Raw genomic sequence first — 115,343 nt, 5'->3', positions numbered from 1 at the left:
TAGTTTCTCTTTTTTCCTGGATAAATCCATGTAAGACAAAAGAAATAAAAACAAAATCAAATTTATTGAACAAATCTATATTTTTTTCCTCATTAAAAATATTTTTAAAAAAATAAAGATTCCTTGATTTTTCAATATAGTAATCATCAATTTCTTCAAAATAATTATTTTTACCTCTAGATAGAATTTCTTCTAAATCTATTTTTGATAAATTTTTTTCACTTTCTTTATACACATACATTGGTACTTTTTTAAAATCGATATTTTTAAAATCATTATCAATTAGAGTTTTCAAAATGGAAAAATTTTTACTATTACATTGTTTTCTGAATTTAGAAATCATTTCATTTCCAATGTCAAAACCCAATATTTTTGTATTATCTCCTGAATATTTTAAAATTAATTTATCATTTTTACCTGTACCTGAACCAAAATCAGCAACCATTGCACCATTAAAAACATTTAAATCTTTTATGGCATTTTTAATAAATCTTGAATATGTTCCAAAAGTAATCAAATTCATAACAAAATCATAATGTTTAGCCTCAAATCCTTTAACTTCAACTTTTGACATATCCTGGGTTAATTTTTTGTTATCCATATTTTCCTTCTTTTAACTTAATATTTTTAATTAATTTCAAGTAGTATATATTTTTATTTAACTGTATTTTATTATTTTATTAAAATTATATTTATTTTTTTGTATTCTTTTGTTTATGTTTTTTTAACACAAATTACAGAAAAAAAGTTAATTTTTATAAATATATTAATTAATGTATTATTCAGATTTAAAATTAGCTTAATATTTAAACATTTTTTTTCAATAAAAATTCTATTATCAATATTATATTCCATTCATTATTTTTATAAATATTTGTTAATTATTATTAAAATATATTAAAATAATATTATTAATATATACCATAATATTATTAAGTTATTCTTCATCAATATCTTAATATATTAAGTTATTAATTTACTCATGCTACGATTAGTATCATGCATAATATTTTATTTTCTCAATATTTGCTAAAATAAAACAATTTTTTTATTAATTATTTTTTTATTATTAATTAAGCATTATTATTATTTTATTAGGCATTAGATTTATTTTTTTAAGTATAATATGCTTATAATATTTTATAATTAATTTTATTCCTATTATGATTTGTTTTTTACCTTAACATTTTATCAATATTTCTTGACAATTATATATCGTTATATTAAATAAAAAAAAAGTATAGGAAATTATATGGATATAAAATCAACAATTCTGGAAATAACTAAAAAATATAAAAATGATAAAGGAATTTTAATTCCACTATTGCAAGAAATACAGGAAAAAATAGGTTATTTTGATGATAATATAGTTAAAATACTATCAGATGAAATCAATATACCAGAAACAGATATATTAGGTGTTATTTCATTTTATACCCAATTTAAATTAAATAAACCTGGAAAATATATTATTAAAGTTTGTCATGGTACAGCGTGTCATATTAATGGAGCAGTTAGAGTTCAAGATAAAGTTGAAGAATTATTAAATATCAAGACCAATCAAACTACTGAAGATGGGTTATTTACTTTAGAAGAAGTTGCATGCCTGGGTTGTTGCTCCTTAGCTCCAGTAATGATGATTAATGATCAAACATATGGTAAATTAAATGATAAAAAAATTGAACAGATTATAAACCAATACAAAGAGACTGAAAAAAAATAAATAAAATAAATTTTTAAATTAATAAGATATTAAATAGTAAAAATAATTTAATTAGCAACAAAGTCAAAAAAGCTTTTAAAGGAAAAAGGATGAAAACAATAAAGGTAGGTTTAGCAAGCTGTGGAATTTCTGCTGGAGCAGATAAAGTTTATAATAAACTAACTTCCTTTTTAAATGAAAACAAAATCGATAATGTAAAACTTGAAAAGGTAGGTTGTATTGGTAAATGTTATCTTGAACCTCTAGTAGATATTGAAATTGATGGAACTAAATATACCTTTACCCATGTAGATGAAAAAAAAGCTGAAGAGATAATAGAAAACTATATAAAAAAAGATAATTTACCTATCTTAAAACCACTGGATTTCAAAAAACAGGTTAGAATTGTTTTAAGAAATACTGGAATAATAAATCCAGAGAATATTGAAGAATATATTCAAAGAGATGGATATAAAGCTTTAGAAAAAGTATTGACTTCAATGAAACCTGAAGGAGTTATTGAAGAGATAAAGAAATCAGGATTAAGAGGAAGAGGAGGAGCAGGCTTCCCAACAGGTTTGAAATGGTCCTTTGCTGCTAAAACAAAAAGTGATGAAAAATATTTTGTTTGTAATGCGGATGAAGGTGATCCTGGAGCTTTTATGGATAGATCTGTTCTTGAAGGTGATCCTCATTCAGTAATTGCAAGGAATGATTATTGGAGCATATGCTATTGGTGCTACTCAAGGTTATATATATGTTAGAGCAGAATACCCTTTAGCAATTAAAAGACTTAACATTGCATTAAAACAAGCAAGAGAAAGAAATTTATTAGGTAAAAATATATTAGGGACAAACTTTTCATTTGATATTAAACTCAAACAAGGTGCAGGTGCTTTTGTTTGTGGAGAAGAAACTGCATTAATTCATTCAATAGAAGGAAAAAGAGGGATGCCTCGTAAACGTCCTCCTTTTCCTGCTCAATCTGGAATCTGGAATAAGCCAACAAATATTAATAATGTTGAAACTTTAGCAAATATAGCATGGATTATTTTAAATGGAGCAGATAAATTTGCATCTATTGGTACAGAAACTTCAAAAGGGACAAAAGTATTTGCTTTAGCTGGAAAAATTAAAAATACTGGTCTTATTGAAGTACCAATGGGTACGACTTTAAGAGAGATTATTTTTGATATAGGTGGTGGGATTGTTGATGATAAAAAATTCAAAGCTGTACAGTTGGGTGGTCCATCTGGTGGATGTTTACCTGAATCTCTAATTGATACAAAGGTTGATTATGAAGATTTAACTAAAACAGGAGCAATAATGGGCTCTGGTGGAATGATTGTAATGGATGAATCGACCTGTATTGTTGATGTTGCAAGATACTTTTTAAATTTCACTCAAAATGAATCATGTGGAAAATGTACATTTTGTAGAATTGGAACAAAAAGAATGCTTGAAACACTTGAAAGAATTACAAGCGGAAAAGGAAAAATTGAAGACCTCGATATGTTAATTGATCTGGCAGCAAAAATTAAAAAATCTTCTTTATGTGGTTTAGGACAAACTGCACCTAATCCTGTTCTAACAACAATAAAATATTTCAAAGATGAATATCTTGAACATATAAATGAAAATAAATGTAGAGCGAAAGTTTGTAAAGATTTATTAGAATATAAAATTATACCAGATAAGTGCACAGGATGTACACTATGTGCAAGAGTTTGCCCTGTAAATGCAATATCTGGTCAAATTAGAAAACCTCATGAAATTGATCCTCAAAAATGTATTAAATGTGGACAATGTTATAATGCTTGTAAATTTGATGCTATTGAAATTTTAACAGGTATTAAATAAAACAATTATATTCTAAAATTCAATATGTAAAAAATGGAGTATAAAATGAATAAAAAGCTAATAAATTTTAAAATTGATGGAAAAGAATATGCAGGTTATGAAGGGGAAACAATACTTGATGTTGCCAGAAGAAACAATATTTTTATTCCAACTTTATGTGAAGATAAAAATTTAAATCCTCAAACTTCCTGTTTTTTATGTATTGCAGATTTAAAAAATGCAAAATCTTTACAACCTACCTGTGCTACTAAAATTTTTGATGGACTTGAAGTAACATTAACTTCAAAAGAGATTGTAGAAACAAGAAAATCAAATTTAGAACTTTTACTCTCAAATCATTTTGCTGATTGTTATGCTCCATGTAAATTAGCCTGTCCTGCAAATGTAGATGTACAAGGATATATAGCTTTAGGTAAAAGAAAACAGTTTAAAGAAGCCATTAAACTTATTAAAGAATCAATCCCAATGCCTGTAACAATTGGTCGAGTATGTCCAAGACCATGTGAAGATGCATGTAGAAGAAATTATATTGATAAACCAGTAGCAATTGATGATATTAAAAGGTATATTGCTGATAAAGATATTTTTTCTGATAACCCTTATAAACCTGAAATGAAAAAAAACACAGGAAAAAAAATTGCAATTATTGGCTCTGGACCTGCAGGACTTTCCTGTGCCTATTATTCACGAATCAATGGACATCAAGTAGATATTTATGAAAGAATGCCAAAACCAGGTGGTATGCTAAGATATGGTATCCCTTCATATAGATTAGATAAAAATGTACTTGATAAAGAAATAAATCTTATACTTTCCTTAGGAATTAATATATATTATAATAAAACTTTTGGAAAAGATTTTACATATAAAGATCTTTTTGATAAAGGGTATGATGCAATTTTTATTGCAATAGGTGCACAAAAAGGATCTTCTTTAAAAACTGAAGGAACTCATTTAAAAAATGTAATTTCTGCAGTTGATTTTCTAAGAGATGTTCAATTTAACAAATATGATCAATTAACTGGAACCGTATATGTTATTGGTGGAGGTAATACTGCTATAGATGCTGCTAGAACAAGCTTAAGATTGGGAGCAAAAAAAGTAATAATTGCATATAGAAGAACTGAACATGAAATGCCAGCTAATAAAGAAGAGATAGAAGAAGCTAAAGAAGAAGGTATAGAAATCAGAACATTGGTAAATCCTACAAGATATATAGGTAATGGAAATTTAGAAAAAATAGAATTTATTAAAATGGAATTAGGGGAACCTGATAATTCAGGAAGAAGAAGACCTATACCAGTAGTTGGTTCTGAATTTATAGAAGATGCAGATTATGTTATAGAAGCAATTGGTCAAAAAATTGATACTGCTGGTTTAGAAGAATTTGAAAAAGAGAAAAAAGGCTGGATAATTGTAAATCCTGAAACTTTTGAAACATCTATAAAGGGTGTATTTTCAGGTGGAGATTGTGTTGTTGGTCCAGATATTGTTGTTACAGCTCTTGCTCATGGTAGAAAAGCAGCTTATTCAATTGATCAATATTTAAAAACTGGTGAAACAAAAGCTGAAGATCGATTAAAATTTTATATCAGGAGAGATGATTTTAGAGATATAACAGAAAAAGATTATCAAGGATTTGAAAAAATTGAAAGAAATCAGGTTCATAAACTGGAACCAGAAAAAAGAAAAAATAGTTTTAAAGAATTTAATTATGGTTTTACCGAAGATGATTTTGAAAGGGAAGTTGATAGATGTCTTGAATGTGGTTGCCAGGATGTAAATGAATGTAAGTTGAGAGAATATTCTTACACATACAATGTTGACAAAACCCTTTTCTTTGGTGAACATAAAGAAATCCCTTATGATGACTCACACCCTTATATTTTAAAGGAACATAATAAATGTATTAATTGTGGAAAATGTATTGAAGTTTGTAAAGAAATAACTGGACTTTCTATTTGGGGTTTTTATGGTAGAGGATTTACAACAAAAGTAACAACAAAATGGAATATTCCATTAAATGAAACCTATTGTGTTTCATGTGGTAATTGTATATCTGTATGCCCTGTAGGTGCATTAACTGAAAAACAAATATCTTTACCAATGGGTCCTTTTAAAAATGAAAAAGTTTCAACAGTATGTACAGGATGTGGCGAACTTTGTGATATAGATATTGAATTTAAAGGAGAGCTTCCTGTAAAAGTAGTGTCTGATAAAACTCTTTGCTATATAGGTAAATTTTCATGGGAAAATCAATATATTAATTCTAAAATTAATCTTGATAAAAAATCTGGAAACTATTTTTCTGAAACTATAAATAATAAAATTAAAGATATAAAAGAGAGTAAAAATCTATTATTTTTAAATCCATTTTATCCCATTGAATATTATGAATCACTAAAAAAATATTTTATAAACAGTAAATTTTTATCTTTTGAAATAATAAAAGATGTCAATATATTAAATATTTTTGTGCAAAATAATATTGATTTATTAAACACTGATAAATCAATTGTCAATAAATTCAATAATTTTGTAATTTTTGATAAAATTAGTGATAATGAAAATGCAGTATTTTATTATAATCTATTTAAAAAAGGTTGCAACTTTTATGTAAACAAAGAAGAATTAAACCATAAGCATTACAAAGAAGCGCATTTTATTGATATTTCACAAATTGATTTTAATAGTTTTAATTATAATGATTCACTTTTAATTTTAAATCCTTCTAATATTTCAGATTTTATTATCAAAGACAATAAAGATAGAAAAAAAGAATCTATTCATAACTTAATTATTAAAAATCTTACTTCATTTAAAAATCATTTAATAATTTACAAATACCCAAATTATTTATATTTGTTAGATTTTATACTAAAACAAGATCCTGATTTTCTAAATCAAGTTGAATACAATAATATAATACTATTTAACGAAAAGATTAATAATTTAAAGATACAATCAATTTTTAATTTTAATAATATTATAAGATTTGAATATTTTGACAATAAATTTCCAATAGATCACTTCTTTACTTTTAATGGGCACATTGTTTCTAACGACCTTAAAATAAAAAAATTAAATCCTTTTAGAAATTCTTTTGTTTCATATGACTTTTTTAATATTTCAAAATCATCCATCAATGAAAAATTAATAAATAATTTAATTAATAGTATAAAAGCTGAACAGTTTGTAGCTAAATTAGAAATATTTAATAATTATATTAATAAGAATCTTGAAACAATATTATCTTCTTTTGAAGAAACAAAAATATATTAAAATTTTTATCCTAAAAGATAAAAATTAAATTAAAGGAGGAAATTATGAGTAATTATGTACAGGAAGTTCTTGACAAAGTAAAATCTAAATACCCCTGGCAAAAAGAGTTTCTGCAGGCTGTTACTGAAGTTCTAAAATCCTTAGAACCTGTTGTTAACAAAGAACCTAAATACAGAGAACACAAAATACTTGAAAGAATTGTTGAACCTGAAAGAACAGTTATGTTTAGAGTTCCCTGGCAGGATGATAAAGGCGAAATCCATATAAATGTTGGTTACAGGGTTGAATTCAATAGTGCTATCGGTCCATACAAAGGTGGGTTAAGATTTCATCCAACTGTAAATTTAGGAATTTTAAAATTTTTAGGTTTCGAACAAATTTTTAAAAATTCATTAACTGGTCTTCCAATGGGTGGAGGTAAAGGTGGTTCAGATTTTGATCCTAAAGGGAAATCGGATAATGAAGTAATGAAATTCTGTCAGAGTTTTATGAGTGAATTGTTTAGACATATTGGTCCAAATACCGATGTACCAGCTGGTGATATTGGTGTTGGTGGTAGAGAAATAGGTTATTTATTTGGAATGTACAAAAAATTAAGAAATGAATTTACAGGTGTTTTAACTGGAAAAGGACTAAATTGGGGAGGTTCTTTAATTAGACCAGAAGCAACTGGATACGGACTTGTTTATCTTGTTGAAGAAATGTTAAGATCAAAAGGTGAATCTTTAGAAGGTAAAAAAGTTGCAATTTCAGGTTCTGGTAATGTTGCGCAATATGCAGCACAAAAAGTTATGGAATTAGGTGGAAAAGTTTTAACTTTATCAGATTCAAGTGGTGTTATTTATGATGAAGATGGTTTAAATCAGGAAAAATGGGAATTTGTAATGGATCTTAAAAATAATCGAAGAGGAAGAATCAAAGAATATGCTGAAAAATTCAAAGTAAAATATGTTGAAAAAGGAAGACCATGGAAACTTGGTAAATTTGATATTGCTTTACCTTGTGCTACTCAAAATGAACTTGATGAAAGCGATGCTAAAGAATTAGTTAAAAATGGAGTAATTTGTGTTGGTGAAGGTGCTAATATGCCTTCTACTTTAGAAGCAATAGATGTATTCTTAAATAATAAAGTTTTATTCGCACCTGCTAAAGCTGCTAATGCTGGTGGTGTTGCTGTATCTGGTCTGGAAATGTCACAGAATAGTTTACGATTAAACTGGACAAGAGAAGAAGTAGATAAAAGATTAAAAGATATCATGGTTGGAATTCATACAAAATGTGTTGAAGCTTCTGAAGCTTATGGTTTCCCTGGTAATTATTTAATGGGTGCAAATATTGCAGGATTTAAAAAAGTTGCTGATGCAATGATTGATCAGGGATTGGTATAAAAACAAAAAAGCTATATAATTTCTAATATGTAGAAGTTTTTTGTTTAGTATTTTTAAATACTATTTCTTATAAAAATACTATCAAATTATAGAATTTTAAAATTGAGCTGCCTCAGAATTGAGGCAGCTTTTTTTACATTCATAGTAACTTTATTTATATTGCTGATGAAAGTGGGGATCAAATTATAATTCTTGAATATCTATTACAATAGAGTAGTAGAAAATTCCTATATAAAAAATTAATTTATTTAATTACTTCTTAAATTTAACTTAATTTTATTATTTTCTTGACACTTTTTTGTTACATGATTAAATGAGTCATAAATATTATTAGGTGGAGGTACCTAAATGTCTAACAATAAAAACTTTAACCCTTTTAAAATGGCTCAAAGACAATTTGATGCTGTTGCTGAAAAACTTAACTTACCACAAAGTGTTAGATCTCTTTTAAGAGAACCTACAAGAGTAACTGAGGTTACTATCCCTGTAAAAATGGATAATGGGGAAACAAAAGTATTTAAAGGATTCAGAGTAAGACATTCTACAGCTAGAGGACCTGCAAAAGGTGGTATTAGATTTCATCCTGATGAAACTCTAGATACTGTAAAAGCTTTAGCTATGTGGATGGCTTGGAAAACAGCTGTTGTAGATATACCTTTAGGTGGAGGAAAAGGGGGTGTTATTGCTGATCCTAGAATCATGAGTGAAGGGGAACAAGAAAGATTATGCAGGGGATATATTAGAGAATTTGCAGATCTTATTGGTCATGATATTGATGTTCCTGCTCCAGATGTCTTAACAAATCCTCAAATGATGGTTTGGATGATGGATGAATATGAAACAATTACAAGACAGAGAAAACCAGGAATGATTACAGGAAAACCAACTGAAGCATTCGGTTCTGCTGGTAGAACTGAAGCAACTGGTTATGGTGTTATTTTTACTGTAAGAGAAGCTATGAAAAATTTAGGAATTGATATTTCTAAAACAACTGCTTCTATTCAAGGTTTTGGTAATGTAGGACAATATGCTGCTCAATTGTACACAAAATTAGGTGGAAAAGTTGTAGCTATTTCTTGCTGGGATTATCATGAAAAAAAATCTTTTACATTTAAAAGTGATAATGGTATTGATGTTGATTTCTTAATGTCTATTGTAGATAAATTTGGAACTATAGATAAAGAAAAAGCAAAATCAAAAGGTTATGAAATTCTTGATGGTGATGTATGGATTGAACAAAAAGTTGATCTTTTAATTCCTGCTGCAGCAGAAAATATGATAAGAGAAGACAATGTTAATAAAATACAGGATACTGTAAAAATAATTGCTGAAGCAGCTAATGGACCAACAACTCCAGAAGCTGATGAAGTAATTAAAAAAAGAGGAATTTTAATTATTCCTGATTTCTTATGTAATGCTGGTGGTGTTACTGTATCATATTTTGAACAGGTACAGGATAATACAAGTTTCTACTGGTCAAAAGAAGAAGTATTGGAAAAATTAGATAAAATAATGACTAAAGCATTTCATAATGTTTATAAAGTTTCTAAAGAAAAGAATGAATATATGAGAGACGCAGCATATATGATAGCTATTAAAAGAGTAGCTGATAATGTAAAATTAAGAGGTTGGGCTAAATAAATTATTAACTTTATTTCAAAAAATAAGAATAAAAAAGAGGACTGCCTTTTAATGCGAAGACAGTCCTTTTTTAATTTCTTTTTATAAATTTTTATTTTTTTTATTACAAATTATTTATTTTAAAATACTTAAGGTTAATTATTTTTATTAATACTTAAATTTAATTGTTTTTATTAATCTATTTCTTATTTAATTAACCAGCAGCATTATATTTTACTATTTACAATTTCTGACCTTTCTCTTAAATATTTTTTAAGTTTTTCTCGATCCTTTTCAAAAGTTAAAGCAACTAACAAAAATATAATTCCACATGGCAACCACCAAAAAATTGAAAAATTCATTGTAAATAAAAATCCAAATCCCATTAATAATCCACCTAATGCAGGCCCAAAACCCTGCCCTAAATTATCTGTTATATTAAATATTGCAAAAACAGAACCTCTTTGTTCAGGCCTGTTAACATTCATTAAAATTGCTTTTACATTTGCTGATGGAACAGCAACTAAAAAACCAGCAATAAATGATAAAATATAAAATTTTATTATTTCTGTGCCATTTACAATATTAATTGGTATATTTAAAACAAGAAAAGCAGGTATTATTCCTATTAATACACCAATTCCACATAATAATGGCATATATTTTGGTCTTTTTTTATAAAGTTTTTCAGCAACATAAGCAAAAACAATAGCTCCTATAGTAGCACCTATACCTAATAATAAATATATTGTAGTAGCCATTTCTTTTGAAAGACCTCTTACTTTTTGCATAAATAAAATTAACCAATACCCTATAATACCCCATGGTATAGTACCAAATATACCCTGTAGAAAAGTAAGAATATTAGTCTTATTTGAAAAAATAATTTTAAGGTCTTTAAATGATATTCTAGGATTATATTCAATTCCTTTTTTGAAAAGCTTTTGTAGTTCTTCTTCTGTTTGACCTCTTTTTGGATCTTTAGCATAAAATGCAAATATTAATACTAAAGGAAAATTAGGAGTTGCAGCAAGAATAAAAGACATTCTCCATCCATAACTATTTGTTAGATAACCAGCCAAAGAAGGTCCCACCAACATTCCTATACTCCATGCTACTCCTAACCAAGCTGCAGCAGTTGCTCTGTGTTCTTCTTTAAAATAATCTGAAAGAAGAGAAAATGAAATAGGGTATATTCCACCAATACCAATACCGGTTAAAATTCTTAAAATAGTAAAACTATATATATTTTGAGTAAAAAATCTGATTCCAGTTAAAAAACATGGAATTTCACCAATTAAAACTGTTAAAACTAATAATTTTTTTCTGGAAGTTTTATCAGAAAAAAAACCAAAAAGTATACTCATAAAAGCGCCTACTAAAGTAAAAGCTGAACCAATATATCCTAAAACAACATCAGAAACTTTATATTCTGATGCTAATTCAGGTAAAATAGCAGACATAATTCTTTGATCAGCATAAAGAAAAACTGACATAAAAATTAATAAAAATAAAGTTGTTTTATCCCTTTTACTCATTCTAATCTCAGTCATATAACCTCCAAATTTTTATAATTTTTGATAATTAAATATTCTGAAAAATACAATCATAAATAAAAATTAAAAAAATCATTTATACTTAAAAATCAATTTAATTTTTTAATTAAAGTATTTTAGTAAAAAGAACTTATAAAATAAATCTTTTAAAAATTTTGTATAATTAAAATTATTATAAAATATTTTTATTTACAAACACAATTATTTGATTAGCTTTAAGCAAATTGTTTACTCTTTTACAAACTTTTATTTATAGCATTATTATTTGATATTATTTTATAACTAATTTATACACTATTAATGACATAACCTACATTTTTTTAAACAATTATTTTATTAACACTTATATTTTAATTATAAAAGATATTTTTAATATTTAAATTACTTAAATACAAATATCTTAAAAATGATTTTCTTTAAACACAAAGAACATGTATTATTTTTAATAACTTAACAAGTTCAATTTTAAATTATGTTATTATTTTTTATACTTATTAACAATATTTATAATTTATTTTTATTGATAATTTATTTTTTTCACGTTAAATAAAAAAAACTAAAAAAACTAATAAAAGGATTTTTATGAATTTTGATGTATTGGTTATTGAAGTGGGATCTACAATTACTAAAGTTAATGCATTTGATAAAATAGGTACAGATAACCCAATTCATCTTGGACAGGGTATTGATTTAACAACTGTCGATTCTGATGTTAATATTGGTGTAGAAAAAGCTATAAATAATTTAAAAGATAATTTAGGAACAAAAAAAATCAATTTTGGAGAAATTCTAGCTAACTCATCTGCAGCTGGTGGATTAAAAATGGTTGCAACTGGATTAACATGGGATATGACAGCTAGAGCAGCAAAAGAAGCTGCACTTGGAGCTGGTGCAGTTTTAAAATATATTACAGCAGGTCCTCTAACTAAAACTGATTTAAGAAAAATATCAGATGCTAATCCAAACATTATCTTATTTGCTGGTGGAGTTGATTATGGAGAACAAAAAGTTGTTCTTGAAAATGCTGAAAAACTAGCTTCTCTAAACTTAAATATTCCCTTAATTTTTGCAGGAAATAAAGTATTAGAAGATGATATTAAAGAGATTTTTAAAAATACCAATTATCTATTGGAAATTGTACCAAATGTATATCCATCTATAGATGAATTTAATATTGAACCTACTAGATACAAAATTCAAAAGATATTTTCAGAGCATATTATTCATGCAAAAGGGATGGATTCCTTAAAAGAAAAAGTAAAAAAAGAAATTTTACCAACTCCATTTTCGGTTTTAAAAATAACTGAACTTTTATATGATGAAATAGGAGATATTCTGGTATTTGATGTTGGCGGTGCAACTACTGATGTGCATTCTGTTACTGAAGGGGCTACACTTTTTAGAAAAATGTTATTAGATCCTGAACCCAAAATTAAAAGAACTGTTGAAGGGGATCTTGGAGTATATGTTAATGCTAAAAATGTAAAAAAATATTTAGAAAATGATAATATAGATGTTGATCTAGTTTATTTGAAACCATTACCAGGAAAAAAAGAAGAAATTTATTTATCAATAGAATTAACTGATAAAGCTGTTAAAACTGCATTAGAAAGGCATGCTGGAAAAATCATAAAAGTATTCACTCCAGAAGGTCAAAAAAGATTTATTAAAGGAAAAGATTTAACAGCTATTTCAAATATAATAGGAACAGGAGGAGCATTAACACGTTTAGAAAAGGGGAAAGAGATATTAAAATCAATTAGAATTGAAGAAGTATATAAAAATCTATATCCAACAACAAAAGCAAAGGTTTTTATAGATAAAAAGTATATTTTTTCATCATGTGGTTCTATTTCATTAATAGATAAAAAAGCTGCAATAAAACTTGCATTATCATCAATAAAATAAAATTAAAAAATATAAAATTTAAAGGATCAATATGAGTTCAATTCTTGAAATCAATCTTAAAAAAATTGCTCATAATATTAATTTTTTAAATGAAAAGATTGTTAGACATGGTGGTCAATTATTTGCTGTCACAAAAGTTGTATGTGCTGATAAAAAAATAGCTGAAACTTTCATTAAAAATGGAGTTTATGGACTTGCAGATTCAAGATGGCAAAACTTAAAAAAAATAAAAAACTATAACTTTTATATTGAAAAAATAAAACAAGGGAAAAAAATACCTTTAATGAATCTTAGAATACCATCTCTTTCAGAGTTACCATACATTATAGAAAATTCTGATATTTCACTAGTTTCAGAAATTAAAACTATTATTGAAATGGAAAAAATTGCATCTATAATTAACAAAAAATATGGTATTATCATAATGATAGACCTTGGTGACCTTAGAGAAGGGATTATACCAAAAAATGCAAAATCAATTGATAAAAAATTATGGGAACTAGAAATTGATAATTTCTTTAAAAACTTACCACCTTTAAAATATTTGTATATTTATGGTATAGGTACTAATTTAGCCTGTTATGGAGGTGTTGAACCTTCAGACCAAAATATGGATCTTCTAGTTCATTTAAAAAATTACATAAACAATAAATTTCATTTAAACATAAAATATATTTCTGGAATAAATTCCTCAGGTATCCCTTATTTTTTAAATAACAAATTATCAAAACAAATTAACAATTTTCGATTAGGTGAATCAATTTTGCTTGGTGTAAATGTTTTAAATAGAAACCCAATTAAAGGGATGTATCAGGATACTTTTATATTGAAAAGTGAAATTATTGAATTAAAAGATAAACCCTCAATGCCAATAGGAAATAGAGGACAAAATGCTTTTGGAGAAATTGTTCATTTTGAAGATAAAGGAATACAAAAAAGAGCAATTCTAAGCATTGGAAGACAGGATGTAATAATTGATGGACTTAAACCATTGGATAATGATATAAAAATTTTGGGAGCTTCATCTGATCATATGGAAATTGATCTTACTAAATCTAAAAAAATATATAAATTAGGTGATTTTTTAGAATTCATTCCGAATTATGGGGCACTATTGGCTTTAACTACTGCTAATGAATATGTAGAAAGAGTTTATATAAACTAATTTTAAAACAACAAAAAAATATTTATAAATTTTTGAATATTATTAAATATTATAAAATTTGATTATTTCTAAACTAAAAGATATAAACAAAAAAATGATAATTTAATTTTAAAAAGGTTAAATTTAAAAGTTATGATTTTAAAAATAGATAATTTTAATAATTTCACTATTACTGATATTGAAAAACTAAAAAAATGTTCAAAAGAATTAAATAATGATGGTATAGTAGCATTTCCTACAGAAACTGTTTATGGAATTGGAGCTTCAATTTTTTCTGAAAGAGGGATAAAAAAGATATTTAAAGTTAAGAGAAGACCTCAAGACAATCCATTAATTGCTCATATAAGTTCCTTAACAATGATTGAAAAACTTGTAGAATTTTCTGATGAAATTCAAAAATATTTATTCTTTATACTTGCTAAAAAATTATGGCCAGGACCAATTAGTTTTGTGTTAAATGCAAAACCTGATATTCCTAAAATAGCTACTGCTGGATTAAAAACAATTGCTGTTAGAATGCCTGATAATCCCATTGCGCTGAAACTAATAGAGTTAACTCAATCTCCTGTTGTTGCACCTTCTGCAAATTTATCTGGAAAACCAAGCGCAACTACTGCAAGTGATGTATATCACGATTTTAAAGAAAATATACCTTATATACTTGATGGCGGTAAAACCAATATAGGAATTGAATCTACAGTTGTAGACCTAACAGAAGAAAATATTGTTATTTTAAGACCCGGATTTATAACAAAAGAAGATTTAGATAAAATAATAAAAAATTCTGATATTTTAAATAAATTTAATAATATAAAAGATAATAGTTTAAAAGTTAACATTTCTAAAAGATTAGAGGTAAAATATCTAAAAAATAATTTAATCCAAGTTAAATCACCTGGAATGAAATATACTCATTATAAACCAGATGCAAAAACCTTTCTTTTTGATATTAAGTATTTAAAAGTAAAGCAATTCAATAAAATTAAAAACTTAATAGAAGAAATAATACAAAATAATGATGTTTTATTTCTAATATTAAGTAAAGAAAAAGAAAATTTAATTAATTTTATAAAAACACATATAAAAACTGGATATAATATTAAATATTTCGAAAGTATAAATTCATTTGAATCATTTTTAGATATTAATAAAAATAGGTATAACAAAAAAAATAGCAATTCTATCTTGATTATTGGATTTAATAATATTTATTCTTATGCTTCATATTTATATTACATTTTTAGATTAAGTGATAAAAAAAAGATAAAACATATATTTTTACAAAAACCTGATAATAGGGGATTTGGTATATCATTAAACAATAGACTAATTAAAGCTTCAGATGTAATTATAAAATAAAAATATTAAAAAAAAATAATCATAATAATTACAAATGAATAAAAATTTTTAAAAGTATAAAGAAGATATATAAGAAGGATTTTCTTTAAGATGACTAATGAAAATAAAAAAATTTATACGATTTCTAAAGATTCCATAAGTGAAATAACAGTAAAAAAATCAAAATTTATCTGTAATATTAAAAAGGTTTTTTCAGAAAGTGATGCAAAGGAATTTATTCAAAAAATAAAAAATAAATATAGTAATGCTACTCATAATGTTCCTGCATACAGAGTTTTTGAAAATGGAACTATTAAATTTTATTATTCAGATGATAGAGAACCTGCAAAATCTGCTGGATATCCTATTTTCAATATTATTGAAAAAAAAAATTTAGTTAATATTGCAGTAGTAGTTACTAGATATTTTGGAGGTATTAAACTTGGAATAGGGGGATTAATTAAAGCATATTCAGAAAGTTTATTAAAAGCATTAGAAAACAATTCAATTATTGAATATAAAGAAACTCAAATTATAAAAATTATAATTAAATATCATGATATTAATTTTGTTAAATATAGTGTACGACAAGTAGGAGGAACAATTTTAGAAGAAAAATATCTTGATAAAGTCCACTTTAAGATTGAGATAGAAAAAAAGAAAGTTTCTCCTTTTTTAAATTTCCTAAAATCAAAAATAAATTTGGAAACTTAGGAGGATACATCAATGACAAATAATCTTTATAACATTGACTTCAAAGGAAAAAGAAGAACAGCAGCAATTATTGATTTAAATGCGATAAAGCAAAATATTATTAAAATTAGAAATAAAGTAGGAAATAGGGTAAAAATTTGTCCTGCTGTTAAAGCTGATGCTTATGGCCATGGAGCTGTTGAAGTTTCTAAAATGCTGGAAAATGAAAAACTTGTAGATTATTTTGGTGTTGCTACAGTTGATGAGGGTATTGAGTTAAGAGAAAATGGAATTAAATTACCAATAATGCTTTTTAGTTTAATTATGGAAGATGAAGCTACAAAAGCTATAAAAAATAATTTAACTTTAACAGTTGCAAATAAAGAACTTGTTAATGCAATTGGTAAAGAAGCAGAAAAATTACAAATTAAAACCAAAATACATATTAAAATAGATACAGGAATGGGAAGAATAGGGTGTAAACCTGAAGAAACTATTGATATTGCAAGACATATCCTTAAATATAAATATTTAGAATTAGAAGGATTACTCTCCCATTTTCCGATTTCTGATGAAAAAGATAAAACATTCACCTATAAACAAATAGATATTTTTAAAAATGTAATAAAAGAGTTAGAAGAAAACAATATATTTATAAAAATAAAACATGTTGCAAATAGCGGAGCTATTCTTGATATTCCAGAAAGCTATTTTGATATGGTTAGGCCTGGAATAATGATTTATGGTCATTATCCTTCAAAAGAAACTTCTGAATCAATTAAATTAAAACCAGCTATGGCATTAAGATCTGAAATATATTTTATTAAAAGAGTAAAAAAAGGTACATCAATTTCTTATGGAAGAACTTACTTTACAGAAAAAGATACTTATATTGCAACAATTCCAGCAGGTTATGCAGATGGGATAAATAGATTATTATCTAACAACCATAATGTTATTATCAATGGGAAATTCTATCCAATAGCAGGTAGAGTTTGCATGGATCAATTTTTAATAGATTTAGGTGATGATTTTTATCCAATAGGAACTGAAGTATTTATTTTTGATCAAAATAATTATACTGCGTCTGATCTTGCCTGGAAAATAAATACTATTCCCTATGAAGTAACATGCTGGGTTAGTAAAAGAGTTAAAAGATACTATATAAAATAAAAACAATTGATACACTAAAAACAATTATTTTAATAAAATTACTTAAATAAACTGACATTTAAATATAATACTAATTTTTTATACCAGATTATTACTTTTATTTTAACAATTATTTTATATTTTTACTATTCAATAGTTTTCTTTTTAATAATTATTTTATACTCTTTAATTTTCAATATATAACTTAATTATTTATTATATATATCCTTTAAAAATTTGATTAATAAAATATTATCATTTTATTATTTAGTAATCTAAAACATAAAAAAAAGAATTTAACCTTTAAAAGAATAAAGATTTAACAAAATTGTTTCGTTTATTATTTAACATAATAATCATGCAATTTTTCTCCTAATCTTGTTTCTTTTATATACACCTGTGTATTTTTACCTCCCTATTAATATTATTAATTTTTATATTTTTTTATTATTTTCCAATAACATGTTATGTTTTTTTATACTATTTTTTTTGTAATATCGCAAGTAATAGATTATTGTAATTGTTGCTTAATTTTATTAACACAATTTTATTTATCAATAAACATATTAAGGCGAAAAGAAATAAAATTATAACTATTTTTTGATGCTATATTAAGGAGCAAAAATATGACATCTTATAATGAAAAACTGGATTATAATAAAAATCATGTTAAAAAAAATAATTTTTTAATGTTTTTTTTAATATTTTTATTGTTAGTCCTAATGGTAACATCTGTTTTAATTTTTAATAGATTCACATATTCATCTAAAAACATTAAAAACATATCTTCTAATTATGAACTTAAATTTATTGATATCTATCAAGAAGTTCCAGCTATTGAAGCAAAAAGTGAAGCTGATGAATCATATCAAAATATAGTTCTTAATAAAGAAAAAACTGAATCTTCTACTATTATAGAAGAAAAAAAAGAAGTTAAACCTGCTGTTGAAACAAATAATAAAACAACCACTAAAGAAGTAGCTACTAAGTCAACTGAAGAAATCACAACTAAATCTTCAACAAATATTATTACATCAAGAAATATTCAAAGATATCATAATATTTTGTTGCAGCAATTTAAAAATGTAAAAACTATCAATTATAAAGTAAAATGGGGTGACACTTTATGGAAAATAGCTATCAAATATAATACTACAGCACATACAATTTATGTTCTAAATGCATTTAACAACCCAAACTTAATTTATACAGGTCAGATAATTAAAGTACCTGTAAATTTCACTCTTAATAAAAACAAAACAAAATCTATATTATCTAAACTAATCAATAACAAAACTTCATACAATATAAATAAAGATTGTAATATGTTTGTAAATAATTTTTACATAAACACATTAAAATTCTCTGATTATTATTTAAACAATCAATATTTTAATGGTAATTCTATTTTTAAATTTGAAAAAATTAATATCTAATTAAAAAAAAATATCTTTTAAAAAAAAATTAATCTATTAAATTAATAAAGTATGAAAAATTATAAAATTAATGATAAAAAATTATACACATTAAAATTAATTGCACTTTTAATTATTATGTTATCATTTTTTTTCATACCTTCTTTTGTAAATTCTATTTTGGCTCAGGACAACAATGCTAATAATGAAAACAATCCTGATACATCCTGGATTGACAAAATACAAGGTGATAAATACTACTATTTAAAAGATTATTCAAATGCTATAATTTATTATAATAAAGCTTTACAAAAAAAAATAGACTATCCTGAAGTTTATTATATGTTAGGAAAAATTTACAAAGAAAAACAATTGTATGATCTTTCAATCTACTATTTTGGATTAGCAGAAAAATACAAAAATAATTTTGAAATAAAAGAATTTGAGATCTATTTATATTATGATATTTCAGAAACTCTTTTCTATTTAAAAAAGTATATGCTTTTTTTAGATTATAATTTTAAAATTCTAAAAAAAGATTTTAACTTCAAATATTATAATAGAAATATTTATTCTCTTATAAATATTTTACCAGAAGGTTATTCAATATATGGTAAAGCATATTTTAGAATAGGGTATTACTATTTTTTTAGTGGTAATTTTCAAAAAGCATTAAAATATTTAGTATATTCTAGAATTTATAAATATAGAGAAGATATTTCATATTTTCTATTGTCTAAAATATTCTTTTTAACTGGGGACATGACAGAATACAAGAAAAATGAATCTATTGCATACTCTTTAAATAATAATTTAAAATTATTTGATTCTAAAATCAATTGGAAAACAATCCCTTTTTCTCAGGAATATATAATCAAATTGGAACAATTAATAAATGAATTTAATGGACATTTTTATTTAAAAAGGGATAATAAATAAAAAATATTTAATATAAAAATAATTTAAAGAAAAATATTATTTTATATCTTTTTTAAATTTTTTTTCAATTTCTAAACAAAATTTTATTTTCTAAATTCACTTCAATTGAAAAATGATCTTAAAACAATCTTTTTATACTATTTATACAAAATTTCATAATAAAAAAAACATATAACATAATTTTCAAAACATTTCTAATATTATTAAAAATAGCATAAAGCAAACATAAAGAGCAAATCAAAAAAAAGATTTTATTTATTATAGTAAACATAATATATATTATGGGAAATTGCTTAATTCATTTTTTCTTTTTTTTTCTTTTCATTTTAAATTTTTTTACCAATAATTTAATCAAATTATACATCACTTATATAAATAAATTACATAAAAACCTGTTAGCATTTCTATAATATCCATGATAATAAATATTGTAATTGTTACTATTTGTTGTTTAATACATAACATATAATAAAATTTTATGCTTAAAATCACTTATACAATCAATTTACTATTACTATTATAATAATCAATAATATTGAAAACAATTGAGAAAATAATTGATATTTAAACCAATCAAAAATATACAATTATTTATAAATATACAATTATTTATATCTCTTTTAATTTTCTACTAAGGTGCTGAAATAATATTTTTTCTAACGCAATACTTAATAATAATCTTAATGTATTATAAATTATAACACAAAAATAATTAAAATACAATTATTCATAACAATTAATTTATACTAAAATAATAATCAAAAAATATCAATAGTTGCAATTTATAATACATTATACTAAAATTTGTACACTTTATTATATTTTTAACCTCTTTAATATTTATAAATATTTTTAGTTTCAAAATAGTTACTTAACCTTTAAATAAAACAAAATATATAATTTATTTAAAAGGTTATGTCAATAAAAATGTGTAAATTAGCTAAATTACCTGAATTATAACTAATTTCGCGTGCCCTTCTGAAAATATTGACATTAACCATAAATTTTTTTTTAGCATTTAGTCAAACTCATATTTTGCCTGACTAAACCCCCTTAACATTCTTTCTTCCCATCTATTTTCATAATCTTTTAATATTAAAAATAAAAGTTTTTCTGCTGATTCAACTGTTGGAAAACTATTCTTCCCTTTTATTCTTTTCCTTACTTCTTCCTTTAATCTCTCTATCCAGTTTGTCGTATAGATCTGTTTCCTTATGCTTTCACCGAAATTCATAAAATGTTAACATATATTCCAATACTTCTTCTAAATCATTAACTAACTTCTTATACTTCCTTCCCCATTTTATTTTAAATTGTTCAAAATAAAAAAGTGCTTCTTCCTTCCTATTCGGGAGGCAATATTTTTTTTTATTTACTTGCTTTAAGCAAACTTATTCTCTCTTTTACACACTTTTGTTTATATCATGATTTAAAAATAAAAAAGAGATATAAAATTCATTACTAATTTAGTTTTTATTAAAAATATAAATATTAAATTTCTTTTTATTTTTTTAATGAATTAACACAATTGCCTCAACTTCAATTTAAAAAAAATAAAATATTTATAAATTTTTGAATAGAGAATAATATTTGATCATTTTGTCAAATAGATTAAATATATAGAATGAAAATTAGTTATTTTAAAAAAGTATTAAATAAAAACAGGTGTAATTAAAATGGGACATTATAATTGTTTTCAATAATGAATTGTATAATATATAAAATAATATTTTTTGAATCAAGATTAGGAACAAATATAAAAATGAAATAATTTAAAATATTTAAATAAATAAATTCTAATTAATGTTTTTTTATTTATTGTTATTTTTTTTATTAGATGGACTTGATAAATTAGATTTTGAATTGTTTTTTTTATAATCAGTTACATAAAAACCTGAACCTTTAAATATTATCCCAGCACCTGAACCTATCAATTTAATTATATTTTTTGAATTACATTTAGGACATGCTGGTATAGAGTTATCAGTAATACTTTTAAAAACTTCAAAAACATTTCCACAATCTTTGCATTCATACTCATATGTTGGCATAATCTACTCCATTAAGTTATTTATTATGAAAAGTTGTTATTATTATTCATTGGAACTTTTTGTCACTACTGTATACAACCATAAAAGGGTTATTGATCCCGCTAAGGTTGCTATACTGTTTATACCTAATGGAAATTGGATAAGGAATTTTACAATTTCATTTAAAAAGAATGCACCTAAAACTGCTCCGATTATTCCTATTAACCATCCCAACCAAAAATTACCAAGAAATCTTTTCTTCAAAATAAAATAAAAATAAAATGCAGAAAATAATCCAATAAAGATATAAAATAATTGTTGAAAAAACAATTTAATAAATGGATCATTTAATAATTCCTTCATATTAAACCCTTTTTTAAAAATAACCAATATTTTAAACAAAAGAAAACTATAATTTGCATAATTTGTATTATTATTGCTTTATTACCACCAATTAACGATATAACATATTTATAAATAAAATAAATATAAAATTATAAGCAAATTAATATAACTGTAAAATTATTAAAATGTAACCTCTATTTTGTTTGAAGAAGAATCATTAAAAGGTATAGGATTATTGTTTAAATCCAAACCATAGGGACGTATTATAAAAGTAACCTTTTTACCAGTATAAGGAAGTTGATCAAATGGATAACCATCTACATCATATAATATAACTTCCAGTGGATTATTTGTAATTACATCAACATTAAGTGATGTTGGAGCAATTGTTGGTGCTAAATAAACTTTTATTATTTGTGAATTCTGAAAAAATGAAGTATTATCATTTATAGGAAGTAATGGATCATTATTATCTGAAATTATTGCTGGATCTCCATATTTAATAGTACAAGGATGTTCAGTAATTTCCCCTTCTACTTTATAATAAAAATTATAACCTTTGAAATAGGTTTCAGTATTTTGACATAAAAATGTAAATGAATAAGGAAGATCTTTAGTTTGAATTGATATATTTTTTAATGAAAGATAAGGAGATGGAATACCACAACTATTAAACAAAATTCCAAGAATGAGAATAAATACAATAAATATAAAATAATGTGTTTTAAAAAGAAATATTTTGTTTTTCATTTTATTGTTGTTTTATTTTTTTTAATAATTTTTTAAAATAGAATTTTTAAAATAAAATTATAGTATAAACTTATTTTAAATTTTAATACTAAAAATTTTTACTACTCTATAATTTTTTATTTTTTTTAAATTAATGTTAATAATATCAAGTAATTATTCTAGTTATGGAAAAATTTTATTACTTTATATAAAGTTTTTTTAATATCATCTCTTTTAACTACAATATCAATAAATCCATGTTTTAACTGAAATTCAGAAGTCTGAAAATCATCCGGTAATTTTTCTCCTAGATTTTGTTCAATTACTCTTCTGCCTGCAAACCCAATAATTGCACCTTTTTCTGCTATGTTAATATCTCCTACCATAGCATAAGATGCAGCAACACCACCTGTAGTTGGATCTAACATAAAAGATATGTAAGGTAAATTAAGATCTGATAAAGTTGATAAAGCAGCTTGAACTTTTGCCATTTGCATTAGAGAGAATAATCCTTCATGCATTCTAGCACCACCAGATTGAGAAACAATTAAAAGTGGTAATTTCTCATATATTGCAGCATGAATAGTATCTACTAAAATTTTACCTACTACTATATTTAATGAACCTCCAAAAATTCTAAAATCCATTAATGCTGCATAAAAGTCGATATCTTTAATAAAAGCTTTTCCTGAAACAATAGCATCATTTTTTCTATATTTCTCTTTTAATTTTAAAAGTCTATCTTTATATTTCCCCTTTGAATCAGAAAATTTTAATGGGTCAGAACTAAAATATTGATATTGAGTTTCATCAAAAAAATCAAAATAATAATAGATAAAATCATCTGAATTTATCCTCTCTTTATAACCACATTGAGGACAAATTTTATAATTACTATAAAATGTTTCATATTTAATATAATTGTTACAGGATGGGCATAAATATAAATCACCATGTGAAATTTTGAAAGAAGAAGTTTTATATTTAGTTTTTGTCTTTGTTTTGTTTTGAAAAGGATTTCTGTTTTTATTTGCCATATTTCTTTAAAATCTTTTCTTTATCAACATTTTCTTTTATATCTAATAATTCATAAATATGTATTGGTATTGATTTTCCTTTTACTCTAATTCGATCAAGTAATCTAACAACAACAAAATCTTTAACATATTTATAAGTATATTCAGAAATGATTATATTAGTTCCATATACTTTATTAGTGCCTTCTAATCTTGCTCCAGTGTTAACATGATCTCCAACTAAGGTATAATCCATTCTTGAAGTTGATCCCATATTTCCTACAATAGCTTCACCTGTATTAATTCCAATTCCTATATTCAACCTTCTATCTTCAGGCATATTTTTGTTAAATTCATGTAATTTTTCCATCATCTCCAGAGCAGTAAAACAACTTAATAATGCATGGTCTTCCTGAGGAACAGGAGCACCCCAAAATGCCATTATTTCATCACCAACATATTTATCAAGTGTACCATGATACTTAAAAATTATATCTGTCATTATAGATAAATAACCATTTAAAACCTGTACTGTATCTTCTGGAGATAATCTTTCAGAAATCGTTGTAAAACTTCTAATATCTGAAAATAAAACTGTTATAAGTTTTTTTTCACCCCCCAGTTTTATCATTTCAGGATGCTTTAATAATTCATCTACAACAACTTTAGAAACAAAGTTAGAAAAAGTAGCACGGATAAATCTCTTCTCTTTTTCTTCTGTAAATATCCTATAAACTATCATTGTAACAAGTGAAATAAAAATAGTAAAAATAACAGAAGTATATGGTATTATAAGTTTTTTTGTAAAAGCAAAATAAGCTATTAATGTGTAGATCAGAATCGATAAAAACATCAATCCATATGTTTGTATTATAGGTAATCGCGAAAATAAATAAACCATTAAAAATGCTATAAAAATTATTATCAAATAAGATATACCTGTATTTAAAAAATTATAGAACTGTTGGTTAATTAATTGATTAAAAGCTAAAGCAATATATTCTACCCCATACATTAATCCAACCGGAGTAAATAGTACATCGCTAGCAACACCTCTTGTATAAATACCTGTAAATACATACTTATCCTTAAAAAACTTAGGAGGTATTCTTTTTTTATATACATCATAAAAAGACCTTACTTTCCATAATTGACCTGCATTTCCTACAAAATCAATCAACATTTCTCCACGAATAGAAACAGGAATTTTCAATGTTTTTACTTTAGAATTTTTTCTAATATTATTGATTGTAATATATCTACCAAGGTCTATATCAATATCTTTCATTGTCACACCATAATAATGCATAATTAACTGAAAGACAATATTAAAATGTACTCTATTTTGATAAATATAAATTAATGGGATTCTTCTATTTTTTTTATCAGAATCTTGAACAAAAGAGGGAGCACCTAAAACTTTAGCTGCTTTATTAAATGGTTCAGTAGTAGGAAGGAGATCTTTCCAGATTTGATTGAATTTATCAAGATATTCCTTAGTAATAGGTTTACCATATATCTTAATTTTATTTATCGGTAAAGTATAATTTTTTACAATATATTCAGTATCTTTTAACTTAGTTTGATTTGGTTCATATTCAGGTGGAGATGTTTCTAAATAATACTCCATTGCAACATTATCATTCAATTTTATAACTTGAGCAAGTTTCTCATCAATTTCTTTCTCTTCTTCTTTTTTTGATAGAAAAGCAATATCGAACAAAATCCCCGCTGGATATGATTTATTGTTATCATCCAGAAAATTATTAAAATAAGGAATATAATACTCTCTAGGAAATGGGAAACGCCCCAATTTAGATGGTTCTAAAGTTCTTTTGTCAACCCCTATAATAACAATATTCTTACTAACATCTGGATTATCTTTTGTTACTGTAGCCTGTCCAACTACATCTTTTGGTGGACTACCTGGAATTTTAAAGTTTAAAAAACTATCAAATACTGCATGCTTATCCCAATTAGAAAACATTATTCCATTAAAAAGAATAATAAAAAATGAAATTAACAAACCACTAATTAATGTAAAAATATATTTTTTTACATTACCTTTTTTTAACTTAGGACCCCCCATTTTCACATCCTATACTTTTTTTAGTTTCCAAAATTAATTATAATTTAAAATTAGAATAAATCAAAAATTAATTTTAATAATTACTTTACTTATCTTTGTTATTATTATTTGTATCATTATCTTCTAATTTTTTTTCATGTAATGCTTCAGTATAGTAAATACTATTTTTGATAAAATTGTTAGTTAATAAAGAAGATTTTGAATAATCTTTTTCTAATATTTTATAATATTTTATAGCTTCATCATAATTACCCTTAATTTCATATAATACACCTAAAATATAAGTTGCTTCAGCACCATAATCTGTTTTTTTGTATTTGTTATAAAATTTATTTGCAAGAGTAATAGCTTCTTCTTGTTTATTCATTTTTGATAATGAAATTATTGAACCATAATATGCAAATGGAGTAAGATAAAATTTTTTGTATTTTATTAACTTTGATAAATATTCATAAGACTTATTATATTTTTTGTCAATAAAATTAATTAATCCTAAATAGTAAGTTGCTCTTTTACCATTTGTAGTTTTAAAATATTTTTTAGCTATTGGTTTTAATTCTTTAATTAAATTATTTTTAGTTTCTTCATAATTATCCATTTTTGTATAATGGTTAATAAATAATGTCAATTTATCAGAAGTTTTTTCTAAAAGTTTTGTGGATTCTTCATTTTTCTTTTTTAAATCATAATTAAAATATAAAATCCCACCTGCTATTAAAATAATTATTAAAATTATTGAAGTATAAAGAAAAACATTAGTTTTTAAATAATAAATAAGCAAATCAGCATAATAATCATAATTAGTATGATATCCTTCTCTTACAGGTTTTTTAATTTTACTCACAAATATCTCCTCAATCTAGTTTTAGAATAAACAGTTTTTTCACCTTCTGAATTGGATATTACTAAAAATTTTAATTAAATCAATAAAATATATATTAATTAAACTAAAATTACAAAATTGTTAAAGAACTATAAAATAAAATTAATGTATGGAGTAATTATAACTTAATAGAGATTATTATATATAAATTTTTTTATTTAAATGATTTTTATTTAGATCCTTTATTTATAGTAACTTTTTAATAAAATAACAAAATATAAATAATATATTTAACAAGGTTTGCAAAGAAGATAGAAAAAAAAAAAAGGATATGGTTATAACGATAATAATTATCTTAAATTAAAAATATTATTAAATTACAGAAGATTTAGAATAAATATCCATACATTATGAAAGAGAACCAAATATTAAAAAATTTGATTTATTAGAAAAGGGTATTAATAAATTGAAATATGATAAAGATATTAATATTTATTAATATCTAATTCTTTAATAAGACGAGACAGATATGTTCTTTGGATTTTTAATATCCTGGCTGCTGAAATTTGTTTCCAATTTGTAGTATTTAAAATAAAAGTTATATATTCTTTTTTAAATTTATTTAATGCATCTTTTAATGGTAATTGTTCAAATTTATTATTCAATAAATTCATAGACAGGGAATTATTTAAAACAAGATGTTCAGGTTCAATTTGATCACTATCACATAAAACGCATGCTCTTTCAATAATATTTTCAAGTTCCCTTACATTCCCACTCCAATGATAATTTTTTAAAATTTCCATTGCTTTAGGATTGAAACCATTAATTTTTTTATTAGTTTCATGATTATATTTTTTTAGAAAATAATTAGCTAAAACTTCAATGTCTTCCCTTCTTTCTCTTAAAGGTGGTAAATAAATAGGAAAAACATTAATTCTATAATAGAGGTCTTCTCTAAACTTACCTTCTTTAACTTCTTTAGGTAAATCTTTGTTTGTTGCAGCTATAATTCTCACATTAACTATTTTTGGAGTAGAACCCCCCAGAGGTTGGATCTCTTTAGATTCAAGAAACCTGAGTAGTTTCGCCTGTATAGATAATGGCATTTCTCCTATTTCATCTAAAAATATAGTTCCTCCATCTGCAAGTTCAATTTTTCCAGGAGTATCTTTTATAGCTCCTGTAAATGCACCTTTTTTGTATCCAAATAGCTCTGATTCCAACAAATTTTCAGGAATAGCTGCACAATTAACTTTAACAAATGGATTGTTTTTTCTTTTGGATAATGAATGAATAAGCTCTGCAAAAAGTTCTTTACCTGTACCAGATTCCCCCTGTAATAAAACTGTTGAATCTGAAGTTGCAACCATTTCAGCAAGTCTTAATTTATCTTTTATTAAAACAGAATTACCAATTATTTTTCTTTTTTGTTTTAATTTTTCTAATTGCGATTTTAAAAAACGATTTGTATTTCGTAATTTAGAAACATCTTTAGTTTTCTCTATAAGTATAGCACACTGATTTGAAAAAGCCTGTAAAATCTCCTGATCTTCTACTGAAAAATCACCACTAATTTTATTTATAAGTTCAATTACACCAATAACTTCATTTTTAATAATCATAGGAGTACAAAGGATATTTCGAGTTTCATAACCTACTTCTTCTGATATTTTTGAATAAAACCTTTGATCTTCTTTAGGGTTATTAACAATTAAAGGTTTACCATATAGTGCAACCCACCCTGCTATTCCTTGACCTTTTTTTAATTCAAATTTTTTCTTAACCTCTTCCCCTTTTTCCCCTGTTGCAATATAAAAGTAAAGATTCTTTTTTGAATCATCAAATAGAAGAAGAGAAGAAGCTTGTGCTTCAATTACAGAAGTGGCATTTTCAATTATATACTGTAATAATTGGTCAATTTCACTTGCAGAAGCCAGCAAATTAATAATGTTTAAAATTTTTTTTATTTTTTCTAAATCAACCATACTTATTTCTTAAAACAACCTTATAACTTTTAATAATTATACACAATTAATTTAAAAATACAATTATTTTTTTGATAATAATTCACCTAAATTTATTTTTGCTTCTTTATTGTCAAAAATAAATTTATTAATTTCTTTATTTTGTTCTTCAAGAATTAATTCTTTTATTGAAAGTAAGAATTTTTTTCTGTTAGGATCTAAAATTTTTACTTTTGCTACAACTTTATCACCTATTTTGAATTTATCTTCTAAAGAAGCTATTTTTTCAATTGCTACTTCACTTATTGGAATTATAGCTTCTATTTCTTCATTGATCTTAGCAACAAGTTTTTTAGGTTGTACATCAGAAATAATAACTTCAATTGTTGAACCTTGAGGATAGTTTGCTTGTAAATTTTTCCATGGATTATCAAATAACTCCCTTAAAGAAAGGGCAATCCTTTTTTTCTCTTTTTCAATTTTTTTAACTACTACTTCAATCTCTTCACCAACTTTATCTTTAAATAAATCTTCAGGATTTAAATTTTTAGTCCATGACAACTCTTGTTTTCTAAGTAATCCTTCAATACCTTTCTCTAATTCAATAAATACACCAAAATTTGTAATTCTTTTAATAATTCCCTTTACTTTTTTACCAATCACATATCTTTCTTCTATTGTATCCCATGGATTTGGTAATATATGCTTAACACCCAATCTTAATTTTCTATTTTTAAAATCTATAGATAAAATTTTGGCTTCAATAATCTCTCCCAACTTTGCAATTTCATTTGTACTTCTTTCATCCTGAACCCATGAAAAATCACTCTTTCTGATAAAACCTTCAACACCCTCCTCTATTTCAACATAAACACCATCAGGAAAAACTTTTTTTACTATACCCTTTACTATATCATCCTTTTGATATTTTAACTCTTTCCATGGATCTTCTTTAGCTTGTTTAATTGATAATACAATTTTATCTTCTTTTTTATTACTATTTCTAGTCATTAAAACAATTTTTGCTTTTATTTTCTGTCCTTCTTCTAAAATATCACTGGTATTAAAAAATCTAGAATAAGACACTTCTCTTTTAGGGATAAAACCGGTAAATCCACCTAGATCTACAATTACACCTTTATCATCATTAAGAATTTTAACTACTTCACATTCAACAATATCACCTTTATTTTTTTCTTTAAAAAATTTAATTTTTTCTTCTTTTGCTCTATTTATCAAATATTCTTTTCTTGAAAGTACAATATTATTTCTTTTATAATTCAATATTTTAAATTCAAATTCTTTATCTAAATAATCATTTATATTTTCATCTGAAACAAATTTTGTATCAATTTCATAGATAGGAACTTTACAGTTAAGATTTTTATAAACTGCTGTAAAATATTTTTTCTCTTTATTGTAAGAAATTATTTTAGCTTTTAAAGATAACCCTCTTCTATAAATTTGTTGTAATTCTCTTTCTTCTAATTTTTTATCAGCTATTTTTTTTGAAAATATTGGAGCTCCATCTTTATCAACATCATACCAGATATAAACAGTATCATCAATTTCTGGTTTATTTGCAAATTCTTCTAAAGGGACTATAACCTCAGAAGTCCATTTTATATCGATAAAAACTTCATTCTCAGCTATAAGTACAACTCGTCCTGGTAATAAAGATTTTGGTTTTGGTTTGTTAATATTTTGAAGTGATTTCTCAATTTCCTGATTAAAGTCAAAATTTCTTTCGCTCATCAATTAACCCCTTTATTGTCTTATTCTATTCCGTAAAGCAAAGTTATAATAAATTATAATAAATGTCAATTAAAGATTGAAATTTATTTATGTGACTATATATTATTTATTGATTATATAAGAAAATATTTTAAAACCTAAAATCAAGATAAATCTTAATAATTTTAATATAACAATATTATTATTTCCAATTAAATTATATTTTTAAAATATTAAAATTAATATAATTAAAAGTATATTTTTATATAATTAATAAATTTCAAATATAAAATTGAATGAATATGAAAATAATATAAAAGTATTATAAAAACAATTTGAAATATATACAAAAGTGGAAAAAAGTAAGAATTTAAATTTATAAAAGTCATTAAATCAGAAAAAGGGAAAGGTAAAATATTTAATAAGATAAAAATAAAGTTAATGTAAATTAAATAGAAATACAATTTATGAATGAATAAAAATTTATTAAAGTAAAAATCTTTATTCATTAAGAAAAGAATAAAAAATATTATAATAAAATCCATTATTATTCCAGATATTAAAAATATGAATTTTCTTTTAAAAGAATAATTTTTATATCTAATGTTTCTATTATTAGAATAACCTATACCAAATACAAGAAAAAGGAAATATCCTAAATAATCAAAAAAATATAAAAATGGTTTTGTTCGTTTTTCTTTTGTAATTATATCTTTTATAAACAGTTTCTCTATATAAACTTTTAAACCTTCTCTTAAACCTGCTGATATAAAATAAGCAATAGTAATACCAACAAAATTTATAAGAATTGTGTTTAAATTTTTAATATTAAAAATAAAACTAATATTTTTTATCATTATTATACCCAATAAATATTTAAAAAATAAATATTTTAAAATTAGAACCTTATATTATAAAAGCATAACAAAATTTTGTTTTTTAAATTTTAATTTATTTTATATAATCTGCTAAATGCACATTATCAATAAGTCTTGTTGAGCCGGTAAATACAGCAACTGCAATAAGAGTATCTTTATCTATAACATTTTTTTTGTTTAAAAATGTATCATCTACAATTTCCACATAATCGATTTTGTTGTTTTTCCCGGAAACTATTGTATCAATAATCAATTTTTTTATCTTTTCAGAAGAAGTCTCACCTTTCAAAATTAAATCAGTTGCTAATTTTAATGCTTTATTAATTAATAGAGCATCTTTACGTTCCTCATCCGATAGATATTTATTTCTGGAACTTAACGCTATACCATCTTTTTCACGAATTATTGGCATAGGAACAATATTAACAGGCAAAGATAAATCCTTTACCATCTTTTTTATAATTACCTGTTGTTGAAAATCCTTTTTACCAAAATAAGCATTATCTGGTTGTACAATGTTAAAAAGTTTTAAAACAACAGTACAAACTCCTCTAAAATGTCCTGGACGTGATTTACCACATAATTTATTTGATAAATTCTCTACTTCAACATATGTAAAATGTGGTTTTTCATAAAATGAATTTTCAGAAGGAGCAAAAACTATATCAACATTTTCAAGATTACATTTTTCTAAATCTTCATCTTTTGGTCTTGGATACTTGTTATAATCTTCATTTGGTCCAAACTGTAAAGGATTTACAAATATGGATACAACAACAATATCATTATTTTTTCTAGCTTCTCTAATTAAAGAAAGATGGCCTTCATGTAAAGCTCCCATTGTTGGTACAAATCCAACTATTTTCCCTTTCTTTTTTTCTTCCCTAATATATTGTTGTAACTTTTTTGCATTATCAAATATTTTCATATTTACAAATCCTTCTTTAAATATTTATAACTAATAAAGTTAAATAAAAATAAATTATAATCTATAATATATTTATATTACTTTTTTTCCATATGAAATGATTTTTCAGGAAATTTTTCATTTATAACTTCAGAAGCATAATTTTTTACTGCATCACTTATAATCTTGTTTAAATCAGCATACTTTTTAATAAAACTTGGAACATATCCTCCTAATCCCAAAATATCATTTATAACTACAATTTGCCCATCAACAAATTTACCTGAACCTATTCCAATTGTTGGAATATTTATAGACTCTGTAATTTTTTTTGCAACTTCCTCAGTAATCAACTCGAGAATAATAGAAAAAGCACCTGCTTTCTCTAATGCTTTTGCATCTTCAATTAAGTTTTCAGCTTCTTTTTCATTTTTTCCTGCTATTTTATACCCTCCAAGCACATAAAAATGCTGAGGTTTTAAGCCAATATGTCCCTGAACAGGTATACCAAGGTCAACTAATTTCTTTACAAGATCAGCCTGTTCTTTTCCACCTTCAATTTTTATAGCATTTGCAAAACCTTCTTTAATCATTAAACCACAATTTTTAATAGAGTCTTCTATAGAAATGCCATAAGAAAGAAAAGGCATATCAGCGATTACTGGAGTTTTTTCTGTTGCTTTTGTAACCATCTTTACATGATTTAACATCTGTTCAAAAGTAATTGGTAAAGTGGTATCATTCCCGTAAATAACATTCGAAGCTGAATCTCCCACTAAAATAGCATCTATGACCTGTGAATCATCCAATATCTTAGCTATTGGGTAATCATATGCTGTAGATAAAACTAACTTTTGACCTTTTTTATATTTTTTAAAAAAAGAATTAAAATTTTTCACTTTATCTTCCTTATAAAGGTGTAATTACCTGTTATTTTGTAATCTTTCCTTTGGTTCCAAAAATTTGAATTTACAAAATCACTTTATTTTTGTATATAATATTTATTTATTTTTTTTAATCAAGATTATGATATAATTACTTTATATAATTTATTTTAATACAATAGTTTTTCCATTATATATAATTTGTTTTGAAATACTTTTAATGTCAATTTTACCCTTATACTTTTATAATACTATTTAATTAATTTATTTTCACTAATGGTTGATAGTATTTGTTTAATATATTCTCTATTATAAACACCTTCATGAGGAATAATCAATTTATTTGAAACAATTTCAAAATCTTCAAAATATAAAATATCAAGATCTATTATTCTCTTACCCCAGAATTGTGATTTCTTCTTTTGATTAAATTTTTTTTCAACTTTTTTTAAAATATTTAATAATTTTATAGGTAAAAAAGTGGTTTCAATAATAATAATAGCATTAAAAAATGGAGGTTGATTTAAATTTCCAAAAGGTTCTGTTTTATAAATTTTACTAACTTTTTTCAGATAGAATTTATTCCCAATAATGTCAATTGCTTTTTGAATATTTGAATGGCCATTTACGACATTAGAGCCTAATGAAATGGTAACACTATATTTATTTTTCATTGAAAACTAATTTCCCCAATTTACTTATTTTCTAATAAATCTTGATAATTAAAAAGACCTTTTCTTTTATTATTTAAATAATAAATAGCTTTTATAGTACCAGCAGAAAAAACTTTTCTGCTTAAAGCAGTATGTTTAATTTCAATAATTTCTTCTTCTGAACCAAAATATATTGAATGAATTCCTGAAATACCACCTAATCTTACAGTACTAATACCTATTTCATCCTTTTTTCTTGGTCTATCTATTTTTGTTCTATCATAAAGATAATCTTTTTTGTTTTCAAAAAAACCATTTATCTTCTGAGCTATAGTTTTAGCTGTTCCTGATGGAGCGTCTTTTTTTCTATTATGATGAAATTCAACAATTTCAATATCATAATCTTGAAAAATTTTAACAATTTCAGGTAAAAGTTTTAATAATGCATTTATTCCATAACTCATATTAGATGAATAAAAAATAGCTATATTTTCAGCATACTTCTTAATTTTTTCTATTATATCATTGTTAAGATTAGTGGTTCCAATTATCAATTTCTTATTAAATTCATTTGCAAAATCCAGTATTTTATCAGTCAAAGAAAAATGGGAAAAATCAACAAGAATATCTGATGATTTTAAACTTTTAATATCACTTGAATAAAAAACTTTCTCATGATTATTTAAAACTATATAATCATTATTTGATATATTTTTAAAAGGTTCATACAATCCAACAATATTAATTTTATCCTGATGAGATTCAAGTAACATATTAATTGTTTGTGTATTCATTTTCCCTTTTGCACCAACAAAACCAACTTTTATCATTTTTTTTCACCTTTAATATTTTATAAAAAGAATAATTTATAAACTAATAAAATTCAATTATTTAACTAATTATTTTTTCTTCTTTTCATTTGTATTGTTTTTATCCGGTTCCTTTTTTTTATCAGTATTATCTTTTGCTTCAATTAAACCGTATTGTTCTCTAATCTTATTTTCTATTTCATTTAATAAATCAGGATTACCATCTAAAAAATTCATTGCATTTAACTTACCTTGACCCAATTTTATATCATTATAACTATACCATGTTCCAACCTTTTTAATTATTCCTAGATTCTCCCCAATTAAAAGAATTTCTAAAGATTTTGCAATACCTCTATCAAAAAATATTGAAGTCTGGGCTACTTTAAAAGGTGGAGCTACTTTATTTTTCTTAATTGTAAGTTTTAATACACTTCCTAATACTTGATCGCCTTTTTTAATTGATTCTAATTTTTTTACCTGAATCCTGATAGTTGAATAAAATTTTAATGCCAATCCACCTGTTGTTGTTTCAGGGTTACCAAAAGGCATTGTTGATATCTTCATCCTAACCTGGTTAATAAAAATAACTATAGTATTTGCTTTTGAAATAGAAGCTGTTAATTTTCTTAATGCTTGAGACATCAATCTAGCCTGTAAACCTATATGAGAATCCCCCATATCTCCATCAATTTCAGCTTTTGGAACTAGAGCAGCAACTGAATCAACAACAATTATATCAATTGAACCTGATTTAACTAAAGCATCACAAATTTCTAAAGCTTGTTCACCTGTATCAGGTTGAGATATTAATAAATTTTCAACTTTCACACCAATTTTTTTTGCATAAGCAGGATCAAGAGCATGTTCTGCATCAATAAATGCAGCAATACCTCCCTCTTTTTGAGCACTTGCAATCATATGTAATGCTAAAGTAGTTTTACCAGAACTTTCAGCACCAAATATTTCAATAACTCTTCCTCTGGGTATTCCACCCACACCTAAAGCAATATCAAGTGCTAATGAACCAGTAGGTATTGCTTCTACATTCATTGATGTTTTTTCACCAAGTTTCATTATTGCACCTTCACCAAACTGCTTCCTAATAGTTTGGATTGTAGATTCTACAATTTTCTCTTTGTCTTTTTCAACTGCCATATTTACATCCTTTTTATTTTTTTAAATCTTTTATTTTTTGCTATTTAATTTTAATTTATTTTATTATTTTCACCTTTTTTATCTTAATTTCGTTTTAATATTTTACTTTTTCTGTTTTTCTTTTGTTATTTTATTTTTGCTATTTTAATATTTTATTCCCTTTTATATAAATTTGATAAATTACTTTTATAACTAACTTAATTTTCAAAAGATTTAATAGGCAAAAAATTTAACCCCATTAAATATACATTAATTACAATAATTTACACACTTAATTTTAAAATATAGTATTTTCTTTATTTTTATTAAAAACCATTTTATTATTATCCATTAGTTTGTTCACTATTCTTATCATTTTTGTTTTTTTCATTTTCAGGAAAGAATTTTTTTAATAATTTTTTTGCTCTTTCTTTATATTCTTTATTTTTACTATAATCTTTTATATAGTTTAAAAGAAATTTAATTTTATCTTTTAACTTATCATCAGCATTTATACTTTTTTGATTTTCCATTATTGTTAAAAATGCATCATAAGCTGCATATCTAACCTTTTCATTTTTATCATGTATAGCTTTATAAACTATAATATCAAGAGAATCAAATGCTTTTAATTCTTTAAGTGATTTTAGTGCTTCTATTCTAACATTAACATTGTTGCTTCTTAAAAGTTGCATTAAAACTTTATCAGCATCTTTTTTATTATAATTTTTAATTGCCTGAGCAGCATAAATTTGTATATATGGATCTTCTGATTCAAGAGATTTTTTAATATATTTATAAGAAGATGGATCTTTTATTTTTGATAAAGCAAAAAGCAAATATCTTCTAACATAGGTATTTTCAGCATTGTCAGTAATCATTTCATTAAATTTTTCAATATATTTTTTATCAATTTTATCAAAATTTGAAAAATATAAAGCAGCGTAAGACCTTAATTCATCATCATTTTTTGAGTCTATAAGAAATTCATAAATTTTATCCATATATTTTGTAGAACGAATTTCACCTAATGCTTGCAAACAAGCTTCTCTAATACCTTTTTCTTCTTCATATTCTTTTTTAGTAAAGATAGTGTAAATATCATCTTCTAAACTTTTGAGCTTTAATTTACCAGAATCAACAATAGCTATTCTTAATAAACTATTATTAGAAAACTTATCTTCAATAATTTTTTTTAAATATGGTTCAATTTTTTTAGCTTCCTTTTCAAGGTCACCTAAAACAGTTAAAGCATTGATTTTTATATTCACATTATAAGTTGTATCAATCAAATTAAGTAAATCATCTACTAATGGTGTACAATCATAAATTAACAGCTCTTTTAAAATATTTAACACTTCCTCTTCAGTACCATATTTTAAAACCTCACTATAATAATCTATTTTTTCATCAGGTATTTTTTGCTTATCATAACCAAAAATAAAATAGTTTTTAAAAAATAGAATTATAAAAAATAATACTAAAATATATAAGATTTTTTTATTTCTAAACATTTGTTTTTCCTTGAATAACAAATTCCAATAATAACATAGAGATTATATAAATAATCAAGATGATATTTTATTAACCCTTTTATAATATAATACAACTAAAAATCAAAAAATGAATCGGTTTTTATAATCATTTTCTAATTTTTCATAATTATCAAACATTATACCAACATCTGGTAAAGAGTTTATAATTATTTTCCCATATTGTTTTGTTTTTATTCTTTTATCGAAAATAAAACATGCTCCTTTATCATCTTCTTTTCTAATTAACCTTCCATAGCCCTGCTTTAATTTTAATGCTGCATTTGGCAACATAAAATCCATAAATTTATTTTTATTTAATTTTTCAATATATTGAGACTTGATTTGGACCATAGGATTTGAGGGAACTTTAAATGGTAATTTTGTAATAATTAAAAGGGATAAAGATTGTCCAGGTATATCTATACCTTCCCAAAAAGTTGAAGTTCCTAAAAGAACAGAATTTTCATTACTTTTAAACAATTCTATTAACTTCTTTTTTGAATATAAATAACCTTGCATAAAAAGATTTATCCCATTTTCGTTTAAGTAATCTTTAAGAAAATTAAAAAGCTTTTTCATATCATAATAGGATGTTGTTAAAACAAAAGCATTTCCTTTATTTAAAAGAATTAAATTTAATATCATATGTTTAATGCTATCAATAAAATCTTTAGAATTAGGTTCTACAATATTTTTAGGTATATAAATTTTTGAATGTTCTTTATAATTATAAGGTGAATCTAAAATTAGCTCTTTAAATTTAATATGGTTAATAAATAATTGGTCTTTAAAAAACAAAAATGATTTGTTAGTAGTTAAGGTAGCTGAAGTAAATACTGTTGAATCTACTCTTTCAATAATTGAACTTAAAAAATCAGATTTTAAAGAGCTATCAAAAAATGCAAAATTAACATTTTTAGGTTTTATCTCTATCCATATCTCATTTGAAATATTGGAAGTAATTAAAAATTTATTTAATACTAATTTATAATCTTCAAATTTAAGTAAAAAATTATTTAAATAATATTTTAAAAATATTTGAGTACTACTTAAATTATCATCTTTAATTTCTTTTATTTTGTTTGAAAGTTTAGTTAATATATTTTCAAAATTAATAATATCATTAATTATGTTTTTTAAATTTAAATTAAATTTTTCTTTGTGTTCAGGATGAAAATATTTTACAAATTCAGAAAATAAAAGCTCAGTGTTATTAAATTTAGATTTATCACTAATTTGTTCAACAATTTCACGTAATAATAATTCTATATTATTAAAATTATGTTTTAAACTGGAAATATTATCACTAATTTTATCTACTAAATTCTTCTCATTTTCTAAATTATCTTTTATTTCAAAATATTTAACTAATAATTTTAAATACCCTTTTTTTTCTTTAATATTATAAAATTTATTTAAACTTTTAAAAAACAGGTTTAAGTTTAAAGATTTAACAAGAGATTTATCAATTATATCTTCAATATTATGGGCTTCATCAAAAATTAAAATTTTATGCTTTGGTAATACATTGCTTTCAGTATTTAAAGCAGAAGCAAAATACAAAGCATGATTTACAATTATAATATCAGATTCAGTAACCTCTTTTCTACTTTTATAATAAAAACATGAAGAATAATATTTACATTTGTTTTTAATACAGGTTTCTGAAGATGCATTTATTTCTTTTATAAGGTCACCTGAAATTTTAAAACTTAATTCAGTTAATAAACCTGTATTACTTTCTTCTAAATATTTTTTAATCTGTTCAAATTCTTCCTTTAAATTAGACTCAAACAAAGTATCATTAATAGATTTTTTAAATATTTCATATTTTAACTTACAAAGATAATTCCCCCGCCCCATTAAAATTTTATAAATTACCTTATTATCTATTATATTTTCAATTAAAGGTAAGTCTTTATAAAAAAGCTGCTCCTGTAAAGCAATTGTATTTGTAGATATAACAACTTTTATATTATTTTTTTTCGCATATAAAATTGAAGGAATTAAATATGCAAGAGATTTTCCTATTCCAGTTCCAGCTTCTATTAATATATTTTCTTTTTTATTTATTGAATTAGCAATTTCTTTTGCCATAATTATCTGACCAATTCTTTCTTTAAAATTGGGTAAAAAAGTTTTTATTTTTGTATTTTTTTTACATAAAATATTTGTAACTTCTTTTTCAGAAATTGTTTTTACTTTATTCACAACAATAAATGGAACAACTACATAAATTTCACTTACATTATTGTTTACTATTCCAAAACCAACTCCATTTTCTCTACAAAAGTTAGCAAAAATCTGGTCAGCATTTGATGGGGATAAATTTCCTGAAGGGTGATTATGAATTATCATATCAAATTGTTGAATTATTTCTTCATCAACTATAACTGAATTAATATTTCCTCTAAATAATAATTCAACTTTATTTAATATTTTTTTATCTGTATCGATACCATTATTTTCTTCTATTTTTTCTCTTTCGATTTTCTCTTTTTTATTTTTTTTTATTTTGTTTTTTTCATTTTCAGAATAAATTACTTTATCAATTTCTTCAAGATCAATAATATTACTACTTGAATCATGATAAATATTATTATTAATATGGTTTATTTCATCTTTTATAATAGAACAACCAAATAAAACCTCATTATTATCACTATTTTCAATATTTTTTTTTATAAAATCAATTACATCCTGTGTAAAATAATTTGAAGGATTTTCATATTTTTGCATACTTAAAATTTATCAAAAACTAAAAGAATAAAAAGAAAAATGTTAATAATAAAATTGAAATTATTTAAGATATTTAAAAAATAAAAAATTAATTCTATCATTATTAAAATTTTTTTCACTAGTTCAGTTATGTAATCTATTATTACAATCTGTTTAGCACAAATACAAAACCAATATTTGTTATCTCCTAGTCTTTGACAACTGAAATCCGTTCAAAAAATTTTAATAATGATAGATATATAACTTTAATATATTTTAATTAAATATTTACAAATACAATAATTTCAAGTTTTATCATTAATTGCATCGCCACGAGAAAATATATTTTCTCTTTAGTCTTTGACAACTACAATCCAGTCGAAAAATTTCAATTATGATATATATAGTTTACATTTATTAAATCAATAATAACAATTTCAAATTTTATTATTAACTGCACCAACCACGGGAAAAATATATTCTTTTTAGTCTTTAGCAACTGACATCCACTCAAAAAATTTCAATAATTATAGACATATAAATTTAACTTATTTAATCAAATATAACCATTTCAATTTTATTATTATTGGTACCAACCAAGAAAAAATATATTCTGTTTTAGCATTTCAAGCACCTAATGCTGAAATTTCTAATATAACCACTTCTCTTTTCGAGAAGGATGTAAGTTTTAATATAGTCTTTGATAGTAAAACTGAAGAAAGTAATAATGATAAAAAAGATAATGTAATGAATACACATTAAAGAATTAGTCTAATAATAAAAATGATTATTAATTATTCTTTTCATTAAATTGTTAATAGAAAAAATTATATGCCTGCTTCTGTTTTCCTTTATATTTTTCGCTGTAATTTGAATAGGAGACTAATACCATTGCCATATAAAATCTCTAACATATGATTTGCCCCAACAGAGAGTAGCCATTTTTTTCTTCTTTCATTTTTATCTTTGATGTCAGAGTAGAAATAATTTGCAGGGTATAAATATAATTTTTCTACAATAACCATGTTTTCTTTTTTAACTTCCTCAGCTTGAAAGTTTTTATTATTCTTTTCAAGCATATTCTAAAATTTATAGAATTGTGCTTCTGTCATTGTAGCATATACATCAGTAAGTAATCCTCCTATTTCAGTGTTAAAAATAGATTTAGGAAATAATGTTTTGTTGTTTAAATAATCATCAATTACTGTTTTAGGATCAGTCCTCAAATATCCATAAGGTGTTTTTTTATCATATCTTTCTGAATCTCGCCAAGCATATGCATAAACAAAAAGAAGGTTTGTCAACCATTCTCTTGTAAGCATATATCTTTCTTCATCAATAAAGCCTTTTTTATCTCTTTTCGGCTTATAATTTTTTTGTATTTCTGGTGCATTTAATAAGATTTTAAGATAACTTTCTGCCAATTTAATGGCACTAGAACCCGAACGTACACCACTTCCAGGTGTATTAGCAATACGATCATTATTAATCAATTACATCATTTCTATAACAAAATTATCTGAATGAAAGTCATCATAGTTCCAAGGTGTAACAACTTCATCTTTTTCATCAGCAAAAACAGTAGAAGATAAAAAGCCTGATAATTTTAAAGGCAGCATTACCATTGTAATTAACAAAACTGTAATTAAAAATTTAATATTTTTATTTTTAAACATATCTTTACTCCAAATTGCTATAGTATTTAATCAAGAGTAAAATATATTTTTGGAATTCAAAAGTATTGATAACTAGTTGATTTAAAATTGAAAATTTTATTCATGTGGGTTATGAATTTAATAATAAAACTTGAAATTAGTATATTTATTTAAATAAATGAAAGCTATATGTCTATCATTATTAAAATTTTTCGAACGATTGTTAGTTGCCAAAGGCTAAAAAGAATATATTATTTGATTTTTTTAAATGTTTTAAAAGTATTAACTAAAAGGATTACATAACTAACCTAGTGAGAAAAAATTTTAATAATGATAGAATTATTTCTTATTTTTTAAATATATCAATAATTTCAATTTTATTATTTGTATCGTTTTTATGAATAAAATTTACAATTTGACACTTTACATTTCAATAGGTAAATGTAAATTTTTTGATATTTCTTCAAATTGATGTTGAATCATATGTAATTTTTTAGTAGTAAGATCAATATTTCTTGTTAAATAAAGTTTTTTAGTAAAAGCAATATCTGATGTATGACCAGCTTTATGAGCAATTATGTGTCCAATTATAGGTATTCCTGTAATATATAAATCCCCAATAAGATCAAGAATTTTATGCCTTACAGCTTCATCTTCAAATCTTATTTCATCATTTAAAATCCCATTTTTTGAATAAACTAAAGCGTTATTTAAAGATCCACCTAAAGCAAGATTATTTTGTTTCATCCATTCAATCTCTTCTAAAAATCCAAAAGTTCTTGCTCTTGAAATTTCTTTTACATAATTTTCTCTATTGATAATTATATGAGCATTTTGAGCACCTAAAATTTTAGATTTTTTAGTAAAATCAATTGAATAAGTTATTTCAAATTTATCGGATGGTAACCCAATAATATAAACATCATTTTCGATATACCATATAGGGAAATTAATTTTAATTGGTTCAATATATCCTTCTAACTCATAAATACCAGCTTCTTTAATCATTTCTACAAAATAATATGAAGAACCATCAAATATAGGTGGTTCATCACCTTCAATATCAATTTCAACATCTGTTATATGAAGAGCATGCAAAGCTGATAATATATGTTCAACTGTATAAATATGGAGTTCTTTTCCAATAGTTGTAGCAAATGAAGTATTAGAAACAGCAAAAGGTGATATTTTAATCTGGTGTTCTCTTTTTTTATCTCTTTTAATATTATAAAAAATAATACCATTATTTCCCGGTCGCATAATAATTTTTGACATCTGACCGGTATGTAATGCAACTCCTTTTCTAATAATTGTGTTTTTAATAGTTTTTCTTTTAATTAGTTCCATTCTAAATAATCCAGATGTTTATTTAATAATCAATAAAGAATAAAAATATTTAAATTATATTAAAAGCAAATTATATGCCAATTAGATAAATTTTAAGAACTCACTTTTTACAAGAAAAATATACTTTTTTGAATTAAATAAATGTATTGTTTTTGCAACTTACTGATTTAATTTTGCTACACTTTTAAATATTTCCCAGTTTTTTTCAAAAAACTTTGGCTTTATTTTCTTTTTCATAGCTTCAAACCAGATATCCTCTTTTAAATCAATATACCTGGAAGCATATGCTAATAATGCAATATTTTCAGCTTTTGTAAGACCATGCTCTTTTGCATACTTAAATGCATCAAACTCTTCATAATCTATATTATTTTCTTTAAGATATTCTTCAACATTATCTGGATATTTGTAATTTCCAGAAGAAACAGTTATAGGGATGATTTTTCTAGTGTTGAAAATTAATTTACCTTTAGGTTGTAAATAGTTTAAAAACCTTAAACTTTCAGCATATTCAAATGCAAGTATCAAATCAGCTTCTTTTTCTGGAATAATTGGAGAATAAATCTTATCTCCATATCTTACATGAGAATTAACAACTCCACCTCTTTGACTCATTCCATGAATCTCATTTTTTTTAACATCATATCCAGATAAAGCAAAAGCTTCAATTAATATTTCTGAAACTAAAATTATCCCTTGACCACCAACACCATTTAATAATATATTTTTAACCATTATAATCCTCCAAACTTTTGTATAAAAACTTAATATAATTTATTTAATTTTTAATAACTTCAATTGCATCAAAAGGACAAACCTGTTGACAAACTGTACAACCTGTACATTGTGTTTCATCTATTTCTATTGTTTTTTCACCTGTTATCATAATTGCAGGACAACCTACTTGTAAACAGAGTTTACAAAATTTACATTTATCTTGATTTATCCTCAAAGGAGGATCCCATTTCACACCTTTTTTAAGTACACAAGGTCTTTTAACAACTAACATAGTTGTTTCATCTTTTTCTAGCTGTTCATCTAAAGCTTTTTTAATCTCATCAATTTTATATCCATCAACTTCTCTATAATCTTCAATATTTGCTGCTTCTGCAAATTTTCTTAAATTAAAAACTTTTGTGGTTTCACCCATTAAAGTTTTCCCTGTTAATGGGTTGTCTTGATGGCCAGTCATTGCTGTAACAGAATTGTCTAAAATTACAATTTTGTTTCCTAACTTATTGTAAGTTGCATCGACAGTTCCAGTTAAACCAGAATGCATAAAAGTTGATTCACCAATAACTGAAACAACTTTTGTTTTATCATTAGTTATTTTTTTTACTGTTTGGAATCCATTGCCAACTGTTATTGATGCTCCCATACAAACTGTTGTATGCATTGCACTTAAAGGTGGTAAGAACCCAAGTGTATAACAACCAATATCACCATTAACAGTTGCTTTTTCTTTATTTAAAACATAAAAAGTTGCCCTATGTGGACACCCTGCACATAAAACAGGTGGTCTTGGAGGTAGTTCAACATTATATTGTTTTTCTATTTCTAAATAATCTTTTCCTTCATTTATAATACTTCTTAATCTTTCTACTGAAAATTCATACAAATATGGAATCTTGTCTTTTCCCAGATCAACTTTTATATTTTGCATTTTGATTTGCATTTCCATAATAGGTTCAAGTTCTTCAATTACCCACATATTTTCAACATTTTTTCTAAATTCTTTAACTGCATCTATTGGTAAAGGATAAGGCATTCCTACTTTTAATACAGAATATTCAGGAAAAGCTTCTTTTACATATTGATAAGCTAATCCTGCAACAACTATTCCAACTTTTTTATTGTTATATTCAAATTTAACAAGGCCATTATCAATTGCCCATTTTTGAGAATTTTTTAATCTCTGTTCAACATATGCATGCCTTTTATACGCATTAGAAGGAACAATAACATATTTTGAAACATCTTTATCAAAAGAATATTTTATATCAGGTTCTTTTCTTTTTTTATTAATTTCACAAATAGATTTTGAATGTGAAATTCTAGTTACCAATCTCAACATCACAGGTGTATCAAAAGTTTCTGACAATTGATAACCAATATTAATATAATCAATAACATCCTGGGAATCAGATGGTTCAAGTACAGGAATTTTAGCATGCATAGCATAAAGTCTATTGTCCTGTTCATTTTGAGAAGAATGCATTGAAGGATCATCTGCTGAAACTATAATAAATCCTTTATTAATACCTGTATAGGAAGCAGAAAAGAGAGGATCAGCAGCAACATTTAAACCAACATGTTTCATTGCAACAAGAGATCTTGCTCCAGCATAAGCTGCACCTAATGCTTCTTCAAAAGCAGTTTTTTCATTTGAACCCCAATAACAATAAATACTATCTTTAAATTTTTTAGATATATTTTCAAGAATTTCTGTTGAAGGAGTACCAGGATAAGCAGTAGCTACTTTACATCCTGCTTCAAAAGCTCCTTGAGCAACAGCTTCATTACCTGATAAAATTTCTTTCATAGTCTTCTCCTGAATTTGATAAATATTTCTCATAAATAGTTATACTTATAATATTTTTTTTTTCACTAATTTTTTTTAATTAATTTCCTTTTATTCAAAATTAAATAAAATTTTAATTTACTCTATCTTTATAGAAAGATTTATAAATAGAAATAATTATAAAAATAGATAAAATACTAAACATAAATTATAGAAACACTAAGCTAATTTGAAAAGTAAAAAGTTTATAAAAAATGGAAATAAGAATAATGAAAATAAGAATAATGGAATTAATAATTAAGAATTTAATTTTTGATTTAACAAATATGAATCAAGAATAATTTGAGCAGAAAGTGCATCTTTTATTTTTTTCTTTTTTTTATTTTTCATTTTTGTTTGTTCCATTAAAGAAAAAGCTGTATTTGTTGAATATGATTCATCGATAGTTTTAATATCTATTTTCAAATTTTGAGAAATTAAATACTTTTCAAGTTTTTCAATAAATTTTAATATTTTTTTTGAAGTAAAAGTTTGTTTCCCATCAAGCATCAATGGTAATCCAACTACAATAATAGTTATTTTATTTTTGATTAATATTTGTTTTAAATTTGGGAAAAATTCTGAATCATTATAAATAAAACCCTTTGGAAGTGCAAATTTATTAGAAGGATCTGAAATTGCTACACCTACTCGTTTTTCACCCCAATCTAAACCTAGAACTCTTGTTTTTTGTTTAATATTACTTTTTTTATCTTTTATCTCTTCCAAATGCAGTTATTCCTCTTTTTGATATTTTAAAAAACTCAACCAACATTTTTGCTGGATTAAAATCTTGAAAATCATCCTCTATTTTTTTTATTGCTTTTGTAAAGGGTAAATTGCTATGATAAAAAATATTATACATCTTTTTAATTTTTTCTCTATCTTCTGTAGAGAAATTATTTCTCCTTAATCCAACTATATTTAATCCAATAATTTTAGCAGGTGTACCAAAAGCAATAGTAAAAGGAGGTACATCCTTATTTACTTTAGCTCCCCCTCCAATCATACAATAACTGCCAATTTTACAAAATTGGTGTATTGCTGTAAATGCGGATAAAACAGAATAATTTTCAACCTCTGTATAACCTGCAAGTTGACATGTGTTTGTAATTATATTAAAATCACCAATTTTGGCATTATGCCCCATATGAGCATATGCCATCAAATAATTATTATTACCTACAATTGTTGAACTTCCATCTTTTGTACCTCTATGAATAGTAACAAATTCTCTAATAATATTATTGTTCCCTATTTTAACAAAAGAGACACCATTTTTGTAATCTAAATCCTGTGGATCCCCCCCAATATATGCACTTATCCCTATAAAATTATTATCACCTATTTCAACATATGGTCCAATAACTGAATGAGACTCAATTGTGTTATTATTACCAATTATGCTTCCTTTTCTAATAATAGCATAATCTTTAATAATATTATTATTTCCAATTTTTACACCATTTTCAATTATAGCAGTTTTAGCTATTTTATTCATTTTAACCTCTAAAAGTTAATTAATAATTTTTTATTATTTTTAATATTTTAATTTCTTTAGTTAATTTTTATTGCATAATACAATTTTCTATAGTTCTATACTCTTTCTCCTATAAAATTTTAACTTCTTTTTTATTTGTTTATTTTTTAATTTTTTTATTTAGTTTGAATCAATTTACCTATCTTTTTTAATGATATTGTTATTAATATAAATATTAATAGTTATATTTATTCTTTATTTGATTATATTTTTATTTATCTTTTCTTTTATTTCTATTTATTAATTCTCTTTCAACCCAATTAGTAACCTTAATAATTTCAGGTAATTTTTTATAACCAATAAATGATCTTCTAAAATTATTAACATCCATAGCTGGATACCCCATAAGAATAGACCCTTTTTTATATCTTGTTTTTGATAATCCAGTTTTTGCACCACAAATAACATTGTCCTCTACTATAGCATGGTCAGCAATACCAACCTGCCCTGCTAAAACAACAAATTTTCCTATTTTTGCGCCACCTGCAATCCCTGTTTGTGAAGCAATTACAGTATTATCGCCAATTGTAACATTATGCGCGATTTGAACAAGATTATCAATTTTAACACCATTACCAATCAAAGTATTATCAATTGTTCCTCTATCAATTGAACAATTAGATCCTATTTCCACATTGTTTCCTATAACAATCTTTCCCATTTGTTCAATTTTCATGTGTTTTTCACCATTAAACTGATAACCAAAACCATCTGAACCAATAACAGTTCCGGAATGTATAATACAGTTATTACCTATTTCTACATTTTCCAAAATTGTAACATTTGGATAAATATAACAATTATTTCCAATCTTAACATTTTCTCCGATATAACAATTTGCACCTATAAATGTATTATAACCAATTTCTACATTTTCTTTTATAACAACAAAATCTTCAATTTCAATAGATTCTATATTTAGTTTTGATTTAATGGAAGCTAATTTAGAAATATTTCCAGATCTAATTTCTCTTCTTTTAAATAGTGAAGTTGCAATTGTAAATACAATTTTTGGATATGGATGAATTATAAAAGTCTTTTTTGCTTCTAAATCTTTAATATCATTATAAATTTCTTTAGTTGTGATAACTACAGAGGCTAAAGAATTTAAAGCTTTTTCAATTAGTTTTTTATCATTAACATATACAATTGAATCGTGTTTTATGTTATCAAGATTAGAAACTTTATTAAAGATAATTTGGGGATCACCTCTAATTTCAAAATTAATAATTTTTGAAAATTCTTCTACTGATATGTCATTTTCTTCAATTATTATCATTTAACTTCCCAAATAGATTTTATTTATAAATTTTTCATATTATGTTCTTTATATATAGTTTTAAAATATATAGTTTTAAATTATTTTAATTTTTCTATATGTTTTTAATTATTTTGATTATTGTTATCTTTATCTTCTTCAGTTTTACCATAGACATATTTATCAACATCTATATTATTTTCATTGCAGTATTTAATAATATATTCCTGCAAATAATCTAAAACAAGTTGCGTTAAATCAACAGTTTCAGAATAATATATTAAATAATCAGCATGAATATCCAAGATTATTGAATATCCTTCCCTTTCAGCAACTTTTCTAATGGCATAAGTAATATCATCCTGTATATATTTTTCTCTATTAGTTTTAAAATCTTCTAACTTCTTTTTTGTATAATCATATAAACTTCTTGCTTCATTATATAAATTATCATATTGCTCTTTTATAGTTGCTTTTTCAGAATCACTTATATTAGGGTCATTAAGTTTTTTATTTAATTCATCTAATTGTTCTTTATATTCTAAAGCTTGTTTATTAAAAGAATCAGTTAAGTAAGCAGTTTTAATATCAATCAAAGGTTTCTTTTTATATGTTTCATAAACCATATCTCTGTCAATAACTCCTACTTTAACAAGAATATCTCCAAAAATATTTACAGAAAACACAAATAAAATAATCAAAAAAAACAAATAAATATATAGCTTTTTATTATGCATAAGAATGTCCCTCAAATAGTTTATTATATTTTAAAATTTTTTATTGAACTAACTTTTCTTCTTTAATATACCTTATTAATTCAACAATAAACTTTGTTTTTTATTAAGTCTTTGACTAGCAACTAAGTCTTTAATTAGTAACTTTATTATATTAATAATAATATTTATGAAATTTAATTCAATTTCAACAAATTTTTTGTTTATATAGTTATATTAATAATTATAATATTTATTAAAGAATAAACTAAACTAAAAAACCATATCCCCAACAGAAAATACAAAACTCCAGTTCTCCCATCCCTGATCAATAAATTGAATAGAATTATTATTTATTATAAATCTTTTTGCAAAATAGATCCTGATTGGTAAACTTGGTATTTGAAGTTTTGCCCCAAATCCAACAGAATTATAAAAATTGTTTATTGATATATTTGATATATCTTCAGGAGAATTTAATAAACTCGCAAAATCAGCAAAAACAACTCCAGATACAAGATTCTTCACAATCATCTTTTGTAATTCAAAAGAGAATATAAATTTTGCTCTTCCTAAATAATTAATCAAATTTAACCATCCCCTGGATTCATTGTATCCAGAAATATATAAATAATCTTCTGAGTTTAATATCAGTCTTCCATCAAATTGAGGAAATATAAATGCAGCAGAAGTATTAAATGAAAGTATAATATCCCAGAAAGTGTTAAAATTAATATTAAAAGCAGAATTTGTTTTTAAAAATTGTATATTTCCTCCTAAAATCCCTCCTGTATAAGTTAAACTTTGTTTAAAAACAAAACCTTTTTTAGGGAAAAGATAAAAATCTCTTGTATCCCATCTAAAACTAAATGTTAATGAATCAAAAAAGATCCAATCTCCAAAATTTAAAAATGCTAATGAAGAAGTACCATCCTCAGATGCTGGAGCAAAAATATAATTATTTCCATCTTCATTTCTATATCTATTTGCACCAATACTCCAACCAACTGATGCAGAAAAATATGGAACCCATCTTTTACCTAACAACAAAGAAACTGAAATTTTATCTGATATATAATTTTTTAAATAATCAGCATAGGTTGTAGTATAATTAGTATCAGTAGTAATAGCAGTATTGTATTCATCCCAGGTAGTAAAAGGATCAGGTATACCATCTTGATCCATATCTATAGGTTTATTTGTATATTTTGACAAAGCATATGATAAATCAACACCAAAATTAATTGGTTTATTTAAAAACCATTTATCTTGAAATGACAATGAAATATTGGCATTGTTAACACCTAAATTTCCAGTTTCTTTTATACTATATCCCCTACCTAAAAAATTAGTGTCCTGATAAGAAGTTTGTAATCCAAATCCAAATTCAACTCCCGGTGTATAGCTAGCTCCAAAAGAAAAATTTGCAGTTCTTTGTTCTTCCAGTAACACTATCAGATTTATTAAAGAAGGATCATCACCTGGTTTCATCTGTACATCAATATTGCTAAAATATTGAGTATTATACAAATTCATTATAGATTGTCTAATCTTTTTTGTATTAAACACTTCCCCTTCATCAACCATTAATTCTCTAATTATTACATAATCTTTTGTCTTAGAATTTCCTTTAATATATATCTTTTCTATATGTGCTTTTTTACCTTCAGAAATCTTTATTGATACAAAAACTTCTCTTTTATCTTTGTTAATATCTTCATTTAAATCGCCTTGAACATAAATATAACCATATTGAGAATAAAAATCTCTTATTTTGTCTATTAGTTTTTTAAAGAATATTCTATTATAATAATCACCTATTTTTATTTCATTATCTTTTAATATTGAAGATAATAATTCTTTCTCAGTAAAAAGTTTATTACCTGTAATTTTAAATCCATTTAATGCATATTGTTTCCCTTCATCAATATAAATAGTAATATCTAAAAGTTTATCTTTTTCTCTTTCAATAACTTTTTTGTCCACTTTTTTTATATTTGCATCTAAATAACCTTTTGTATAATAAAGATCAATTATTTTATTAAGATCGTTATCAAAAGTAGATTCCAAAAATGCACCTTTTTGTATTTCAAAAATAATTTGTAAAAAAGGTTTGGTATCCATTTGAGCTTTTAATTTTGAAGATTTAAAAATTGTATTTCCAACAAAAGTTATTTTATGGACTTTAAGTCTTTTTGGTTCAATAATTGTGAGTTTAAGATTGACACCTTTATCAGTGAAATTTTTATCCACATTTATTTGTACATTTTCATACCCTTCAGAAAGATATTTTTCCTTAATACTTCTAATTGTGTTATTAAGTTTTTGATCAGAATAAAAATCACCTTCCTGAATAGTAATCGAATCTTTTAAATCATCCTTTTTAATCTTTTTATTACCTGTTATTTCAAAACTCAAAATAATCGGTTTTTCTTTAACTTCAATTGTTAGTTTAACACTGTTATCATTAACTGAATCAACATAAATAACAATATTATCGAAATACCCTGTATTATATAAATTAGAGATAGCTTTACTTAATAAAACAATATCCAATTTTTCATTTATCTTGAATGGTAACAAAGCAAAAACTTCTTCCTGAGTAATTGCATTTAACCCTTTAATCTCAATTTTAACAATAGTTTTACCCTGATATTTTTGTACATTTTCTAAACCAGTATCTGCAAAAATAGAGATAGAGAAATTAAAAATTAAAAATAATAAAATGAATAATAAAGAAAATTTCAAAAATAAAGATTTTTTCATAATATCCCCTCAAATTATCTATATACAATTAATCAAATAATTCAAAAATGTCAAATAACTACAAGAATTTTAAAATAAGTGAAAATAAAAAGATTTAACCTTTATGATAGCTTTAAATTTGAAAGGGAAAGATTGTTTTCTTTAAGATATTTTTTAATACCTTCAAGTATTTTAATTGATATTGATGGATCAATAAAATTATATGTACCAATAGAGATAGCATCTGCTCCAGCTATTAAAAATTCAATTGCATCACTTACAGATGAAATCCCCCCCATTCCTATAATGGGAAGATGAGTTGCTTTTCTTGCTTCATAAACAAAATATAAAGCTATTGGTTTTATTGCAGGACCTGATAAACCAGCTATAACATTTTTAAAAACAGGTTTTCTTCTATTTATATCAAAAGCAGCAGCTTTAAAAGTATTAACAAGACTGATAATATCAGTACCACCACTTTCTGCTGCATCAATATACTCTTTTATACTCTGAACATTTGGAGATAGTTTTGTTATTATTGGTTTTTTTGTAATTTTAGAAACTAAAGAAATTAAGTTAAAAACAGATTCTGGATCTTTTGAAAAAGTGATCCCTCCTTCTTTTACATTTGGGCAGGAAACATTTATCTCATAATAATCAAAATGTTCAAATTTATTTGCTAATTCAACAATTTCCTGGAACTCATCAGTTGAGTTTGCATTTAAATTTACTATTATTTTTGTTCCTTTATCTCTTAATTTTTTAAAATATTGCGAATATTCTTTAATTACATTTTTTATTCCAATATTTGCAAGTCCAATTGAATTAATCAACCCACATGGAGTTTCTATTAATCTTGGAGGTTCATTTCCTTCTTTAGGACTAATAGTTGTGCCTTTTATAGTTATAGCACCAAGTGAATTTACATTAATAAAATCTTCAAATTCTTTCCCATACCCAAAAGTTCCAGAAGATGTTATTACTGGATTTTTAAGATTTAATTTTCCTTTATTTACACTTAAATTAAATTCATTATTCATATAAAAAAATTATCCTTAATTTTTGTAATATTACATAAATTTAAAATTTATGAAAACTAATCTATATAGTTTTTTTCTTTTTAATTTCTTAATCAATATTTTTTTAATTATTACTAACTAATTGAAATATTTTAAATGATATGTTTTTTTTAATACTGATATATTTTAGTTAATCTTTTTCAATCAATAATTTATTATCTAAAAATTTTATAACACTAAAATTAAAATATTATTGAAATTAAAACACTATAAAAAAATATATTGTACTATTACCAATTTTATTTATTTAATATATAATAATCTACTTAATCTATAATAAGGTCATTTATATCAAATACAGGTCCATCATGACATACATATGAATATTTATTCCTTTTTGTTTTAATTGCACATCCCAGGCATGCATGGAATCCACAAGCCATATAACTTTCCATCGAGACCTCAGTATTTATTTTAAAATTATTCTTATTATATTCTTTAATCATTGGTTTAGGACCACATAGATATGAATTTAAAAAAATCTCTTTTTTATTTTTTTTATCAATCTTATGATATTTTTTATCAAAATTATTATAATATTTATTTTCAGTACCAATTTTTACATCTTCAATATCTCTATTACTATTAAGTTTTTTCTCATAAAAGTTTTTAAAAACTTCTATAATATTTTGTCCATAATTGATATTAACATTTTTTTTATTATTTAATCCATTATAATCAAATTTTTCATCAAAAGAGATAAATATTTTATTAAAAAATTTTTCATAAAAAGAAACTGGAACAAAATAATCAAAGTTTTTGCTACCATAAAAAAGATATATTTTTATTTTTGAAGACAAATTATTTTCAATAATAAAATTATAATCTTCTTTTGCTTTAAAAAGGATTGGTGCTATCCCAATTCCACCAGCAATATAAAAATTGATAAATTCTATACTATCTGACTGATAAATAATGTCATTATTATAATAATAATAATTATTATTATTTTGTTTGTTAGTTTTTTTATTATCATGAATTAAAATTTTATTATCATAAGTTATAATTTTATTATTAAAATTTTTAAAATTATTTCCAAGAGGTCCTATAATATTAATTTTTTCATCTTTTTTTTTCTCTGATAACATTTTTGTAGCTTTTCCAACAATTTGATATAAAACAGATATAATACTTTTACCATCATAATCATATATAGAAAATGGCCTTCTTAATAAAGGATCAAAATTATGATTTGAAATTAAAACATTGATAAATTGACCTGGTAAAAATGTAATTTTTAAAGGAAGTTCTAAATCAATTTTATAAATATATTTTGATATTTTTTTATTATCAATAATTTTACAATTAATAATTGTTTTTTTCACTTCATTATTATTATAGTCTTTCAAATTTTCCATCATCAAATACTAGTTTTCCTCTTTTAAATACTTTAATAACTTTTCCATATAATTTTTTATCAATAAAAGGGCTATTTAAAGATTTTGAAAAGAAAAAACCTGTATCAATTTTTTGAGTAATATCTGGGTTAAATACCGTAATATCAGCAATACAACCATTATCAAGGGTGCCAACATTTTTTAAATTGAATCTCTTTGCTGGATTTATTGTAATCGTTTTTACTAAATCAAAAAGTGAAATCATATTTGAATTAACAAAATAAGTATATAATGAAATAAAAGCTGTTTCCAATCCAGTCATTCCAGGTGCAGCATATTCTATTTTGATATTTTTTGATTTACTTTCATGTGGAGCATGGTCAGTTGCAATTATATCAATATATCCATTTTTTAAATAATCCTGTAGTTTAAATACAGTATCTCGAGAACGCAATGGTGGAAAAACTTTATATATACTATCTTTTGTTGCTATTGCTGAATCATCTAACAAAAGATGATGTGGAGTTACTTCAAAACTAACATCAAGACCTTCATTTTTTGCATTAATAATTAATTCTGCACCTTTAGCTGTGGAAACATGAGCAAAATGTAATTTCCCCCCTGCAATTTTTGCAAGTTCTATATCTCTAAAAATCAGTGATGTTTCTCCTGCTTCTGGTAAACCCTTTAGTTTAAGTTTTTTAGAATAATCTCCAAAATTAACTACACCATTTTCAAAAAAATTATTAAACATAGAATGCTGAATTACAACAAAATTTAGTTGTTGAGATTTTTTTAAAACATCGAACATAATATCAGCATTATAAACAGGTGCTCCATCATCCGAAAAAGCAATAGCTCCCTGTTTGATATTTTTTTCAAAATCTACAAGCTTTTTACCTTCTCTATTAACTGTAATCGCTGAAACTGGAAAAATATCAATGTAATGACTTCGTAATTTAATATATTTAATAATCTGTTCATTATCTATAGCTGGATCAGTATTTGGCATGGCAAAACAAGTAGTATATCCTCCATGCAATGCTGCTTTTGAACCACTTTCTATATCTTCTTTTTCTTCAAACCCTGGTTCTCTAAAATGAGTATGTACATCTATAAATCCAGGAAATACATATAATCCTTTCAAATCATATAATTTATCATAACTAACATTATCAATTTCTTTTTTAATTTTAGTAATTTTTCCATTAATAATCAATATATCCATCTTTTTAGAATCAATTTTTAAATAAGGGTCTATAACAGTACAATTTTTCAAAAGAATTCTCAACTGGTTTCCTCCAACCTCTTTAACATACTAATCTTATTATCAACTATTCTGTAAAACTCGTTTATGTTCTTAACAGTAATTGAATCTTTTTTCAATATAATTTTGTTATTTTTTTCCAGGTTTATTAATATTTTCTTTGTAGCTTCAGCATCAAGTGCTGCCCAATTAGCAATACTATTTATAGTTTCATCAAATTTAATTGGTTCAAAATGATCTCTTCCAATATTTTTGCATTCTGCTAACATACAAAAAGTATCCATTATTCTTATTTCTGGTTCCTTTAATAAAAGTATTTTAACTCTTCTTTTTTGTTCGTATATCCTTTTTGAAAAAGATTTTATTAATTTTACTCCCCATATAGGGTTTGATTTTAATAGTGTTTCAAAATTTTCTTTATTAAATTCAAGTACTTTAACATCAGTCAAAGCTTCTACAGTAGCTGATCTGGGTCTATCTTCAATAATAGCCATTTCACCAAAAATGTCTCCTGGTCCAAAAATATCTAACGTTTTTTCTTTATTTTCAATAATCTTGGTAATCCTTACCTTTCCTTCCTGAATTACATAAAAACTATTACCAGGTTCAAATTCTGAAAAAATAATTTCACCTTTTTTAAAATTTTTTCCATATTTATTGAAAATATCTGTACTCATAATTTTTAAAATCCTTTATCTTATAATAAATATTTATATTTTTATTTTATAGTTTATATTTTAAAATTTATTCTTTTAGTTTTGATAATAACCTTTTAGCCTTTGAACTAATGTTATCCTGAGGTTCTATTTTAATAATTTTTTGTAATAGAGCTTTTGCCTTATCATTCTTGTCAACCTTAGTATAAGCCAATGCTAATTCATATAAAACTTCTTTAAAAATAGGGATATCTTCAAATTCAGTTAATAATTTTTTATATATAGCAATACTTTTATCAAATTGACTTAACTTAAAAAAAGATCTACCAATTTCAAAAAGAGCTTTGCTTTTATATTCATCACTAATATCTTCAAGCTCAAGCAGTTTTTTATATTCTTCAATAGCTTCATGATATTTCTCTTGAGAAAAAAGATTTAACGCTTCATAATACATTTTAACTTCTAAAGAGTTTTCATTTTTATTTTCTTGTTTAAAAGAATCTTCTTCAGCTGTTGCTTTTTCTTGAACTATTTGTTCTCCCCTTTCAATGGCATCTTCTAATAATTTTATTTTCTTTCTAGCTTCTTCAATTTGAGATGAATCTGGAAAAAGTTCTGTAAATCGTTTATAAAAATATAATGATTTCTGATACATTGCTTGATCAAAATAATATTTTCCATAATTTAACATCCCTTCCTCTGAACTTATTTGTGTTCCACCTAATAAATCATAAACTTTTAAAGCAACATCCCTTAATTCTTTTGATAATATTTTTAGAATTTTTATTAATAAAGTTGTATTTTTACTGATAAGATTAATAAATTCATTTTCTGAAAGAACAACAGTAACAACATCTGTAATACATAATGCTGTTTCCTCTCTTGGATAGTGGCCTATAGAACTTTTTAATCCAAAAAATTCCCCATCTTTTACCTGATAAATTTCTTCTTTAAAACTATCAGGTGGGGTATATTTTAATACTACTTTACCACTTTTTAAAATATAAATATTTTTATCAACATCACCTTTAAAAAATATTATTGAATCATTAGTAAATTTTTTAATATTTGGAGACATTTATTTTCCTTTACTTTGTAAATATTTATATAAATTTTGTTTAATATTAAAATTTTTATTTAAAGATATTACTTTTTTACTATTTCTTTTAATTATCTACTAAAATGACAAATCATTAATATTATTTATTAATTTATAAACTCAATTTTAAATATGTAATTATTAATTTAAATTAAAATACATATAAAACTATCTATAAAAGTAATAATTTAAAAATATTATAAGTCAAATTTAATCAAAAACAAGAGATATTTTTTAATATGAGAATGAGTAGATTGCATATTCAAAACAATAGCTAAATTTAAATTAAAATTATATTGCTTTTGATTGCTATAGTTTTGAACCTAATTTTTTATATTCAGATGAGCTATGAAATTATTAAATTAAATTAAAAACAATGATAACTCTTACTTTTCACCTTTTATATAAGGATAACCTAAAGTTGCAGGAGCACCTTTTTTTGTTTTCAAACTCTGTTTTACACCGAAAAATAAAACAATTAAAGTTGTTAAGTAAGGTAACATTAACAATATGTTAGGTGAAATCCCAAGAGGTTGTAACATATATTGTAGGATATAAATTCCACCAAATAAATAAGCCCCAAGAAAAGCTTTAGCAGGATTCCATGCTGCAAATATTGTTAATGCAATTACTATCCAACCTCTACCAGCAACCATTCCTTCTATCCAGCTGGGGATGTATACCAATGATAAATGTGCTCCAGCCATACCAGCCATAGCACCTCCGATAATTGTGGAAATATATCTGACTTTAACTACATTTATACCTAAAGAATCAGCAGCTAACGGATTTTCACCAACTGATCGTATTTGAATTCCCCATTGTGTTTTATATAAAATTATATAAAAAATAATTCCTAAAATTATTGATAAATAAAATATAATATCCTGATCAAAAAATATTGGCCCTAAAAATGGAATTTTAGATAAACCAGGAATAGCAATAGTTTCAAATTTTGTTATAAGAGGAACACCAACAAATTTTCTACCCATAATTCCACTTAATCCAGTACCTAGCATTGTTAATGCTAAACCTGAAACAGTTTGATTTGCTTTTAATGTTATTGAAACAAAAGCATGTAATGAAGATAAAAATGCTCCCATAAATATTGCTGCTAATAGCCCTAACCATGGATTTGCAGTTGTATATGCAACACTAAATCCAGTTACAGCACCAACTGCCATAAGTCCTTCTATACCAAGATTTAATATACCTGATCTTTCAGTATAGATTTCTCCAAGAGTACCAAGTAACAAAGGAGTACCTGAAATCAATGTTCTTCTAAATATTGAAATAATCAAAAATGATAAATTACCCATCTTTTATTCCTTTTTTAACATTTTTTTATTAATAATTTTAACATTATATTCTAAGAAAAAATCACCCATAATTAAAAAGAAGAGAATAAGGCCATTAAAAACATTAATTGTAGCAAAAGGTAATCCCAAACTGGTTTGTATTGCATCACCACCAACAAGAATACCACCAAAGAAAAAAGAGGTTAATATTACAACCAATGGGTTTAACTTTGCAAGCCATGCAACTATTATGGCAGTAAATCCATATCCAGCAGAAATAGACCATGGATAAGTTAAATGATGATGAATACCTGAAACTTCTCCAACTCCAGCAATTCCAGCTAATCCACCACTAACAATCATTGCAATTATAATTGTTTTAAATGAATCTATTCCACCATATTTCCCTGCATCAGGGTTTTCACCAATTACAGAAAGTTTATACCCAAATTTTGTTTTATTTAAAATTATAAATAATAAGATTGAAAATATCAATCCTAATATTAATGTCCAATAATGTATTCTGGTCCCTGGAATAAGTGGTAAAGAAGCTGATTTAGTAAAATTATCTGTATAAGGAAAACCCCATTGAGTTTTTCCCTTCCATGGACCATAAACAAGATACTGAACAAATTGAGCAATAATATAATTTAACATTAATGTAGAAATAACTTCATTTATTTTATATTTTACTTTTAACCAGGCAGGAATTGAACCCCACAAACCTCCTCCAATAAAACCTGCAATAAACATAATTGGTAATACAACTATCCTTGGCATTGTTTTCCCGAGATGTAATCCAATCCATGTAGCCAAAACTGCACCTAATAATAATTGACCTTCTGCTCCAATATTCCAGAATTTTGCTTTAAATGCAAAAGTAAGCCCAACACCAATTAATAACAAAGGAATCATTTTTGTTATTGTTTCTTCAATACCATATATACTACCAAACGATCCTGAAAATATTTTTCCTAATGCATAAAATGGATTAATTGAATTAAAAAGAAATATAATACTTACAGCTAATAATCCTGCAATCAATGATAACAATAAAATTCCAACTGTTGTCCAGATACTAACTTCTGATCTTTTTACAAATTTAATTTTGTAATCTTTTAAATCCATTACTTTTCCCCCTCATGCTAACCTTTTAGACCCTGCCATCATTAAACCAATATCTTCTAATTTAGCTTCTTTTGCATTAACAATTCCCATAAATTCACCTTCATACATTACTGCAATTCTATCAGAAATTGCAAATATCTCTTCTAAATCTTCTGAAACTAATAATACAGCTTTACCATTATCTCTTAATTCTAATAACTTTTTCCTGATAAATTCAGTTGCACCAACATCAAGTCCATATGTTGGATGAGCAGCTACTAAAAATATTGGATTTTCAAAAAATTCTCTACCTAAAATAAATTTCTGTATATTACCTCCTGACAAAAATTTTATTTTTGTATATATAGATGGAGTATATACTTGAAAATTTTCTATAATTTTTTTCGTATGAGATTTTACTTTTTTATAATCTAAAAAATATCCATTTTGAAATTCTTCTTTATCCCATGTTTTTAAAATTGTATTTTTAAATAATGAAAAATCTGGAACAATAGGATAGATCATTCTTTCTTCTGGTATATGACCAACACCATTTTTATAAAATTCTTTGACATGGTTATTTGTAATATCTTTATCTTTTATATAAATTTTTCCTGATACAACTTTTCTTAATCCAGTAATAGCTTCAATAAGTTCTTTTTGTCCATTTCCAGAAACACCTGCTATTCCTAAAATTTCTCTTTCTTTAACTTCAAAAGATAGATTTTTAACTGCAACTAAATTTCTATCACTTAAAACATTTAAATTTTCAACTTTTAAAACTGTTTTCCCAGGTTCCACATCTTTTTTTTCAATATTAAAAACAACTTCTCTACCAATCATCATTTTAGCAAGTTCTTTTCTATTTGTATCTTTAGTCAATTTTGTTCCAATAACATTACCCTTTCGTAAAACTGCAACACGATCAGTAAAGTCCATAACCTCTTCAAGTTTATGAGTAATAAAAATAATACTATGCCCCTCTTCTTTTAATTTATTTAAAATATTAAATAAATCTTTTGTTTCTGAAGGTGTTAAAACAGATGTTGGTTCATCTAAAATTAAAAGACTTGCACCTCTTAATAAAGTTTTTATAATCTCAACTCTCTGTTGTTCACCAGCTGATAGTTGCCATATTTTCGCATCAGGATCAACTTTTAATCCATATTTTTTATAAAACTCATCTAATCTTTTTTTAATATAAATTGAAGGATTATAAAAAGGGGTTCCTTTCAAACCAAGAGCAATATTTTCTGCAACAGTATGAACTGGTATTAACATAAAATGTTGATGAACCATTCCAATTCCTAAATTAATTGCATCTTTAGGGCTATGAATTTTAACCTCTTTACCATTAATAAGAATATTTCCACTATCCTGACGGTATAAACCAAAAAGGATATTCATTAAAGTTGTCTTACCAGCTCCATTTTCACCTAATAACCCTAAAACTTCACCTTTATTAACATCAATGCTAACATAATTACTGGCAATTACACCAGGAAATTCTTTGTAGATATTTTTCATCTCAAGTTTTTCAATAAATTGTTTTTCCAATTTTATCCCCTAATATCATTTTATTTTAATCTTGTCTTACATCTATTAAAAAAAATATATACTTTTTAAATATTAAAGAATTACTAATGAAGGCAAATTTTTAAAATTTATTCATATTATTAATTTTTTAATTATTTTATCCTTTTTTTTAACAAAACTAAAATATTATTACAAATATGAATAAATTTTAAAAATAAAACTAAAGGGGATTTTACCCCCCTTTAGTTTTAATAAAATTTTATTATTCTTTAGGAATATTACCAACTACATTATCAACAAACCAATCAATTGTCCATAACATATCATGATTTGCTCTTTGACCTGGTTTTAATCTAATATTTCCTTTTTGATCTTTTATTGGTCCTGTAAATGGATCAAAAACAACTGTAGGTTCAGACATTTGTTCTAATCTCTTCATAACTAAATCATAAATACTAATTTTTCCTAAAATAGGATCTACTACAAATTTAGCTTTTAATTCATCAACGAATTTAGGATTAATTGGTTGTCCAATTTCTGCACCTAAATGAACAGCTTTTTCTTTTGCTAACCACCACATATCTTCATTGGTCCATGTATCTGTATAAACTTTTCTCAAAATATCTTCATACATTAAACCCCAATCAACTAATTGACCTGAAACACAAGAATCTGGTCCAAACTTTTCCATTGGTGAATAATGACTGAAAGTATAAATTTGCTGTCCCTTTTTAGTATGTTCTTCTCCTACTTGAATAACTGCAGGTGAATCTTCTGTAAATGCAAATGTATCAACTCCTTCAGCTATTAATGATTCAGTAGCTTCTCTTGCTTTTGCAGGATCATACCATGAGAATAGCCATCTAACATATACTTTTGCTTTTGGATTAGCAGCTTTGATCCCCAATGCATAAGCATTAATATGTCTTACAACTTCTGGAGTTGGATGAGCTCCAATATATCCAATTTTATTTGTTTTTGTTAAAGCTCCAGCCATCAAACCATTTAAATAATACATTTGATACAATTCAGCAAAATATGTTCCTACATTTTTTGCTCTTTTGTACCCTGAACAATGCATAAATATTTTATCAGGATATTTTTTACCTGCAGCAATTGTATCGTCCATATACCCAAAACTTGTTGTAAAAACAATGTCGCATTTCTCTTCATTGATCAATCGATCAATTACTCTTGCTGCATCACCTTCTGCAACTGATTCGACATAAACTGTATCCAGCCATGGAAATTTTTGCTCAACATATTTCCTACCAACATCATGAGCATTTGTCCAACCATAATCACCAACAGGACCAACATATATAAAACCAGCTTTTATTCTTTTTTCCTGTTTTTGTTGTTGTGTCTGTTGAGTTTGATTATTTGATTTTTGCTGACATCCAGTAAAAATCAACCCAAATACTAAAAATAAAACCATTAAGATGAAAGTAATTTTAAAAATCTTCTTCATCTTATGCCCCCTTAAAAATTGTATTTTTACTTTTATTAAATTAAAATCAAATCAATTTTTGTCAATAGTAATTAAAAATTATTTTTTTTTGTTTAAACATTAAATTAATTTGTTAAAATTTATTTCTAATTATATAAAGATTTATTATGCAATAACAAAATATAATTATTTATGTACATTATTTTATAAAGGAACCATTTAAAAATTTAATAGGCTGCTTTTTTTTATTTAAAAATATGATTTATAATTATTAAAAAAGTGATCTCTTAAGTTTCAGGTCAATCCCATGAATTTTAAATTTACTTTTTTTCAAATATAAAAAAATATAAAACATTAAAAAAATTAAAAAAAAATATTCACAAATAGTTATTATATATTATACTTTAAAAAATAGTTAAGTTTTCTTAACTATCAATATATATTTTTAAATTAAAAATCAAAAAGGAGAATTGTATGAATGAAATTACCGCTGAAAGAATTATTGAAAAAATATTTAAATTTTCAAAAGCTTCTGAAACTGAAGTAAAATTATTCATATCTGAAGAAAATTTAACAAGATTTTCAAATAACATCATAACTCAAAATGTTTCATCAAAAAACATGAAAGTTGGTGTTAGAATAATTCACAATGGGAAAACACTTTCAACCAGTTTTAATGATTTTTCTGACCAAAACATAAAAAAGTCATTAAATACTTTATTCAAAACATTAAAATACCAGGATAAAGATGAAAGATTATTACCCTTAGCTTCAAAAGAAAAAATTATAGATACAAAAAACCTTGATAATAGTATTGTTAATATGGACCCTATTCAAAAAGCTAAAATCATTAAAAAATCTGTTGATGAATTAAAAAAAATAAATGCAACTGGAGCAGGAATATGTTCAAATAATTTTGATAAATTAATTTATGCAACTTCCAATGGATTTTATGGAGAAGTAAATAATTGTTCTTTTGAATTTTCATTATCAGCAAGAGATGGTGATTTAATAACAAGGGAAGAATTTAAAGATTATAAACTTGAAAACTTTAATATCGAAAAACTAACATCTGAAGCAATAAAAAAATTAGAGTTGTTGAAAAATAAGAAAGAGATTGAAGCTGATAAATATGATATCATCCTTACACCTGAAGCTTTTTCAGAATTATTAACATATATGCTTTGGTTTTCCTTTTCTGCAAAATCATATATGGAAAAAAGGACATTTCTTATTAAGCATCTAAACAAAAAAATATTTCCTGATTTTTTTACTTTATACGATGACCCTGTTAATGATAATTACCCTATTACACTATTTGATTTTGAAGGTACAAAAACTTTTAAAAATTATTTAATTAAAAATGGGAAATGTGAAGGATTATTATCAAATAGATGGTTATCAAAACAATTAAATATACCTAATACTGGAAATGCAGTGGATATTCCTTCACAGGAAGTATACCCTTTTTATCCAAAAGTTGAAAAAGGGGATAAATCTTTAGAACAGATTATAAAAGAAACAAAAAAAGGGTTATTTATTAACCGTTTTCATTATCTAAATATTATTGATCCAATGGAGCTTACTGTTACAGGAATGACAAGAGATGGTGTTTATTTTATTGAAAATGGGAAAATAAAACATGCTACAAACAATTTAAGATTTACAGAATCAATTATTAGGGCTTTTCAAAACCTTGAAGTTTTATCCAACAAAGCAATTAATACAAATTGGTTTTTTGGATTTAAAAAAGTTCCTGGTGCAAAGATTAAAAATTTTAATTTTACATCAAAAACTGACTTTTAAAAATAAGTTTATTATTTTCATGTTGATTCTAATTGTTTATTTAAAAAACAATTTAAAAAGGTAAATAAACAATAGAATAAATGAAAATGATGATATTTAAAAAATAAATTAAAAAGATAAATAAACAATAAAGTAAATGAAAAAATAAAATAGATAAAAATAATAATTAAAAACAACTAAAAAGGTAATTAGAAAATTCAATTGGAACAAATAATAAAATTTAAAATGACAAAAAATTTAAAAAGACAAAAGAAAAAAAAGAAAAGAAAAAAAATATAAATAAAAATAATAAAAAAGAAAAAATATAAAATATAATAAAAATTTAAATAATGGAGGATAAAATGAAAGATTTTATAAATAGAGCATTAAATATGTGTAAATTAAATGGTGCATCATATGCCGACATCAGAATTATAGAAACTCTAAATGAAAGAATTTATACTAAAAATGGGAAACTTGAACAATACTCAAATACAAATAATATAGGATTTGGAATAAGAGTTATTGTTAATGGTGCATGGGGATTTGCTTCATCATCTAATTTAACAAATGAAGAAATAGATAAAATAGCAAAAAAAGCATGTCAGATCGCAAAAGCTTCAAGTCTTGTAAAGAACAAACCTATAAATCTTGCATACGAACCCACTCACAATGATAAATGGCAAACACCAATAGTATTAGATCCTTTTAAAGTACCATTAAACCAAAAATTAAAAATTTTATTTAACATTGATAAGATTTTAAGGAAAAAAGATGAGATAAAAATATCTGAAGGACATATGAATTTTCTAAAAGAGATAAAATATTTTTCAAGTACAGAAGGAACAAATTTAAAACAAACAACTTATGTGTCAGGAGGAGGTTTTTCAGCAACCGCTATTAAAAATGGACAGGTACAAAGAAGGTCTTTCCCTCAATCATTTGGTGGGCAATATGCTCAAATGGGTTATGAAATTATCCCATCATTAAAACTTGAAGAAAATGCAGAAAAAATTCGTGATGAAGCTATTTCCTTACTTGATGCTAAAGAATTAACACCACAAAAAAGAGATTTAATAATTGGTGGATCACAGCTTGCATTACAAATTCATGAATCATGTGGTCACCCATCTGAACTTGATAGAGTAATTGGAATGGAAGAGAATTTTGCAGGGTCTTCCTTTTTGAAACTTGATGTTTATAAAAATTTTCATTATGGTTCACCTATAGTTAATATTGTTGCAGATTCAACTTTACCAACAGGGTTAGGAACTTTTGGATGGGATGATGATGGAGTAAGAGCAAGACGATTTCATATTGTAAAAGATGGACTTTACCAGCATTACCTTACAAATAGAGAATTAGCATATTTAGTAGATGATGAAAGAAGTTATGGCTGTAATAGAGCTGATTCCTATTCATCTATTCCAATAATTAGAATGATTAATATTTCATTAATGCCAGGTGATAAAGACCTTTCTGAAATAATTAAATCAACAGAAGACGGAATAATGGTTGATGGAATTAAAACATGGAGTATTGATCAAATGAGATTAAATTTCCAATTTACATGTGAAATTGGCTGGATAATAAAAAATGGTAAAATTACAGATATTGTAAAAAATCCAACTTATCAAGGAATTACTCCTGAATTCTGGCAGTCATGTGATGCAATTGCAAATGAGAATTACTGGGTACCATGGGGTGTTGTTAATTGTGGTAAAGGACAACCTATGCAGGTTATGAGAATGAGTCATGGTGCAGCAACTGCAAGATTTAAAAATGTTATGACTGGTGTCTCTAAATAGATCATAAAAACCAATAAAAAAACCCCTGAAAAATCAGGGGTTTTTTTAAAATATTTTAATTTGCGAGGGGAGGATTCGAACCTCCGACCTCCGGGTTATGAGCCCGGCAAGCTAACCACTGCTCTACCTCGCATCAGCAGTTGTAATTTAACAAATTTTTTTTTTATGTCAACAACATTTTTTTCATAAAAAATCATCTTCTTCTTGGTAGACCTTTTATATAATATGCAGTATTAAGGGTTTTACCAAATTTTCTTATTTCAAAATGAAGATAAGGTCCTGTTGACCTTCCTGTACTTCCCATTAGGCCTATTACCTGACCCTGTCCAACAGTCTGACCTTTTTTAACATAAATTTTAGATAAATGGCCATAATAAGTTTCATAACCTAATGGGTGTTTAATTATAACCATCAAACCATATCCACCTTTTCTTCCAGCAAATATAACTCTACCTGAAAAAGCAGATCTTATTCTTGTTCCCAGTAAATTAGCAATAATTAAACCTGAATGAAATCTTCTTTTCCCTGTAAAAGGATCTCTTTATTAATTTTTGTAATAGAAAATTTGCAAAAGTTGTTTTACATGATAATATAAATATAATATTATTACTTTTTATATTTTAATAAAAATTTTATTTAAAATAAAATAAATTTTAGGAGAAGATTTTGCAAACTGAAATCACTAAAAATATACCTTTACTTGCTAAAAATGGTCATATTATAAAAGAGGGATGGGCTAAAAGACCATATTGGGAATATGATAGAAAAAGAATAAAAGCAAGTAAATTAAGAATTAAAGAATGGGATTACTATTCTATATTATCTCAAAAAGAGGAATTTGGTCTTGCCTTTACAATAAGTGATATGGGATATTTGGGTTTTTCCTCAATTACATTTTTTGATTTTTCCAATAATTTTTATAAATCTGTTGATTCTATATCTTTCTTTCCTATGGGAAGACTAAATCTTCCAACTAAAAGTGAAAATGGTGTTGTAAAATTTCAGGATAAAAATGTAAATATTTTTATTGAAACAAAAAACAATAGAAGAAAGATAAAATTTTATTCAAGTTCTATAGAAGATCTTTATAAAAATAAGGGAATTGAGGGGGAGTTAACACTTGTTTCACCTGATTCTGATGATTCAATTTGTATTGCAACTTCCTGGAAGGAAAAAAGAACAGCTTTTTATTATAATCAAAAAATCAACTGTATGCTTGTAAAAGGAAAATTTAAAATTGGGAATAAAATATACTCTTTTGATGAAAATTCTGATCTAGCAGTTCTGGATTGGGGAAGAGGTGTCTGGACATATAAAAATAGATGGTACTGGAGTTCACTTTCTTCCTATGTAAATGGAAAAAGGGTTGGATGGAATCTTGGGTATGGATTTTCAGATCGAACACCAGCAACTGAAAATGCTATTTTTTATGAAGGAAAAATTTATAAACTTGATTTAGTTGAATTCCAATTTGATAAAAAAGATTATTTAAAAAAATGGAAAATCAAAGACAATAGAGGTAAACTTGATCTTGAATTTACTCCAATACTTGATAGGAGTAGTAAATTTAATTTTTTAATTATAAAATCAATTCAACATCAGGTTTTTGGATATTTTAACGGAATTGCTAAAATTGATAATCACAAAACTTTAGAAATTAAAAATATTTTAGGATTTGCTGAAGATGTATTTAATGCATGGTAAGATAAAATAGAATTACATACGTAAACATGTCAGTTTTGCTTTTAACCTTTTTTATTATCTTATCAATTGGATTAATGCTTTTTTACTATTTTAAACGAATTCAACTAACCAAAAAAGTTAAAAATTTAAATAAAAATTTTTATGAACCATATAAACTTATAATTGAAAAACTCGATACTGAACCTTTATTATTAGCTGAAAAAAAAGAAATATATCATAATGTTCTGGAAATCTTTTTAAAAGCACAAAATAACAACTTAAGTGTAGATAAATTAATAGGAAATGATATTGATTCTTTTATAATAAAAATAAAAAATTCCTATAATTATAGAAATTCATTGCCATGGAATATTTTTAATTCTATTCAAATATCTATTTTATTTATATTTTTTATTCAAATTTTTCCTATTCTTGAAACAGGAAAATTTCAGAGTACTTTTCTATATAAAACAAATGGATGGTTAATTACATTCTTTTTAACTATTGCTTTTATACTTATTCCAATGGTAAATACTGCTTTAAAAAAAAAGAAAAGTTTATTAATGATTTTTGAAATTTTATTGTTTAGCATATTATTCATTGGATTTGAAGAAATTTTAAAAATAGTTGCACCTAATAGTAATTTTGTTAACTATTTTTTTAATGACAATATAAAACTTATGCCAAATCAAATTTATATGTTAATATATATTCTACTTCTTCCTATATGCTTTTTAGCAAAACAATTTATAAGGAAATTTTCATTGAAAAAATATAATATAGAAAATATTATATAAAAATATAAATTATAAAAAATAATTTACAAAATACAATTTAAGATAGATAAAAGAATTAAAGTTTACCTTCTTCTTGGTAGACCTTTTATATAATATGCAGGATTAAGAGTTTTACCAAATTTTCTTATTTCAAAATGAAGATGAGGTCCTGTTGACCTTCCTGTACTTCCCATCAGACCTATTACCTGCCCCTGTCCAACAGTTTGACCTTTTTTAACATAAATTTTAGATAAATGGCCATAATAAGTTTCATAACCTAATGGATGTTTAATTATAACCATTAATCCATATCCACCTTTTCTTCCTGCATATATCACTCTACCTGAAAAAGCGGATCTTATTCTGGTTCCCAGTAAATTAGCAATATCTAAACCTGAGTGAAATCTTCTTTTACCAGTAAAAGGGTCTTTTCTATATCCATAACCAGAAGTTACATAACCATAAACAGGCAAGGCAAATTTAATACCATATGTTTCAAGTTTTTTTGTAAAAGGTAATTCTACATTAGGCAAAAATATTTTTTTCTTCTTTATAAGATCTTTAATAGAAGATACCTTATTCGCAATTAATAAAGATAAATCATCAATTCCATATGTTGCTTTATACTTTTTTATATCATTTATACTTGATACATTAACCATTATCCCGGTCTGTGAAGGAATTAAAAGTTTTATTCCTGGCTTTAAAACATGAGGACTTTTCAAATTATTGCATGAATAAATAGAATCCATTGAAATTCTAAATTTTTTGGAAATCTCCCATAATGTATCATTTTTTTTAACTGTATAGGTTTTAAATGATACAGGAACAACTATTTCTTCTTCTCCACCAGCAGAATAAAAAGTTTCTTTAATTTCAGAAGTAGTTAAAATATTATTATTTTCAAATAAAGGATTAATCCTATTGTAACTTAATTTATTATAATCAAAAAAATCATTAGCAGATAATTTTATAGCATAAATAACAAGAATAATTGATAACCCAATAATTATAGCAAAAAAAATAATATTTATTAAAATTTTTTTATTAAGGGAAACTTTATAAAATATTTCCTTAAATAAATAATTAATTCTTTTTTTAAAAAAATAAAAATTACTCTTCTTATAATTTTTATTAAATTTTATAGTTGTTCCTCTATAATATTTCATAATACCCTCAATAAATTTATCGATAAATTATCTAACTTAGTTAAATTAAAAATTTTTAACAATACTGTAAAATCTTTTATGATTAAGTATAGTTTAACTTTAAGTATAATTTAAATCCCAATTTAATTGCACCAACCACAATAGATTTTTCTTATTTTATTTAACTTTAAGCATAATTTAAATCCCATTATATATTAAATACTTTTAAAACTTTACTATACTCTCATATTTATAGTAAATTAAAGACTATTAAAAAAAGCACTATAAATATTATATAATCTACAAATTATGTTTTTTTATGGTTTCTTTTAATTCCAATAAAATTTTAAATGCTTCAATAGGAGTGATTTTTTCAATGTTAATATTTTTTATTCTATCTATAATTTTTTCTGATTCAAGAGAAACGGGATCAAACAATAAATTTTCTTTACTATTTTTTTTACCTATCTCTTTGTTTTCATTTGCTATTTTATATTCAAATTTTATTTCATTTTTTTCAAGTTCTTCAAGCAAAATTTTTGCTCTTTCAATTACATCTTTTGGAATACCTGCAATCTGCGCAACATATATTCCATAGCTTTTATCTGCTGCACCTTTAACTATTTTTTTAAGAAAAATTATTTTATTATTCCATTCTTTTACTGAAGTTCTATAATTTTCTACCCCTTTGTTATCATCTAATGAAGTCAATTCATAATAATGTGTTGCAAAAAGTGTTTTACATTTCAAATTGTTAATAATATATTCTGAAATTGCATAAGCTAGACTCATACCATCAAATGTTGCTGTACCCCTTCCAACCTCATCTAAAATCACAAAAGATTTTGATGTAGCATTATTCAAAATATTTGCAGTCTCACTCATTTCAAGTAAAAAAGTTGATTGCCCTTTTGAAATATTATCAGAAGCTCCCACTCTTGAAAATATTTTATCAAACAAATGTAATTTAACATAACTTGCAGGTACAAATGAGCCAATATGAGCAAGAAAAATTATTAAAGCATTTTGTCTTAAAAATGTTGATTTACCAGACATATTAGGTCCAGTAACAAGATGAAAAAAACTTTTATTAGACATTGAAAGATCATTTGGAATAAATTCCTGTTTAAGAGAAATTTCAACAACAGGATGCCTTCCTTCCTTAATTTCAAGTACATCCTCATCAGTAAATATAGGTCTTACAAATTTATATTTTCTTGAAATTTCAGCTATTGTAACAACAAAATCAAGATACCCAATGTTTGCTGAAATCTTTTTTAATTCATCTATATGTAATTTTCCTTCTTCAATTAATGATTCTAAAATTTCTTTTTCCTTTTGAATTCTATTAGCTTTTGCATCTCTTATTTTGATTTCTAGTTGAATCAATTTTTCTGTGGTATATCTTTCACTATTAGTTAGTGTTTGTTTTCTTATAAAATAATCTGGAACTTTTGATATATTTCCTTTTGAAACTTCAAAAAAATAACCGAAAACTTTATTATATTTTATTTTTAAATTTTGAATATTTGTTTTTTCTTTTTCTTCCTGTTGATATTCAAGTAAAACTTTATTACTATTATCTTCAATATATCTAAGATTATCTAATTCAGAATCAAAACCATTTTTAATAAAACCACCATTTTCAATATTTCCTAAAAATTCAGGTTCAAATGCTGATTCCAATTTTTTAGCATAATTTACAAGTTCATCCTGAACATTTACAATTTTTAAACCATTTTCGAATAGAATTGATGAAATCTCTTTTATAGCTAATATTGAAAAAGACAATTTTACAAAATCCAATGGTAGAATTTTTTTATTTAAAATTTTAACAACAATTCTTTCAATATCTTTTATTTCTTTAAGTTTTGAGACAATATTTGTTAATAGATAATAATCATTAAAAAAACATTCTACATCATTCAATCTTTTGTTTATTTTTTCAATGTCATTTAAAGGATATCGGAAATAACTTTTCAAAACTCTATTTCCCATTGGGGTTCTGGTCTTATTAAATATTGAAATTAAAGATGTATTACTTTCACTTTGAAAAAGTGATTCAAAAATTTCCAGGTTTGTAAAAGTTTGGTTGTCAATATATAAATAATTTTTATTATTGATATATTTAATCCAGTTTAAATGTTGTAAATTTGAAATTTCATTATCTATAAAATATAAAATCAAAGATGAAGCAGCAGTTAACAAATATTTATTTTCATCCAGGTCTATAAATTTTAAAGAACCAGGATTAAAAAAATCTTTTAATATTTCTTCTGCTTTTTTTTCATTAAAATAACTATCAGGAAGAATTGTAATTTCAATATTATTATTAATTAACTTTTCAAATATTTTATTCTGTTTTTCTTGAACAATAATCTCTTTAGGTTTAATTTTAGTTATTTCTGTTAAAAACAACTTTAAATCTCTGTAATCTGAAACAAAAAATTCACCTGTTGAAACATCTGACCAGGCACAGTAATAAACTTCATTGTTTTCAAAACATGATAAAATAAAATTGTTATCACTTGACAAAAATTCATCATTTAAAACAGTTCCAGGCGTAATAATTTCAGTAACACCCCTTTTAACCAATCCTTTAGCTTTTTTAGGATCTTCTAATTGTTCGCAAATAACAACTTTTTTCCCTGCATCTATCAACTTTTTTAAGTATGGTTTATAAGAGTGGTAAGGAACTCCACACATTTTTATGCCAGCACGTTTTGTAAGAACTATATTTAAAATAGAAGAAGTAATTTCAGCATCTTTATCAAACATCTCATAAAAATCACCCATTCTGTAAAATATAATATAATCTTCATATTGCTTTTTTATATCAAAATATTGCTTCATCATAGGAGTAAGGTTGCTCATTATTATTCCTTAATTGTAAAATAACTTAAAAAAAAATTCTAAATTTTAAAATCGATTTAATTCTAGAATTATAACTAATTTGCATATTTTTATTAACATAACCCAATTTTTTTTAATTTTGTTAATTATAATTTAATTATGCTAATTATTGTTTATTGTTACTAATTATAATATAATTGTGCTAATTATAATAATTAAATTATATTGATTATAACATACAATATTTTTATAATTTTAAAGTTCTTATCAAGTATATAAAAATATTATTTTTTTTCAAATATATGATTGATATAAAAAAAGAACTATCCCATTTAATGAGATAGTTCTCAAGAATTTTAAAAACTATATACATATCAAAAACAACTATATCTTTATAATAAAGTTATTTAAATATATAAATATAATTAAAATGGAGCAAAATTATTTTTTTCGAAATACTCATCCTCCAGTGCTTTAATCTGCTTTGAAATAGCATCATAATGTCCCTTTTCCCAATCAGATAAAGTTTGAAAAAATATCTTTAAATCATTATTGGGTGCTTCATCAGCCATTTTTTTATAAAAGTTTGTTGAATCCAGTTCAAGTTTCATAGCTATAGAAAGTGCAGACATTTCGAAATGTTTTTCTTTTACCCTAGTTTTAAAAGATTTTGAAAAAATTGGACTATCAACATTTTCAAAAGTTACCAGTTTTTCCAATTTTGGCATTACAAACTCTTCAGAATCAACTAAAGTTTGAGATACAGTTTTTAATGCTTGAAAATGGGAATCTTCTTCTTTAGCTAAATTTTCAAAAATAATTTTGGCTTCAGGGTCATCTGTCTTTTCTGCTAATACTTTATAAAGCTCTCTCCCTTCAATTTCACCTTTTATAGCTACCTTTAAAGCTTCTTTTATATCCATAATAACTCCTCGTATAATATATTAAAAATAAAAGTACTATTGACAACCTAATAATATTAGGGATAATAAATATGATATGTGTTTAATGGATAAAATACAAATAAAAATCTCCTTGTCTTTTTAAAGACTTAATAAAGAATTTTGATTTTATCCATCTTAAATCTATATATCAGGCTGTTTAGCAAATATTCAGGATGTTACAGGATTCGAAGTTATTCGTCTCACTGTGTATTCGAGGTTGTGCAAATGCCAGATATTAAAAAAATTAAAAGGAGTTGAATTATGTTTTTTGTAGGTATTGATGTAGCAAAAAAATCTTCTGAAGTTTGTATTATCAATGAAAAAAGAAAGATTGTTAAAAAATTTAAATTAATTCATAATTCTAAGAATTTTAAAAAGTTTTTTGAAATTATTAATAAACTGTCAAATAATAAAAATGATTTTGAATTTGCTTTAGAAGCAACTAATGTTTTCTGGAAACCAGTGTTCTTTAGTATTAGAGAAAAAGGATATAAAATTTCTCTTGTTAATCCTTATTCCTCTTCCTATTTCTCTAAATCCTTTAATAAACATACCAAAACTGATAAACAAGATGATTTAAATCTTGCTATCCAGTTATCTACTGGATTAATTAAAGAATCACTGGTTCCAGAAAATGATGTCTCTAACCTAAGAGAACTCATAAAGGAATACAATTTCCTTATGAAACAAATATACAATCTCAAAAGAAGAATTTCAAGTATTTTACAAAAAACTTTTTATGAGTATGATATTGTTTTTAGAGACCCTTTTAATGTTACATCAAGAACCATTTTAAAAAAATATCCTTCTGCTTTTGCTTTAGCCAAAGCTAACAAAAACGATATTGTTAAAATTTTTAGATCAATTAAAGGTAACAATAATTCTGAACATAAAGCTAAAAAAATTATTGAATTTGCTAAAATTTCTATTACTCCAAATAATGGCATTAAAGCTAATGAATTTAATCTAAGAAATCAAATTACTGTGTTAGAACTTCTTCTTGAACAAATAAAAAATATAGAAAAAAATATTAACCTTATATTAAAAAATTTAGAATTTAATTATTCTGATAATAATAACAAAAATAGTATTAACCCTATAAAAGCTGTTTTATCAATCCCTGGTGTTGGTAAAAAAACAGTTGCAACAATCATTGGTTGTTGTGGTGATTTAAATAAATTTAATAATGTAAATAAATTTTTAGGATACATTGGCCTTTACCCTGGTAAAGATCAAAGTGGTTCTAAAGATAGAACATATCAAAAATCAAAAGGAATCTCTATTGTTAAAAAACAATTATATTGTTGTGCTGTATCTGCTTTAATGCATAATAATGAATTAAAACAGGTTTACCTTAATGAAATTAACAAAGGAGGTAATTCTAAAAAAGCTATTTTTAAAGTTATGGTTAAGCTTGCTAAAATTATCTGGCATTTGTATACTTATTCCTCTATTTATGATCCTGTTAAGGTTTTTGTTGCTAAACCTCATTGTGCCTGATATATATAAATGTCAAAGAACACTAATTATATTAGATTGTCAACATCCTATTTTTTTTATTTTTTTTGTTGACATATTATAGGATGTCTTTTCAATAAATAATCATTTGAACCATTTTAATAATAACTTATGATAATAATTTATCAACTAAAAGACTTAAATATTTATACGAATTAGGTGTTTATATGAATAAAGATGAAAAACAGTGAATAATGTATATTTAGATTTATAAGTCAGATTAGTTTTAATATTTTTCTCATTGCAATTGAAGCTTTTTCTTTTATAAAAATATCTGTAATTTTATTAGTATATTCTGATATTTCTGGATTAATTTCAATTATTTTAGCTCCATTTTTTTTCGCAAGATATGGTATTAAAGATGCAGGATAAATTACTCCAGATGTGCCAATAAGCAAAAAAACATCAGAAATCTCAGCTTCATAAATTGACTCTTCATATGCTTTTTCTGGAATTGGTTCACCAAAAAAAACAAAATCTGGTTTTAAAATTCCTGAACAATAACTACATTTTGGAGGTAAATTTAAAAATATTGATTCATCAGCACTATAAGTTTTACCGCATTCAGTACATATAAGTTTTCTTGAATTTCCATGGAACTCAATTACATTTCTATTTCCTGCAATAAAATGAAGGTTATCAATATTTTGAGTAATAATTGCTTTTAAAATTCCATTTTTTTCAAGTTGAGCAAGAGCAGTATGAGCAAAATTAGGTTTAGCTTTTCCAAAATAATCATAAAATATTTTTTTTATTGTAATCCATGATTTTTCTGGATTATGTTTAAAATAATTTATATCAAGTATTTCAGGATCATACTTAGACCATAATCCATTTTCTCCTCTAAAAGGAGGAATCCCACTTTCAACAGATATTCCAGCACCTGTAAAAGCAGACAGATGTTTGCTATTTTTAATTATTTTTGCTGCTCTGGAATACAAAAGAAGCTCCTATCCATTTTAATTTATAACCATAATTTTATAATCAAAAAAAAAAATTAAACTTTTTTAGCCATCATAAATATAACATCACCAAAATTAAACTTCTTCGCTAATTTATTTAAATATTTCTTGATTAATGGAAATTTTTTATCAATAGGGATAAAACCCCATGATTCTTTAAAAATTATATCAAAACCCGTATTTTCAATTAAAGTATATAATGTTTTTTCAGAAAATAATTGAAGATGATCAGGAATTGCTGACCTCCAGTCTTCTTTATAAATCTTAAATGCAGGGGAATCTATTCTTGGAGTGGTAACTAAAATATATCCTCCTGGTTTTAATATTCTTCTTACTTCAAACATAAAATCTACTGGTTTTTTAAGATGTTCAATTAAATGAGAAAAGTGGATGATATCAAAGTAATTTTTTCTGAATTTAGCATTTTCTAAAGTTGTGTTATAAATTTTTAATCCAAATTTTTCTTTTGCATATTCTGCTGATTCTTTACAAAGTTCAACACCATATGTATCAAATCCTAAGTTTTTCATATGATTAAGCAATAAACCTGTTGCAGAACCAATATCAAGAAATTTTTTATTATTTGCTGGTAAGAATTTTTTATAAAAATCAATATCTTTTAATGTTAATTTTTGTAAATTGAAGAATTTTTCATGATTTTTAATTTCATATTCAAAATAATTGTTATCATATCGTACTTCTATATTTTGATCTATTGGTTGTGGATTTTGATATACAAGATCACACCTTTTGCATTTTACAAACTTATAACTTCCTAAATTTAAAAATTCATCATAATCATCACTACCACATAATGGACATTTAACAGTTTCATATTTTTCACCTACCCTAATATTATCTCTCATATATAAATCAACCATTTTTCAGCCTCTACCATTTTCCTTTATTTTCGGACATCTTACATATTTGTTAAATTTAGCAAATTTTTGATTTGATGATCAATTTGATTTTACATAAAATTTTTTAGTAAACTTTTTTATATTTCCTTTGAAATCTGAAACTTCAACAGTAAGAAAATGTTCTCCATTTGGAACATAAATAGGGGGCAATGCAACAATATACTTTTTTAAAAACATTGTCTTCAACAGTAAATACATTTTTTTATCAAACTTTTCTAATTTCTGACTAAATATTCTTTTATTGTCAATAATTACATCAATATTTGAAATATTAAAAGTTTTAATATAAAACGGGGTATAAATTTTAGAATATGTATACAAAGCAAATTTTAAATAATTACTCTTATATGAAGATCTAAATGAAACAGGAATATTATCTTTATTTAAAAAATAAATATTTACAATGTTGACTTTTGAATAATAGTTAACATTAAAAATCTTTAAAGGATTAATAAACAAATCACCTTTTTTTACAAATAGAGTAAATTTATTATTTAAAGGTATAAATTTGCTATTTTTAGAAATATTTTCAATCTTTCTTTCAATGTTAACATTTTTTAAATAATAATAGTTATTACCTTTATCATCTACTATACTTAAAATAGTATTATTTGTATTCTGGTTATATGGATTAATCTTATTATTTTGAAATAAAAGTAGTTTACCATTAATAAAGCTATTAATTTCATCTTTTTTACTATATAGTTCAATAGAAGGTTCAAAATCACTATCATAATCAACAAAAGGATGATATAGATAAACATTTTTTATATAATTATCTTTAGCATTTACCGTATTGCTCAAACATTTCAATTTAACTTCTAATATATATAATATAAGAAACATTATTATAAAAATAATAATTGATTTAAATAAAAAATTCCTTTTTTTTAATTCCATATCTATTTTACACCATAATTTTTATTAACTTTCTCTATTAAGTTTTTTTAACATTACTGATTTTTTTTTAATATTTCTTATTTATTTAACATTCTTTTAAATATAACTACATAATTTTTATAACCCAGAATCTTTCATTATTATAAAATATAAAATATCCTTCATCATCAAGTCTTTCTATTTTGTACACTGGATAAGCAAAGCTAAATTGATAGTAATTTTTACTTTCAATATTGTAAACAGTTATAACATAATGGTTTTCAAAAACAGTACTAAAAACAATATTATATTTGTTCGCACTATAAGTTACAAGATCCCCTTTTAAAGGAATTTTATTTTCAACATAGAACTTATAATTGATAATATTAATATCGTTATTCTCATTCATTTTACTATTATTATTTATGTTATTGTCATCATTATTTGTTTTTTTATTATCTATCATGTTATTATTTATTTCTTCAGATTTTGTGTTTTTTTTATAATTCTTTTTAAGTTTATTATTATTTTTTTTATTTATAACTACTATTTTATCACCATTTTTAAATAAAAAATAGTTTTTTAAAGGGGAAAATACAAAAAGATTTCTATTTTCAGATATTTTTTTTATCTTAAATTTTTGATCACCCTCTTTTGAAAAAATATGGAAATATTGAGGTTCAAAACCTTCAATCAAAGCAAAATAATCTCCATTTGGACTAACAGCTATATCATAACCAACACTATATTTAGAATCTTTAAATTGATTAAAATACTCTTTATTATCTATAAAATTAAAATAATAAAAAGAACCATTTAAAAATGAAATTGAAATACAAAATTCATTAAAACTAATCTTATTCCATATATCATTAAAAACTTCAGACAAAACTTTTTTTATTTTAGAGTTTATCTCGTTGTATTTGTAAACAGAAATTTCAAATCCATTTTTACTTGCTAGAACAATTGTATTACTATTTTTATCTGTAAAAATGTTTTTATTAGTTTTAATTTCAAAAGAGTTTGAATTAGTTTTATTGTAAAAAGTAATTAAATCTTTCTCTTTAATTGCATAAAATGATTTCCCTTCATAAAAATTCTTATCACCATTTAAATCATAAGTTACTATTTTTTTAAAATTATCTTGAAATATTGAAAATTTTGAAAAAGTATAATAGTAAAAAGGAGTTTTCAGATTATAATCTTTATTTTTTATAATTCCTCTATCATAGGAAAATTCCATAATATATTCTATTTTATGAGTATTTTTAAATTTAAGTGGATAATAAAATAGATTAATAAAAAAAAACACAACTAATAAAAATATAAAAAATTTCTTCATTTTTTTATTCCTATTGCAATTCCATCATCAATTGTTAAAAAAAGAAATTCAAATTTTTTATTTAAAGAAGCATAAATATTAAATTTATTCAACATTTTTGAACCATTCAAATATTTTTTTACCTGTTGTGATTTTAATGACACTACCCTTCCATTGAACAGTATATTATCAAAAACTATAATCCCATTTTTGTTTATATGATCTTCAAGCAATCTAAATATTTCAATATATCTCTTTTTAACAGAATCTACAAAAACAAAATCAAACATTAGTTTTTTTTCTTTAATTTCATTTATATATTCAAAAAAATCAATTTTTTTAAGGTCAATATTATACTCAAAATAATTTATTAATTTAATTCCCCTATTGAACCTTTTTTTTTCCCTTTCTAATGAGATAAAAGAAAAATTTTTATTATTTACAATTTTTTTATCAATACCACTTAAAATGGAAATAGCTGAAAAACCAGAACCAAACCCTATTTCCAATATACTCTCAGGTTGTTTTATTCTTGATAAAATATATAGCATACTGGATACATTTTCACCTATTACCGGTACTTTTTCATATTTTCTCTGATTAATAAAATATTTTTTATGTGGTATTTTTATACTATTACCTGTTAAAATATTGCAATATTTTAAAATATTTTCAAAAGCATCATTTCTATATATATCTGATAACATAGTTTACTCTTAATATTTGTTGTAATTTTTTATAATAAATTTTCATGATAAATTCATATTATTTATTATTTATATTTTAAAGTTTTTGTTTTCTTATAATTATTAATTAATTTATATTTTAGTGTATTTTTTATTTAAAAATTTATTTTATTCTATTTTCTATTGTAAGATTTTTTTATAGAAATATATTTTTATTCTTTATAATATTTCTTTATTTTTTTCAAGATAGTCAAGATATTTATTAACTCCCTCTTCAAGAGAATGAAATTTATTGTCATAGCCAACTCTTTTTAATTTTGTTATATCAGCTTTTGTAAAAGCTTGATATTTACCTTTTAAAACCTCAGGAAACGGAATAAATTCAATTTTTGAATTTGAATATTTTTGATTAACAATTTTTGCTATATCATAAAAACTTCTTTCAATTCCAGTTCCTGCATTAAAAATCCCACTTATTTCAGGATGTTGATAAAAAAACATATTTATATTTACAATATCATCTACAAAAATAAAATCTCTTTTATAATTTTCACTACCTTCAAATAATTTTATAGTATTTTCAGATTTTATCTGATTAAAAAAATGATAGATTACAGATGCCATTTTCCCCTTATGGTTTTCCATTGGACCATAAACGTTAAAATATCGTAAACCAACAATCTGAAATTTATTCTCTTTATTTTGCACACTATTAAAATAATCATCATAAATAAAATAGTTATTAATTTTTTTCAATGTTTCAAAATAATCATTATTAACATTAATTGATTTTAGAATCTTTCTAACATAATTATCAAACAAAAGCTTTGAATACCCATAAACATTTAAAGGATATTCACATTCTTCAACTTCTTTAAAACCATTATCACCATTTCCATAAACAGCAGCAGATGATGCATAAATAAATCTTATATTTTTATACAATGCAAAATGAAGAAGTTTTTTTGAATACTGGTAATTGTTATCAATCATATATCTTCCATTGTATTCCATTGTATTAGAACAAGCACCCTGATGAAATAGTATTTCTATATTTAGATCTTTAAAACTATCTATGTTTGAAATAAAATCTCTTTTATCAACAAAATCTATAAATTTTAAATTGTTCAAATTTATCTGTTTTTTTGAATTTTCAAGATTATCAACTATTAAAATATCTTCTCTACCAGATTCATTTAATTTTTTAACAATATTTGCTCCAATAAAACCTGCCCCACCTGTTACTAATATCATACTACCTCCAGATTTCTATACAATCTGTAAAAAATATACATCAAAATCATAAATATAAAAATAAAAAAATATATATTAATCATATTCATTGACATTAAACTCTTTTTCAATATTTTTAATTAGAGTAAATATTATTATTAATTTTAATTTAAAAAATTATAATTTAATCAATTTAAAAAGAATTTTAAATGATTCAATGAATTTACAAATAAAAAGTTAATAAGATGATAATGAAAAAGATATTGATTATAAAGCAGACATCTTTAGGTGATATTTTACATTCAACTGTTGCTTTTGATATAATAAAACATAATTTCCCGGATTGTGAAATTACATTTATGGTTGATAAATCCGGTGTTGACATTATTAAAAATAATCCAAATATAAATAAAATTATTGAATTTGATTTAAATTTTGTTGAATCTAATTTTTTAACTCACCCTTTAAAAGTTCTAAAATATCTCATTTCAAAAATAAAAGAAGTAAGAAAACAAAAATTCGATTATGCTTTTGATTTGCAGGGTCTTGAAAGAACAGCTTTTTTTCTTTACTTTGCCAGGTCAAAGGAAAAATATATTAAAGGAAGATACCCTTTCTTAAAAGGATTCAGAAACAAATATTTACATGCAACACAAGAAATTGCAAATGTTTTTAAAGTAGCTAATTTCAAAATACCTTCATTAAATATGCAACTTTATATTAAAGAAAATGTAAAAGAAGAAAAATTTATTATTAACTCAATTTTAAATAACATTAAAAATTTTGAAAATATTTCTAAACATAATTTTTTAAATAATAATTTGAATAATAATAACTTCAAAAATAACTTTATTGATTTTAAATCACTTAAAAAGAATTTTAAACTTATAGTTTTAAGCCCTTATACAAGATGGGAAACTAAAAATTGGGGTTTAAATAATTTTTTTGAATTGTTAAACATAGTTAATACTAAACTTGAAAATAATAATTTAACTTCAAATAGTAAAAATCTTTTACCAGATAATAGTGATTTAATTTCTAATAACAAAAAATTTATTTTTATCTTTACAGGAACATCTTCTAATGAAAGAGAAATTTCAGAGGGAATAAATAAAAATAAAAATAATTATAATAATATATTAATATGTAATTTAGCTGGAAAGTTAACATTGGAACAATTCATTATCTTATTATCAAAAACCGATCTGATAGTTACAGGTGATAGTTTTGCATCTCATGCAGCTAATGCTTTGCATATCCCTTTAATTGTATTATTTGGACCAACCGATGAAAAAAGGGTTGGACTACTATATCCTGAAAATTCCGTTGTTATCAGAGATAAAGAATTAAAATGTCAAAAATGTTATAAAAGAAAATGTCCATTAAAGACAAATAAAATGGCCTGTATGAACAATATTAAACCTGGTTATGTTTATAAAACAATGATAAAATTATTATTTATAAATTAGCAAAATTTAATTTTATTAAATTGATTTTCAAATACATTTATAGTACATTTATAGTAAAAATGTTATAATAAAAATACAATCATAATATCATTCAACATATGAAAAATTACATTAAAATAAAAATTTTTATAAAGTTTCCTTATTAAAAATGAAGTAAGAAGATATATAAAATGAGAAATAAGTATTTTAAATATAATTATTGTGCTTAGCCCTAAATTTGATAAAATATTTATTAATTTACTATTTATATGTAATAGAGAAAATATAAATGAATTAATGATGATAATTATATATGTATTTATTTTTGTTTTTTTAATCATAAAATCATATAAATAAAATACAAAGAAAAATTCTTCAAAAATTGCATTAATAAAGAAAACTGATAATAAATAAACAATATTAATATAAAAATATATACCTTTATCAAATATTAACCAATAATTAATAGTAGATTGACCATTTAGTTTAAATAGCATGTTGTATATAAGAAAATCAAATAATGTTAAAAAAATAAAATATCTATCAAATTTATATTTTTTACATGGTATAAATAAAAGTGTGTAAAAGGCAAAACAAGTTACTTAAAGCAAATAAATAAAAAAATATTGCCTCCCGATGGAAAAAATATATTAACAACAAAAAACAAATCATCAGGAGGCAAAAACATGAAAAACTTAGGTAAAGAATTAGCGAAATTTTTAGAAAGTCAAGGGGTTTTAGAAGATTTTATTAAAAATCCTGATAAAGCAAAAGAATTAATGTTATCAATATTGAAATATGGATATGAAAGTTTAATGACAAATGAAATAGATACTGTTTTAGGTTATAAAAAATATGATAGAGAAACAGAAAAAGAAAATTACAGAAATGGTAAAAGGTATAGGGATTTAGACACCAGTCATGGAAAAATTATTAACTTAGAAGTACCAAGAGCAAGGAATGGGTTTTATCCTGCAATACTGGAAAGATATAAGAGAAGGCTTGAAAATATAGACGATACAATAATAAAATTGTATGCAAAAGGATTATCTACAGCTGATATATCAGAGCATATAGAACACCTATATGGGATGAAGTACAGTAAAGAAACGATATCTAATATAACAGAGAAAATAAAAAAAGATATAGAAGCATTTAAAAACAGGAAATTAGAAGAAAGTTATTATGTAATATTTATAGATGCAATGCATGTAAACATAAGGAGAGATACGGTATCCAAAGAAGCAATCTATTTTTTATTAGGAGTAAATGTAAAAGGGAAAAGAGAGATATTAGGATTTTACATAAATCCAACAGAGAGTGCAAGTTTTTACAATGAAATATTTGAAGATATAAATTCAAGAGGAGTAAAAAAAGTATTGTTGTTTGTAACAGATGGGTTAAGTGGAATAGAAGAAGTAATAAGCAACAATTTCCCAAAATCAAAAATACAAAGATGTATATATCATTTAAGCAGGAACATATCAACAAGAGTAAGGGTAAGAGATAGAGGAGAAATATTATTGGATTTTAAAAAAGTCTATAGTCAAACTAGGAAAGAAGAAGCACTAGTTTATTTTGAACAATTTAAAATAAAATGGGGAAGGAAGTATAAGAAGTTAGTTAATGATTTAGAAGAAGTATTGGATTATATGTTAACATTTTATGAATTTCGGTGAAAGTATAAGGAAACAGATCTATACGACAAACTGGATAGAAAGGCTGAATGAAGAGGTAAGGAAAAGAATAAAAGGGAAGAATAGTTTTCCAACAGTTGAATCAGCAGAGAAACTTTTATTTTTAATATTAAAAGATTATGAAAATAGATGGGAAGAAAGAATATTAAGGGGGTTTGGTCAAGCAAAATATGAGCTTGACTTAATGCTAAAAAAAATTTATGGTTAATGTCAATATTTTCATCGGGAGGCGAAATTAGTTATAATTCTAGAATTATAACTAATTTACACATTTTTATTGACATAACCATTTTTTTTAAAATTTTTATTATAATAATTTTCTAAAATAGGATTAATAAATTTTTTATAAATATCACATATAATAAATAATTTTAAAAAATTGTAGTATATCATAAATATTTTAGTAATATCTATTTCAGATTTTAATATTTTTAAATAGTTTGATTTAATTATACTTGAAACATTTGGATAAATAATTAATGTAACTACAATATACTCAAACAAAATTATATTGTTAAAATAAATGTTTTTTAATAATTTCTTTTTGTAATATATGTAAAATACATTATAAATAATAATAAGTATAAATTTTATAGAATAGTACTTTATTAATGTTATTAATCGTATTTTATTTCTATTAATATAATATGTATAAATTAAGTGTAATAAAATAGTTAAAAATAAAGTAGCATATTTCCAATCTTTATCAAAATAAATGGAAACCAAAATAATAGACAATAATATTATATCTATTGTTGATATCTTTGAGTTTAAAAAATTATTAATCATTATAAAGACAAGGATACTAATTAAAATTATAATCATTTTAATTATTTTTTTATCCATTGTTTAACCCTATATTAAAAATTTACTTCTAATAAGCTAAATAACTCATTAGAACCTGTTTAAATAAGTTAAATGATTTTAGTCACCAGGTTTTTTCCCAGTTTTTTGAATGTAATGTATTTTAGAATATAATTCCAATTCATCTGAAAATAGAATTTGTTTTAAAATTTTTCTCTTCTATCATCTTTAATATATTAATTGCTTTATCATATTTAAAAAGATAATAACCATCTGAAAATATTACTGAATTACTTTCTACTTTCATTTTTAATTTAAATGGAATAAAGTTAAATACAAACATTATAAAATTATAAAAACTTAAATCAAATAAATAATCTGTTATTGCTAAATTATAGTTTTTAATAATAATAATTAACCAAATACTTATTAAAATAAAAAAGGCAAAAAAATTAAAAATAATTCCACCTAAAAATATTTCTTTGTTTTCTTCTATTAAATTTTCATTAAAATTGTCAAATTTAAAATATCCACCTAAAAAAAATAATATTTTAATATTTATTTTAAATTTTTTAAACTTTATTGTTAAAAAATTTTTACCAAAACCTATATTTATATCAGGTATATTTTTATAATGTTTATAATAAAATAATGCATGACCTAATTCATGAATACTTAAAACAAAAAAAATATTAAATACTCCAATTGCTAAATTTTTTATTATTTTTAATATTAATTTAATTATCATTATTTATTCCTTAATATTTATAAAATACATTCAAGAGGGATCAGTAAATCCCTCTTGAATAAATATTAATTTTATAATCCACTTAATCCAGGTTGAGGTTTTATTGAACCTTTTGGAGTGTATTTTTTGCTATTAGTTATAGATTTCTTAATAGAATATCCTATCCAGCCTCCTATTGATTTACCTGTTGCTTCTTTTACTGCATCATCAACAACTTTAGTACATGTATATACTGTTATACCAACTATAATTCCAATTCCTATAGGTCCTAAATTTCCTTTTATTTCTTTTAGTTCTTCATCACTAACTTCATTATCTCCAATGATTGCATCAAGCTCAGCAAAATCATCATCTTCGTTATTATTTACGGTAACATCATTATTTTTTATAGCTTGATCAAATCTTTTTTGTTCAATTATTGTTTTATCAACTTCTTCTGCCAATACATTTATTATAGTAGAATTAAATAACAACATTAGTACTATAAGTATATATGTAATTTTTTTCATTATTAACCTCCACTTTATCTCTTTATAAATTGAATTTTTTACAAATAATATTATCTTTATATTACCCTGCAGGTATGTGCTTGAACTTCTTTTTTAAAGTTTTTTAAAAACTTTTAATTGGCTAGACATTGTGAAGAACAAACATTGACAGAACTTAATAAATTCTGCCTTTTGCATACCTGCAGGGTTATTAGCATAATTTGTTATCCCTTATAAAATCAAATTTAAAAAATAACATAATTTCACCTTTTTTTGTTAATAATAAAATTAAAATTCTTTATATATTAAAAAAATAAATAATATTATATCATAATTGAAATTTTTCTCACTAGGTCAGTTATGTAATTTTAACATTTACTCAAAATAAGCATTATTTATAATCTAATATAAAGTCTTTTAAGTCTTTGACAACTGACAACCGCTCTAAAAATTTTAATTAATTATTTAATTTACTTAAAACTGATTTTGAAAATTTTTAATAAATGTTAAAAATATGTCAAGTTATTTCTTCAATTATTTTTTGTATTTTATAGTTATAATAAAAAAAATTTTACATTTTAAGTATTATGATTTTTGTTATATCTAATAATATAGATATTAATTTTAAGATAAAATTTTATAAATAAAGTAATTATTTTTACAATTAATAATTACTTTATTATAAATACTGTTCTTCAATAAGTTTTATTTCAAATTTAAATTGATTGCTATAACTGATATACTTAAAACTAAAATAAAATTAGTAAAGAAATCTTAACTAATTTTAATTGAAAAGTTTTTATTATAGTTTATTTTTATTAGTAGATGGAGTGTAGCAAATATGTATAGTTGTTTATATTTAAGCGGTGGAATTGGAAAAAGAACAAATTCAAAAATTCCAAAACAATTTCTAAAAGTTCTTAAAAAGCCAATTTTAATCTATCCCTTGGAAGTTATTTTGAATATTGATGAAATTTATGAACTAATTATAACTACTCCTGTTAAATATTTTGATTTAACAATTAAAACCCTTGAAAAATATGAATTAATTATAAAAAATGATGAAAATATCAAAGAAAATGAATTTAAAAATTTAGGATTAATCATCAAATCAAAAACTTTATATGGGATTAACAATAAAAAAATTATAATTATAAATGGTGGTGAAACAAGGCAATATTCTGTTCTAAATGGACTTTTATTTTGTTCTCACAACCACCTTTTGCTTCATGAATCTTCAAGACCAGTTGTCTCGGAGATAGATTTTAAAAATCTAATCTATGAAAAAAATGAAAATGTAACTTATGGATTAGAAATACCTTTTACTGTTTTAAAAACCAGAGGTGGCTTTATAAATGAAATACTTGATAGAAATTCATTAATTAATATCCAGCTTCCACAGAAATTTAATAAAAATCAACTTCTCAAAGCTCATATAAATGCTTATAGGGATAAAAAAGCTTTTACAGATGATTCAAGTTTACTTTTTTATTATGGAGGGAAGATAAAAGTATTAAAAGGAAAACCTGAAAATATTAAAATTACATATAAAAATGATATAAATATGATAAAAGGATTTTTAAAAAAATAGAGAAAGACTATTACTCTTACTCTTAAAAACTTACATGAAATGCATAAAACTAGTTCTTTGTATTTTTATCAGGAAAATAATTTGAATAATATAAAAAAATATTTACACAAAATTTCCCTATTTACTCCAAATATCAAATCATTTATGTTTGGATCTTTTTTACTTTCTATTGGTGTTAATCAAATATGGCTTTTATTTAACCTTTATTTAAAATCACTGAACATTAATGAATCATTAATAGGTAATGTATTATCATTAAGATCAATCGGTGCTGTTATAATAGCAATTCCTGCTTCATTTATTATGCTTAAGGGTAAAGTCAAACCACTTTTATTAATCTCATCAATTTTTAATACAATATTTTTTATTTTAATATCAGCAACATCAACAATTGGGATAATTTCAATTTCAATTTTTTTTATTGGAATGTTTTCAACAATTTATAGAGTTGCTACTGCACCTTTTATAATGAGAAATACCTCAATTGAAGAAAGAGGATATGTTTTTGGATTAAATTCAGCATTAATGATGGGAGCTGGTATAATTGGGTCAATTATTGGTGGAATTTCAAGGGATTATCTTTCAATACTTTTTAACTCTAATGTTTTAGCATACAAAACAGCCCTTGGAATGGGAGCATTATTTTCTCTTGCTTCATTGATCCCTTTTTTAAAAATTCATTCTATAGATGTTAATAAAAATCAAATTAATTTAAAAAATGGACAAAATAATTCTAGCATTAATACTTCAAGAAAAATTAATAATTCAGAAAAAAAGTTAAATTTATTTAAAGAAATTAAAACCATTAACCATAAAAAATTTATTAAATTACTTATTCCTGTATTTTTTATTGGTCTTGGTGCCGGCATAACCATACCATTTATAAATCTTTATTTTAAACTCGAATGGAAGCTTAATGATTCTTACATTGGATTAATTTTTGGATTTGGACAATTATTCACATTTACTGGAATGATATTAAGCCCTGTGATTGCTCATAAATTTACAAAAGTAAAAACTATTGTCTGGACTCAAATTCTAAGTATCCCTTTTATTTTAGTTCTAGCATATTTAAAATATTTACCAATGGTAATTTTTGCTTTTCTAATAAGACAGGCTTTAATGAATATGAATACACCAGTTAATGACCATTTTGCAATGGAATATGTAAGTGAAAAGGAACAACCAATAGTTAATGCATTAAAAATGGTAACATGGACTGGGTCCTGGGCAGTATCCGCATCAATTGGAGGATATATAATTCAGAATTATTCATTTTCAGTTTCATTTACATTTACAGCCATAGCCTATTTTTCAGCATCAACTTTATTTTATATTTTCTTTCACAAAATTAGAAACTAATTTCTATTTTTTTAATATCTTTTTAATTTATACTTACTCTTTATTTATAGCATGTTTTAATATTTTATTTATCTATTTGCTTTCAACAACCTTATTCTCTCTTTTACATACTTTTATTTATAGCATGGTTTTGTTTATATCATGTTTATGTATTTGTTTGAAATTAAAGTTTGTATATATCTTTATTATATATATCTTTATTAAACACTTTTCATCTCTATTTTGCTTGACAAAAAATTAAACAGAATTAATTATAGGACAATAAAAATATAAAATATCAACATTTAATTACTTGTTAATAACAAGTTTATTAACAATTTATTCTACTTAGATTCTTTTTTCCATTTTTAAAATTGTAATTTAAATGAATTAATTTCTTATTTTGAATTAATTTAGATATTTTGATTAATTAAGAAATAATAAGAGTTTTAAAGAAATTAAAGGAAAAAATAAATAACTATAAATATAAGGTGTAGTAAATATGGATACAGTATTAAAGGTTGTAAATTTAACAAAATCATATGGTAAACTTCAAGCTTTAAAAGGGATAAGTTTTGAAGTCAAAAAAGGGGAAATTTTTGCATTAATAGGACCAAATGGTGCTGGAAAAACAACAACTTTAAGAATTATATCTACCATTTTAAAACCTGATAGTGGTGAAATTACCTTACTGAATCATGATATCATTAAAAATTCAAATTTCATTAGAGAAAAAATCAGTTATTTACCAGAAGAAGCAGGTGCATATAAAACTCTTACAGGGTTAAAATATCTGACTTTTATGGCAAATATCTATTACAATGGGAAAAAGGATATAAAAAGTATGGTGGAAGAAGGTATTGCTATTTCAAATCTAAAAAAAAGAATAAAAAATAAAATTGGTACATACAGTAAAGGGATGGTAAGAAAATTATTACTTGCAAGAACTGTTATGGCTGAGCCTGAATTAGCTATCCTTGATGAACCAACTTCAGGACTTGATGTTATTAATGCTTTTGAAATCAGAAAGCTTATCAAAGAATTTGCTAAAAAAGGGATGTCTGTTTTATTATCCTCTCACAATATGCTGGAAATTGAATTTTTATCTGATAGAGTTGCATTTATTAATAAAGGTGAAATTTTAGAAATTGGAGAACCTTCTAAATTAAAAGAGAAGTATAAAGCATCAAATTTAGAAGAAGTATTTGTAAATATTATAAATTAAACTATTAAAAAAATTAGAATAATAAAAAAAGTAAAATGATAAAATAAAATAATACTATAAATTTAAAAAAACTATTAATTAAAATTATATAACTATTTAAAATAAAATTATTTAATAAGACAAGATTATTAATTAATAAAAAATAGATTAAAAAAGTTAAAATTCTATCTGGAGATAAATGATGAGAAAATTTTTAATTTTACTTAATAAAGAGATAAACGAGCTTTTAACCATACAAACTATTATTCCACTTATTATTATGGTTTTGATTTTTATGTTTATTGGTAATGTAATAGGTAAAGAATCAAAAAAATCTCAATCAAAACCTTCAAAAATTTATATTATTGATTTTGATAAATCCAATATGTCTAAAGGATATATTCAATTTTTGAAAGATAACAATGTCAAAGTTTTAGACTATATGAAACTAGCTACCTTACAAAAAAAAGAAATAACTGATACACTAAATTATATTATAAAAGGGGAATCTGATAATAAAAAAATTATTGAAATATTTAATGATTTTGTAAATGATGCTAAAAAAAATGATATAGATACAGCCCTTTTTATTCCCCCTGAATTCGAAAAACAAATTTTAAATGGTAAAAAAATAAATGTATACCCTTTTTCAATTTTGACCAATTTTTCAATAATAAAGTTATCTTCTTCAAAATCATTAAACTTAATTACTTCACTTTTAAAAATTTATATTGAAGATATTATTTTAACAAAAATAGAAAATAATATTAAGAAAGTTTATTCAAAAGACTTTATTAAAACACCTATCAATATTAACTATTCTCTGTATGTAAATAAAAAAATAGCAAATATCCATCCAGCTGTAATAGGAGGATTTATTATTTCTCAAACAATTATAATACCAATTGTAATATTTATGGTTATTATTTTTTCAATCCAGATGGTTGCAACAGCTATTGCATCAGAAAAAGAAAATAAAACTTTAGAAACTCTTTTAAGCATGCCCATTACTCGTTCCAATATAGTATCTGCTAAAATGTTAGGAGCAGGTATTGTTTCAATTATTATGGCATTAATATATATTATAGGATTTAGATATTATCTAAATGGATTAACAGGTGGAAATATCTCTTCTGAAGCAATAAATTCATTAAAACCAATTCTAAATAAACTTGGATTAACTTTAAATTTCTCCAATCTTTTAATTTTAGGAATATCTATTTTTGGTTCAATATTGAATGCTTTAGCAATTGCTTTAATTCTTGGAGCTTTTGCTTCAGATGTTAAGCAGGTACAGGCAATTATTACACCTATTATTGTATTTGTTATGATTCCCTATATTATATCTATCTTTATTGATATAAATTCTCTTTCACCTGGATTAAGGTATTTAATATACTCTATCCCATTTTCACACCCATTTTTCGCTACAACTAATATATATTTTGGTAATCTTAAACCCGTATTCTATGGTATAGGATATGAATTTTTTACATTTTTTATACTGGTTATAATAGCTTCAAAAATTTTCTCTTCTGACAAAATACTTACTATGAAATTAAATTTAAAAAAAAGTAAATAAAATTTTATAGTTTTTATCAGGAAAGTATTGTATTATTAAAATTGCTATATCATTAATTTTTTGCCAATTATAACTAATTGATATTTATAAATTATAACTAATTTACACATTTTTATTGACATAACCTACATATAAACCTATACAACACACTACTTATAAATTTTATACATTATTATTTTAAAAATATATATTTTTAAAATATTTTTAATTTTTTTTAAAATACATAATCTTTTAAAAGTTTTTCTAATTTTTTAAAATCAAATTGTTTAATTGCATATTTGAATTGTTCAAGCATCTCTTTAAGTTGAGATTCAGATAATAATTTTTCATTCTTTTTAAGACATAAAATTTTATTAAACTTTGTTTTTTCAAGTTTTTCAGACTTATAGTAAAGTTGTTCAGTAAGTTTTTCACCTTTTCGTATTCCAGTAATAATAATTTTAGGTATATATCCATTATTTGAATAAAGTTTAGCAATTTTATTTGCAAGATCCATAATCTTTACAGGTTTTCCCATATCTAGAATATATATATTACCTTCATCCAGACTGGTTGCTTTTAATACAAGTTTAGCAGCTTCAGGTATTGACATAAAATATCTTGTCATATCAGGATGAGTTACTGTAAGTGGTAAATTATTTTTAGCCTGCATTTTAAAAATATTTAAAACACTTCCACGAGAACCAAGAACATTTCCAAATCTAACTATTGAAAATACTGTATTATTTTGAATTTTATTTAAAGATAAAGCAATTCTTTCTCCAATATTTTTTGTTGATCCCATAATATTTACAGGATTAACAGCTTTATCTGTAGAAATAAGAACAAAATTTTTTACTCTGTTCTGGATACAGGCATCCATACAATTATATGTGCCAATAATATTATTGGAAACAGCTTCATCAGGAAATTCTTCCATTAAAGGAACATGTTTATGTGCAGCAGCATGTATAAAAATATCAGGTTTATGTTTTGAAATAATATAATTAATTTTTTCTTTATCTTTAATATCAGCTATGTATGGCATTATTCTTTCATCTCTATATTTTTGTAGTACTTCAAAAATAGAGTTTTCACCATGACCAAAAATAATTACATTTTTAATATCAAGTTTTAATAAATATTTGACAATAACACTACCAATAGAGCCTCCACCCCCAGATACCATAACTATTTTGTTTTTATAGTATTTATTAATTAAATCTTTATCAAGTGAAACCTCTTCCCTGCCAAGTAAATCAACAGGATCAAAACTTCTTATAACCTTAAAATCAAAAGAACCTTCAATAATTTCGCTAATTCCTGGAACTATTTTTATTTCAACATTTGTATTTTGAAGATTATCAAAAATCTTTTCCATAACTTTTGAAGTAGCTGAAGGGATTGCGATAAATACAGTATCGATAGAGTATTTATCTATAACATCTGGTATAGAATTTATGTTTCCAATAACATTGAAGGAATTTATTTTTTTAAGATTCTTGTTATCATCAATAAATCCAATAATTTTATATTTCTTTTGTAATTTTGAAGATTTTAGAAATTCATTCAATAAAATTTGTCCAGCACTACCTGCACCTATAATTAAAGTATTTTTCATTAAACTCTCTTTTTTAATATTTTAATAATTTTTTCGGCAACTTTTCCATCACCATATAAATTTTTATTAAATGTTTCTTTATTGCATTTAAAATTGTTAACTTTCTCTATTATTTCATTTTCTTCTATTGAACACAAAACATTTGCACCTATATCAACAAGTTCAATCCACTCAGTATGTTCTCTTAATGTTATGCATGGTTTTTTAGCAAAATATGCTTCTTTTTGAACACCACCACTGTCAGTTATAATTTTATCAGAATGAAGTTCCAACCATAACATCTCAAAATAACCTACAGGTTCAAGTAATATGAAATTGTTACCAATACTGCTTAATAAATTAAATTTTTCAATTCTATTAGCAGTTCTAGGATGAACTGGAAAAACAATAAATTTATCTGTTTTTGATAATGCTTTCAGGATAGTTTTTAATTTTTTTTCATTATCAACATTAAAATCTCTATGCAAAGTAAGTAAATTAAAATCATTAACATCTAAAAAGTTAAATAAACCATTATTTTTTGTTATATTAAAATCTGTTATATTAAAGTTATAACTATCATTGATTTCTTTAAGATTCATAAACTTATGTAAATAAAAACCAGGTTTAAAATCATCTTTAATTTTTTCTTTATAATAATTAAAAGCTTCATACATTATATCACCTACATTTTTAACATAAACTTTGCCATGCCCTTTTTCCTCTTTCCCATCATATATTCCTTCTTTTTTAAGATTCTTAATAGCAGTTTCTGTTGGACAAAAAAGATATTTTGAAACATGATCAGAAACAACTCTATTAATCTCTTCAGGCATACTCTTATCAAAACTTCGTAACCCTGCTTCTATATGTACAACAGGAATATGCAATTTTGCACCAACTAAAGCTCCTGCTAAAGTTGAATTTGTATCTCCATAAATAACAATAAAATCAGGTTTTTCTTTCAAAACTATTTTTTCAAATTCAATCATCATCCTGCCAGTCATTTCTCCATGATTTCCACCACCAAGTCCAAGATTGATATCTGGTTCAGGTATATCCATCTGTTTGAAAAAAGTATCACTCATATTTTTATCATAATGCTGCCCAGTATGAATAATAATCTCTTTTATCAAAGTATTATTCTCTATATTATTATTGTGATTATTATAATTTTTATTTTCAATAATATTTTTATAGGCATTATTTTTAATATTGTTATACTGTCTTTTATTATTGTGTTTATTTATATATCGTGATAAAACAGCAGCTTTAACAAATTGTGGCCTTGCTCCTACAATAGTTATTATTTTAATCAAATGAATACCCCTTTTAAAAATTTTAAATTATCACAAAATATTTTATACAATTAATCTTAAATAAAATCTGTTTCTAAATTTAACCTGATTTATTTATAAAATTTATCTAATTAAAAAATTAAATTTATATAAAAAGTAAAACTTATAATTTTTTATTTTACTACTTTCTAAAACTCAAGTATTTTAACATTTACTACTTGTTGTAAATATACTTTATGGTTTATTACATCTATTTTTATATCATTTGAATATGATTCACTCCCATTAATTGAAACAAATCCATCCCCTTTTATTTCAAGGATATTTGTTTTATTATTAAAGGTAGCAAAAGTTCCCTTTGCTACAGTTTTGATCTCTTTATTATTTTTTTCAAATTTATTGTAAATAAATAAAACATTGTTTTTAAAAAGATAAGTTTCAGTATTAAAATAAACTTCAATTATATCAGAACTAATAAAATAATTATCTTTTGTATTTAATAATCTTGGGCTTTCAGTAATCAAACCATATTTAGTTTTATTATAAATTTTAGCTTTTCCACCAATCAAATATAAATCAGGATTTTGATTTTCAATAAGATTTTCAATATTCTCAAATTGTTTTGTTTTAATATTACCTGATAAAACATAATAATCATCTTTTTGACCAGAATAAATAAGTTTATCACAGTTTAGCAACATCACATTTGAAAAATCTTTTATAATAACATCATCTTCAATTTCAGATTCTTTTGTATCAGTATTCACTTTTCCATATTCACCCATAATTATTTTATCAAAAAAAGAATAATCATAATTATTTTTTATATATTCATTTTTATTTTTATTAAAATCATCATAGTTAAAATTTTTTAATTTATTCATAGTATTATATATTGCATTCAAATCTTCAATATTATTTCTACTACTATTCTTATTATTCTTATTATTGAAATTATTATTTACATCCTCATTAATTACATTCTTTTTACCTGCATTGTTAAAATTCTCTTTTCCACCATTTTTGAATAGAAATATAACAATATTTTTTTTACCATTTGCAATTTTTGTATCATTATCATAATCAAGTTCTTCCCCATAAATAGAAGTGAAATTAATGTAATCTATAATCAATGAACTGCCTGTTAAATTAACATTCTTGTTATTTTTAATTTTACCATTTTTAGACTTAAAATAAATATTTTCAATTTCAGTATTATCTTTTAAATTAACTCTTTTTATTATATTTTCAGCATTCTTAAATGTATAAGTTAATTTTGTATTACTATTAGAAGAGTCAATAATATTTTTATTTTGTTTAATATTAGTACTTTTATTATCTTTATTGCTTGAGTTGTTTTTATTTTGTTTAATATTATTCTTTAAATTTTCTTCTATTAAATAATACAAAAATTCACCATTTGAAGTGTGAATTGTTTTGTAAACATTATCTACAGATTGGTATTCCACTTTCCCATTATATACTTTCAAAGATCTGGTATTTTTATTATTTATAAATTCAAGCTGGACGCCATTTGCAGTTAAAGTATTTCCATTTTCTTTGTATTTTATTAAACCCTGATTAATGTATAAAGTTAAATTTGAACTTTGATTTTTTAATAAGTTTTTATTATTTTCATCAAATTTATTATTTTCGTTTTTATCCTTATCTTGAGCTGGATTATTATGAATACTATTATTATAATTACTATTTTCAAAATTTAAAATTGTTATGCTCTTCCCCTCAGCATAATTAGAATAATAATTAATTGAAGCATTGTTTTTTAAAATAATTTTATTATCATTTTGATAATAATAAATTTGCTGAGCTTTACCTGAAATATCTTCTTCTTTATTAAAAGTAACATTATCATTTGCTGTAAAAATATTATCCTTAATGTTTAATATTATCTTGTCTGCAGTAATACTAAAATTATTTTCAATATCAAAAGCTTTAGAATTACCTAGAAATTCAATACTTGAAACATTGTTGATATCATCTATAACCACTTCATCACCAACAATAGTTTGAACTAATTTGTTATTTTTGTAATACTCAACTTTTCCTTTTTCTATCTCTATTCCATTTTTTTTTCTATATTTAACTGCTTTTATACCAGAAATAACTATATTTTTGACTACGTCATTATTTTCATATTTATAAATAGTAGTGGAAAAATTATCAAAAAACATTTCAGGAACTTTGTTTTCTTCTATCTCACTATTTATAATATTTTTATTTGTTATAATTTTATCTTTTGTATTTTCTTTATTTTTTAAAACAATTATAAATAAAATAAATACCAGAATCACAAGTAAAAAAGAAAATATCAATAATCTTTTTATATTTATTTTCATAGTGCATAAAAACTAAATGAATTTGTAGAAATTACAATAATAAAATGTTAATTTAATAAATTGTTATTTTATTTTAAATCGAAATTTCCATACATTAAAAACAGCTTCAATAAAAATTTTTTTACTCATCTTGGATTTACCAAATGTTCTATCTTTAAAAACTATTGGAAATTCATAAAATTTAAAACCTTTTTTAAAAGATCTGTATTTTAATTCTATTTGGAAAGAATAACCATTTGAAAAAATATTATCAAGATTAATACTTTTTAAAACAGTTTTAGACCATAAATTAAAACCACCTGTAAAATCTTTTATAGGACAATTTAAGATAATCCTTGAATATAAACTACCTCCATTTGAAATAAACTTTCTTAAAAAACCCCATCCTTCAACACCACCACCTTTAACATATCTTGAACCAATAACAAAATCATACTTACTAGAAAAATCAATCATATCTAAAAGATAAACAGGATCATGAGAAAAATCAGCATCCATCTCAATTAAATAATCATATCCATTTTTTAATCCCCATTTAAAACCTTCAATATAAGCTGTACCAAGTCCAAGTTTTCCATTTCTTTCAATTAAATAAAGATTTTCAAATTTTTTCATTAACTCTTTAACAATTTCAGCTGTACCATCAGGAGAATTATCATCAACTATTAAGATTGAAAATTTACATTCTTTTCCAGATAATATGCTATTAATTTTTATTATTAAATTTTCAATATTTTCTTTTTCGTTATAAGTAGGAATTATTATAAGATAATATTTTTGAAATTTTTTATTTATATTCATATGTTCCTTTCTTCTATACATTAATTCATACATAAATTAAATTTTTGTTTTATAATATAATTTTTCTTTTATTACTAATATTACTAAATTTTCTACCTTTCATTACTATATTTAAAATTTCTTAATTTTAATTTTCTTATTTAAAAACTATTTTCTTTGAACCAATAAAGTTAATTAAAAACCCTGCAAATATACCAATTCCCTGAGCAAATACTTTATATTTAAAAACAAAAAAATATAATAATAAATTTAAAACAATAAGATTAACAACTAATCCTGTTAATGAAACAAAAACAAATCTAATATAATTTTTAAATGATGGTTTTTGTTTTATAGTAACATGTGAAAAAGTCCAGAAATGATTCAAATAATAATTTTGACTTACAGCAACCAAAAAAGCAAAAGTTGAAATCAAAGTTACATTAAATCCTATTTTATCAACAAAAATAAAAAATATTAATAGATTTGTAATTGTTCCAAGACCACCTACAATAGCAAATTTAAAAAATTGAGATGATAAAATTTTATTAATTATATTAAAAAGATTTGAAATCTTTGCTGATATTTTCAATTAAAATTATTCCTTTACTATTCTTTATTCTTTAAAACTAATTTTTTCTTTAAAAATAATTTTCAATAATATAATAATGTATTATTTGTTTTTCTAATCTATTATTTGTTTTCTCTTTTTACAACAAAACAATTTGATAATTCTCCAATTATTTTGTAAATTTTATTATTATATTCAAAATTCATATTGACAAGATTATATCTAGAGATACAAATTTTGTTATTTAAATTATCATTATTATCTTTATTATTAAAATCTTTATTTTTTAAAATAAGTTTATATTCATTAGTTTTAATTTTATTTTTTAAATACTTTTTATCAATAAAATATACAAAAAATTTTGCTTTTTTATAATCATTTACGATTAAATTTATATTTGAATTAATAAATCTAGAAATCAAATTTAAAATCTGTTTTTGTCTTGATTTTGAAAATTTTAAAAATAAAAATTCAGTTGAAAGATAATATGTAAATGAATCTGAAAAATTTAAATTCTTAAAATTTTTTATTTCATTAGAGGTGTCATTTTTAAAGTTTAAAATATATGGTTTGTTTTGTAATAAAGGGAAATAATAATATAGAGAAAAAGTTTTTCTTTTATTTACAATTTTTAAATTAAAATAATGCAAAAATTTAGAAATACTTTTTTTTATAAAATTAGAATACAATAAATAATTATAATTTAATTTTTTATCATTATTATTTTTTATCAAGGATTGATCTATGTTACTTTCAAAATAATCCTTTAATAATATTTTTTTTACTTTTTCATAAACAATTAGAGAAGGAATTAGTCTTGTTGTGTTTTTATAATTAGGATATCTTTCTTGATAAAAATGGGTTAAATTTAAATAAAATCCTGTTGCCAATGTAAAGATGTATAAAAAAGTAATCAACTTTTTATAGTTAATCGCTTTTAAATTAACAATTTTGTATTTATTAATATTATCATTATTTTTATTATTATTATTTAAATCAAACTTTTTAGAATTATTTGTTTCATTCTTGTCTTTTACAAATAAAAAAAACACTATTTCATAATTAATTATTAAAATCAAAAATGGAAACCATATAATAGTATATCTCAACTCATGAGGCATTCCAGATAAAACATGAAAAAATGCTGTTGAAATAATCCAGTAACCAATAAATAATTTTATTTTATCTTTAATAAAAGATTTAAAAAATCTAATGTATGTAAATAAGACAATAATAAATGATGGAAGTATAAATAAAAACCCTACAATATAATGTCCAAAAGCTCTATTTAAAAAGTATTTATATTGATTAAAATTATGTCCTATAAATCTTGAAATTTCATCAGTCATTACAATTATAATATTTGAAAAGATTTTGAAAGTTTCAGGTCTAAATTTATAAAATGAACCACTTCCTTTTATATAATGTCCAAGAATATAAAAATTATTTTTCCAGTCAAAATATAAAAATGGTATATATATTAAAATTGAAAGAACAATTCCGTAAAAAAGATATTTTATATTTAATGAGTATTTAACTTTATCATTTATATCACTTTTAGATATTAATAAAAAATCAGGTTTTTTATACCTTAAAACAATAAATAGAATTATTGGTATTAATGCATATACTATTTCCATATGGAAAAAAGGTAACACTGCAAGTAAGAATATTGCTGGTAATATAGATTTTGAGTTACTTTCATATATTACATCAGCAAAATATCCCAAAAATAATGTAATAAAAGGGATAAAAAAATGAGGATTCCAGAATGACACTGAAAATTTCACAGGCCATGGCATAATAGCATAAAATAAAGCTGAAAATAAACCAACTAAATTTATAATATATTTTTTATCATATTTATTTTTAAAACTTGAATATTTTAAAACCTTTTTTGAAAGCCAATATATTAGATAAGTTGTCCATGTTCCAATTATTGCGAATAATACATAAAGTGAATAGACTGTATTTGTTAATTTAATTAATACCCAGACAATTAAACTTTGCCATGGGCCAGGTAGATATGCTCCAAAAATTCTTGCATTAGAAAAATAATATAAATTCATTCCAAATTGATATGCTTCAAGTTCATCAACTTTAGAATAATGGTTAGCTCCATATCCAAAAAATATTGCATACAATCTTATTGCTAATGCAATAGATAAAATAATAATAATTATAAATTTTCTATTTAAATAGAGATACTCAAAAATATTTTCTAAATTATCATTTAATGTTTTACTATTAAATTGAATATCATTCTTTTTTCTATTCATGAAATATTTTCCTTACTAATATAAATTTTATTTTATTATTATCAAAAATATTTTAATATTTTATTTTCTCTTTTTATATTAATACTAATTAGCTATTTTATTTACTATATTTAATAATATTTTTGTCTGTTTTTCCCTCGAATAATTTTCTATTTTTTTAGTATTTATATCTAATAATTTTATTTCATTTTTTAAAATTAATTCTAAATTCTTTTGTAATTCACCATAATTTGAACAAACAAAACCAGTTTGAAAATTAGAAAGCAAATTAGCAATTTCACTATCTTTATCCATAAGTGCTAAAATTGGCTTATTTAAAAAAATATAATCAAAAATTTTAGTACCCAATGCAATTTTATAAGCATTATTCAAAAGATAAGCATTAAAAAGGTCTAAAAATTTTATACCCTCTTTATAATTCATTACCCCAAGAAAAGAAAAATATTTTTCCATATTCCTATTTTTTACTTTAGTAATGAAATCTTTTTCCTCCTTTCCTATTACATAAATTTTTAGAGAATCATATCCATATTCTTTAATTTTTTCTTTAATATTAAAATAATCCATTAATTCCAATAACCATTCAATCTGATCATATTTAAAACTATTGTATTCACTTTTAACATTTGAATTAAATAAAATTTTGCTTTTTTTAATTTTTTCATTTTGTAGTTTAATATAATAATAAGAATAATAATCAAATTTACCAAATATACCTATTTTAAAAATATTCTTTTCATTAATAATGAAATTAAATTTTTTCTTATTAGCTTTATCTATATTAATATTTTTTAAATCAATACTGTTAAATCCATTATAAATAACAATAAATTTTTCTTGTAAATACTTTTTATAAATCTTTTTTCTAATGTAACTAGCAGTTTTAGTAACATCAATTACAAGATCTGCATATTTTATACATTTATTTTCAAGATATTTATCAGTGAATTTTTCAATCCCGGTATATTTATGCATTTCATAATATGGATGTCTATACCAGATGTCTCTGAAATCCAATATATATTTAATTTTATACTTTTTTTTAAAATATGGTCCTAAAGAAAAATAATAGAATGGTCCACCTGAAAAGTAAATTAAATCAATTCTATTATTTTTAATAATTGTTTCTATGGATTTTTTAAATGTTGAGTAAAATTTAAATATATTAAAATTTCTGTTTTTTGAATTTTTAATTTTAACATTAATTATTTTAATTTTAGAAGATATATATTGTGTTTTATCAATATTGTTTTTATAATAAATATCATCAGCTTTGACAACAATTATATTGTATCCATTTTTAGCAAAGTAATTTGAAATAAAAATAGTTCTTTTACTACCAATAAGAGAATATGGCCAATAATAAAAACTTACTATTAGAATTGTTTTCATAAAGTTATTAAAAATTATTTAAAAGCATTGTCAAATAATATTAGCCTTTTATTAATATAATTTTTTAGTTTAAAAAACATTTTTTTGCTAATAACTAAATTCGTATAATAAACAATAATATTTAAAAGAAGAAAAATTTAAAAAAACAAAATTTTAGAAAATGGAATTTTTTATTTTATTTATTGGTTATTGTTGATTAAAAAAAAGAAATATTGAAAAAATTAATTAAAACAGTAATTTACTTAAGTATAAATATTATACAAATGATATATTACTTAAACAAAAAAATAAAACATTAAAAGTAGGCTATTTAATGAATAATAGAAAATTAATTTTTCTTACAATTAATTATCCCTTTGGAAGAGGAGAGGAATTTGTTAAAAATGAATTGGATATTTTATCAAAATATTTTGATAAAATTTTGATTATACCTATCTTAGCTAATTATAAAAATACAAAAAGAAAATTACCACAAAATTGTGAATTAATTGATGAATCTTACATTAAAATTCTACATAGAAAGTTTAAAAAAAATAATATGTACAAAAGGATTTTTATATTTTTTCATCCTAAAACAATGAAATACGCTTTTAAAGAATTATTTTTTGGGATCAAATATATAAAGTTTTTTAATATAGGAAAACTATTTGATGATATTTCCTTTTATCTTTACAATGGATACTGTGTTTTTTCACATCTTAAGGATTTTTTATTAAATTTCATTTTGCAATCAAATTTAAATTTTTTAAATGATTCTTTTCAGGGAAAAAATATACATAAAAAAATTAAAAAGATAAATACTAAAAATAATGAGAAAAATTTGCAAAAGATTTTTGAAAAAGAAAGCAAAAATAATCCATCCCTTATTTTTTACTCATATTGGACAAATTTTACTGCCTTATCATTTATTTTTTTCAAAAGGTATTTAAATAAAAAGGGGATATTTATTCCTTTTATTACAAGAATGCATGGTTTTGATCTTTATAGTTTCAGAAAAAAAATAAATTATCAAATTTTTCAAAAATTTCTTATTTCAAATATTCTGGATAAGACTTATGTTAATTGTGAATTTGGTAAAAACCATATTGTTGAATATTTTAAAAAAGAAAAGATTCCTGAAAATAAAATTTCAGTCCACTATTTAGGAATTGATTTAAATATTAATTCTAACAATAAATCTTCTAACTATGAATATTCAGAGGAAAATAGGTCAAAATATTTTAATTCTTCACAATTTAATAAAAACAAAATTGTCCAAAAACTTTATAACATATATTCAAAAAATGAAAAACCAGTTGACATTACACTTGTTAGTTGTGCTTTTTTTGCAAAAGTTAAAAGAATTGAAAAAATTGCTGAATTGTTTTTAAAAATTAACACACCTGTTAATTGGATTCATATTGGTTCAGGACCTGAAAATGAAATTAATAAAATCATTAAATATATAGAGCAAAATATTTCTTATAAAAATAAAAACATAAAAAAATATTATTTTACAGGTTATATGGAAAATACTGAAATCTTTTCATTTTACAGGAAAATAAAACCAGATCTTTTCATTAATTTTTCTGAATCAGAAGGGGTACCAGTTTCAATCATGGAAGCAATGGCAAATAAAATTCCTGTTTTAGCTACTTCAGCAGGTGGAATTCCTGAAATTGTTATCGACAATTTTAATGGTTTTCTTGTTCCAGTTGAAAATCCTGTTCAACCTGCTCTGGATAAAATCAACGATTACTTATTTTATCCTGAGTCAAAAAGAAATTTTTTAAGAGAAAATGCAGAAAAAATAGTAATGAAAAAATTTAATAAAAATATAAATTATAAGGAATTTGCAAAAAATATTATTGAATTATTGAATTAATAATTTATAGGTTAATAGAAATTGACAAAAAAATGGATAATTAAGTAAAAATAATATTTAAGAAAAATATATTAAGGATAAATAGGATGAAATTTGTAATACTAGCAGCTGGAATTGGTAGTAGATTAGGAAAAGGGGTTCCAAAATGTTTGAATGAGTTACCTTCTGGTGAAAGCATTATTGAAAGACAAAAAAGGATTTTTCAAAAATACAGCAAAGAAATTTATGCTGTTGTTGGTTTTAAAAAAGAATACATAATGGAATTAAACACTGACCTACTTTATGTTTATAATCACCTTTTTAATCAAACAATACTGCTAAAAGTCTTTTATATGCTTTAAAATTAATGAATTCAGATGATATTATCTGGGTAAACGGTGATGTAGTTTTTAATGAATCAATTATTGATAAAATTGTAAATGAAAAAGGAAATATATGTTGTGTTCAATATAAAAAAGTTTCAGAAGAAGAAATAAAATTTACACTTGATGAAAAAGGTTACATATCCAAATTAAATAAGAAAATCACAAATGGTTTGGGTGAAGCTGTTGGTATTAATAAAATTTCAAAAGAATCTCTGGAAATTTTTATTAAAATGCTTGAAGAATGTGGGGATAAAGATTATTTTGAAAAAGCTATAGAATTAGGTTATTCAAATAATTTATTATTTAAACCTCTTGATATAACCAAGGAAAAATGTATTGAAATTGATTTTATTGAAGATTTACATAAAGCATGGGAAATTTTTAAATAAAATAGTTAAATGTTTTATTTTTCATTCAATTGAGTTATAAAATCAAATATTCTTTCACATGATTTATTATCTCTATATTCAAAAAACAGATCTCTTATTTTTTCTCTTTCAACTCTATAAGGATCATCTGTGTTTTTAAGAGATAAAATAAAATCTATTAAATCCTTAAATGTATGAATTTTCTTCCCTGGTGTAATCGAATTGTAATTGAAATAAAAACCCCTTTTTTTAGAATAAATTTCAAGATCATAAGGAATAAATCCAATAGGTTTTCCTGTAAGAAGAAAATCAAAATATATAGAGGAATAATCAGTTAATAGTGCATCAAATTCATTTAATACAATATTTATATCTGGCTGAATTGATACATTAAATTCTATAATGTTTTTAAGATTTTTTATTTCACCTAATTTTTCATTTATATGAAATCTAATAAATAGATAAATATTATTTTCGATTAATGCTTTCTCTAACACTTCTTTATCAAAATCATTAAATGGAAATAAAACTGTTTGCTCCCATTCTCTAAATGTTGGAGCATATAAAACAAAATATTTTTTTTTACTACCCTTTGAATAATATTTGGATAATAAAGACTCATTTTTTTTAATAAAGATATAATCATTTCTAGGGAATCCAGTTAAAATAAATTTTGAGTAATCGATACCATATGAAGCTGAAAATAAAGTGCTGTATAACACTGAAGAGCTAATAAAAAAGTTGTACCTACCAGCAATTTTTAAAACTTTTTCTTTTTTGTTTATTGAAAGAGTTTTATCAGCTAATCCCAATGTCTTTAATGGTATCCCATGCCACATTTGAATAATGATTCTGGATTTTGTAAAAAAAAATGAATTCCAATACTTCCCTAAATCTCCAGGACCATGAGTAATTAATGCATATTTAGATTTAATTATTTTTTTTAACCCATATTTTGTATTTTCATTTATTGTTTTGATACCTTTGATTTTCTGGTAAGAAAAAAAATAAACTTCTAGATTTTTTTGCCTGGACAAAAAATTATAAATTGCTAAAGCATTTCCATTTAAATATTTTCCAGCATTTGCACCAATAAGTATAATTTTTTCAGATTTTTTTGTTATCCTATCTAAAATTCCATATTTTAATCTCTTAAATTCAATAGAAATTTTATTAAAAAAACTATTTAGAATACACATAAATAATCCTGTTTTTTATTTTCTTTTATATATTCCCCTATATAAATTATTTAATTATTTTTCTTATAATATCAAATTCTTTTGTAAACTCAACTCCAATATGTTAAAGAATTAATATAAGATATACTTAATTGAAATTTTTATATATTGAAGATATGTTCTTGTCATCTTGACTTTAAGCATAATTTAATTAAATTGGATTTATGGAAATAATTAAAACAACTGAACTTTATAAACCTGATATTTCATTTATTATTCCTGTTCATAATGAAGAAAAATATCTCCCTTTTACTTTGCAATCAATAAAAGATCAAAATACAAAATTAAAAGCTGAAATAATTTTAATTGACGATAGATCTGATGATAAAACTGTTGAAATCGCTTTAAGTTATAATTGTACAGTGTTTAGAAATATAATTGATACAAAAGGTAAAAAACTTAATGTAACAGAAATGAGAAATTTTGGATATTTAAAATCTCATGGTAAAACTATAATGCATATGGATGGGGATACTGCTTTTTCAAAAAATTTTGTTGAAAAGATGGTAAAACCAATTATTAAAGGTCAGGTAGATACTACTTTAGTATTCTGGCATGAACCACTTGAAGTTAAATTCCCAGTATTACCTGAAAAATATTCAAAATCCTATGCATGGTTTTTACATAATTTACCACATTTTTTCTGGGGGAAAATTCCTGTTAGATTTTTCATCTGGATTACTAACTGGATAAAAACTATAATTAAAAGAAAAAAAATATTATCACTTTTTTCAATACCAGATAGAGTAAATGGCTCAGCGATAATTACTAAAAGGGAAATAATTGAAAAATTTGGTGGATGGAAACTTGCATTTGGAGCACATTCAGACACAGACTATTCTCTTAATATTTTAAAATATTCTGAAAAAGTAAAATGGATTTTAAGTGTAACGCTATATTACTCCTGTAGGAGATATTTTCCTGAAGATAATAAATGGTTAATTAACAAAATCAAAAAGCCATTTATTAAGTTATATACCTTTATCTTACACAAAAATCATAAAAATGAAAAACATATTGATAAAGAGAAAGGGTATATTAATCCAGAAGGTAAAAGATAACTATTACTTAAATATTTGTTGTAAAAAAAATTAAAAAAAATATATTTCTTTTTATGAGAATACTCTTCAAACTTCTCAAAATAATGTGGAGAAATAATAAAGCATTATTTCTTTTATCAATTGTTTTAATTATAGCATCCGCTGTTCTTACTATTGCTCAAGCTGAGATTGGACAGGCTTTTTATTCAGCATTAAGCAATGAAACTTATTCTGCAAAAAATTCTGATATTAAGATAAATACTAATACAAATATAAACTCAAATAATAATAATAATAAAACAAATGAAAAAAACATTAATACAAATGATAATAATAATAATAAATTAAATAAAAACAACAATACTATCCCAACTAATAATAAAATTAAAAATAAAATAAATTTAATTGACTCAATAAAATTAATCATAAAATCTAAGTCACTATCAAATGGAATAAAAATTTTAATGAACTTTCACTCAATAAGATTGATTATCATTGTTGGTATATTAGCTTTTCTTTTTTATTTAATTTATGAGGCTTTATTATACTTCCAGAGTTTTAGTTTAATTTATTTAGCTTTTAATGCAAGTATCTCTTTACAAAAGGAGATGTTTTCTAAATTACTTGATTTACCTTCCCTTTACTTTAAATCTGAAGGGAAAACAGGCGATATGATTTCCAGAATTATGTCAGACATTAATACCATAAGAGTCGCAATACTTGGAGCTTTCAGAACAATTTTTTTTACACCAATTCTAATTGTTTTTGGCCTTATTATGTTAATTAAAAAAAATGCTATTTTCACTTTAATTCTCGTTGTAACAGGAACTTTTGGATTTTTGATAATAAATGGGATATCTAAACTTTTAAAAAAAGTTGTACTGGAGGCAAGAAGAAAAGCAGCAAATACTGCTGACTATATTAATCAAACAATTTATGGAATTGATATTATTAAAATTTTCAATACAAAAGAAAATGAAGAATTAAGATTCTCTCAAATTATTCATAAATATAAAGAAGTTTATAAAAAACAGATAACTATTGGACTTTTTCAAAAACCTGTAACTGAATTGATAGGGGCAATTATTGTTATATTTATAATACTTTTAGGCTCTATATTAATATGGAATTATAAAATTACAATGGATGAAATTGTTGGTTTTATTCTTTATCTACTTGTTATCACTCCACATATTCAGGGATTATCAAAAATCCTTTTTAGCTTAAAATCTGCAGAAGGCGCAAGTGTAAGAATTTATGAAATTCTGGATCTAGAAAATGAATCAACCCATTTTGGGAAAAAAGAACTTAAATATTTTAATGGAAATGTTGAATTTAAAAATGTATATTTTTCATATAAAGATATACTAAAATCAAATTTAATAAAGGATCTTGAAACTTTAAAAAATATAAATATTAAGTTAAATAAAGGTGAATTTATTGCAATTGTTGGACCATCTGGTGCAGGGAAAACAACTTTTGTAAACCTTATCCCAGCTTTAATCTATCCTACTAAGGGAGAAATATTATTTGATGGTATAAATTATCAGAAATACACTATTGAATCAATAAGAAAATATATATCATATGTTCCTCAAGAAGTTGTTTTATTTCCTGATACAATTTATAATAACATTGCCTATGGTAATCCTGAAGCTACAAAAGATGAAGTTATTAAATTTTCAAAACTTGCTAATGCTCATGAATTTATTTTAAATTTACCAGATGAATATGATACAGTTTTAGGTGAAAGGGGAGCTAAAATATCTGGCGGACAAAAACAAAGAATAGCTATTGCAAGAGCTTTAATAAAAAACCCAAAAATTTTAATATTTGATGAAGCTACTTCCTCACTGGACACAGAATCAGAAAAAGCAATTCAAAAAGCAATTTTTAATGTAGTTAAAAAACAAACAACAATTGTAATTGCACATAGATTATCAACAGTTTTAAAAGCTGATAAAATTATTGTTTTGAAGGATGGAGAAATTGTTGAAGTTGGAAATCATGAAACCTTACTTAAAAAAGGTGGTTTATATAAAAAATTATATGAAATCCAATTCAAATAAATACTTATATAGCTAAAATATATCCACACCATGGGTCTTGTTAACAATGAACTTGTACTAACTGAAGCTAAAGAAAAAGATATAACAGAACTTAATATAATAATTATTTTTATAATATTAAAATTTAAATTTTTATTAACGATTTTATTACCCATTATCTGGTATCCAAAGTTTTCTTTATCAAATAAATCTTTATTATTTTCAGAACTTTTATTTACACTCTTTTTATTTCTTTTACTTCTGTTATTACTAAAATCTGGGTTATTTTTTAATTTTATCATTAGAATAAAATATTTAATTAATATAAAGATTGTATAAAGGTAATACAAAAGAAATATTATAAATATAAATATTCCATAATCAACAAGCAATTCCATCCAAAAATTATGTATATTTGTAATTCCATAAGTCTTAAAATATTTTTTGCTATATTCTGGCATTTTTACTTCAGTATTTCCTGCACCAACCCCAATATATTTACTATCTTTTAGCATTCTCAACCCATTTTTAATTAAATTAATTCTTATGTATATCGATGAATCTCTATAAATTTTTTTTGATTTAATATTTTGTATGGTTTTATTTATTTTATTCAAAAAACTAATTTTATTTTTATTTTTACTTATTATTAAATAGCCAGAAAATAAAGTTAAAAAAATAAAAAATAAAAATATTATTTTAATTTTAGTTTTTTTAATTTTATTAAACAAATAAATAATAATTCCTGGTATAAAAATAGTAAAAAATAAAATTAAAGCTAGAATGTTTGCTCTTGAATCAGTTTTTAATAACTCTTTTATTGAAAATATAATTGTTGTAAATAATATCACTTTTATACTAAAATCTAATAATATTGCAATCTTTTTATGTCTTAATTTAAATAATAGACTATTATCTAAAATAAAAAATAATGGAAAAATAATAAATAATGCTATAAATGTTGCAAAATCATTCTCATTCCAGTAGACAGAAGCAGGAATAAACCTTTTCATATTTATATATCTTGATGGTCTGGCAGAAGGTAAATGTTTCCCTGAATAAACCTCAAACAAACCAATTGTAATTGAAATAATAAAAACAAATATAAAAATGTAATTTAAATTTTTTAATAAATTATATTTTTTTTGATAGTAAAAACCAAAACTAACAATTAAAAAAGCATAAAAAATAAATTCTATTCTAATAAAAACTCTTGTTTTATTTTGTGCCCATATTACTGATATAAAAGAATATATTAACCATGTTAAAACAAAAATTATTAAAAGATTCTCTTTTTTAAAATAGTTTTTTAAATTTGTTTTTTTTGCATCTATATTTTTTAAATTAATATTTTTGTTATTGATTTTTATCTTTTTAAAATATAAATAAACAAGAATAATAAAATGAATATTAATAAATATTCTAAACAAATTGTCTAAAAATAAAGGTTGTAAAAAATAAATATATAGAAGAAAATTAAAAATAAAAAATGTAAAATATTTAATTTTTTCTTTTTTATAAATAACTATATATAATAATAGAAAAGTTATAAAAATAACAATAATTGTAGAAATTATCCTTATAACTGAAATATTAAACCCTATCCAAAAATATAATAATATAAGAAAAAATTGAGATAAAAATAATAAAGATAAGAGAAAAATTATAAAACCTTCTTTGTTATAATTTTCTTTAATATTGATAATTTTATCTACAACATTTTTCATCTACAATAATCCTTAATGAATTTTAAAAAAAGTTAAATATATATTTTAAATAAATTTAAAAATATTATGTAGCAGTAATTTCATCCAACAAATTACTGAGTTTTCTGGTTAAATTTTTCCTTTCAAATATTTTTAATTTATCAAAATCAATTTTTTTACTTAAATAGGATTTATTAACATACATTTTGTTATTAAAATAATCTTCATAAATTTTAATTAATGTTTTTTTTATACAATCTGCATCATCAACATCACATCTATAACCTATACCATAATTTTGAATTAATTTCCAGGCTATACCATTTTCAGGTCCAAGCATGAAAATAGGTTTGCCCAATCTTAAATATTCAAATATCTTTCCAGTTACAATAGACTCTGCTCCTTTAAAATTACCAATTATCAATAATAATAAATCCATTTGATTCATAAAATTTAATGATTCAATATGTTTTAAATACCCTTTTAAAACTACAATATCATTAAGTTTAAATTTTATTAAAGGTTTTTTAATCAAAATTCCTCTATATCCTGAAAAATAAATCTTAATTTTCTTTTTATTAACTATCTTTTCATCAATTAGCTCAGAAATAGATTTCAAAAAATAATAAGGATTTCTTTTATTATACATTCCTCCATTATAACCAATTTTTAATAATTTTCTTTCACTATGACTAATATTGAAACTAACTTTAATGTCTTTAAAATCCTCTTCATCATATCCATTTGAAATAACTCTAAATTTATCAATAATATTGTTAGTGTTAATTTTTCTTTTCTTATTTTTTGATATTTTTAAATAATTATCAATTATATTTTTTGCCATAATATCTGTAATAGTAATTATTTTATCTGCATTTTCTATAACTTTAAATTCCATATTTTGTTCAATTATTCTTCTTAAAAAAAATCTTTTTACATGAGGATTGGTAGTCCATTCATCCCTAAAATCAGCAACCCACTTAATTTCAGGATATTTTAGCTTTAAATATAATCCTGCTAAGTGAGTGCTGAATGGTCCCCCTGTTGTATAAATAATATTTATTTTTTCTTTTAACATTAGTTCTTCAGCAAAAATTTTTGCCTTATTTACCCAGAATAATGAACCATCAGGAAAAATACATTTCCTATGAATAAAAGAGATAATTTGATTAATTTTAAATAATTTAAATTTAGGCATTAAATTCATTAAATAAAAAGATTTTATTCTAAATATTTTTAGATCATCTGGAATTTCTTCTAATAAAGAATAATCTTTAGAACCATAAGTTGATTTTTCTGTAGTTATGACATAAGAGGTATATCCATATTGTGGTAAATATTTAACAAATTTTAAGGTTCTCTGTACCCCACCTCCAGCTAAAGGTGGAAATATAAAAGAAAGTATTATGATTTTTTTCAAAATAATAATCCTATTATAAATAATTAAATCTTTATAATTATATCTTTTTACAAAAATCAATTCTTTAATAAAGTTTATACAATTACTTATTAACTCTTTTATAACTATCAACTAACAAAGAGTATAATTTTATATATTTTTTTGTAAAAGTTTCTTTTCCAAATTTATCTTTACAATCTTTTCTAATTAAATCTGAATCGAATTTACTTATATTTTTTACCATAGACTTTAAAGCAAAACTAATTCCTTCTAAATCATCAACTTCGCATAAATATCCATTAAAATTATTTACAATTGATTCAGGTCCTCCACATTTAGTTGCAATAATTGGTTTCCCATGAGCTAAGGCTTCAATATATGAAATACCAAATGTTTCATAACGACTTGTTAACACAAAAGCATCACTTAAATTCATATAATAAGACACTTCATCTCTATTTAACTGTCCTAATAATATAACTTTATCATCCAATCCTATTTCTTTAATCATTTTCTTTAAATTACCCTTTTCTTCACCATCTCCACCAATTAGTAAAAGAACATTTCCATTGCTGTTTTTATAAAAAGCTTTTTTAAATGCTTCTATCAATATATCAAACCCTTTAATTTTTCTTAATGCACCTAAAGAAAAAAATATAAATGGTGCATTTTTATTTAACAATTTTTTTAAATCTGGATTAATTTTTATCTTATTTTTATTATTTATTTTAAATTGATCAAAATCTACCATATTTGGAATTATTTCCATTTTATTTATATCTATAAATTTAGAAAAAATTTCATATAGACCTTTACCAACAGTAACAAATTTATCAACTTCAGAAGTAATAAAATCAATATACTTCCAGTATTTATTAATTATAGAAGGATATCTATACATTGAACCATGTTCTGTAACTATAGATGGTATTTGTAATTTTTTAGCAAGTTTAACACCATAAAATCCAGCCCAGATACAGGAATGGGAATGAATTAGATCAACAGAACCATTAACTTTTAAAACTTCTTTATATGCTTTTTCTAAATAATGATCAAATAGATAAGCTTTTTTGTATTGAAATTTAGGGAATCCAATTGAAAAAATATTTCCTTCCTGTTTCTTTACAAGACCTAATCTATTATCTTTATATTTAAAAAAGTCATAAGGATTAAAACTTATGTAGTTTGGATAAATAACAGAAATTTTTATACCAGTTTCTGCTAAAGATTTAGCCTGTTCGTTAAAATAGATCCCATTTAAAGGATGTTTTTTATTTGGATACCATGATGGTATAATCAAAATATGCATAAGTTGTAACTCTTTTTTATTATTTTTTATCGAAAATATAGTTGTTTTTTATTAAATCAATATACATGTTTTCTATTTATTAACATTTTTTGTTAAAATTAATTTATTTTTTAAATTTTAAAAAGAAGAAATAAAATAGAAAATATTTTATTTTGAAAGTATATAATAAATAATGTTTTTAAAACACATGATGCAAATAAATTATTTTTCTTTATTATTATTTTTATTATAAATTCCCTGAATCAAATTAAAAAAATATGCTCCAATGAATACCATTAAAAAAATTAACAAGAAGACAATAAAACCATATTTTTCATTAATCAATAACATTAATATTGCAAATAATCCTAATATAATAGTAAAAGAATATAAAAGTAATAAGATTTGTTTATTTGTAATACCTATAGATAATAATTTATGATGTATATGATTTTTGTCTGCTGTAAAAACATTTTGATTAACTTTTATTCTTTTAAAAATAACCTGTAATACATCTATAATTGGAATTAATAATAATATTAAAGGAATTACAAACATGGTAGTTACAGAAGATTTTTTAATACCCATTAAAGTTATTGTGGAATACATAAAACCTAAAAAATATGCTCCACCATCACCCATAAAAATTTTTGCTGGAGGAAAATTAAAAATATAAAATCCAAAAATGGATCCAATTAAGATAGAAGAGATTATTGTGACAATATAGACTTTCTGAATAAGACTTATAATAAGTATAAATATTGTTGCAATTAATACTATACCAGATGCTAAACCATCAAGACCATCTATAAGATTAATAGCATTCATAAAAGATATTACCCACAATATTGTTATGATACTAGAAAAAACTCCAAATTTTACATTAAATACATCAAGAAATTTAAACATGGTAAATTTCAATCCAGACAAATATACAAGAAAACCAGTAATTATTTGCAAAATTAATTTATATCTAGCTCTAATATTTATTATATCATCAATAAATCCTATTAAAAAAGATAAAAACATTGCACAACTAAATAACCATAAATTAAAATTTAAATTAAATTTAAATTTATTTTTTAATAAAAAATAATACATAAATAAAACAATTATAAAAGATAAAAATATTGCTACACCACCCAATCTACTGATAGGTCTATGATGAATCTTTCTTGAATTTGGTATATCAACAATATTTTTCTTTTTAGAATAATAGATTATTAAAGGTATTAAGATAAAAGAAATAATAAAAGAAAATAAAAATAAAATAATATAATGCATTTTTAAACCCTTAATATCTCTAGATTAAGATAATTCAAAATTCTAAATTAACAACTTTAAATACAATATTTATAATTTCTTATCTATCACCATAATTTTCTTTAATCCAGTTTAAATAATCACCTGATATTATACTTTCTATCCACTGT

Annotated in this window: 95 protein-coding genes, 1 tRNA gene and 1 pseudogene (2 of these 97 running past the window's edge); 30 read left to right on the top strand and 67 right to left on the bottom strand. The window is 23.3% G+C overall.

What is annotated here, in order from left to right; all coding sequences use genetic code 11:
- Positions 1–601, bottom strand: partial view of a class I SAM-dependent methyltransferase gene (locus ACZ5EC_RS03190; protein WP_464303520.1) — the 5' portion only. The gene continues 248 nt to the left of window position 1, outside the view; the window shows 601 of its 849 coding nt (coding positions 1–601); its start codon is at positions 599–601; the stop codon falls past the left edge of the window.
- 651 nt (positions 602–1,252) lie between these two features.
- Between ACZ5EC_RS03190 and nuoE the strand changes: the two genes are divergently transcribed.
- The 6 genes from nuoE to ACZ5EC_RS03160 all read left to right on the top strand — a co-directional run bounded on the left by nuoE (position 1,253) and on the right by ACZ5EC_RS03160 (position 9,873).
- On the top strand, positions 1,253–1,723 hold the full coding sequence (gene nuoE / locus ACZ5EC_RS03185) for an NADH-quinone oxidoreductase subunit NuoE (RefSeq protein WP_464303519.1): 471 nt from the start codon (positions 1,253–1,255) through the stop codon (positions 1,721–1,723).
- 89 nt (positions 1,724–1,812) lie between these two features.
- A complete protein-coding gene (locus ACZ5EC_RS03180) occupies positions 1,813–2,466 on the top strand; it encodes a (2Fe-2S) ferredoxin domain-containing protein (RefSeq protein ID WP_464303518.1) in 654 nt (217 codons plus the stop codon).
- On the top strand, positions 2,414–3,562 hold the full coding sequence (locus ACZ5EC_RS03175; RefSeq protein ID WP_464304149.1) for an NADH-ubiquinone oxidoreductase-F iron-sulfur binding region domain-containing protein: 1,149 nt from the start codon (positions 2,414–2,416) through the stop codon (positions 3,560–3,562). The genes ACZ5EC_RS03180 and ACZ5EC_RS03175 overlap by 53 nt, the downstream gene beginning before the upstream one ends.
- A 45-nt stretch (positions 3,563–3,607) precedes the next feature.
- A complete protein-coding gene (locus tag ACZ5EC_RS03170; protein ID WP_464303517.1) occupies positions 3,608–6,844 on the top strand; it encodes an FAD-dependent oxidoreductase in 3,237 nt (1,078 codons plus the stop codon).
- 44 nt (positions 6,845–6,888) lie between these two features.
- A complete protein-coding gene (gene gdhA, locus ACZ5EC_RS03165; protein WP_464303516.1) occupies positions 6,889–8,232 on the top strand; it encodes an NADP-specific glutamate dehydrogenase in 1,344 nt (447 codons plus the stop codon).
- Between the two features lie 348 nt (positions 8,233–8,580).
- Positions 8,581–9,873, top strand: coding sequence for a Glu/Leu/Phe/Val family dehydrogenase (locus tag ACZ5EC_RS03160; protein WP_464303515.1), 1,293 nt, complete (start codon positions 8,581–8,583; stop codon positions 9,871–9,873).
- Between the two features lie 206 nt (positions 9,874–10,079).
- Here ACZ5EC_RS03160 and ACZ5EC_RS03155 read toward each other — a convergent pair whose 3' ends face one another.
- Entirely contained in the window at positions 10,080–11,405 is a 1,326-nt protein-coding gene (locus ACZ5EC_RS03155; protein ID WP_464303514.1) for an MFS transporter, read from the bottom strand.
- 585 nt (positions 11,406–11,990) lie between these two features.
- Between ACZ5EC_RS03155 and ACZ5EC_RS03150 the strand changes: the two genes are divergently transcribed.
- The 7 genes from ACZ5EC_RS03150 (at position 11,991) to ACZ5EC_RS03120 (ending at position 20,018) form a co-directional block, all read left to right on the top strand.
- Positions 11,991–13,316: a glutamate mutase L gene (locus ACZ5EC_RS03150; protein WP_464303513.1), complete on the top strand. Its 1,326-nt coding sequence runs from the start codon at positions 11,991–11,993 to the stop codon at positions 13,314–13,316.
- Positions 13,317–13,347: 31 nt separating this feature from the next.
- Positions 13,348–14,481 (top strand): alanine/ornithine racemase family PLP-dependent enzyme, encoded by a 1,134-nt coding sequence (locus ACZ5EC_RS03145; RefSeq protein WP_464303512.1) that lies wholly within the window; start codon positions 13,348–13,350, stop codon positions 14,479–14,481.
- 132 nt (positions 14,482–14,613) lie between these two features.
- Entirely contained in the window at positions 14,614–15,840 is a 1,227-nt protein-coding gene (locus ACZ5EC_RS03140) for an L-threonylcarbamoyladenylate synthase (RefSeq protein WP_464303511.1), read from the top strand.
- A 90-nt stretch (positions 15,841–15,930) separates the two neighbouring features.
- Positions 15,931–16,533 carry a YigZ family protein gene (locus ACZ5EC_RS03135; protein ID WP_464303510.1) on the top strand — a complete coding sequence of 201 codons (603 nt, stop codon included), beginning with the start codon at positions 15,931–15,933 and terminating at the stop codon, positions 16,531–16,533.
- A gap of 12 nt (positions 16,534–16,545) precedes the next feature.
- Entirely contained in the window at positions 16,546–17,685 is a 1,140-nt protein-coding gene (gene alr, locus ACZ5EC_RS03130) for an alanine racemase (protein ID WP_464303509.1), read from the top strand.
- 605 nt (positions 17,686–18,290) lie between these two features.
- Positions 18,291–19,100: a LysM peptidoglycan-binding domain-containing protein gene (locus tag ACZ5EC_RS03125; RefSeq protein ID WP_464303508.1), complete on the top strand. Its 810-nt coding sequence runs from the start codon at positions 18,291–18,293 to the stop codon at positions 19,098–19,100.
- Between the two features lie 51 nt (positions 19,101–19,151).
- The gene (locus ACZ5EC_RS03120) at positions 19,152–20,018 is read left to right on the top strand and encodes a tetratricopeptide repeat protein (RefSeq protein WP_464303507.1); all 867 of its coding nucleotides are present in this window, start codon (positions 19,152–19,154) and stop codon (positions 20,016–20,018) included.
- A 1,018-nt stretch (positions 20,019–21,036) separates the two neighbouring features.
- Here ACZ5EC_RS03120 and ACZ5EC_RS03115 read toward each other — a convergent pair.
- From ACZ5EC_RS03115 to ACZ5EC_RS02935, 37 genes are all read right to left on the bottom strand, one after another.
- Positions 21,037–21,252: a transposase gene (locus tag ACZ5EC_RS03115; RefSeq protein WP_464303506.1), complete on the bottom strand. Its 216-nt coding sequence runs from the start codon at positions 21,250–21,252 to the stop codon at positions 21,037–21,039.
- 577 nt (positions 21,253–21,829) lie between these two features.
- Positions 21,830–22,069 carry an FmdB family zinc ribbon protein gene (locus ACZ5EC_RS03110; protein WP_464303505.1) on the bottom strand — a complete coding sequence of 80 codons (240 nt, stop codon included), beginning with the start codon at positions 22,067–22,069 and terminating at the stop codon, positions 21,830–21,832.
- A gap of 42 nt (positions 22,070–22,111) precedes the next feature.
- Positions 22,112–22,411, bottom strand: coding sequence for a hypothetical protein (locus tag ACZ5EC_RS03105; protein WP_464303504.1), 300 nt, complete (start codon positions 22,409–22,411; stop codon positions 22,112–22,114).
- Between the two features lie 162 nt (positions 22,412–22,573).
- Positions 22,574–23,143 (bottom strand): hypothetical protein, encoded by a 570-nt coding sequence (locus ACZ5EC_RS03100; RefSeq protein ID WP_464303503.1) that lies wholly within the window; start codon positions 23,141–23,143, stop codon positions 22,574–22,576.
- A 158-nt stretch (positions 23,144–23,301) separates the two neighbouring features.
- On the bottom strand, positions 23,302–24,159 hold the full coding sequence (locus tag ACZ5EC_RS03095; protein ID WP_464303502.1) for an acetyl-CoA carboxylase carboxyltransferase subunit beta: 858 nt from the start codon (positions 24,157–24,159) through the stop codon (positions 23,302–23,304).
- The gene (locus ACZ5EC_RS03090) at positions 24,149–26,227 is read right to left on the bottom strand and encodes a CHASE2 domain-containing protein (RefSeq protein ID WP_464303501.1); all 2,079 of its coding nucleotides are present in this window, start codon (positions 26,225–26,227) and stop codon (positions 24,149–24,151) included. The genes ACZ5EC_RS03095 and ACZ5EC_RS03090 overlap by 11 nt, the downstream gene beginning before the upstream one ends.
- A gap of 85 nt (positions 26,228–26,312) precedes the next feature.
- Entirely contained in the window at positions 26,313–27,071 is a 759-nt protein-coding gene (locus ACZ5EC_RS03085; RefSeq protein ID WP_464303500.1) for a tetratricopeptide repeat protein, read from the bottom strand.
- A gap of 464 nt (positions 27,072–27,535) precedes the next feature.
- Complete coding sequence (locus tag ACZ5EC_RS03080) at positions 27,536–29,038, bottom strand: sigma-54-dependent Fis family transcriptional regulator (protein WP_464303499.1); 1,503 nt, start codon at positions 29,036–29,038, stop codon at positions 27,536–27,538.
- A gap of 63 nt (positions 29,039–29,101) precedes the next feature.
- Positions 29,102–30,772 (bottom strand): S1 RNA-binding domain-containing protein, encoded by a 1,671-nt coding sequence (locus tag ACZ5EC_RS03075; RefSeq protein WP_464303498.1) that lies wholly within the window; start codon positions 30,770–30,772, stop codon positions 29,102–29,104.
- A 227-nt stretch (positions 30,773–30,999) separates the two neighbouring features.
- Positions 31,000–31,608, bottom strand: a complete 609-nt coding sequence (locus ACZ5EC_RS03070; RefSeq protein ID WP_464303497.1) for a hypothetical protein — start codon at positions 31,606–31,608, stop codon at positions 31,000–31,002.
- A 94-nt stretch (positions 31,609–31,702) separates the two neighbouring features.
- Positions 31,703–32,557: a pantoate--beta-alanine ligase gene (gene panC, locus ACZ5EC_RS03065; protein ID WP_464303496.1), complete on the bottom strand. Its 855-nt coding sequence runs from the start codon at positions 32,555–32,557 to the stop codon at positions 31,703–31,705.
- A 77-nt stretch (positions 32,558–32,634) separates the two neighbouring features.
- Positions 32,635–33,435: a 3-methyl-2-oxobutanoate hydroxymethyltransferase gene (panB, locus tag ACZ5EC_RS03060; protein WP_464303495.1), complete on the bottom strand. Its 801-nt coding sequence runs from the start codon at positions 33,433–33,435 to the stop codon at positions 32,635–32,637.
- A gap of 236 nt (positions 33,436–33,671) precedes the next feature.
- Positions 33,672–34,094 (bottom strand): 2-amino-4-hydroxy-6-hydroxymethyldihydropteridine diphosphokinase, encoded by a 423-nt coding sequence (gene folK / locus ACZ5EC_RS03055; RefSeq protein WP_464303494.1) that lies wholly within the window; start codon positions 34,092–34,094, stop codon positions 33,672–33,674.
- A 20-nt stretch (positions 34,095–34,114) separates the two neighbouring features.
- Positions 34,115–34,903: a 4-hydroxy-tetrahydrodipicolinate reductase gene (dapB, locus tag ACZ5EC_RS03050; protein ID WP_464303493.1), complete on the bottom strand. Its 789-nt coding sequence runs from the start codon at positions 34,901–34,903 to the stop codon at positions 34,115–34,117.
- 69 nt (positions 34,904–34,972) lie between these two features.
- Positions 34,973–36,040 (bottom strand): recombinase RecA, encoded by a 1,068-nt coding sequence (recA, locus tag ACZ5EC_RS03045; RefSeq protein WP_464303492.1) that lies wholly within the window; start codon positions 36,038–36,040, stop codon positions 34,973–34,975.
- Positions 36,041–36,363: 323 nt separating this feature from the next.
- The gene (locus ACZ5EC_RS03040) at positions 36,364–37,533 is read right to left on the bottom strand and encodes a HEAT repeat domain-containing protein (RefSeq protein ID WP_464303491.1); all 1,170 of its coding nucleotides are present in this window, start codon (positions 37,531–37,533) and stop codon (positions 36,364–36,366) included.
- Positions 37,534–37,635: 102 nt separating this feature from the next.
- Positions 37,636–40,293, bottom strand: coding sequence for a helicase C-terminal domain-containing protein (locus tag ACZ5EC_RS03035; RefSeq protein ID WP_464303490.1), 2,658 nt, complete (start codon positions 40,291–40,293; stop codon positions 37,636–37,638).
- A gap of 830 nt (positions 40,294–41,123) precedes the next feature.
- A complete protein-coding gene (locus ACZ5EC_RS03030; RefSeq protein WP_464303489.1) occupies positions 41,124–41,351 on the bottom strand; it encodes a hypothetical protein in 228 nt (75 codons plus the stop codon).
- Between the two features lie 3 nt (positions 41,352–41,354).
- On the bottom strand, positions 41,355–41,696 hold the full coding sequence (locus ACZ5EC_RS03025; protein WP_464303488.1) for a hypothetical protein: 342 nt from the start codon (positions 41,694–41,696) through the stop codon (positions 41,355–41,357).
- A gap of 69 nt (positions 41,697–41,765) precedes the next feature.
- Positions 41,766–41,948 carry a hypothetical protein gene (locus tag ACZ5EC_RS03020; RefSeq protein ID WP_464303487.1) on the bottom strand — a complete coding sequence of 61 codons (183 nt, stop codon included), beginning with the start codon at positions 41,946–41,948 and terminating at the stop codon, positions 41,766–41,768.
- A 402-nt stretch (positions 41,949–42,350) separates the two neighbouring features.
- The gene (gene lpxC / locus ACZ5EC_RS03015) at positions 42,351–43,274 is read right to left on the bottom strand and encodes a UDP-3-O-acyl-N-acetylglucosamine deacetylase (RefSeq protein ID WP_464303486.1); all 924 of its coding nucleotides are present in this window, start codon (positions 43,272–43,274) and stop codon (positions 42,351–42,353) included.
- Between the two features lie 159 nt (positions 43,275–43,433).
- Positions 43,434–44,009, bottom strand: coding sequence for an indolepyruvate oxidoreductase subunit beta (locus ACZ5EC_RS03010; RefSeq protein ID WP_464303485.1), 576 nt, complete (start codon positions 44,007–44,009; stop codon positions 43,434–43,436).
- A gap of 43 nt (positions 44,010–44,052) precedes the next feature.
- The gene (iorA, locus tag ACZ5EC_RS03005) at positions 44,053–45,816 is read right to left on the bottom strand and encodes an indolepyruvate ferredoxin oxidoreductase subunit alpha (RefSeq protein ID WP_464303484.1); all 1,764 of its coding nucleotides are present in this window, start codon (positions 45,814–45,816) and stop codon (positions 44,053–44,055) included.
- A 276-nt stretch (positions 45,817–46,092) separates the two neighbouring features.
- The gene (gene ruvX / locus ACZ5EC_RS03000) at positions 46,093–46,563 is read right to left on the bottom strand and encodes a Holliday junction resolvase RuvX (RefSeq protein WP_464303483.1); all 471 of its coding nucleotides are present in this window, start codon (positions 46,561–46,563) and stop codon (positions 46,093–46,095) included.
- Positions 46,544–47,335: an acyl-ACP--UDP-N-acetylglucosamine O-acyltransferase gene (gene lpxA, locus ACZ5EC_RS02995; RefSeq protein WP_464303482.1), complete on the bottom strand. Its 792-nt coding sequence runs from the start codon at positions 47,333–47,335 to the stop codon at positions 46,544–46,546. The genes ruvX and lpxA overlap by 20 nt, the downstream gene beginning before the upstream one ends.
- A gap of 250 nt (positions 47,336–47,585) precedes the next feature.
- Positions 47,586–48,653 carry a UDP-3-O-(3-hydroxymyristoyl)glucosamine N-acyltransferase gene (gene lpxD, locus ACZ5EC_RS02990; protein WP_464303481.1) on the bottom strand — a complete coding sequence of 356 codons (1,068 nt, stop codon included), beginning with the start codon at positions 48,651–48,653 and terminating at the stop codon, positions 47,586–47,588.
- A gap of 104 nt (positions 48,654–48,757) precedes the next feature.
- The gene (locus ACZ5EC_RS02985) at positions 48,758–49,369 is read right to left on the bottom strand and encodes an OmpH/Skp family outer membrane protein (RefSeq protein ID WP_464303480.1); all 612 of its coding nucleotides are present in this window, start codon (positions 49,367–49,369) and stop codon (positions 48,758–48,760) included.
- A gap of 249 nt (positions 49,370–49,618) precedes the next feature.
- On the bottom strand, positions 49,619–52,111 hold the full coding sequence (bamA, locus tag ACZ5EC_RS02980; protein WP_464303479.1) for an outer membrane protein assembly factor BamA: 2,493 nt from the start codon (positions 52,109–52,111) through the stop codon (positions 49,619–49,621).
- A 101-nt stretch (positions 52,112–52,212) separates the two neighbouring features.
- A complete protein-coding gene (locus tag ACZ5EC_RS02975) occupies positions 52,213–53,130 on the bottom strand; it encodes a dihydroorotate dehydrogenase (protein WP_464303478.1) in 918 nt (305 codons plus the stop codon).
- Positions 53,131–53,435: 305 nt separating this feature from the next.
- On the bottom strand, positions 53,436–54,527 hold the full coding sequence (locus tag ACZ5EC_RS02970; RefSeq protein WP_464303477.1) for an iron-sulfur cluster-binding protein: 1,092 nt from the start codon (positions 54,525–54,527) through the stop codon (positions 53,436–53,438).
- Positions 54,505–55,797 (bottom strand): dihydroorotase, encoded by a 1,293-nt coding sequence (locus ACZ5EC_RS02965; RefSeq protein ID WP_464303476.1) that lies wholly within the window; start codon positions 55,795–55,797, stop codon positions 54,505–54,507. The genes ACZ5EC_RS02970 and ACZ5EC_RS02965 overlap by 23 nt, the downstream gene beginning before the upstream one ends.
- Positions 55,794–56,450, bottom strand: coding sequence for a Crp/Fnr family transcriptional regulator (locus ACZ5EC_RS02960; protein ID WP_464303475.1), 657 nt, complete (start codon positions 56,448–56,450; stop codon positions 55,794–55,796). Before ACZ5EC_RS02960 ends, ACZ5EC_RS02965 begins: the two co-directional genes overlap by 4 nt.
- Before the next feature lie 67 nt (positions 56,451–56,517).
- Positions 56,518–57,507, bottom strand: a complete 990-nt coding sequence (locus tag ACZ5EC_RS02955) for a cyclic nucleotide-binding domain-containing protein (RefSeq protein ID WP_464303474.1) — start codon at positions 57,505–57,507, stop codon at positions 56,518–56,520.
- Between the two features lie 407 nt (positions 57,508–57,914).
- Positions 57,915–58,847 (bottom strand): ABC transporter permease, encoded by a 933-nt coding sequence (locus tag ACZ5EC_RS02950; protein WP_464303473.1) that lies wholly within the window; start codon positions 58,845–58,847, stop codon positions 57,915–57,917.
- Between the two features lie 3 nt (positions 58,848–58,850).
- Complete coding sequence (locus ACZ5EC_RS02945) at positions 58,851–59,954, bottom strand: ABC transporter permease (RefSeq protein ID WP_464303472.1); 1,104 nt, start codon at positions 59,952–59,954, stop codon at positions 58,851–58,853.
- Positions 59,955–59,966: 12 nt separating this feature from the next.
- Positions 59,967–61,490, bottom strand: a complete 1,524-nt coding sequence (locus ACZ5EC_RS02940) for an ABC transporter ATP-binding protein (protein ID WP_464303471.1) — start codon at positions 61,488–61,490, stop codon at positions 59,967–59,969.
- 241 nt (positions 61,491–61,731) lie between these two features.
- Complete coding sequence (locus tag ACZ5EC_RS02935; RefSeq protein WP_464303470.1) at positions 61,732–62,940, bottom strand: BMP family ABC transporter substrate-binding protein; 1,209 nt, start codon at positions 62,938–62,940, stop codon at positions 61,732–61,734.
- A 453-nt stretch (positions 62,941–63,393) separates the two neighbouring features.
- On the opposite strand from ACZ5EC_RS02935, the gene ACZ5EC_RS02930 reads away from it, so the two are divergent.
- On the top strand, positions 63,394–64,725 hold the full coding sequence (locus tag ACZ5EC_RS02930; protein ID WP_464303469.1) for a TldD/PmbA family protein: 1,332 nt from the start codon (positions 63,394–63,396) through the stop codon (positions 64,723–64,725).
- A gap of 341 nt (positions 64,726–65,066) precedes the next feature.
- Entirely contained in the window at positions 65,067–66,512 is a 1,446-nt protein-coding gene (locus ACZ5EC_RS02925; protein WP_464303468.1) for a TldD/PmbA family protein, read from the top strand.
- Positions 66,513–66,572: 60 nt separating this feature from the next.
- On the opposite strand, the gene ACZ5EC_RS02920 is transcribed toward ACZ5EC_RS02925, so the two are convergent.
- Positions 66,573–66,645 (bottom strand) — tRNA-Met (locus ACZ5EC_RS02920).
- Positions 66,646–66,705: 60 nt separating this feature from the next.
- Positions 66,706–67,017: pseudogene (locus ACZ5EC_RS02915) on the bottom strand (M23 family metallopeptidase); the annotation flags it as partial.
- 161 nt (positions 67,018–67,178) lie between these two features.
- Here ACZ5EC_RS02915 and ACZ5EC_RS02910 point away from each other — a divergent pair.
- Positions 67,179–68,216: a DUF2804 domain-containing protein gene (locus ACZ5EC_RS02910; protein WP_464303467.1), complete on the top strand. Its 1,038-nt coding sequence runs from the start codon at positions 67,179–67,181 to the stop codon at positions 68,214–68,216.
- Positions 68,217–68,242: 26 nt separating this feature from the next.
- Positions 68,243–68,992, top strand: a complete 750-nt coding sequence (locus ACZ5EC_RS02905) for a hypothetical protein (protein ID WP_464303466.1) — start codon at positions 68,243–68,245, stop codon at positions 68,990–68,992.
- 62 nt (positions 68,993–69,054) lie between these two features.
- On the opposite strand, the gene ACZ5EC_RS02900 is transcribed toward ACZ5EC_RS02905, so the two are convergent.
- From ACZ5EC_RS02900 to ACZ5EC_RS02890, 3 genes are all read right to left on the bottom strand, one after another.
- Positions 69,055–70,140, bottom strand: a complete 1,086-nt coding sequence (locus ACZ5EC_RS02900) for a peptidoglycan DD-metalloendopeptidase family protein (protein WP_464303465.1) — start codon at positions 70,138–70,140, stop codon at positions 69,055–69,057.
- Positions 70,141–70,419: 279 nt separating this feature from the next.
- Positions 70,420–72,993 carry a DNA mismatch repair protein MutS gene (gene mutS, locus ACZ5EC_RS02895; protein WP_464303464.1) on the bottom strand — a complete coding sequence of 858 codons (2,574 nt, stop codon included), beginning with the start codon at positions 72,991–72,993 and terminating at the stop codon, positions 70,420–70,422.
- Positions 72,994–73,397: 404 nt separating this feature from the next.
- The gene (locus ACZ5EC_RS02890; RefSeq protein WP_464303463.1) at positions 73,398–73,895 is read right to left on the bottom strand and encodes a ferritin-like domain-containing protein; all 498 of its coding nucleotides are present in this window, start codon (positions 73,893–73,895) and stop codon (positions 73,398–73,400) included.
- A gap of 282 nt (positions 73,896–74,177) precedes the next feature.
- Here ACZ5EC_RS02890 and ACZ5EC_RS02885 point away from each other — a divergent pair, with 282 nt between their 5' ends.
- A complete protein-coding gene (locus ACZ5EC_RS02885) occupies positions 74,178–75,416 on the top strand; it encodes an IS110 family RNA-guided transposase (RefSeq protein WP_464303374.1) in 1,239 nt (412 codons plus the stop codon).
- A 233-nt stretch (positions 75,417–75,649) separates the two neighbouring features.
- Here the strand turns inward: ACZ5EC_RS02885 and ACZ5EC_RS02880 are convergent, their stop codons facing one another.
- The 6 genes from ACZ5EC_RS02880 to ACZ5EC_RS02855 form a co-directional block, all read right to left on the bottom strand.
- Positions 75,650–76,375, bottom strand: a complete 726-nt coding sequence (locus ACZ5EC_RS02880) for an NAD-dependent protein deacylase (protein ID WP_464303462.1) — start codon at positions 76,373–76,375, stop codon at positions 75,650–75,652.
- A gap of 56 nt (positions 76,376–76,431) precedes the next feature.
- Complete coding sequence (locus ACZ5EC_RS02875) at positions 76,432–77,277, bottom strand: class I SAM-dependent methyltransferase (protein WP_464303461.1); 846 nt, start codon at positions 77,275–77,277, stop codon at positions 76,432–76,434.
- 78 nt (positions 77,278–77,355) lie between these two features.
- Complete coding sequence (locus tag ACZ5EC_RS02870) at positions 77,356–78,120, bottom strand: hypothetical protein (protein ID WP_464303460.1); 765 nt, start codon at positions 78,118–78,120, stop codon at positions 77,356–77,358.
- 202 nt (positions 78,121–78,322) lie between these two features.
- Positions 78,323–79,537, bottom strand: a complete 1,215-nt coding sequence (locus ACZ5EC_RS02865; RefSeq protein ID WP_464303459.1) for a hypothetical protein — start codon at positions 79,535–79,537, stop codon at positions 78,323–78,325.
- Complete coding sequence (locus ACZ5EC_RS02860) at positions 79,534–80,223, bottom strand: O-methyltransferase (protein WP_464303458.1); 690 nt, start codon at positions 80,221–80,223, stop codon at positions 79,534–79,536. Before ACZ5EC_RS02860 ends, ACZ5EC_RS02865 begins: the two co-directional genes overlap by 4 nt.
- A gap of 198 nt (positions 80,224–80,421) precedes the next feature.
- On the bottom strand, positions 80,422–81,456 hold the full coding sequence (locus ACZ5EC_RS02855; RefSeq protein ID WP_464303457.1) for an ADP-glyceromanno-heptose 6-epimerase: 1,035 nt from the start codon (positions 81,454–81,456) through the stop codon (positions 80,422–80,424).
- A gap of 230 nt (positions 81,457–81,686) precedes the next feature.
- Between ACZ5EC_RS02855 and ACZ5EC_RS02850 the strand changes: the two genes are divergently transcribed.
- On the top strand, positions 81,687–82,904 hold the full coding sequence (locus ACZ5EC_RS02850; protein WP_464303456.1) for a glycosyltransferase family 9 protein: 1,218 nt from the start codon (positions 81,687–81,689) through the stop codon (positions 82,902–82,904).
- A gap of 62 nt (positions 82,905–82,966) precedes the next feature.
- Here the strand turns inward: ACZ5EC_RS02850 and ACZ5EC_RS02845 are convergent, their stop codons facing one another.
- Positions 82,967–83,380: a CPBP family glutamic-type intramembrane protease gene (locus ACZ5EC_RS02845; RefSeq protein ID WP_464303455.1), complete on the bottom strand. Its 414-nt coding sequence runs from the start codon at positions 83,378–83,380 to the stop codon at positions 82,967–82,969.
- Positions 83,381–83,569: 189 nt separating this feature from the next.
- Here ACZ5EC_RS02845 and ACZ5EC_RS02840 point away from each other — a divergent pair, with 189 nt between their 5' ends.
- Positions 83,570–84,562 (top strand): IS256 family transposase, encoded by a 993-nt coding sequence (locus tag ACZ5EC_RS02840; protein ID WP_464303454.1) that lies wholly within the window; start codon positions 83,570–83,572, stop codon positions 84,560–84,562.
- Positions 84,549–84,788: a transposase gene (locus ACZ5EC_RS02835; RefSeq protein WP_464303453.1), complete on the top strand. Its 240-nt coding sequence runs from the start codon at positions 84,549–84,551 to the stop codon at positions 84,786–84,788. Before ACZ5EC_RS02840 ends, ACZ5EC_RS02835 begins: the two co-directional genes overlap by 14 nt.
- A gap of 56 nt (positions 84,789–84,844) precedes the next feature.
- Here the strand turns inward: ACZ5EC_RS02835 and ACZ5EC_RS02830 are convergent, their stop codons facing one another.
- The 3 genes from ACZ5EC_RS02830 to ACZ5EC_RS02820 form a co-directional block, all read right to left on the bottom strand.
- Complete coding sequence (locus ACZ5EC_RS02830; protein WP_464303452.1) at positions 84,845–85,426, bottom strand: hypothetical protein; 582 nt, start codon at positions 85,424–85,426, stop codon at positions 84,845–84,847.
- Between the two features lie 139 nt (positions 85,427–85,565).
- Entirely contained in the window at positions 85,566–86,132 is a 567-nt protein-coding gene (locus tag ACZ5EC_RS02825) for a site-2 protease family protein (protein WP_464303451.1), read from the bottom strand.
- Positions 86,133–86,203: 71 nt separating this feature from the next.
- Positions 86,204–86,641, bottom strand: a complete 438-nt coding sequence (locus ACZ5EC_RS02820; protein ID WP_464303450.1) for a hypothetical protein — start codon at positions 86,639–86,641, stop codon at positions 86,204–86,206.
- An 820-nt stretch (positions 86,642–87,461) separates the two neighbouring features.
- Between ACZ5EC_RS02820 and ACZ5EC_RS02815 the strand changes: the two genes are divergently transcribed.
- From ACZ5EC_RS02815 to ACZ5EC_RS02800, 4 genes are all read left to right on the top strand, one after another.
- Positions 87,462–88,211 carry a 2-C-methyl-D-erythritol 4-phosphate cytidylyltransferase gene (locus ACZ5EC_RS02815; RefSeq protein WP_464303449.1) on the top strand — a complete coding sequence of 250 codons (750 nt, stop codon included), beginning with the start codon at positions 87,462–87,464 and terminating at the stop codon, positions 88,209–88,211.
- Positions 88,212–88,250: 39 nt separating this feature from the next.
- A complete protein-coding gene (locus ACZ5EC_RS02810; protein ID WP_464303448.1) occupies positions 88,251–89,573 on the top strand; it encodes an MFS transporter in 1,323 nt (440 codons plus the stop codon).
- A gap of 481 nt (positions 89,574–90,054) precedes the next feature.
- Complete coding sequence (locus tag ACZ5EC_RS02805; protein ID WP_464303447.1) at positions 90,055–90,777, top strand: ABC transporter ATP-binding protein; 723 nt, start codon at positions 90,055–90,057, stop codon at positions 90,775–90,777.
- 181 nt (positions 90,778–90,958) lie between these two features.
- Positions 90,959–92,338, top strand: coding sequence for an ABC transporter permease (locus tag ACZ5EC_RS02800; protein ID WP_464303446.1), 1,380 nt, complete (start codon positions 90,959–90,961; stop codon positions 92,336–92,338).
- Positions 92,339–92,552: 214 nt separating this feature from the next.
- Here ACZ5EC_RS02800 and ACZ5EC_RS02795 read toward each other — a convergent pair whose 3' ends face one another.
- From ACZ5EC_RS02795 to ACZ5EC_RS02765, 7 genes are all read right to left on the bottom strand, one after another.
- Positions 92,553–93,938: a polysaccharide biosynthesis protein gene (locus tag ACZ5EC_RS02795; protein ID WP_464303445.1), complete on the bottom strand. Its 1,386-nt coding sequence runs from the start codon at positions 93,936–93,938 to the stop codon at positions 92,553–92,555.
- Positions 93,938–95,236, bottom strand: coding sequence for a UDP-N-acetyl glucosamine 2-epimerase (locus ACZ5EC_RS02790; RefSeq protein ID WP_464303444.1), 1,299 nt, complete (start codon positions 95,234–95,236; stop codon positions 93,938–93,940). The genes ACZ5EC_RS02795 and ACZ5EC_RS02790 overlap by 1 nt, the downstream gene beginning before the upstream one ends.
- 167 nt (positions 95,237–95,403) lie before the next feature.
- The gene (locus ACZ5EC_RS02785) at positions 95,404–97,572 is read right to left on the bottom strand and encodes an LptA/OstA family protein (protein WP_464303443.1); all 2,169 of its coding nucleotides are present in this window, start codon (positions 97,570–97,572) and stop codon (positions 95,404–95,406) included.
- 63 nt (positions 97,573–97,635) lie between these two features.
- On the bottom strand, positions 97,636–98,394 hold the full coding sequence (locus ACZ5EC_RS02780) for a polyprenol monophosphomannose synthase (RefSeq protein ID WP_464303442.1): 759 nt from the start codon (positions 98,392–98,394) through the stop codon (positions 97,636–97,638).
- 115 nt (positions 98,395–98,509) lie between these two features.
- Positions 98,510–98,944 (bottom strand): GtrA family protein, encoded by a 435-nt coding sequence (locus ACZ5EC_RS02775; RefSeq protein ID WP_464303441.1) that lies wholly within the window; start codon positions 98,942–98,944, stop codon positions 98,510–98,512.
- 101 nt (positions 98,945–99,045) lie between these two features.
- A complete protein-coding gene (locus ACZ5EC_RS02770) occupies positions 99,046–101,202 on the bottom strand; it encodes a hypothetical protein (RefSeq protein WP_464303440.1) in 2,157 nt (718 codons plus the stop codon).
- Positions 101,203–101,286: 84 nt separating this feature from the next.
- A complete protein-coding gene (locus ACZ5EC_RS02765; RefSeq protein WP_464303439.1) occupies positions 101,287–102,594 on the bottom strand; it encodes a glycosyltransferase family protein in 1,308 nt (435 codons plus the stop codon).
- Between the two features lie 313 nt (positions 102,595–102,907).
- On the opposite strand from ACZ5EC_RS02765, the gene ACZ5EC_RS02760 reads away from it, so the two are divergent.
- The 3 genes from ACZ5EC_RS02760 (at position 102,908) to ACZ5EC_RS02750 (ending at position 105,212) form a co-directional block, all read left to right on the top strand.
- A complete protein-coding gene (locus tag ACZ5EC_RS02760; RefSeq protein WP_464303438.1) occupies positions 102,908–104,458 on the top strand; it encodes a glycosyltransferase in 1,551 nt (516 codons plus the stop codon).
- Between the two features lie 86 nt (positions 104,459–104,544).
- Positions 104,545–104,799 (top strand): NTP transferase domain-containing protein, encoded by a 255-nt coding sequence (locus tag ACZ5EC_RS02755; RefSeq protein WP_464303437.1) that lies wholly within the window; start codon positions 104,545–104,547, stop codon positions 104,797–104,799.
- Between the two features lie 5 nt (positions 104,800–104,804).
- A complete protein-coding gene (locus ACZ5EC_RS02750; protein WP_464303436.1) occupies positions 104,805–105,212 on the top strand; it encodes a hypothetical protein in 408 nt (135 codons plus the stop codon).
- Positions 105,213–105,226: 14 nt separating this feature from the next.
- Here the strand turns inward: ACZ5EC_RS02750 and ACZ5EC_RS02745 are convergent, their stop codons facing one another.
- Positions 105,227–106,390 (bottom strand): CDP-glycerol glycerophosphotransferase family protein, encoded by a 1,164-nt coding sequence (locus ACZ5EC_RS02745; protein WP_464303435.1) that lies wholly within the window; start codon positions 106,388–106,390, stop codon positions 105,227–105,229.
- A 203-nt stretch (positions 106,391–106,593) separates the two neighbouring features.
- Between ACZ5EC_RS02745 and ACZ5EC_RS02740 the strand changes: the two genes are divergently transcribed.
- Together ACZ5EC_RS02740 and ACZ5EC_RS02735 are read left to right on the top strand one after the other, a co-directional pair.
- Positions 106,594–107,490, top strand: coding sequence for a glycosyltransferase family 2 protein (locus ACZ5EC_RS02740; protein WP_464303434.1), 897 nt, complete (start codon positions 106,594–106,596; stop codon positions 107,488–107,490).
- Positions 107,491–107,573: 83 nt separating this feature from the next.
- Positions 107,574–109,538: an ABC transporter ATP-binding protein gene (locus ACZ5EC_RS02735; protein ID WP_464303433.1), complete on the top strand. Its 1,965-nt coding sequence runs from the start codon at positions 107,574–107,576 to the stop codon at positions 109,536–109,538.
- Here ACZ5EC_RS02735 and ACZ5EC_RS02730 read toward each other — a convergent pair.
- From ACZ5EC_RS02730 to rfbB, 5 genes are all read right to left on the bottom strand, one after another.
- Positions 109,475–111,244, bottom strand: coding sequence for an O-antigen ligase family protein (locus ACZ5EC_RS02730; RefSeq protein ID WP_464303432.1), 1,770 nt, complete (start codon positions 111,242–111,244; stop codon positions 109,475–109,477). The two genes, ACZ5EC_RS02735 and ACZ5EC_RS02730, sit on opposite strands and share 64 nt — an antisense overlap.
- Before the next feature lie 64 nt (positions 111,245–111,308).
- Positions 111,309–112,643 carry a glycosyltransferase family protein gene (locus ACZ5EC_RS02725; RefSeq protein ID WP_464303431.1) on the bottom strand — a complete coding sequence of 445 codons (1,335 nt, stop codon included), beginning with the start codon at positions 112,641–112,643 and terminating at the stop codon, positions 111,309–111,311.
- Between the two features lie 82 nt (positions 112,644–112,725).
- Positions 112,726–113,931 carry a glycosyltransferase gene (locus tag ACZ5EC_RS02720; RefSeq protein WP_464303430.1) on the bottom strand — a complete coding sequence of 402 codons (1,206 nt, stop codon included), beginning with the start codon at positions 113,929–113,931 and terminating at the stop codon, positions 112,726–112,728.
- A 201-nt stretch (positions 113,932–114,132) separates the two neighbouring features.
- Positions 114,133–115,194, bottom strand: coding sequence for a glycosyltransferase family 4 protein (locus ACZ5EC_RS02715; RefSeq protein ID WP_464303429.1), 1,062 nt, complete (start codon positions 115,192–115,194; stop codon positions 114,133–114,135).
- A gap of 79 nt (positions 115,195–115,273) precedes the next feature.
- On the bottom strand, positions 115,274–115,343 hold the 3' end of the coding sequence (gene rfbB / locus ACZ5EC_RS02710; protein WP_464303428.1) for a dTDP-glucose 4,6-dehydratase. The gene runs 1,004 nt beyond the window's last position; the window shows 70 of its 1,074 coding nt (coding positions 1,005–1,074); the start codon falls outside the window, past its right edge; it ends in the stop codon at positions 115,274–115,276.

It is taken from the genome of Exilispira thermophila (assembly GCF_055389015.1).
Note: the sequence above shows the minus strand (reverse complement) of the source record. Positions and strands in the feature narration are given on the sequence as shown.

Excerpts from the sequence above, each read along its gene's own strand:
- ACZ5EC_RS03010 (WP_464303485.1), bottom strand. The coding sequence starts at position 44,009 with ATGGTTAAAAATATATTATTAAATGGTGTTGGTGGTCAAGGGATAATT.
- ACZ5EC_RS03175 (WP_464304149.1), top strand. The coding sequence starts at position 2,414 with ATGATTATTGGAGCATATGCTATTGGTGCTACTCAAGGTTATATATAT.
- ACZ5EC_RS03075 (WP_464303498.1), bottom strand. The coding sequence starts at position 30,772 with ATGAGCGAAAGAAATTTTGACTTTAATCAGGAAATTGAGAAATCACTT.
- ACZ5EC_RS02830 (WP_464303452.1), bottom strand. The coding sequence starts at position 85,426 with ATGGATAAAAAAATAATTAAAATGATTATAATTTTAATTAGTATCCTT.
- ACZ5EC_RS02985 (WP_464303480.1), bottom strand. The coding sequence starts at position 49,369 with ATGCATAATAAAAAGCTATATATTTATTTGTTTTTTTTGATTATTTTA.
- mutS (WP_464303464.1), bottom strand. The coding sequence starts at position 72,993 with ATGAGCAACCTTACTCCTATGATGAAGCAATATTTTGATATAAAAAAG.
- ACZ5EC_RS03145 (WP_464303512.1), top strand. The coding sequence starts at position 13,348 with ATGAGTTCAATTCTTGAAATCAATCTTAAAAAAATTGCTCATAATATT.
- ACZ5EC_RS03070 (WP_464303497.1), bottom strand. The coding sequence starts at position 31,608 with ATGATAAAAAATATTAGTTTTATTTTTAATATTAAAAATTTAAACACA.
- ACZ5EC_RS02720 (WP_464303430.1), bottom strand. The coding sequence starts at position 113,931 with ATGCATATTTTGATTATACCATCATGGTATCCAAATAAAAAACATCCT.
- ACZ5EC_RS02930 (WP_464303469.1), top strand. The coding sequence starts at position 63,394 with ATGAATGAAATTACCGCTGAAAGAATTATTGAAAAAATATTTAAATTT.
- ACZ5EC_RS03080 (WP_464303499.1), bottom strand. The coding sequence starts at position 29,038 with ATGGTTGATTTAGAAAAAATAAAAAAAATTTTAAACATTATTAATTTG.
- ACZ5EC_RS02765 (WP_464303439.1), bottom strand. The coding sequence starts at position 102,594 with ATGAAAACAATTCTAATAGTAAGTTTTTATTATTGGCCATATTCTCTT.
- bamA (WP_464303479.1), bottom strand. The coding sequence starts at position 52,111 with ATGAAAAAATCTTTATTTTTGAAATTTTCTTTATTATTCATTTTATTA.
- folK (WP_464303494.1), bottom strand. The coding sequence starts at position 34,094 with ATGAAAAATAAATATAGTGTTACCATTTCATTAGGCTCTAATGTCGTA.
- ACZ5EC_RS02835 (WP_464303453.1), top strand. The coding sequence starts at position 84,549 with ATGAATTTCGGTGAAAGTATAAGGAAACAGATCTATACGACAAACTGG.
- ACZ5EC_RS03035 (WP_464303490.1), bottom strand. The coding sequence starts at position 40,293 with ATGCAAAAATATGAAAATCCTTCAAATTATTTTACACAGGATGTAATT.
- gdhA (WP_464303516.1), top strand. The coding sequence starts at position 6,889 with ATGAGTAATTATGTACAGGAAGTTCTTGACAAAGTAAAATCTAAATAC.
- ACZ5EC_RS02770 (WP_464303440.1), bottom strand. The coding sequence starts at position 101,202 with ATGAATAGAAAAAAGAATGATATTCAATTTAATAGTAAAACATTAAAT.
- ACZ5EC_RS02875 (WP_464303461.1), bottom strand. The coding sequence starts at position 77,277 with ATGGTTGATTTATATATGAGAGATAATATTAGGGTAGGTGAAAAATAT.
- ACZ5EC_RS02715 (WP_464303429.1), bottom strand. The coding sequence starts at position 115,194 with ATGCATTATATTATTTTATTTTTATTTTCTTTTATTATTTCTTTTATC.
- ACZ5EC_RS03160 (WP_464303515.1), top strand. The coding sequence starts at position 8,581 with ATGTCTAACAATAAAAACTTTAACCCTTTTAAAATGGCTCAAAGACAA.
- ACZ5EC_RS03170 (WP_464303517.1), top strand. The coding sequence starts at position 3,608 with ATGAATAAAAAGCTAATAAATTTTAAAATTGATGGAAAAGAATATGCA.
- lpxA (WP_464303482.1), bottom strand. The coding sequence starts at position 47,335 with ATGAATAAAATAGCTAAAACTGCTATAATTGAAAATGGTGTAAAAATT.
- lpxD (WP_464303481.1), bottom strand. The coding sequence starts at position 48,653 with ATGATAATAATTGAAGAAAATGACATATCAGTAGAAGAATTTTCAAAA.
- iorA (WP_464303484.1), bottom strand. The coding sequence starts at position 45,816 with ATGAAAGAAATTTTATCAGGTAATGAAGCTGTTGCTCAAGGAGCTTTT.
- ACZ5EC_RS03020 (WP_464303487.1), bottom strand. The coding sequence starts at position 41,948 with ATGTTTAAAAATAAAAATATTAAATTTTTAATTACAGTTTTGTTAATT.
- ACZ5EC_RS02905 (WP_464303466.1), top strand. The coding sequence starts at position 68,243 with ATGTCAGTTTTGCTTTTAACCTTTTTTATTATCTTATCAATTGGATTA.
- ACZ5EC_RS02760 (WP_464303438.1), top strand. The coding sequence starts at position 102,908 with ATGAATAATAGAAAATTAATTTTTCTTACAATTAATTATCCCTTTGGA.
- ACZ5EC_RS03140 (WP_464303511.1), top strand. The coding sequence starts at position 14,614 with ATGATTTTAAAAATAGATAATTTTAATAATTTCACTATTACTGATATT.
- ACZ5EC_RS02750 (WP_464303436.1), top strand. The coding sequence starts at position 104,805 with ATGAATTCAGATGATATTATCTGGGTAAACGGTGATGTAGTTTTTAAT.
- ACZ5EC_RS02900 (WP_464303465.1), bottom strand. The coding sequence starts at position 70,140 with ATGAAATATTATAGAGGAACAACTATAAAATTTAATAAAAATTATAAG.
- ACZ5EC_RS02800 (WP_464303446.1), top strand. The coding sequence starts at position 90,959 with ATGAGAAAATTTTTAATTTTACTTAATAAAGAGATAAACGAGCTTTTA.
- ACZ5EC_RS02740 (WP_464303434.1), top strand. The coding sequence starts at position 106,594 with ATGGAAATAATTAAAACAACTGAACTTTATAAACCTGATATTTCATTT.
- ACZ5EC_RS02890 (WP_464303463.1), bottom strand. The coding sequence starts at position 73,895 with ATGGATATAAAAGAAGCTTTAAAGGTAGCTATAAAAGGTGAAATTGAA.
- ACZ5EC_RS03125 (WP_464303508.1), top strand. The coding sequence starts at position 18,291 with ATGACATCTTATAATGAAAAACTGGATTATAATAAAAATCATGTTAAA.
- ACZ5EC_RS03120 (WP_464303507.1), top strand. The coding sequence starts at position 19,152 with ATGAAAAATTATAAAATTAATGATAAAAAATTATACACATTAAAATTA.
- ACZ5EC_RS03040 (WP_464303491.1), bottom strand. The coding sequence starts at position 37,533 with ATGTTTAGAAATAAAAAAATCTTATATATTTTAGTATTATTTTTTATA.
- nuoE (WP_464303519.1), top strand. The coding sequence starts at position 1,253 with ATGGATATAAAATCAACAATTCTGGAAATAACTAAAAAATATAAAAAT.
- ACZ5EC_RS03110 (WP_464303505.1), bottom strand. The coding sequence starts at position 22,069 with ATGCCAACATATGAGTATGAATGCAAAGATTGTGGAAATGTTTTTGAA.
- ACZ5EC_RS03030 (WP_464303489.1), bottom strand. The coding sequence starts at position 41,351 with ATGCTTGAAAAGAATAATAAAAACTTTCAAGCTGAGGAAGTTAAAAAA.
- ACZ5EC_RS03115 (WP_464303506.1), bottom strand. The coding sequence starts at position 21,252 with ATGAATTTCGGTGAAAGCATAAGGAAACAGATCTATACGACAAACTGG.
- ACZ5EC_RS02945 (WP_464303472.1), bottom strand. The coding sequence starts at position 59,954 with ATGGATTTAAAAGATTACAAAATTAAATTTGTAAAAAGATCAGAAGTT.
- panC (WP_464303496.1), bottom strand. The coding sequence starts at position 32,557 with ATGAAAATATTTGATAATGCAAAAAAGTTACAACAATATATTAGGGAA.
- ACZ5EC_RS03105 (WP_464303504.1), bottom strand. The coding sequence starts at position 22,411 with ATGAAGGAATTATTAAATGATCCATTTATTAAATTGTTTTTTCAACAA.
- ACZ5EC_RS02825 (WP_464303451.1), bottom strand. The coding sequence starts at position 86,132 with ATGATAATTAAATTAATATTAAAAATAATAAAAAATTTAGCAATTGGA.
- ACZ5EC_RS02955 (WP_464303474.1), bottom strand. The coding sequence starts at position 57,507 with ATGTCTCCAAATATTAAAAAATTTACTAATGATTCAATAATATTTTTT.
- ACZ5EC_RS02970 (WP_464303477.1), bottom strand. The coding sequence starts at position 54,527 with ATGGAAAATTTGAAAGACTATAATAATAATGAAGTGAAAAAAACAATT.
- ACZ5EC_RS02850 (WP_464303456.1), top strand. The coding sequence starts at position 81,687 with ATGAAAAAGATATTGATTATAAAGCAGACATCTTTAGGTGATATTTTA.
- ACZ5EC_RS02865 (WP_464303459.1), bottom strand. The coding sequence starts at position 79,537 with ATGAAGAAATTTTTTATATTTTTATTAGTTGTGTTTTTTTTTATTAAT.
- ACZ5EC_RS03155 (WP_464303514.1), bottom strand. The coding sequence starts at position 11,405 with ATGACTGAGATTAGAATGAGTAAAAGGGATAAAACAACTTTATTTTTA.
- ACZ5EC_RS02780 (WP_464303442.1), bottom strand. The coding sequence starts at position 98,394 with ATGTATAGAAGAAAGGAACATATGAATATAAATAAAAAATTTCAAAAA.
- ACZ5EC_RS02855 (WP_464303457.1), bottom strand. The coding sequence starts at position 81,456 with ATGATATTAGTAACAGGTGGGGCAGGTTTTATTGGAGCAAATATTGTT.
- ACZ5EC_RS02950 (WP_464303473.1), bottom strand. The coding sequence starts at position 58,847 with ATGGGTAATTTATCATTTTTGATTATTTCAATATTTAGAAGAACATTG.
- ACZ5EC_RS02925 (WP_464303468.1), top strand. The coding sequence starts at position 65,067 with ATGAAAGATTTTATAAATAGAGCATTAAATATGTGTAAATTAAATGGT.
- ACZ5EC_RS02805 (WP_464303447.1), top strand. The coding sequence starts at position 90,055 with ATGGATACAGTATTAAAGGTTGTAAATTTAACAAAATCATATGGTAAA.
- ACZ5EC_RS03100 (WP_464303503.1), bottom strand. The coding sequence starts at position 23,143 with ATGAAAAACAAAATATTTCTTTTTAAAACACATTATTTTATATTTATT.
- ACZ5EC_RS03095 (WP_464303502.1), bottom strand. The coding sequence starts at position 24,159 with ATGGCAAATAAAAACAGAAATCCTTTTCAAAACAAAACAAAGACAAAA.
- ACZ5EC_RS02755 (WP_464303437.1), top strand. The coding sequence starts at position 104,545 with ATGAAATTTGTAATACTAGCAGCTGGAATTGGTAGTAGATTAGGAAAA.
- ACZ5EC_RS03135 (WP_464303510.1), top strand. The coding sequence starts at position 15,931 with ATGACTAATGAAAATAAAAAAATTTATACGATTTCTAAAGATTCCATA.
- ACZ5EC_RS02820 (WP_464303450.1), bottom strand. The coding sequence starts at position 86,641 with ATGAAAAAAATTACATATATACTTATAGTACTAATGTTGTTATTTAAT.
- ACZ5EC_RS02730 (WP_464303432.1), bottom strand. The coding sequence starts at position 111,244 with ATGAAAAATGTTGTAGATAAAATTATCAATATTAAAGAAAATTATAAC.
- ACZ5EC_RS02860 (WP_464303458.1), bottom strand. The coding sequence starts at position 80,223 with ATGTTATCAGATATATATAGAAATGATGCTTTTGAAAATATTTTAAAA.
- ACZ5EC_RS02815 (WP_464303449.1), top strand. The coding sequence starts at position 87,462 with ATGTATAGTTGTTTATATTTAAGCGGTGGAATTGGAAAAAGAACAAAT.
- ACZ5EC_RS03150 (WP_464303513.1), top strand. The coding sequence starts at position 11,991 with ATGAATTTTGATGTATTGGTTATTGAAGTGGGATCTACAATTACTAAA.
- ACZ5EC_RS02785 (WP_464303443.1), bottom strand. The coding sequence starts at position 97,572 with ATGAAAATAAATATAAAAAGATTATTGATATTTTCTTTTTTACTTGTG.
- ACZ5EC_RS02975 (WP_464303478.1), bottom strand. The coding sequence starts at position 53,130 with ATGAATAATGAATTTAATTTAAGTGTAAATAAAGGAAAATTAAATCTT.
- ACZ5EC_RS02745 (WP_464303435.1), bottom strand. The coding sequence starts at position 106,390 with ATGTGTATTCTAAATAGTTTTTTTAATAAAATTTCTATTGAATTTAAG.
- ACZ5EC_RS02935 (WP_464303470.1), bottom strand. The coding sequence starts at position 62,940 with ATGAAGAAGATTTTTAAAATTACTTTCATCTTAATGGTTTTATTTTTA.
- ACZ5EC_RS02735 (WP_464303433.1), top strand. The coding sequence starts at position 107,574 with ATGTGGAGAAATAATAAAGCATTATTTCTTTTATCAATTGTTTTAATT.
- dapB (WP_464303493.1), bottom strand. The coding sequence starts at position 34,903 with ATGATAAAAGTTGGTTTTGTTGGTGCAAAAGGGAAAATGAATACACAA.
- alr (WP_464303509.1), top strand. The coding sequence starts at position 16,546 with ATGACAAATAATCTTTATAACATTGACTTCAAAGGAAAAAGAAGAACA.
- recA (WP_464303492.1), bottom strand. The coding sequence starts at position 36,040 with ATGGCAGTTGAAAAAGACAAAGAGAAAATTGTAGAATCTACAATCCAA.
- ACZ5EC_RS02885 (WP_464303374.1), top strand. The coding sequence starts at position 74,178 with ATGTTTTTTGTAGGTATTGATGTAGCAAAAAAATCTTCTGAAGTTTGT.
- ACZ5EC_RS03180 (WP_464303518.1), top strand. The coding sequence starts at position 1,813 with ATGAAAACAATAAAGGTAGGTTTAGCAAGCTGTGGAATTTCTGCTGGA.
- ACZ5EC_RS02795 (WP_464303445.1), bottom strand. The coding sequence starts at position 93,938 with ATGAAAAATACTTTAATTATAGGTGCAGGTAGTGCTGGACAAATTTTA.
- ACZ5EC_RS03090 (WP_464303501.1), bottom strand. The coding sequence starts at position 26,227 with ATGGGGGGTCCTAAGTTAAAAAAAGGTAATGTAAAAAAATATATTTTT.
- ACZ5EC_RS02845 (WP_464303455.1), bottom strand. The coding sequence starts at position 83,380 with ATGCTATTTAAACTAAATGGTCAATCTACTATTAATTATTGGTTAATA.
- lpxC (WP_464303486.1), bottom strand. The coding sequence starts at position 43,274 with ATGGAACTAATTAAAAGAAAAACTATTAAAAACACAATTATTAGAAAA.
- ACZ5EC_RS02810 (WP_464303448.1), top strand. The coding sequence starts at position 88,251 with ATGCATAAAACTAGTTCTTTGTATTTTTATCAGGAAAATAATTTGAAT.
- ACZ5EC_RS02840 (WP_464303454.1), top strand. The coding sequence starts at position 83,570 with ATGAAAAACTTAGGTAAAGAATTAGCGAAATTTTTAGAAAGTCAAGGG.
- ACZ5EC_RS02960 (WP_464303475.1), bottom strand. The coding sequence starts at position 56,450 with ATGAGTACAGATATTTTCAATAAATATGGAAAAAATTTTAAAAAAGGT.